The organism is Salinarimonas soli (assembly GCF_008386575.1).
In the GTDB taxonomy this organism is placed as follows: Bacteria; Pseudomonadota; Alphaproteobacteria; order Rhizobiales; family Beijerinckiaceae; genus Salinarimonas_A; species Salinarimonas_A soli.
This window is the reverse complement of record NZ_VUOA01000007.1, coordinates 1-110,000: the sequence shown is the minus strand read 5'-3', so window position 1 is coordinate 110,000 and position 110,000 is coordinate 1. Positions and strand designations below refer to the sequence as shown.

Sequence of the window (110,000 nt, the reverse complement as noted above, 5' to 3'; positions counted from 1 at the left end):
GTGATCGTGGTGCCGCGGCCCGGCTCGCTCGCGAGCGACGCGGTGCCTCCGGACTGAACGGCGAAACCGTAGACCTGGGAGAGGCCGAGACCCGTGCCGCGCCCCACCTCCTTCGTGGTGAAGAACGGCTCGAACACCCGCGCCGCCACGTCGGGCGGGATGCCGCAGCCCGTGTCCGTGAGGCTCAAGGCGACGAAATCACCCCTCAGGCCGGCCACGCCCCCGTCGGCAAGCGTCGCGTTGCGGGCCGCGACCGTGAGGCGGCCCCCGTCGGGCATGGCGTCGCGGGCGTTGACGGCGATGTTGAGGATCGCGAGCTCCAGCTCGCTCAGGTCCACCTTCACGGGCCACAGGTCCGGGGCGACGGCGATCTCCACCGCGATGTCCCCGCGAAGCGAGGAGCGCAGCATGTCCTGCACGGCGGGCAGGCTGCGGCGAAGGTCGAGCACGGTGGGCTCGTGCACCTGCCGGCGCGAGAAGGAGAGAAGCTGGCGGGTGAGGCTCGCCCCCCGGCGCGCCGCCGTCGCGATCGCCTCCAGGGCGCGGCGCTGGCGCTCGTCCGGGCCCATCCGCCGCAGGCGCTCGACGTTGCCGTTGATCACCATGAGCAGGTTGTTGAAGTCGTGCGCGACGCCGCCCGTGAGCTGGCCCACCGCCTCCAGGCGCTGCGCCTGCTTGAGGGCGGCCTCCGCCGCCTGGCGGCGCGCCACCTCGGCCCGGAAGGCGGCGGTGCGGTGCAGCGCGAACAGGCTCGCCCCGAACAGGAGCAGGGTCGCGGGCAGGCCGAAGGCGAGGTGGCGCAGCATCGCCTCGCGCCACTCGCGCCAGATCGCGGCGGTCTCGATCCCCGCCTGCACGTAGACGGGATAGCCCGGCACCCGGCGATAGCCGATCTCGCGCTCGATGCCGTCGATCTGCGAGGTGGCCCTGAAGCGCCCCGCCTCCGGCTGCTCCGCCAGCCGTTGCAGGAAGACGCTCTGCCGGTTCAGCCGCTCGGGGCCCTCGCCGCGCGAGGGGAAGCGGGCCAGGAACGCGCCGTCCGCCCGCACGATGCCGAAGGAATCGGCGATGCCGCGGGAGATCCGGGCGTAGAAGGTGCGGAAATGCTCCGGCCGCACCGAGATCGCGATCACCCCGTCGAAGGCGCCGTCGGGGGTCTCGCGCCGCCCGCTCACCACGAAGAAGCGGCTGGAGCCCACCCGGGCGGTGATCATGGCACCGATATGGATGCCAGCCCCGGGCGGGGTCTGGGCCTGGAAATAGTCCCGGTCGGAATTGTCGAGGCCCCGCGGCACGGGCAGGACCGTGCTGGAGACGAGGGGGTGCCCGGCCCGGTCGAAGGCCCAGATCGCCTCGATGTGGGGCAGGGCGGCCTGGCTGCGGGCAAGGCGCCGGCTCAGGCGCTCCTCGTCGGCCCGCAAGCCCTCGTCGGTGGCGCCGCGCAGGACCTCGCCCGTCTCGGCGATGGTGCGCTCCACGGTCTGGAGGGCCGCTGCCGCGTGCTCCTGCACGACGTCGAGCGCCCGCTCGATGCGCTCGGCGGACTGGGCCTTGATGCTCTCGTGATTGACGTAGCCCGCATAGCCGAAGAGCAGCGCCGGTCCCAGAAGGCTCAGCACCACCATCGCGCGCAGCGGCCGAACGATCCCCGGATCGGCCTCGGTTCGCGAGCCCCCCATTCACGCCCTCTTCACGCCACGACCCGATGCGGAACAGCCGCCCTCAACGCACGCGAGGCCCGAAGGTTCCCGAGGCTCCGGACCCCCGCCGGACGTCACCGGCGCAGGGGCAGGGGCTTCACGGCGGGGCCGGTGAAGCGGTCCGGCTGGAGATCGGTGGCGGGCGCGCGGGAGAAGCCCATGGCGAGGTTGGGGCTGGCGTCGGCGACGAAGCCTAGGGGCGCGTCCCCTTGCGCCCGCGTCCGTGCCGCCGCGACCCGCGCGGGAGCCGCCGCCGGGGCGGGCGTCGCCGCGTGGGTGAACAGGGTGCGCAACGCCGCGCGCTCGGGGCTCAGGGGCACCGGCTCGGGCTCCGGCTCGGGCCGGCGGGCGATGGAGGCGGTGGCGACCGGGCGCAGCGGCGGGGCCGGATGCCCGACGGGAGCGGAGGCGGCGATCGCCGGGGCGGCCGCCGGCGCGGCGCCCATCGCAGCCCGCAGGCCGAGCGGCGCGGGGCCCGCCAAGGCGACCATGAGCGAGGTCGGGCGCGCCGGGGGCAGGGGGGCCGCGACGAGGATCCCCGGCACGTTCGCGAGGTCGTCCGGGCGGCGCGGCGGGGCCGGCACGTCGGCGATGCGAAGAGCTGGCGCCGCGGCCGCGATCTGGCCCGGCGCGGCGGGCTGGCCCGCGGGACCCGTCTGCCAGGTGAACCGGGGCGGCGCGACCGGGGGCGGCTCCAGGGCGGCGACCCGCACGGGCGCGGGCGCCGGCATGGGGGCGGGCCGGACGGCCTCGGGCTCCGGCAGCGGCTCGGGCCTGGGCGCTACAGCGACCACGCGGGGCTGGCGCGCCGGTGCGGTGGGCAGGGGCCTGAACGCGGCCATCATGTCGATGTCGTTGGAGCCGGGCGCGTAGGCCGAGGCGGTCTGGACAGGAGCCGCCCGTCCGCGAGGCTGGGTGGCGGCGACGTACTCCGAATCCTCGTCGTCCTCGTTCCCGCCCCCGCCGAACAGGGTCGCCCAGAGGGACTTGCGCCGGGGCTGGGGCGCCTCCTCGTCGGCCGAGGCATAGGCCGTGTAGCCCGCCACCGCGCCGCCCCGGGCGAGGATCTCGGCGCGCGCCTCCTCGTAGCCCGCGAGCGGCTTGCCGTCGGCGGGGATGTGGACCGTGCGCCCGTCGGGGAAGAGGCGGGCGAGCTGGTCGCGGGTCATGCGCGGCCAGGAGCGCACCGAGCCCGCGTCGAGATGGACGAAGGGCGTATAGGCGCTCGGATAATAGCCCACGCCCCCGCGCTGGAGCCGCATCGCGATGGAGCGCACCCGCTCCATGGGGACGTCGGGCAGATGGAAGTCCATCGCCTTGCCCTCCATGTGCTGGGAGTGCTTTGCCACCGCCCGCGAGCGGCGGCGCAGCATGGCGTTGGTGGCGGGCGAGCGGTAGGCCGACATCACCTGGATCGGCTCCTGCGAGCCGAGCGACCGGTGCACCTCCCACACGATGTCGAACAGCCGCGGATCCATCCGCGTGGCCTCGTCGCGCCGCCAGTCGCGCAGGAGCCAGTTCAGCTGCTCCAGGGCCTGCGGATCGTACTGGCCGTTGCGGCGGAACGTGATGGTGGCCGCCTCCTTCGTGTGCTGGTGCACGAGGGAGAGCGTGCGGGTGTCGCCGTTGGCGACCGCGTCCTGGGTGCCGCGCACCCCGGCCACGAGGGCCGTGAGGCTTGCGGTCACGAGGCCGGCCAGCCGCAGGGCGCGGCGTGTGGGCGACGGGTGGCGCTGGCGGTCCAAGATCGATCTCGTTGTCTCGCGCGGGCGGGTCGGGGACGGCGCCGCGGCGGTTACGGGAGGATGATCCAGGACTTTTGCCGCAAATCCTTGAAGGGCTCGTTAACCAGGATTCGATGGGGGCGGGGTCAGCGCACCAGATTGCGCAGAACGAAGTCGTAGCCGTCCCCGTCCACCTCGCGCAGGCGCTCCATCGCCCGCTGGGCCTCGGCGCGCATCGCGGTCTTGTTGCGGGTCTTGATCCGGTCGACCCCCACGACGAGGGTGCGCAAGGCGTCGACGCGCTCGTCCGCGCTCACAGGACCCAGCGACAGGGGCTCCTCGCTGGCTGCGCGCCGGTCCAGGCGCTCGGCCAGGGCCGCCACCGCCTCCGAGACGATGCCGAGCTGCCGCCCGAAGCTCGCCGCCTCGCGCACGATGTCGGCCTCGATCTCCGGGACGCCCTTGTAGACGGCCGGCGCGATGGCCTGGGTCACGGCGCCGCTCAAGGGCGCGTTGAAGGGCAGGGAGAGGAAGGTGAAGGAGGCGGGGCCGTTCGACATGGTGTCCGCGATCGGGGATTGAGGCCCCCGATCAGCTCACGGCGGGGGGGGGGCGCCGGACAATCCGCGCCCGCCCGGATGGCCTCACGCCGCTTCCAGCGCCTCCAGCTCGCCGATGAGCCGCTCGATCATGCCGAGCCCGATCTGCCAGAAGGCGGGGTCGCGGGCGTCGAGGCCGAAGGGCTGCAGGAGCTCGCCGTAATGCTTCGTGCCGCCCGCCGAGAGGAGCGCGAAGTACCGGTCGACGAACCCCTCGGATGCGCCCTCGTAGACCCCGTAGAGCGAGTTCACGAGGCAGTCGCCGAAGGCGTAGGCATAGACGTAGAACGGCGAGTGCACGAAGTGCGGGATGTAGGTCCAGAACGTCTCGTAGCCGGGACCGAGCCGGATCGAGGGGCCAAGCGACTCGGCCTGGACCGACATCCACAGGTCGGAGATCGCGTCGGCCGTGAGCTCGCCGTTGCGCCGCTCCAGGTGCACCTTGCGCTCGAAGGAATAGAACGCGATCTGGCGCACCACCGTGTTGATCATGTCCTCCACCTTCGCGGCGAGCATCGCCTTGCGCTGGACGGGATCGCGGGTGCCGTCCAGCAGGCGGCGGAAGGTGAGCATCTCGCCGAAGACCGACGCGGTCTCGGCGAGCGTGAGGGGGGTCGGCGCCATGAGCGCGCCGTTGGGAGCCGCCATCACCTGGTGGACCCCGTGGCCGAGCTCGTGGGCGAGCGTCATCACGTCCCGCGGCTTGCCCTGGTAGTTCACGAGCACATAAGGGTGCGCCGAGGGGACGGTCGGATGGGCGAAGGCGCCGGGCGCCTTGCCGGGCCGCACGGGCGCGTCGATCCAGCGCTCGTCGAAGAAGCGGCGGGCGATGTCGGCCATCCGCGGCGAGAAGGCGGCATAGGCCTCCAGCACCGTGTCGCGGGCCTCGCCCCAGGGGATCGTGCGCTGCTCAACGGTGGGAAGCGGCGCGTTGCGGTCCCAGTAGTCGAGGGCGTCGCGGCCGAACCAGCGGGCTTTCAGGGCATAATAGCGGTGGGAGAGGCGGGGATAGGCCTCCTGCACGGCGCTCACCAGCGCCTCCACCACCTCGCGCTCGACCCGGTTGGCGAGGTGGCGCGAATCCGAGACGTCCTCGAAGCCGCGCCAGCGGTCCGAGATCTCCTTGTCCTTGGCGAGCGTGTTGGTGATGAGGGCGAAGGTACGCAGCCCGCCCTTGAAGGTGCGTGCCAGCGCCTCGGCCGCGTCCTTGCGCACCGCGCCGTCGGGGTCCTGGAGCTTGTTGAGGGTGGGCTCGATGGCGAGATCCTCGCCCCGAACCTGGAAGCGTAAGGACGCGATGGTCTCGTCGAAGAGCCGGTTCCAGGCGCCGCGCCCGGTGACGGACTTCTCGTGGAAGAGCTGCTCCAGCCGGTCGTCGAGCTGGTGGGGCTTGTCGCGGCGGATGTCCTCCAGCCAGGGCCGGTAATGGCTGAGCGGCGCCTTCGCCATCAGCCCGTCGAGGAGCGCGTCGTCGATCCGGTTGAGCTCCAGGGTGAAGAACAGGAGGTCGCTGGAGGCCGAGGTGAGGCGCTCCTGCGCGTCGCCGTAGAACTTGGCGCGCTTCGGGTCCGTGGTCTCGCCCGAATAGACCAGCCCCGCGAAGGACATCAGGCGCCCGAGCAGGTCCTCGATCTCCTCGTAGGCGCGCACCACCGCGAACAGGGCCTCGCCCCCGTCCGCCCGCCCCGCCACCCCGGCGAGGGTGCCGCGATGCTGCTCGGCGAAGCTCCGGCAGGCCGATTCGGCCCGGGCGAGATCGGCCTTGAACTCCGGTCCGTCCATCGTCGGGTAGAGATCGCTCAGGTCCCATTCGGGCAGGGCGCCGAGCCCCGCCGCCTTGGCGGCCATGAGGGTCTGGGTCGTGGGCATCGAGACTGCGCGGGGGAGCATGGGCCTGCCGATGTGGTTCGCGAACGGCGCTCATATTGGCCGCCCGCGCGCCGGGATCAACCGTCGAGGGCGATGCGACGCGGGCGGCCGGCCCGTCGGGGCGGGCCGGGGCCGCCGGTCCGGCGTTAATGGGCGCTTTACCTCTGTCGCCCAGCATCGCGCCGAAACGAGACAACGCAAGAAGCCCCCATGACAGCTACCGTCCTCGTCGTCGACGACGATCCCGTCCAGCGCCGCCTCCTCGAGGCCATGGTGCGCCGCTTCGGCTACGAGCCGCTCGTGGCGGCGTCGGGCGAGGAGGCCCTGACGATCCTGCGCTCCGAATCGGGAGCGGGGATCGACGTGGTGGTGCTCGACCTCATGATGCCCAACGTCGACGGCATGATGGTGCTGGCGCGCCTGCGCGAGTCGGGCGTCGAGACGCCCGTCATCGTCCAGACGGCGCACGGCTCGATCGAGGCGGTGGTCGCGGCCATGCGCGCGGGCGCCATCGATTTCGTGGTCAAGCCCGTGGGCGCCGAGCGCCTCCAGGTCTCGATCAAGAACGCGATCCGCGTCGACAGCTTGGAGGACGAGATCCGGCGCATGCGCCGGCGCGCCAGCGGCACGCTCACCTTCCGCGACCTGACCTCCAAGAGCCCCGACATGGGCCGCGTGATCCGGCTCGCCGAGCGCGCCGCGAAGTCCACGATCCCCGTCCTCATCGAGGGCGAGTCGGGGGTGGGCAAGGAGGTGCTGGCCCGCGCGATCCAGGGCTCGTCCGACCGCAAGGGCAAGCCCTTCGTCACGGTCAATTGCGGCGCCATCCCCGAGACCCTCGTCGAATCCACCCTGTTCGGGCACGAGAAGGGCGCCTTCACGGGCGCCACCGAGCGCCACATGGGCAAGTTCGTGGAAGCGTCCGGCGGCACGCTCTTCCTCGACGAGATCGGCGAGTTGCCCCTCGACGCGCAGGTGAAGCTCCTGCGGGCGATCCAGGAGGGCGAGGTCGATCCCGTGGGCGGGCGCAAGTCGGTGCGCGTCGACATCCGCCTAATCTCGGCCACGAACAAGAGCCTTCTCGACCTCGTGAAGCAGGGCAAGTTCCGCGAGGACCTCTATTACCGCCTCAACGTCTTCCCCATGACCCTGCCCTCGCTGCGGGCCCGGCGCGAGGACATCCCCGACCTCGCCCGCTCGTTCCTGGCGCGCTTCGCGGCCGAGGAGGGCAAGCGCGTGCGCGGCTTCTCGGCGGAGGCGATGGCGCTCCTCACCCGCTACGACTGGCCCGGCAACGTGCGCCAGCTCGAGAACGCGGTCTTCCGGGCCGTGGTGCTGGCCGACGGCGACGACCTCACCCTCGCCGAGTTCCCGCAGATCGCGAACCAGGTCGAGGGCTTCGACGTGCGCATCCCGCCCGCGCCCGTCTTCGCCGAGACCGGGACGGGGCAGGCGCCCTTGCGCGAGATCGTGCGCGTCGAGGTGCGCGATCCCCACAGCATCTCCCTCGTGGACGAGAGCGGGGACGTGCGCACCCTGGAAGGCCTTGAGGCGGACGTGATCCGCTTCGCGCTCCAGCACTATCGCGGGCACATGTCTGAGGTGTCCCGGCGCCTCGGGATCGGCCGCTCGACCCTCTACCGCAAGCTCAAGGAGCTGGGCCTGGAGGACGAGGCGGCTGCCTGAGGCGCGGCCGGAAAGCGGCCGCCGATCACCCTCCACCCGGGTCTCGGGAGGCCGGCGCATGAGCAGGGCCACTCTCCACCCTCGTCCCCCGCCTTCGCGGGGGCAGGCTGTTAGGCGCCCGCCGCAGGCGGGCCTCGAAGGGTGTTCCAGGGGCCTCCGGACGTCTGTGGCAAGCGTCCTGCGTGCTTCGAGACGCGCTCTTCGAGCGCTCCTCAGCATGAGGGGGAGTGGGGCCCGTCGATCCCAAGCCAGCCTCTCGGGCGGGACCATCATTCTCCGCACGATCGTGTGATCGGGCGCACGCGATAGAGCGGCAGAAACCAATTATTGTCCGGTTTGTTGCCACGATGCGCTAGCGCCACGTCCGGCGATCGCCCATCGCTGGGCCGATCCGGCAGACGCGATTGCGCCGGGATGAAGGTTTCCAGCACGATGTCCGCGCCGCGCCGCCTGCCCCTCGTCGTCTCGGCCCTGCTCGCCGCCACCATGGCCATGGCAGACGAGGCGGACCTCACCGTCCCGGCCCTGCCCGACATCCAGGTGGAGATCGGCGAGGCGGCCCCGGACGCCGCGGCGGCGATCGAGATCGCGGTTCCCGACCTGCCGGCCGTCGTCGCTGTCGTCCCGCCCTCCGACGCGCCCGCCGCAGACATCCCGCCCCCCGATCTTCCGGCCGTCGCCGTCGTGGTGCCCCCCGCCGAGACGGTCACGGCGACGCCCGACATCGTGCCGCCGGACCTCCCCGCCGTCGCCGTGGTGGTCCCGCCCATCGATCCCGTAGCGGCGGCCCTGCGCGAGCGCCTGGCGGAGCCCGTCCGCCTGCATCCCCGCCTCGGCGCCTCGCACGTGGCAGCCGTGCAGGCCTTCTACGCGGCGCGCGAGTTCCGGCCGCTCTTCGTCGAGGCCGGCGCCCTGACGCCCGTGGCCCGGGGCGTGATCGCCCGGCTGGACGCGGCCGGCGTCGATGCCCTCGATCCCGCCGATTATCCCGTCCCCGCCCTCGGCATCGCCCGGCGCGGGGAGACGCCCGCCGATCTGGCCGGTGCCGAGCTGACGCTCGCCGCCTCCGCCCTGCTCTATGCCCGCGACGCCCGGGGCGGGCGGATCGAGCCGGCGCGCCTGTCACGCCACATCACCCCGAAGCTCGCCCTGCCCGACGCCGGCGAGGTGCTCGCTGCTCTCGCCGGGACCCGCGACGCGAGCGCCGCGCTCCAGGCCTACAACCCGCCCCATGAGGGCTACCGGGCGTTGCGGGAGAAGCTGCGCGAGGCCCGCGCCGCCCATCCGGCCCGCCCCATGGTGCAGGTGCCCGCAGGCCCGGTCCTGCGGGTCGGCATGAGCGATGCCCGCGTGCCCCTGGTGCGCGCCCGCTTCGGCCTCGACGGAGCCAAGGACGAGCGCTCCTACGACGAGCGCCTCGCCTCCGCCGTGGCGACCTTCCAGCGCGAGCACGGCATGAAGGGGACCGGCGTCCTCGATCGCGGCACCGTCGCGGCCCTCGATCGCGCCGGGGCGAGCCCCCGCGAGGCGGACCTCATCGCAAACATGGAGCGCTGGCGCTGGCTGCCCGCGGATCTCGGCGCGCGGCACGTCTTCGTCGACATCACCGCCTACACCTTGCGCGTGGTGGAGGACGGCCGGGTCGCGCATTCGGCCCGGGTCATGGTCGGCAAACCCGAGCGGCCGACGCCGATCTTCTCCGAGCGCATGACCCACATGGTGGTGAATCCGTCCTGGACGGTGCCGCCCACCATCCTGCGCAAGGACATGCTGCCCGAGCTCCAGGCCGATCCATCCTATGCGGCGCGGCGCGGGCTGGAGGTGTGGCGCAACGGCAAGCGGGTCGATCCCGCGGCCGTGGACTGGTCGAGGCCCGCCGGGGTCAGCCTGCGTCAGCCCCCGGGCGAGCGCAATGCGCTGGGCCAGATGAAGTTCATGTTCCCCAACGACCACGCGGTCTACATCCACGACACCCCGTCGCGGAACCTGTTTCGCGCCGAGCGCCGCGCCCTGTCGTCGGGCTGCGTGCGCGTCGACCAGCCCTTCCGGCTGGCGGAGGTCGTCCTGGAGGACGGGGCCGCCGAGACGCGGCTCAAGCGACTCATCGCCGAGCGGGGCGAGCGCACCCTCATGCTCCGCCGCCCGCTCCCTGTCCACCTCGCCTATTTCACCCTCGTCGTGGACGACGAGGGCCGCCTGCGCAGCCGGCCCGACATCTATGGCGTGGACGAGAAGGTGAAGGCGGCGCTGGGGCTGCGGGGGTAGGGCATTAGATCCTCATGCCTGCACCGGCTCCCACACCTCGCCGGGCCTGAGCGCCCGGAAGCGCTCGGGCGCTATTCCGGCCGCCTTGAGGGCGGCCGCGAGCGCCTGGGCGGGCGCTTCCACGCCCTCGTTGGTGAGGCGGAAGGTGCCCCAATGGTGGCCAAGCGCCTGCTCGGCGCCGGTCTCCTGCATCACCCGCACGGCCTCCTCCGGGTTCATGTGCTGGGGCCGCATGAACCAGCGCGGCTCGTAGGCGCCGATGGGTAGGATGGCGAGGCGGGGCGGGCCGAAGCGGGCCCGCACGTCGCGGAAGATCGCCCCGTCGCCGTAGCCCGTGTCGCCCACGTGGTAGATCGCGCCCGCGGGCGTGGTCAGGAGATAGGCGCACCATAGGGCCATGCGCCGGTCGCTCGTCCAGCGCGCCGACCAATGGTTGGCGGGCAGGAGTCGGACGCTCACCCCCTCGGACAGGGCCACCGTCCCGTCCCAGTCCGCCGTGACCACCTCGATGCCGGGGTCGACGGCCTTGATGATGGCGCCGTTGCCGAGCGGTGCCACGATCCGGGGGCGGTGGCGCTCCCAGAGGCGTGCGATCGCGGCGGTGTCCAGGTGGTCGTAGTGGTTGTGCGTGACGAGCACGGCGTCGATCGGCGGCAGGTCGTCGAAGGCGATGCCCGGCGGGTTCACGCGCTTCGGTCCCGCGAAGGAGACGGGGCTCGCCCGCTCGGCGAAGACGGGATCGACGAGGATGTTGAGACCCGCCGCCTGGATCAGCACGCTGGCATGCCCCACGAGCACCACCCGCAGCCCCTCGACCCGGGCGGGCGGCTTGTCACGGAACGGGCTCGGAAAGCTGTCGGGCCAGCTCTCCCGCCCGCCGCCGAGCTGCCAGCGCATGAGATCCAGGACGCTCTTGTCCTGCGGCTGGCCCGGGGTGAAGAAGCGGACCCCGTCGAAATGGTCGGAGACGGGGCCCTGGTAATAGGGGTTCTCGCCGGGCCTCGCCCTGGCATAGCCGGCGGCCCATGCCGCCATGAGGGCGGGGAGGGCGAGATATTTCACGAGGGTGCGGCGCTTCATGGGCCCCAACATGGCGGCCCCGCGCACGCGGTCAAGGCAAGGCGGGCTTCAGAAACCCGTGAGCGCCACCTGCGTGTGCTCCACCTCCGGCGGGCGCTCGAAGCAGTGCCCGACGAGGCCGCGCCAGGCCTGGAAGTCCTCCGAGCCGCGGAAATCCACCGTGTGGTTCTCCAAGGTCTCCCAGCGGACGAATAGACGGTAGCGGCTGGGGCGCTCGATGGAGCGCTGCAGCTCCATGCCGGCGCAGCCCTTGGCCCTGCGAAACAAGGGCGCGGCTTTGGCGACGCCCGCCTCGAACTCGGCCTCCAGGCCGGGCTTCACATCTATTTGTGCGATTTCAAGGATCATTTTTCGGTCCAGCTTCGTTATGGCCACCAGAGCCGGTCCGGCAGCCGCGCGCAAGTCCCACGACTCACGCTGCGTCACATTCTGGCCCGATTGATGGTTTGCTCTGCCGTCAAGTCAGGAGCTTTCCCGGGAGAGCTCCCCGTTCAATGCGAGATGCGTGATGCAACAGAACGTCTCCGAGTCCCCCCAGGACATCGACATCGACCAGGTCGAGCGCATGCTGCGCGCCTCCATCGCCATCATGAAGCGCTCCCGCCGCCAGTCCCGCCGCGACACGCGCGGCGAGTCCACGCAGCCCCAGGACGCCTACCGGGGTCCCTCGCAGGGCTGAGCGAACCTGCCTGACGGCATGAGGAGCGCCTTCGGCGCGTCATGTTGCGCTGGATCCCGGATCGGCGCTCGCCTTCGGCTGCGCTTGTCCGGGAAAGTGGCCTTGGAGGCTCTGGAGCCCCTTACTTCCATCCTCCGCCCCTTTCCCGGACAAGTCCCGCGCCAGCGGAACGCAGATCCGGGATCCAGCGCAAGACTCTGCCGCGGCAGCGGCTCAGCTTGACCTTTGTGACCCGAAGCGGCGCCCCCATCAGGGGCGCCGTTCCGTTTCAGGTCAGGGGCACGCCGGCGGGCTGCCGGCCGGGATGGCGAGGGTGGTGTCCTCCCACGTGATCCGGTCGGCGGCCGCGGGCTGCACCGGGATGGGGCAGGTCACCGCGGTCGCGGCGAAGACCTGGCTTTCGGGCAGCGGTGCCTTCCCCTTGCCGAGATGGTCGAGCATCGCCGCGATCCCCTGGTTGACGTAGCCGTGCAGCGCCACGAGGGGCGGGAAGCCCGGCGCGCCGGCGACCGCGTCGAAATGGTTGCCGTTCACCACCTCGACATAGCGCACCCCGCTCCGCTGCCCCTCCACGAGCCGGTTGAGGCCGAGATAGGCCCGCGAGGAGTGGTTGGGCGCCACGAGACCGTCCTTGCGCCCGTGCAGGATCAGCGCCGGGCGCCCGCGCAGGTCGCCGGTCGCGCGCACCTCGGCGAGCCCTGCCCGAAGCGCCTCCTGACCCATGAGGTCGCGCAGGCAGATCGCGGCGTCGACCCGCCTGAGCTCGCCCTCGATCGACGCTGCGGGGGCTAGATCGTTGGTGGTCTGGCCTCCGGCGTCGTTGAGCACGGTGAGGCCCGCGCTGCCCGCAAGCCCGTTCCCCGTCGCGAAGGCGCCCGCGCGGGCCGCCTCGCTCCAGGGCGTCACGCCCTCGGGCCCCGCCGCACCGAAGCTCGTGCGGCACAGATGGTCCGCTGCGGACGCCTTGGCATAGGCATAGGCGTAGGTGGGCGTGAGCACGCGCCACAGATGGGCGGTGCCGGAGTGCCAGGCCATGAGCGGGTCGGCGTCGGGCAGGAGGCCGAGGCGGTGGATGATGCCCTTGGCCTCCACGTTCTGCTCAGGCGGCGTCTCGGCGGTGAGGAGCCGGCGCTCCTTGAGCGCCGCGCAGCGCAGGACGTTGGGCGCCGCGGTGCCGGAGGCGCAATCGGCGTAGAGGTTCATCGCCGCGAACACCTCGTAGAGGCCCCGGCCGTGAACCTGGGGCTCGCCGCGCTCGAGGATCGTGAGGTCGGTGCGCGGGGCGGGCTGGATCTGCGGCTCGCTCACCACGATGCCGTCGATGAGCCCGGTCCGGTCCGCCTCCGCCGCCAGCAGCGCCGCGCCCCCGCCGTTCGAGACGCCGACCGCGACCACCGTCACATTGCCTGGGTTGAAGGTCCCGATCCCGGGCTGGCCGTCGAAATGGTCGTTGAGGGCGTAGAGCGCGAACTCGATGGAGCGCAGAACGTGCTGCCCCCAGTCCCGCTCCGGGTTGTCGCCGCGATGGGCGTGCTTGACCGCGACGCGGTTGGGATGGCCTGCATTGAAGGCGTCCAGCGCCGGGCCGGCGGGCGCCCGGAACTGCGCCGGGCCGTCGGCCGGGATCGGCCGGCCCTCGATGTCGTAGGCCGTGCCGGTCGCAAGATCGTGGTAGCCGATGCCGGTGCCCTTGTCCGTGTAGGCGACCGCGCAGCCCCGCTTCAAGGGCACCTCCGCCACCGAGATCGCGCCGTAGATCCCCCGTGAGCCCGAGGAGGGCGCCGTCACGATGCACGGGTTCGCCCGGTCGAACCCTTGCGGGATCTGCACCATCAGCGTCGCGGCGGGGCCCGAAGGCCCGCCCCGCAGATAGGCGAGGTACTCGACGCCCGGGATGCGTGGCCCGGAGCCGTAGAGCGTGCCGTAGCCCTGGGCCGGCAGCACGCTGATGAGGCCGCGCATGTTGGCGTGGATCGCCCGGCGGCGCAGCTGCTCGACATTGGGGGCGGCGTCCAACGCGGGCGGCTGGCCCGCGATGCCCTCCCAGCCGAGCCCCGCCGTGAGAAGGTCGTCGGTCTCGCCGTGCGGGCGCACCAGCACCTCGCCGTCGATGAAGTCCGGCTTCGCGGGCTTGGCCTCCGCCTGCGGCGCCAGGCCCGCCACGAGGGCGAGGGCCGAGATCGTGCGGGCAAGCGCCCGTCTTGTGCGTCCGGTCATGCGTTTCCTCCCCGGCCCGGATCGTCGGCGCCGCCTGGCCGGACCGGGATGGCGGGCGGCGCGCTCCAGGCGGCGGTGCCGCCCGGCGGGGCTCATGAGAGGAGGATGGGGCCGCCCTGTCCAGCCCGATCGCGCCGTTCGGCGCTGTGGATTCCGGGGGTGCGGGCGGTGCAAACGTTTACCGCGGGCCATGGTTCCCGCGGTGGGAACGAAGCCCGCCCATCCGCGTTGTCGGCTCAGTTTCCCTCAGCCCGGTGATCACGTGTCCGACCCGCGCGCCTTCTCGTCCTCCGAAACCCCCCGTCTGACCCCCGACATCCAGGCCCGTCTCGGCCAGGAACTGCGGACCGTCTACGCCTCGTTCGGCGAGGCGCCTCTGCCCCAGCGCTTCCTCGACCTTATGCGCCGCCTCGAGGAGGCGGAGCCGCGCGAGCGGGTGATCGAGCCGGCCTTGCGCGACGAGATGCTCGGCGCCCTGCCGAGCCTGCGCGCCTTCGCGATCTCGCTCACCAACAACGTCGATCAGGCCGACGACCTCGTCCAGGAGACGATCCTGAAAGCCTGGAAGAACATCGACCGCTTCGAGCGCGGCACGAACCTCAACGCCTGGCTGTTCACGATCCTGCGCAACCAGTTCCACACCGTGTGGCGCAAGCAGCGCCGCGAGGTGGAGGACCCGGACGAGGCGCATGCCGGCAAGCTACGCTCCATCCCCGCCCAGCCCGGCCACCTCGCGCTTCTCGAGATGCGCGAGGCGCTGGAGAAGCTGCCCCCGGACCAGCGCGAGGCGCTGCTGCTCGTGGGCGCCGAAGGGCTCTCCTATGAGGAGGCGGCGCAGATCTGCGAGGTTGCGGTCGGCACCATCAAGAGCCGCGTCAACCGCGCCCGGAAGCGCCTGGCCGAGCTCCTCTCCATTGAGGACGAGGAGGATTTCGGGCCCGACCGCGTGACCCGGGCGGCGCTGCTGGTGGAGTGAGGGGCGGGGCTCCCCGCCGTCGGTCACCCCATTCTGCCCCTCGTCCTGAGGCGCCCACCGCAGGTGGGCCTCGAAGGACGCTCCAAGGATCTCCCTCCGGCTCACGAGCGTGGTGCGTGCTTCGAGACGGCCTGCCCCGCAGGCCTCCTCAGCATGAGGGGGTGGGAGTTTCGGTCGGCAGCCCTAGAATGAACAAAACCCCGCGGAGCGCCGGCTCCGCGGGGTTTTGTCATGAAGGCTCGATGCCTCTTTACGCGCTCAGCGCCTCGCGCTGCTTCTCGGCGCGCTTGCGGTCGTTCGGGTCGAGGATCGCCTTGCGGAGGCGGATCGACTTCGGCGTCACTTCGACGAGCTCGTCGTCCTGGATCCAGGCGAGCGCCTTCTCCAGGGTCATCCGGATCGGGGGCGTGAGGCGCACGGCCTCGTCCTTCGACGTGGTGCGGATGTTGGTGAGCTTCTTGCCCTTGAGGACGTTCACCTCGAGGTCGTTGTCGCGGGTGTGGATGCCCACGATCATGCCCTGGTAGACCTTCCAGCCGGGCTCGATCACCATCGGCCCGCGATCCTCGAGGTTCCACAGGGCATAGGCCACCGCCTCGCCGGGCTCGTTGGCGATGAGCACGCCGTTGTTCCGGCCCGGGATCTCGCCCTTGTAGGGCTCGTAGGCCTTGAAAAGGCGGTTCATGATCGCCGTGCCGCGGGTGTCGGTGAGGAGCTCCGACTGGTAGCCGATGAGGCCGCGGGTGGGGGCGTGGAAGACGAGGCGCTGGCGGTTGCCGCCGGACGGGCGCATCTCGATCATGTCGGCGCGGCGCTCCGACATCTTCTGCACCACGATGCCCGAATGCTCCTCGTCGACGTCGACGACTACCTCCTCGATGGGCTCGAGGAGCGAGCCGTCCTCGCCCTTCTGCATCACGACCCGGGGGCGCGACACGCCGAGCTCGAAGCCCTCGCGGCGCATGGTCTCGATCAGGATCGCGAGCTGGAGCTCGCCGCGGCCGGAGACGAAGAACGAGTCCTTGTCGCCCGACTCCTCGATCTTGAGCGTGACGTTGCCCTCGGCCTCCTTGAACAGGCGGTCGCGGATCATGCGGCTCGTGACCTTGTCGCCCTCGGTGCCCGCGAGCGGGCTGTCGTTGACGATGAAGGACATCGTCACGGTCGGGGGATCGATCGGCTGGGCCTGGATCGGGGTGTCGTTCGAGGGATCGCAGAACGTGTCGGCGACCGAGCCCTTCACGAGTCCCGCGATGGAGACGATGTCGCCCGCCTCGCCGATCTCGATCGGCTGGCGCTCCAGGCCGCGGAAGGCGAGGATCTTCGACACCCGGCCGGTCTCGACGAGGTTGCCCTCGCGGTCCAGCACCTTGATGGTCTGGTTCGGCTTCACCGAGCCCGCCGCGATGCGGCCCGTGATGATGCGGCCGAGGAAGGGGTTCGACTCGAGCAGGGTGCCGAGCATGCGGAACGGGCCGTCGTCGGTCGCGGCCGGGGGCACGTGTTCCAGGACGAGGTCGAAGAGCGGCGCGAGGCCCTGGTCCTTGGGGCCCTCGGGCGAGGTCGCCATCCAGCCGTTGCGGCCCGAGCCGTAGAGGATGGGGAAGTCGAGCTGCTCGTCGGTGGCGTCGAGCGCCGCGAAGAGGTCGAACACCTCGTTGATGACCTCGCCCGCGCGGGCGTCCGGCCGGTCGACCTTGTTGACGGCCACGATGGGGCGCAGCCCGATCTTCAGCGCCTTGGAGACCACGAACTTCGTCTGCGGCATCGGCCCCTCGGCCGCGTCGACCAGCACGATCACGCCGTCGACCATGGAGAGGATGCGCTCCACCTCGCCGCCGAAATCGGCGTGGCCGGGGGTGTCGACGATGTTGATGCGGGTGTCCTTCCAGACCACCGAGGTGGCCTTGGCCAGGATCGTGATCCCGCGCTCCTTCTCGAGGTCGTTCGAGTCCATGGCCCGCTCCTCGACCCGCTGGTTCTCGCGGAACGAGCCGGACTGCTGCAGGAGCTTGTCGACGAGCGTGGTCTTGCCGTGGTCGACGTGGGCGATGATGGCGATGTTGCGCAGGCGCATGGGGGTCTCGAATCGAACGGCCCGGCGCGCCGCCTCCGCCCGGGAGGGGCGGGACGTCGGAAAGCCGGGCTCTCGGGATCTCTATTGCGCTGCAATATAGGCAGTGAACGGGGGCCGCAATAGGGCGAAAGCACGTATTTCCCGGATCGGGCCGCCCCGGCCACGCATCTCATCTCCCCGCCTGCGGGGAGAGGCGGGACGCGCTACTCCGCCGCCCGCACCAGGGGCGTCCCGTGCTCCTCCAGCCAGTGGCGGCGCTCGGCGATGGCGCGGCGGGCCTGGTCGAGGCCGAGCTGGAAGGCGACGAGGCTCGTCTCGTCGAGGACGCCCTCGCCGGCACGGGTCAGGGCCTGGACGAGGATCTCGTCGGCGGCCCGGTCGAGCCCGTCGAGGGCCGCCTCGCTCTGCGCCTCGCGGGCGTCGTGCACGATGGCGAGCAGGTCCTTGAGGAGGTTCATGGTGCGCGAGCGGGTGCGGTTCGCCGCCGTGCCGAACAGCCCCGCGATGGCCGAGCCGCCGAGGCCCGCGAGCATCACCACGAGATAGAACCAGTCCCCGTAGCGCTCCATGAAGGAGAGCGTCTCGCCGTCGTAATAGCCCGCCGCGCCGGGGTGGACCGGGAGCGACGAGCCCTTGGAGGTGTCGGGCTCCTCGATCCGGTTGGCGAGCGGCACCTCGCCCGACAGGACGGGGCGCATCACGAAGAGGAGCCGGGTGAATTCCGAGACGTCGGCGTCGCTCGTCTCCGTATGGGCCACGAGGAGATGGGCGACCGACACCGTCATGAAGCCCTCCGCCGGCCGGGGCGGCGTGCCGCCGAAGGCGCCCCGCACCACCTCGAAGCTCTCGTAGGCCGGCGAGCGCTGGGCGATGGCCTCGGCCTCGGGAAGCGGCACGAAGGCTGGCGGCGTACCCGTGGCGCGGCTCACGGCGCTCACGACCTCGTTGAGCAAGCGCCCGGTGAGGGCGCCCACGGCGAAGATCGCGTCGACGCGCCCGTCCCGCAGGGCCTCGGCCGCTTCCTGGGACGAGCCCAAGGGCACGAGGGCGACCGCGTCGCGCGGGATCTCGTAATGATCGAGGATCGCTTGGAGGAGGCGTTCGTTGGCGGGGTTGCTCCGGGTCGTGGCGATGCGCCGGTCGCGCAGGTCCGACACCCGGGTCAGGCTCGATCCCTCGCGGGTGATGAGGAGGGCAGGGTTGCGGTGCAGGACCGCCACCGTCTGGCCCCGGGCCGGCATGGCGACGTCGCTGCGCACCACCGCGAGATCGGCCCGCCCGTCGTCCACGGCGGATGCGCTCGCGCCGAGGCCCTCCGTGAGCACGATCTTGAGGCGTGTGGCGGCGCGTTCCCGGGCCAAGTACTGGGCGGCCGCCACGACGAGGCGGGTGTCCTCGCTTCCCACCGGCCCGACGGCGATGCGAAGCGTGGTGGGCAAGGTCGCCCAATGATAGACCCCGACGCTCGCCGCCGCGACCGCGAGCAGAGCCGCAAGGAGGATGATGAGGGTCCGGCGCATGAAAGCGCAAGGTGGCCCCGTCCGGGCCGGACTTCAATGGCTTTCACGCCCCTGCGGCTCACGGTCTGGCTCCGACCGGCGGTCTCACCCTCCCCCTCGTGCTGAGGTGACCCGCGGAGCCCGCCCTCGAAGCATGCAGCACCTTGCCACAGCCGTCGGGAGACCCCTGGAGCGCCCCTCGAGGCTCCCCCGGATCACGTCCGGGGTCGCACCTTGGAGCCTGCCCCGTGAAGGCGGGAGACAGGTTGGAGGGCTGCCCGCCTGGTGAGCCAGCCTCTCAGGCATCCCGCGGTCGCGGGTCGCGGATGGGCCAGTCGGGCCGCACCGCGCGCACCATCATGAGCTCGCCGATGTTCTCCGGGGTCACGAGGCCCACGAGCTGGCCGCCCTCGTTCAGCACGAAGAGGGCGGGCGCGCGGCTCGAATTGAGGAGGGCCAGCCCCCGCTCCAGGGGCTCGCGCGAGCCGATGGTGGGCACCTCCCGGGTCATCACGTCGAGAACCGGGGTCGCGGGACCGCCGTCGCGCAAAGCCGGGATGAGCCGGTCGCGGGTGACGAGGCCGCGCGGGCGGCCGGCGCCGTCCACCACGGGGAACTCCTTCTGCGAGGAGCGGATGAGGCAGGTCACGGCGTCGTCGAGGGTGGCCGTGGGGGCGAGCGTCTCGACGATGGTCACCATGCCCTCGCACACGGGCACCTCGCGGGCGACGTCCCGCGTCGCGACGTGCTGCGCCTCGGCGCTCGCCGCAAGATAGATGAAGAGCCCGATCACGATGAGGAACGGGTTGATGAACAGTCCCGCGAGCGCGAAGAGGAACGCCGCGCCCTGGCCGATGCGCGCCGCGATCCGGGTCGCCCGCGCGTGCGGCATGCGCATGGCGAGGACCGCCCGCAGGACCCGGCCCCCGTCCATGGGAAAGGCGGGGATGAGGTTGAACAGGACGAGGAACACGTTCGCGCCCGCAAGCCGCACGAGAAGGCCGACCCCGGGGTTCTCGATCTGCGTCATGCGGCCGGTGTCGATGGCGGCCCCGAGCACCAGGAAGAGCGCGAGCGCGATCACCACGTTCACGGCGGGCCCCGCGAGCGCCACCACGAGCTCCTCCCGGGGCTTCTCCGGGATCCGCTCCAGGCTCGCCACGCCCCCGATGGGCGAGAGCGTGACCTCGGGGGTGCGGATGCCGTAGCGCCGCGCCGCGAAGATGTGCCCGAACTCGTGGGCCAGCACGCAGGCGAAGATGAGCACGATGTAGAGCACGCCCTCCAGCGCCGCCTGCTGCCCGCCCGCCCGCCATTGCGCGGCCCCGATCCAGACCAGGAAGAGCAGGAACGTCACGTGCAGCCGCACGACCGTGCCGGCGATCACCGCGATGGGAAAGGACCAGAGCATCGAAGCCGTCTCCGTCGGCCGGAACGGGCCGGGCGGCAACCTAATCCTGGCAGCGGGCCACTGGTTCGCTGGGCTGGTGGTCGCACCCCGTCCGGAGAGCCAGACGTATTGATCAGGCGGTGACTCTGAGCTAATTGCATAGCTTATAAGTCATACGCAGAAGAGAGCTTGCTCTGATGACGATTGCCGCCATCACCCAGGGCCCTCACGCCGTCACCCTCCCGTCCGGTCCGCCCGCCGGCTTCTCGCTTCAGGGCACCGGGACGCAGCCCGCGATTGCCCAGCCGGCGGAAACCATCCGCTCCGCCCCGCTCGTGGCGCAGGCCTCGTCCGACCAAGCCGTGACCCGGGCCCACGGGACCGGCCAAGTGGTCGGCGCCGACGGACGGGTCGCGGGCGCCAATGTGGACCTCGGCGGCCGCACCGCGGGCGCGTATGTGGCGACGCTGTCGGAGGCCCAGCTCAAGGCGCTGTCGCCGGCCGACCGTGCCGAGCTCACCCGGGTCGCCGCCGGGGAAATCGAGGCGCAGCGCACCAACCTGAAGACCGGCAACCCGGTGGACAGCCGGGCCGAGGCCGCGGCGACGGAGGCCCTGTCGCGCCTCTACGGCACGTGGCGCCCAAGCGCGGAACGCATGGCGGATCTGAAGGCGAAGACGGCGGCCTTCACCCAGGAGTTCAGCCAGACATACGACATCCGCCAGATGAACGCCCGGTGGGACAGCCTGTCGCCCAAGGAGCAGGAGACCGTCCTGAGGGACATCCACGCCATGCATGCCCGGCATTTCGGCTACGAGCCCGCGACGCTCACCCTCGTGACGAAGCCGCGCAACAAGGAGGAGGCGCTCTGGGCGACCCGCGCGGGCGGCGACTACAACCCCGTCACCAACGAGATGCGCCTCAACGGCAATCCCGAGCGGCCCGGCCCGAAGGACTTCCTGAACCAGGTCGCCACGGTGGTGCACGAGGGCTATCACCGGCGCCAGGACCTAGAGGCCGAGGCGGCGGTCGCCAACGGCCTGCCCCAACCCCCGACCGGCAAGGCCGGGGACGCCGTGATGTACTGGGCGAACTACCAGAACCACGCCTTCGTCGGGAACGCCGGCCAGATGGGCTATCAGGGCAACCCGCTGGAGCAGGAGGCGTGGCTCGCCACCGACGCCTTCCTGGGTGGGCTCAAGCGGCCCGGGCTGCTGCCGGCCGGCCATCCGCTGCGCACGGACCTGCGCCAGCTCACGGATTGAGCTGGCGCCGCCCCCCGCCGATGCGGGGCCTTACAGCCCCATCTTCCTCTTGCGCTGAGCGAGCGTCCTCAGCCGGAGCGCGTTGAGCTTGATGAAGCCCGCCGCGTCGCGGTGGTCGTAGGCGACCGCGCCCTCCTCGAAGGTGACGAGGTCCTGGTCGTAGAGGGAATAGGGGCTCGTGCGGCCGACGATGTGGGCCGCGCCCTTGTAGAGCTTGAGCCGCACCTCGCCCGTGACGAAGTCCTGGCTCTTGTCGATGAGCCCCTGAAGGAGCTCGCGCTCAGGCGAGAACCAGAAGCCGTTATAGATGAGCTCGGCGTAGCGCGGCATGAGCTCGTCCTTGAGGTGCGCCGCACCCCGGTCGAGCGTGATCGACTCGATGGCGCGGTGCGCCAGCAGCAGGATCGTGCCGCCGGGCGTCTCGTACATGCCGCGCGACTTCATGCCGACGAAGCGGTTCTCCACGAGGTCGAGGCGGCCGATGCCGTTCTCGCGGCCGAGCGCGTTGAGGCGGGTCAGGATGGTGGCGGGCGACATCGCCTCGCCGTCGATGGACACCGCGTCGCCGCGCTCGAAGCCGATCGTGATGGTCGTCGGCCGGTCGGGCGCCTCCTCGGGCGACACGGTGCGCGAGAAGACGTAGTCGGGCACCTCGGCGGCGGGATCCTCCAGCACCTTGCCCTCCGAGGAGCAGTGCAGGAGGTTCGCGTCGATGGAGAAGGGCGCCTCGCCCCGCTTGTCCTTGGCGATGGGGATCTGGTGCTGCTCGGCGAAGGCGATGAGCTGCTCGCGGGAGCGCAGATCCCACTCGCGCCAGGGCGCGATCACGGTCACGTCGGGCTTGAGCGCATAATAGGACAGCTCGAAGCGGACCTGGTCGTTGCCCTTGCCCGTGGCGCCGTGGGACACGGCGTCGGCGCCGAGCCGCTCGGCGATCTCGATCTGCTTCTTGGCGATGAGCGGGCGGGCGATGGAGGTGCCGAGCAGATAGAGGCCCTCGTACTGGGCGTTGGCCCGGAACATCGGGAACACGTAGTCGCGGACGAATTCTTCGCGCAGGTCCTCGATGAAGATGTTCTCGTCCTTGATGCCGAGGAGCTGCGCTTTCTTGCGCGCGGGCTCCAGCTCCTCGCCCTGGCCGAGATCGGCGGTGAAGGTCACGACCTCGCAGCCATAGGTGGTCTGGAGCCACTTGAGGATGATCGAGGTGTCGAGGCCGCCCGAATAGGCGAGGACGACCTTGTTCACGCGCTTCTGGGACATCGGCAGGGATCTCGCGGGAGGGAGCGGGGCCGGAGCCCCGGGCTGCGCGTTTTATAGAGATGTGTGCCGGGCACGCAACCGGCTTGGCAAATCGCCCGTTCACACCCGATCCTCTGGCCTCACGCGAACGAAAGGCATCCCCATGGCCCGCCGCGCCGTCCTCGAGTTCTGGTACGAGTTAGCCTCCACCTATTCCTATCTCTCGGCCATGCGGATCGAGGAGCTCGCGGGGGCGGCGGGGGTCGAGGTGCGCTGGCGGCCGTTCCTGCTCGGGCCCATCTTCGCGGCTCAAGGGTGGAATTCCTCGCCTTTCAACCTCTTTCCCGTCAAGGGCCGCTACATGTGGCGGGACATGGAGCGGGAGGGGGCGCGCTTCGGGCTGCCCGTGAAGCGGCCCGATCCCTTCCCGCAAAACAGCCTCGTGGCGACCCGCGTGGCGCTTCTCGGCGCCGAGCACCCCTGGGGCCCCACCTTCACCAAGGCGGTCTACGCCCAGGAGTTCGGCGAGGGACGCTCCATCGCCGAGCCCGCCGCCGTGGCGGGCATCCTCAAGGGCCTCGGCCTCGACGGCGACGCGATCCTCAAGACCGCCAGCGCCGAGCCCAACAAGACGCGGCTCAAGGCCGTGACGGAGGAGGCCCGCTCGCGGGGCCTGTTCGGCGCCCCCACCTTCCTCACCGACGACGGCGAGATGTTCTGGGGCAACGACCGCCTGGAGCTTGCCATCGCCTGGGCATCCGGCGAGCGGCCGGGGCGCTGAGGGAGCGCAGCGGGGAACAGGGGCAAGCGCCGCGCCGTTGACCCGCCAGGACAGCGTCAAGGTTTGCCCATGCCCACCGAACTGCCCTCCGCGAACGAGACCGCGATCCGCGAGCCCGGGTCGATGCAGCTCGACCCCACCGGGGACGGCGTCGCCATCGACGAGACCAAGCGCCTCATCGCCTCGAACAAGGTGGAGGGCACGCCGGTCTACAATCGGGCCGGCGAGTCCCTCGGCACGATCTACAACTTCATGGTCGACAAGGTCACGGGCCAGGTCGCCTACGCCGTGATGTCCTTCGGCGGGTTCCTCGGCCTTGGCGAGAGCTACCACCCGCTCCCCTGGAAGGCGCTCGTCTACGATACGCGCCTGGAGGGCTACGTCGTCGACATCGACCCGACCCAGCTCGAGAACGCGCCGCGCCACGGCGCCGGCGAGGATCCCTTCTTGGATCCAGCCTACGGCGATCGGCTGCGGGATTTCTACGGGGTCCGCTGACGCGCCGCCCATTCGGGGCGCAGGATCGACATCTGGATGACGTCCACGCGCCCGCCCTCCGGCACGATCAGCGCCTCGCGCTGGCGGCCCTCCTCCACGAAGCCGAGCGTCGCGTAGACCCGCTGGGCCCGCGGATTGTAGGGCGCCACGGTGAGCCAGAGCCGGTGGCTCTCGGGCCGGGCGAACACCCAGTCGACCACGCGCTCCAGGAAGGGGCGCCCGAGCCCCTCGCCCGGCCCCGCCACGGCGGTGCGCTTCAGAAGAACGTTGCCGTTCGGGTCGCACAAGCCCCACAGGATCGCGAAGCCGAAGGGCTCGCCGGCCCCGTCCACGCCGAGGAGGTGGCGGCTGTCGGGCTCGTCCAGGAGCGCGGCGTGGCGCTCGGCCTCGAAGCGGCCGATGAGGCGCGCGTTCGCGGGAGCGCGCTCGAGCCCGATGATGAAGGCGATGTCCTCTCGCGTCGCCTCCCGGATGGCGGGCGCCATCAGCTCGACCGGGCCACCGTGAACCGCGCCGCCTCGCGCAAGGTCTCGGCCTCGGGGCCGAAGCCGTCCAGCGCCGCGAGGGTGGCGTCGAGCAGGCGGGCGGCCTCGCGCTTGGCGCCCTCCAGGCCGAGCCGGTCGACCAGGGTGCCCTTGCCGGCGGCGGCGTCCTTGCCGGCGGCCTTGCCGAGCGCCTCGGTGGTGGATTCCCGGTCGAGGATGTCGTCGGCGATCTGGAAGGCGGCGCCGAGACCCCGGCCGTAGGCAAGGAGCGCCGCCCGCGCCGCCGCGTCGGCCCGTCCGATGATGGCGCCCGCCTCGACGGCGAAGGCGAGGATCGCGCCCGTCTTCATCGCCTGGAGCGTGCGGATGCCCGCCTCGTCGAGATCGACCCGGCCGTAGCGCCCCTCCGCCGCGAGATCGAGCATCTGCCCGCCCGCCATGCCCCCTAGGCCCGCCGCGCGGGCAAGCCCCAGCACGAGCTCGGCCCGCACCGCCCCGTCGGGATCGGTCTCGGGGTCCGCCATCACCTCGAAGGCGAGGGTCTGGAGCGCGTCGCCGGCCAGGATCGCGGTCGCCTCGTCATAGGCCTTGTGCACCGTGGGCCGGCCCCGGCGCAGATCGTCGTCGTCCATGGCGGGCAGGTCGTCGTGGACCAGGGAATAGCAATGCAGGAGCTCGACGCCCGCGCCCGCCCGCAAGGGGCCGTCGCCCTCCTGGCCGAGGAGGCGGGCGGCCTCGACGGCGAGGAAGGGCCGCAGCCGCTTGCCGCCGCCGAGCGCCCCGTGGCGCATGGCCTCGAGGAGCCGCGCGGGCCGGGCGATCTCGCCAGGCTGGGGAGCTTGCGACAGGAGCCGTTCGAGAAGCGCCTCCGTCCGCGCCGCAAGCGCGCCGAGGCGGTCCGGAAAGGCGGTGGAGAGCGGGGATGCGGCTTGGGCATGCATGGCCTTTCGCTTGCCCGACGCGGCCGAACCGGTCAAGGCTTCAGCCTGCGGGCGGGGCCCGACGACCCCCGGGGGAGGGACCTGCATGGCGCGCGGCTGGGCGACGGGATGATCGGACGGGTTCTGCGGTGGCTCGTGGGAGCCGTGCTGGGGCTCGCGGGCCTCTTCGTGGGGTTGAGCCTGCTCTATCTCGTGGTCACGCCGCCCTCGACGCTGATGCTCGGGCGCTGGGCGACGCTCGCTCCCGTCGACCGCAGGGTGGTGCCCCTGAGCGCGATCAGCGAGCACCTGCCGCGAGCCGTGATCAGCTCCGAGGACGCCCGCTTCTGCCGCCATCGCGGGGTCGACTGGGACGCCCTGCAGGAGGTGCTCGACGACGAGGAGGGGCCGAGCCGCGGCGCCTCCACGATCTCGATGCAGACGGCCAAGAACCTGTTCCTGTGGCCGGGGCGGTCCTACATCCGCAAGGGGCTGGAGATCCCCGTCGCTCTCTGGATCGACCTCGTCTGGTCGAAGCGGCGCATGATGGAGATCTATCTCAACGTCGCCGAATGGGGCGAGGGCATTTTCGGGGCCGAGGCCGCCGCGCAGGCCTACTTCCGCAAGAGCGCCCGCGACCTCTCCCGGCGCGAGGCGGCCCTTCTCGCCGCGGCGCTGCCGAACCCCAAGCAGCGTAATCCGGCCCGCCCCTCGGCGGGCCACCGCCGCATCGCCGACCGCGTCATGGCCCGCGCCGCGGCCTCCGGCCCCGTGACCGGCTGCCTGTGAGCGCGATTCCCGCGAACGGGGCTAGCCAGACCCGCGGTTCGTCTGTATAAGCGCGCGCTTCCTGATATCGCGAGCGGCCCGACTTCGAGTGGACGCGCCGCGCCCAATCGACCGGAGTTGATCATGGCCGTTCCCAAGCGAAAGACGTCGCCCAGCCGGCGCGGCATGCGCCGTTCCGCCGACGCCCTCAAGGCGCCGACCTATGTCGAGGACAAGGACTCGGGCGAGCTCCGCCGTCCCCACCACGTCGACCTGAAGACCGGCATGTATCGCGGTCGCCAGGTTCTCAAGGCGAAGACCGACGCCTGATCCCGTCCTCACGGACGAACGCATCTCGATGAGCCGGCCTCCCCCGCGGGAGGCCGGCTTTTTCGTTCGCGGCGCCCTGGCCGCCGCCATGGCTTGACCGCAAGGCGACGGGGCGGCACATCTGCCCCGTTTGCGCTGGGGAGAGGTCATGCGTCGGATCGGTTTCATCGTGCTGGCGGCGGCCGTGCTGTCGGGAGGCGGGGCGTCTGCCGAGATCCGCGTCGACGAGGCCCGGATCGCCGGGGGCGAGCTGCGCGTCACGGGCCGCGTCTCGGCGCGAAACGCCCCCGTGACCATCGACGACGACATCGCCACCACCAGCGACGCCCAGGGGCGCTTCCGCTTCCGCGTGCCCTACCTGCCCCAGGACTGCACGGCGGTGCTGCGCGCGGGCGAGGAATCGCGCGAGATCATCGTGGCCAATTGCGCCGCCATCGGCCCCGCCGGCCGCAAGGGCGATGCAGGCCCGCCCGGCCCGGCGGGCCTCCAGGGTGAGCCTGGCCCCAAGGGCGACGCAGGACCCGCGGGCGAGCGTGGAGCCCAGGGCGAGCGTGGGCCTCAGGGCGAGCGCGGGCCCCCTGGCGAGCGCGGCGCCGACGGTGCCCCGGGCGCGCCCGGTCCCCAGGGGCCGGCGGGTCCTGCGGGGCCGGCCGGCCCGCCCGGTCCCGCGGCGGCCCTCAACCTGCGCGTGGTGCGCACGGAGGGATGCGCCCAGCCCTATTGCGAGGCTCTGTGCGAGGCGGGCGAGACGATCCTCTCGGCCTATTGCCTGCGCGGCGGCCCGCCCACCTTCACCCGCCGCGATTCCGGCGAGGCGGTGGTGCTGTGCCCGGCCAGCAGCGCGGGCATCACGGCGTTCTGCTTGCGGCAGTGAGCCGACGTCTCACCCCGCCACGCCGAGCTTCTTCTGCAGGCTCGTGGACGAGGTCGTGTACTGGAAGGTGAGCTTGCGCTCGGGGTGGACGTAGCGGTGGACCCGCTGCGCCGCGAGCGCGCCCTCGTGGAAGCCCGACAGGATGAGCTTCAGCTTGCCCGGATAATGGTTGATGTCGCCGATGGCGAAGATGCCGGGCACGGAGGTCTCGAAGCGCTCCGTGTCGACGGGCACGAGGTTCTCGTTGAGGTTCAGGCCCCACTCGGCGATGGGGCCGAGCTTCATGGTGAGCCCGAAGAAGGGCAGCAGCACGTCGCATGGGATCTCGACGGTCGAGCCGTCGTCCCGGCGAACCACCGCCGCCTCCAGCACGGGCGCCTCGCCCTTGAGAGAAACGACCTGCCCGATCGCGAGGTCCATCTCGCCCGCCGCCACGTGCGCACGCATCTTGTTCACCGTATCGGGCGCGGCCCGGAACGCGTCGCGGCGGTGGAGCAGGGTGAGGCGCCGGGCGAGAGGCTGGAGGTTCACGGTCCAGTCGAGGGCGGAATCGCCGCCGCCGACGATGAGGACCCGCTTGTCCCGGAACGCCTCCATGCGGCGCACGGCGTAGAACACGCCCGTGCCCTCGTAGGCCTCGATGTTCTCGATGGGCGGCTTCTTGGGCTGGAACGAGCCGCCCCCCGCCGCGATCACGATGGCCTTCGTCGTGAACACCGTGCCGGCGTCCGTGGCGAGGCGGAAGGAGGGCGCCTCGGGCGTGCCCAGCACCTCCACCGAGGCCACCATCTCGCCGTGGTGGAAGGTCGGGTGGAAGGGCCGGATCTGCTCCATGAGGTTGTCGATGAGGCCCTGGCCCGTGATCGTCGGGAAGCCCGGGATGTCGTAGATCGGCTTCTCGGGATAGAGCTCGGCGCATTGCCCGCCGGGCTTCGACAAGATGTCGATGAGGTGGGCCTTGATGTCGAGGAGCCCCAGCTCGAACACGGCGAAGAGGCCCACCGGCCCCGCGCCGACGATCACTACGTCCGTCTCGATGTTGTCCGTCACGCGAATGCTCCTGGACCAGCGGCCTTGAGGATCTGGAGAAGCACGGGCCGCGGCGGGATGCAACGCGGCATGGGATCAAGGCGCGTTGCCGGCGAGAAGCGCCCGCAAGGCGTGCTCGTAGCGCTCGGCCTCCCGGGCGAGGCGCCGGGCCTCCTCGGGCCAGCCCGCAAGCGCCTCCGCCCCCATCCGCGCGCGCCCGAGATGGAAGGCGAGGTAGGCCGGGCGCAAGGCCCGCAGCCGGTCGAGGCTGACGGCGAGATCCCCGTCGGCCTCGATCGCGGCGCACAGGGCCTCCCCCTCGGTGGGGGTGAGCCCCAGCTCCACGATTGCTCCCGTCACGTCCCAGGCGAGGTCCTGGCAGCCCACGAGGTCGTGAGCCGCGTGGTGATCGACCGCATCCGCCTTCCAGAGGCGCCCGCCGGGCCCCACAAGCCATTCGTGCGCCTGCATGCGTCCGTCGGTCTCGATGCGGCGCAGCCCTGCGTCGAGCGCGGGGAGGGCGGCGGCGGCGCGGGTCGCCGCGTCACCTGCCGCCTCGCCGAGGGCGAGGCTCGTGTTGCGGCGGGTCATCTCGACGAGCGTCTCGCCCGAGGCGCCGGCTTCGGCCGGGGCCGGGAAGCGGCGCGCCCGGAAGGCGAGATAGCGCGCCAGATGGCCGACGAGGGCGGCGCGGTCGGTTGTCTCAGAGGCGAGGGGGCGGACGCCGTCGAGCCAGCGCTGCACGAGGAAACCGTGCCGGAGGCCGAGGACGGGCGGGATGAAGCCGGCCTCCGAGAGCGCCGCCGCGCGCCCGGCCTTGCGCTCGCCCTCGGGGCCGAGCCCCATGAACTTGATGAGGACCAGGCCTTGCTCCGTGCGCATCAGGAACTTGCGCCGCTCCTGATAGGCGAGGGAGGCGGGCCAGCCGCTCTCGTCGGGCCCGAGCACCCGGGCCCGCCAGGCCCCGCCCGAGATGTCCTCCAGGGGCGCGAGCGGCGGACCTGCGAGCTCCGCCGCCCAGGTCTCCAGGCGATGAGCGGGATCGTCGGCTGTGAGGATCAGGGCGTCCATGTCCACCACGGGACGCCGCGCCGCCGCCCAGCGCGTCCGGTGCGCCTCGCTCGCCTCGCCGCCGAGATCGCCGGAATGGCTCGGCAGGAAGGCGATGCGCTCGCGCGGCATGCCCACAGCTTCGAGCGCGTCGGCCACGGCGCCGAAGGACGAGCCCGACAAGCCCGGCCCCTCGTCCACCACGACGGCGCCCGTGACGCCCTCCAGGAGATGCGCCGCCATCCGCTCGGACAGGCGCACCTCGCGGCGGAACGGGTGGCCGGTGGGGCGCAGGGTCACGGGCGCGGGATCGCCGAGCGCCGCGGCGGCGAGCGCGGCGAGTCCCGTCCCGATGCTGCGGATGCCGATCACCCGCACCGCGCCCCCGCCGCTCAGCGTGCGGGCGGCGGCGATCACCGCCTCCGGATAGAGCGCGTAGAAGGCATAGCCCTCGGGCACCTTCACCCGCACGCTCGCGGGCAGGGTCCCTTCCCGGCAGGCCTCGATCGCGGCCTCGTCCGGCTCCGTGCAGAGCGCGAAACCGCTGTCCCAGGAGGCCTGGAGCGCGCGGGCGAGCGACAGGCACAGCCGCATCCGCGCGGCGTCGCCGGGGTATAGGTCGTCGATCCGGCCTCGGGCCTCGAAGGCGAGGTCGGCGAGCGCCTGCGCCAGCTCCCCCGCCTCGATGAGCGCGGTGGCGAGCCGGGAATGGCGGGCGATGCCGGCGGGCATGGCGGCGGCCTCCCGCCACGCCTCTGCGATCCGCGCCAGCATCGCCCGGGGCGCCGCGACGCGGACGGGATCGCCATAGACCAGCATCAGGCCGTCCGCAGGTGGCGATAGGCAATGGCCGCGAAGGCGTCGAAGGGGGGCGCGGGCGGCAGCCCATGGCGTCGCAGCCACTCGGCCCAGGCCTCGTATTGCGCGGGGCTCGGGGAGACGAGGGCGCGGCGGTCCTTGGCGAGGCCGATGGCTTCGAGCGGGTCGTGGCCCCGCCCTACCAGCACGCACAGCGCGAGGGTGGCGGAGCGGCCGATGCCGTGCTCGCAATGGATCAGCACCCGCTCGCCCCGCTCCAGGTGGCGGCCCGCGAAAGCTGCGCCCTCGTCGAGCATGGCTTGCGACACCGCGTGGTGGTCGCGGGTCGGCAGGTGGAGGAAGGCGAGGCCTTGCCCCCGCAGGAGCTCCGGATCGTCGCAGGCCTCGTCCCGCAGGTCGACCACGGCACGGATCGCGAGCGCGTCGGCAAGATGCGCGGCGCGCTCGGGCGGGAAGCTGCCGCCCACCGCCAGATGGTCGGTGATGAAGGTGAGGTTGGGCTGCCAGAGGCTCATGGGAGGGGCCGGGGAGGGGTGCCGGACAACGGCCAAGCTGGCGGCGCGGTTCCGCTCCGCCCTTGCCCTCGCGGCGAGGCCGTAGGACAACCCTCCGGTATCACGGGCCCCTCATGAACCTCACCATCGCCGATCTCGCCCCCCGCTTCCCCGCCTTCCGCGTCGCCGTCGTCGTGGCTGAAAACCTCGCGATCCCCGGCGAGCGCCCGCCTGCCCTCGACGACACGATCGCCGAGCGCGAGGCGGCGTGCCGCGCCCGTTGGGAGGGGACCGATCTGTCGGCCATCCCCGGGATTGCTGCCTGGCGGGAGGCTTACAAGGCGTTCGGCATCAAGCGCACGAGCTACCGCTCCTCCGTCGAGCGCCTGGTCAAGCGGGTCAAGGCGGGCGAGCGCCTGCCGGCCGTGAACCCCCTCGTCGACATCTACAACGCGGTGTCGCTCACGCATGTGTTCTGCTGCGGCGCCGACGACCTCGACCGGGTCGCCCCTCCGCTCGCCTTCCGGTTCGCCCGGGAAGGCGATAGCTTCGTCGACATGGGGGCGGAGCCGGGGCAGTCTGCCGACGATCCCCCGAAGGAGGGCGAGGTGGTCTATGCGGACGAGCGGCACGTGCTGTGCCGCCGCTGGAACTGGCGCCAGGACGCCCGCACCGGCATCACCCCCGAGACCCGCCGCGCCGTGATCACGATCCAGGCCAACGGGCCCGGCGATCTCGACGCCGCCGTCGCGGACCTGACGGGCCTCGTCGCCCGCCATCTCGGGGGCACCTGCCGGGTCGGCGTCGCCGACGCGGGGCGCCCCATCCTCAGCCTCAAGCCCGGAGAGCCCGCATGACGGACCTGCCCACCGCCGAGCGCATGGACTCGCCCGAGGCCGCCGTCGACCGGCTCGTGGCCCTCCACGGCGCGGCGGTCGACGCCCTGCGCCATGCCCTGGAGCGCTACATCGCCGGCGGCCGGCCGCCCACGCGCGAGGAGCGCGCGGCCTTCCGCTATCCCGTGCTGCGGGTCATCTACCGCTCCGAGGGCCCGCCCCCGGCGGTCAAGCGCGCCTTCGCGAAGTTCCAGGCGCCGGGCGTCTACGAGACCTCCATCACGCATCCGGAGCACTACCGCACCTATCTGCTGGAGCAGCTGCGTCCCCTCGTGGCCGATTACGGCGCGGCGATCGAGGTCGGGGTCGGCCGCCAGGAGATCCCCTATCCCTACGTGCTCGAACGGGGCGACGAGCTTGCCCGCGACGGCATGAGCTCGGCCGAGCTCGCCCTCCATTTCCCCACCCCGACGCTTGCCGAGGTGGGCGACGAGGTGGCGGACGGCCTGTGGAGCGTGGCGCCGGGCGATCCCTTCCCCCTCTCGCTCTTCGACGCGGTGCGGGTCGACTATTCCCTGCGCCGCCTCGTCCACTACACGGGCTCGGACTGGCGCAACGTCCAGCCCTGGATCCTGCTCACGAACTATCACCGCTATGTCGACCAGTTCGTGCGCTGGGCGGCGACGCAGCTTCAGGAGGACGGCCCCTACGAGCGCCTCGTCATGCCGGGCGGCGTCACGATCGAGCGCGGGGTGAGCCCCGGCGACGTGGACGCTCTGGTGGCGCAGTCCCCCTGGCACCGCTTCCAGATGCCGGGCTACCACCTCGTGCGCCGGGACGGGCAGGGGGTGAGCCTCGTCAATATCGGGGTGGGGCCCTCGAACGCGAAGAACATCACCGACCACCTCGCGGTGCTGCGGCCCCATTGCTGGCTGATGGTCGGCCATTGCGGGGGCCTGCGCCAGTCGCAGACCATCGGCGACTACGTGCTGGCCCACGGCTACCTGCGCCAGGACCGCATCCTCGACGCCCTCGTGCCCCCCGATATCCCGATCCCCGCGCTCGCCGAGGTGCAGATCGCCCTCCAGCAGGCCGCGGCGCTGACCACGGGCGAGGCGGGCGAGGCCCTCAAGCGCCGGCTTCGCACGGGCACGGTGGTCACCAACGACGACCGGAACTGGGAGCTGCGCTGGACGCAGGAGAGGCGCCGCTTCAACCTGTCCCGCGCCATCGCCATCGACATGGAATCCGGCACCATCGCGGCCCAAGGCTTTCGGCTGAGGGTGCCCTATGGCACGTTGCTGTGCGTCTCCGACAAGCCGCTCCACGGCGAGATCAAGCTGCCGGGCGCCGCCAACGCGTTCTACGAGCGGGCGGTGGGCGAGCACCTGCTCATCGGGCTCGCGGCGGTGGACATCCTGCGCGGCCAGCGCAACGCGCTCCACTCGCGCAAGCTCAGGAGCTTCGACGAGCCGCCCTTCCGGTAATCTCCCCCCTCTCATGGGAGAGGGGAGAGCGCACGCTTCGAAACGCTTCGCGCCCGCCCCGAAATCCCCTAGTCTCGCCCCATGACCCCCATCGTCAGCGTTCAGCGCGAGGACTTCGATCCTGCGGCCGAGGTCGAGGCGCTCACCCGCGGGCGGGCCGACATCGGCGCCGTCGTCACCTTCACGGGCCTGTGCCGCGACGAGGGCGGGCGGCTCGCCGCCCTGGAGCTGGAGCATTATCCCGGCATGGCGGAGGCGGAGATCGCCCGCGTGGCCGGCGAGGCGGCGGAGCGCTGGCCGCTGACGGGGCTCGTCGCCATCCACCGGTTCGGCCGCATCCGGCCGGGGGAAAACATCGTCCTCGTGGTGACGGCCTCGTCCCACCGCGTCGCGGCTTTCGAGGCGGCCTCCTTCCTCATGGACTTCCTGAAGACCCGCGCCCCGTTCTGGAAGCGGGAGCACCTCGTCGACGGGACGAGCGGCGGCTGGGTCGAGGCGAAGGCGGAGGACGACGCGGCCGCCGGGCGCTGGGGGGGCTGAGCGGGGCCAACCATTCCGGCCTCTCATGGCTTCCATCACGCGCCTGCATTTGGCGCCGGGCCGTTCTGCCGCTAACGTGCCGGCTCCTCCCCGGAGCCCGCCATGCACCAGCCTGCCCGCCGGATCTCGCCCGAGATCATCCTGTTCAGCGGCCTCCTCATCGCGCTGCTCACCTCCGGCCCCCGGGTCTCGATGGGGCTGTTCCAGCTCCCCGTGACGGCGGAGACGGGCTGGGGCCGCGACGTGTTCAGCCTCGCCATCGCCCTCCAGAACCTGCTCTGGGGGCTGGGCCAGCCCTTCGCCGGGGCGGTCGCGGACCGCTTCGGCGCCGTGCGGGTGCTCATCACGGGCGCCCTGTTCTACGCGGTCGGCCTCGTGGTCATGGCGCAGGCGCCGAACCAGGGCGTGTTCCATCTCGGCGCGGGCATCATCATCGGGCTTGGCCTGTCGGGCTGCTCGTTCAACCTCGTGCTGGGCGCCTTCGGCAAGCTTCTCCCCGAATCGTGGCGCCCCATGGCGTTCGGGGCGGGCACGGCGGCGGGCTCCTTCGGGCAGTTCCTGTTCCCGCCCTTCGGCACCCTGCTCATCGGCCAGATCGGCTGGCACCAGACCCTCCTGGTGTTCTCCGTCACGGTGCTCCTCGTCCTGCCGCTCGCGATGTATCTCGCCTCGCCGCCCGCGGGCACGTCGGGCCCGGCGGGCCCGCAGCAATCCATCGGGCAGGCGCTCTCGGAGGCGTTCCGGCATCCGAGCTACGTGCTGCTCGTGGCGGGATTCTTCACCTGCGGCTTCCAGGTGGCCTTCATCACGGCGCACCTTCCCGCCTATCTGCGCGACATCGGCATGCCGGCCTGGGTGGGCGGCTGGTCGCTCGCCCTCATCGGGCTCGCCAACGCGGTCGGCTCGCTCTCGGCGGGCTACCTGTCGGGCCGCATGCCCAAGCGCTGGATCCTCGCCTTCATCTATGCCGGGCGCTCGGCCGCCACGGTCGCCTTCCTCCTGCTGCCGCCCAGCCCCGCGACGGCCCTGGTGTTCAGCGGCGTGATGGGCTTCCTCTGGCTCTCCACCGTGCCGCCGACCTCCGGTCTCGTCATGCAGATGTTCGGCACCCGCTACATGGCCATGCTGTTCGGCTTCGCCTTCCTCTCCCACCAGGTCGGCAGCTTCGCGGGCGTCTGGCTCGGCGGCGTGCTCTACGAGCGCTCGGGCTCCTACGACGTGGTCTGGTGGCTCTCGGTCGCCCTCGGCATCGCCTCGGCGGTCATCGCCCTGCCGATCAAGGAGCGCCCCGTGGTGCGCGCGGCGGTCCAGCCGGCGGAATGACCCGTTCCCGAAGGGCAGGGCGCGCCCTTGCCCGGCCCGTGCCCCCGGTCCACAAAAGCTCCCACCGATAAAAAGGGAGGCACGGCGATGGCGTTCAGGGCGTGGGTGATCGAGAAGGGCGAGGGCGGGCAGAGCGTCGGCCTGCGCCAGATGGACGAGGCGGAGCTGATGGAGGGCGACGTGACCCTCCGCGTCACCCATTCCACGGTCAACTTCAAGGACGGCCTCGCGGTCACGGGCAAGGCGCCCGTGGTGCGCCGCTTCCCCATGGTGCCGGGCATCGACGCGGCAGGCATCGTGGACGCCTCCTCGCACCCCGATTTCAAGCCCGGCGACGCCGTGATCCTCAACGGCTGGGGCACGGGCGAGACGCATCTGGGCTCGCTCGCCGAGCGGGCGCGGGTGAAGGGCGACTGGCTCGTGCCGCTTCCCGAGGGTCTTGAGGCCCGCCACGCCATGGCGATCGGCACGGCGGGCTACACCGCGATGCTCGCCGTCATGGCGCTGGAGCGTCACGGCCTGACCCCGGACCGCGGCCCCGCCGTGGTGACGGGGGCGACGGGCGGCGTGGGCTCGGTGGCGGTGTCGCTCCTCGCCAAGGCCGGCTGGCACGTGATCGCCACCACGGGCCGCCCGGCTGAGGCCGACTACCTCAAGGGCCTCGGCGCCGCCGAGATCCTGGAGCGGGCCGAGCTCACCGGGCCGGCGAAGCCGCTCGCCAAGGAGCGCTGGGCGGCGGGGATCGACTCCGTCGGCTCGGCGACGCTCGCCAACCTCCTCGCCATGACCCGCTACGGCGGCGCCGTCGCGGCCTGCGGGCTTGCCGGCGGCATGGACCTGCCGTCCTCCGTGGCGCCCTTCATCCTGCGCGGCGTGTCGCTGCTCGGCATCGATTCGGTGATGGCCCCGAAGGCGCTGCGCCTGGAGGCCTACCGGCGCCTGACCCAGGACCTCGACCGGACGGCCCTCGACCGCATGACCACCACCGTGCCCCTGGAGGGCGCGGCCGACGCGGCGCGCGCCCTCATGGCGGGCGAGGTGAAGGGGCGGGTCGTGGTGGAGATCGGCTGACCCCCTCAGGCCGCCTCGGTCACCGCCTGGGCCTCCTCGAACCGGCCTTCCACCCGGGCCACGAAGGCCCGGATCCGCTCCACGAGATCGCCCCTGAGCAGCGGCGCGTGGCCCTGGTCGGGCGCCGTCACCGCCTCCAGCGCCGGGTGGCGCTCGCCCATGGCCTTCAGGGTCGCGGCCGAGAGGAGGTCCGAGTTCGCGCCGCGCAAGGCGAGCACCGGCACGTTCCTGAGCCCCTCGAAGAGCCCCCAGAGGACGGGCAGCGGCGTCTCGATGTCGATCGTCTCCAGGATCTTCATGAGCTGGGGATCGTAGGCCGGCACGAGGCGCCTGTTCTCCTCCGTCCAGGTGGTGCGGGCGATGCCCTCCCAGGCCGCGTCGTCGAGGCGGGGGAAATGCGAATCGGAGAGGCGGCGCAGGATCTCGGCGCCCTCGGCGATGGTGCGGGGCTGGGGCAGCTTGCCCACATAGCCGCGGATGCGCACGAGGCCCGTGCCGTCGATCACGGGGCCGATATCGTTGAGCACCGCGCCGCGGATGAGCGCCGGGCGCACGGCCGAGAGCGCCATGGTGATGATGCCGCCCCGCGAGGTGCCCACGAACACGGCTTCCGCCACGCCGGTGGCGGCGAGCACGCCGAGCACGTCCTCCATCTCGACGCGCACATCGTAGTTGCGCCAGTTCCGGTCGCGCTCCGAGCGGCCCCGGCCCCGGTAGTCGAGGGCGAGCACCCGGCGCGGCGCGGCGGGATCGCTCGCGAGCGCGGACGCCAGCTCGTGGAAATCCGCCGAGTGGCGGGCGAGCCCCGGCAGGCAGACCACGGGCAGCGCCCCGCCTCCGACCGGGCCATAGTCGCGCGCATAGAGGCGAAGGCCGTCGCCGGCCGACACGAACACGTCCGCGTAATCCATCATCTGCCCCCTCGCGGCTTCATCGCGGCCGCGTTCGATCCCGGCGCTCCCCTAGGGCGCCACCTCGGCTGCCTTCACCGGCCCCTCGCTCTCCGCCGCGCGCTCCTGGAGCCGCTGGCGGTAGACGAGGAAGTTCTCCATCACCCGCTGAACGTAGTTGCGGGTTTCCGTGAAGGGAATGCGCTCCACCCAGTCGACCTCGTCGACGTCCATGCGGCGGGGATCGCCATAAGCCTTGATCCACCGGGCCACGTTGCCGCCGCCCGCGTTGTAGGAGGCGAAGGTGAGGATCAGCGATCCCTTCCAGTCCTCCATGAGCTCCGAGAGATGGGCCGAGCCGAGCTTGGCGTTGTAGGCCGGGTCGCTGGTGAGCCGGTCGGCCTCGAAGCCCACCTTGAAGCGCTGGGCCGTCCGCCGGGCGGTGTCGGGCATCAGCTGCATCAGGCCCCGGGCGCCCGCTTGCGACACGGCGGCCGGATGGAAGGCGCTCTCCTGGCGCGCGATGGCATAGACCATCGCGGCCTCGACCCTGGCGCCCACGGGCTGGAAGGCCGGGATGCCGAGGGTCGGGTAGGCGTGGAGGTCGAGGGGGTAGCCCCGCTGCACGGCGGTCTTGCCCACCGCAAGCAGCCCCCGGGCGTCCTTGTGCGACACGGCGAGGTCGCCCAGCGCATCGAGCTGGCGCGGATCGTTGAGGCGTCCGGCGATGTCGGCGTGCAGCGTGAGCGCGAGATCCGGGGCGTCGGCCATGTAGAGGAGGCGGATGGCCTGGACGGCCGCGAGCCCCTCCACCTCCCGGCGCGCCGCCTCGTCGGCCTGCGCGTTGCGCAAGGGGAGCGTGGTGCCCCCGAGCTTGTGGCGGGCGAGCTGGCCGTAATAGGTGATGCCGCGCAGGGCCGCGCGCTCGTAGAACCAGCGCGCCTCGGCGGCCCGGCCGGCCGCTTCCGCCGCGCGCCCCTGCCAATAGGCGGCGCGGGCTACCGAGATCGGGGTCTCCGCGATGGTGGAGGCCACCGCGAAATGGGCCGCCGCCGTCTCGGGCTCGTTGAGGAAGCGCAGGGCGATCCAGCCCGCGTGGAACTCCGCGTCGATGCGGTTCACGTCGGAGCGCGCCGCGTGCCCGCGCGCCACCTCGTAGGCCGCCCGGGGCTCGCCGATGTCGAGAAGCTCGCGGGCGATCATCCGCCGCTCGACCCACCACGCCTCCGGATCGACGAGGGCGTCCGGATCCCGGGGCACGGTGGCGAGGATCCCCGCCGCCTCCTTGTACTTGTCGGCGCGGCGCAGGTTGTGGGCGCGGGCGAACAGGAAGGACGGATCGCCCCGCACCGAGGGCGGGACGGCGGCGAGGAGGGCGCCGGCCTTCTTGGCCTGCGCCGCCACGGCCCGGCGCGCCTTGAGCAGGGCGACGTAGTCGGGGCCGGCGCGTGCGGCGGCGCGCGCCGCCGTCTCCCACGAGCTGCGGAAGACGTGGCGCTCCATCCGCACCCGGTGGTCGTCCCGGCCGAGCACGCCGGGGAAGTTCTCGAGAACCTTGTCCTCGAACGAGGCGCCCGTGGCGTCGTTGCGCCAGGTCTCGCGGACGAGCTCGGCGGCGCGCGCCTCCTCGCCCTCGGCCTTGAGGGCGAGCGCCAGGGCGAGCTTGCCGGGCGGGCTCACGGGGGCGGCGTCCTTGAAGAAGGCGCGGATCGCAGCCGGCGACCGGCGGTCGGAGAGGAGCGATTCCTCGGCCCGGCGGCGGATGAGGGCGCCCGTGGGCCAGCCGGGATTCTCGCCGAGGAAAGCCATGATGCGAGCATGGCCCAGCGCCGCGCCGGAGCGGATCGCGACCCATTCCATGAGGGCACGGGCGGTGGGGTCGTCGATTCCCTCGCGGGCCTTGTCGCCCTCCGCGATCCGGCCCTTGCGGTAATGATCGAGGGCGGTCTTCAGCCGGTCGAGATCGAGGTTGCCCAGGGGCTTGGCGGGATCGAGGGCGGGGCGGCGGTCCTCGCGGGGGGCGGGGCCGATGAGCCGCGCCTCGACGGTGCGGGCCTCCAGGCTCTCGGCGTCACCCGTCTCGACATGGCGCGAGCGCGCCTCGGCGGGCGCGGCGAGCAGCCCTCCGACGACGGCGCAGCCCATCAGGCGCGCGAGGCGGCGCATCGGGATCATGGTGATCTTCTCCGGTGTGAACGATCGTCCCCTTGCGGGCATTGTCCGCCATGGACGTTGCGGAAGCACTAACCCGGGTTTCCGGCCGCGCCCCTGCAAAGCCCCGTTTGCGCGAGCAAGCTGCAAGGACTATGTGTCGCAAAAGCGGCGGCCCCGCTCGTGACGAGGGCCCCGGGAACCAGGGAGAGGCGCCAGTGGCGGCACACGTCAGCTTGAGAGGGTCGATGACGGCCCTCGTGACCCCGTTTCGCGACGGCGCGGTCGACGAGGAGGCCCTGCGCGCCCACGTCTCCTGGCAGATCGAGAACGGCACGCAAGGGCTCGTCCCGGTGGGCACCACGGGGGAGAGCCCCACCCTGAGCCACGCCGAGCACAAGCGGGTCGTGGAGATCTGCATCGACGAGGCGAAGGGCCGCGTCCCGGTGATCGCCGGGGCGGGCTCGAACTGCACGGCGGAGGCCGTGGAGCTCGCGCGCCACGCGGAGGCGGCGGGCGCCGACGCGGTGCTCGTGGTCACGCCCTACTACAACAAGCCCACCCAAGAGGGGCTCTACGAGCACTTCAAGGCGGTGAACGACGCCATCGGCATCCCGATCGTCATCTACAACATCCCGCCCCGCTCCGTGGTCGACATGTCGGTCGCCACCATGGCGCGGCTCTACGAGCTGCCCAACATCGTCGGCGTGAAGGACGCGACCGCCAACCTCGCCCGCGTCTCGCAGCAGCGCCACGCCATGGGCCCCGATTTCATCCAGCTCTCGGGCGAGGACATGACGGCGCTCGCCTACAACGCGGCGGGCGGCCACGGCTGCATCTCCGTGGTGTCGAACGTGGCGCCGCGCCTGTGCGCCGAGCTCCAGGGCCGCAGCCTGGAGGGCGATCTTGCGGGCGCGCTCGCGGTCCAGGACCGGCTGGTGCCGCTCCACGACGCGATCTTCCTGGAGCCGGGCCTCGCGGGCGCCAAGGCGGGCCTCGCCCTGCTCGGGCGCGGGACGGAGGAGGTGCGCCTGCCGCTGCGCCCCGTGACCGAGCCGACCAAGGCCGCGATCCGCGCCGCCATGGTCCATGCCGGCCTGATCAACGCCTGACCGAGATGGCACCCAAGGCCGACCGGCACACCCACAAGACCGTCGCCGACAATCGCAAGGCGCGGTTCCATTACGAGATCGTCGACACCTTCGAGGCGGGCATCGCGCTCACCGGCACGGAGGTGAAGTCGCTGCGCTCAGGAAAGGCGACCATCGGCGAGGCCCACGCGGGGCCCTCGGGCGAGGAGCTGTTCCTCTACAACGCCTACATCCCGGAATACCTCCAGGCGAACCGCTTCAACCACGAGCCCCGCCGGCCGCGGAAGCTCCTGCTGCACCGGCGCGAGATCGACAAGCTCCTCGGCGCGAGCCAGCGCGACGGCTTCACGGTGGTGCCGCTGCGGATCTTCTTCAACGACCGGGGTCGGGCCAAGGTGGAGCTGGCGCTCGGGCGGGGCAAGAAGCTGCACGACAAGCGCGAGGCCGAGAAGCAGCGCGACTGGGACCGCGAGCGCGGCCGGCTGCTGCGCGACAAGGGCTAGACGATGGAGAACCCGGCGATCCTGCCCGAGGCCCTGCCGCGTCCGGAGGACGACGGCGCGGCGGCGCACCTGCCGGGGCTGATCCTCCCCGCGCTCGCCCTGCCGGCCACCGACGGCACCCCGGTGAGCCTTCGTGACCTGCCCGGCCGCACGATCGTCTATGCCTATCCCCGCACCGCCGAGCCGGACCGGCCGCCCCTCGTGCCGGACTGGAACGAGATCCCCGGAGCCCGGGGCTGCACGCCCCAGGCCTGCGCCTTCCGAGACCATTTCGCGGAGCTCAGGTCGCTCGGCGCCGAGCGGGTCTACGGCCTCTCGACCCAGTCGACCGCCTATCAGCGGGAGATGGCGGAGCGGCTGCATCTGCCCTTTCCCGTGCTCTCCGACGAGGGGCTGGGGCTCGCCCGGGCGCTGCGCCTGCCGACCCTGGAGGTGGCGGGGCTCACGCTCCTCAAGCGGCTCACGATGATCGTCGACGACGGGCGGATCGCGGGGGTGCTCTATCCCGTCTTCCCGCCCGACCGGAGCGCGGCGGAGACGGCCGCGTGGCTGCGGGCGAACCCGCGCGGCGCTTGATTTGCGCCCCGCCTGCCCTGATATGAGGGCCGACCCCGACAACGACCGATCGCAGAGCTCATGACCGACAAGACGCCCGACCTCGACCGGACGCCCGAGAGCCCCCTCGATATGGCCGCGAACGATCTCGCGCCCCCCGCCGAGGGCGCCGACGCCGACCGTCTCGCCAAGGCCGAGGCCGAGCGCGACGAGATGAAGGACCGGCTGCTGCGCACCCTCGCCGACATGGAGAACCTGCGCCGGCGCACGGAGCGCGAGGTGGCGGACGCCCGCACCTACGGGGTCACCGCCTTCGCCCGCGACACGCTCAACGTCGCCGACAACCTGCGCCGGGCCCTGGAGAGCGTGCCGGCGGAGGCGCGAGCCGGGATGGACGGGGCTCTCAAGGCCCTCGTCGACGGGGTGGAGCTCACCGAGCGCGACCTGCTCAAGACCCTGGAGCGCCACGGGGTGCGCCGGCTTGAGCCCAAGGGCCAGCGCTTCGACCCGAATCACCACCAGGCGATGTTCGAGATCCCCGACGCCACCGTCCCCAACGGCACCGTGATGCAGGTGGTGCAGGCGGGCTACGTGATCGGCGACCGGGTCCTGCGCCCGGCCATGGTGGGCGTCGCCAAGGGCGGCCCGAAGGCCGCCGCCCCCGAGGCTGGGGGCGGGCAGCCGCAATAGGCTCCGTCGGCCCTCAAGCCGCGTGGACAAGGCCGCCTCTTTCACCCCGGCGGCCCCACCTTCGCCCTGAGGTGCCCGCCGCAGGCGGGCCTCGAAGGGCGCTCCAGGGATCTCCGGACGGCTGTGACGGGCGTCGTGCGTGCTTCGAGACGCGCTCTTCGAGCGCTCCTCAGCATGAGGGGGGAGGAAGAAAGCCCTCTGTCCGGCCCTCGCTCTCAGGCCGCGCGGACGCGGCTCACGAAGGCTTCCACCTCGCGGGTGAGGGCCGCCGACTGGCGGGCGAGCTCACCCGCCGCCGACAGCACCTGATCGGCCGCCGCGCCGGACTGGATCGAGGCCTCTTGGACGCCGCCGATGGTCTCGCTCACGGACTGGGTGCCGCGGGCGGCCTCGGCCACGTTTCGGGCGATCTCCTGCGTCGCCGCCTGCTGCTGCTCCACCGCCGCCGCCACGCCCACCGCGATGCGGTGCACCTCGTCGATGGTGGAGGCGATGTCGCGGATGGCGCCCGCCGCCTCGCCCGTCGCGCCCTGGATCTGGTTCACCTGGGCGGCGATGTCGTCGGTGGCCTTCGAGGTCTGGTTCGCGAGCTCCTTGACCTCGGCGGCCACCACCGCGAAGCCCCGGCCCGCCTCGCCGGCCCGCGCCGCCTCGATGGTGGCGTTGAGCGCAAGCAGGTTCGTCTGCTCGGCGATGGCCGAGATGAGCTTCACCACGTCGCCGATGCGCTGCGCCCCGTCGGTCAGGCACTGCACCCGCTCGTTGGTGCGCCGGGTCGTGTCCACGGCGCGCGAGGCGACCTGCGAGGTCTGGGTCACCTGCGCCCCGATCTCGCCCGCCGACGCGGCGAGCTCCTCGGTCGCGGAGGCCACCGCCTGCACGTTGGACGAGGTGAGCGTCGCGGCCGCGGCGACCTGGTCGGAGCGGCGGTTGGTCTGGTCGGCGGTGGCGGTCAGCGAGCGCGCGGTCGCCTCCATCTGGTGGGCCGCCGCCGCGAGGGTCTGGGCAAGGCTGCCCACCGTGCGCTCGAAGCCCGTGGCGAGCTCGTTCATCTCGGCGCGCCGGCGCTCCGAGACCTCGCGCTCGCTCGCGCTCTGGGTCTGGCGCAGGCGCTCGGCCTCCTCCATGGCGCCGGCGAACACGCCCATGCTGGCCCAGATCTCGCCGATCTCGTCCCGGCGCGCCCGCATCTGGGGCAGGTTGTAGTCGCCTGCCGAGAGCCGGCGCAGGGCGGCCGTGACGGCGCCCAGCGGCTTGGCGATCTGGAAATGGCTCACGAGCCCGCCCGCCACGAGGGCGACGAGCACCCCGAGGATCGATACGCCGAGAAGCCAGGCCCGGCGGTCGCCATAGGTCGCGTCCATCGCGGTGTTGAGGTCCTCGACGGCCTTCGTGTCGACCGCCGTCAGGGCGTCGATGCTCTCCTGGTAGGCGCGCCGGTTGGCCCGGTTCGCGTCGTTGAAACCCTGGTCGGCGGCGGCCTTCGGGGACACCTCGGTGCCGAGCCGCGCCGTCTCGCCGCGCAGGGTCGTGAAGGCCGCCGCACCCTGCTTCACCTTCTCGAAGAGGGGTCGCTGCTCGGGGAGCACCACGGGCTCCCAGCGCTGAAGGAGCGCATTCATCTCGCGCAGCGATGCCACGAGCGGATCGGCGTAACGCTTCGCATCGCGGGTGTCGGTCGCGGCATAGACGCCGCGGGACTCCATCACCACGGTCGTCACGATGCGGTTGAGGCGCTCGCCGTAGAGCGCGCGCGTCGAGGCGGCGCGCATCTCGTCCGCGGCCCCGTTCGACAGGTCGAGGCTGTTCAGGCCGATGCCGGCCACCGCCGTCACGACGAGGCTCAACGTGCCGATGATCGAAAATAACTTGGCTTTAATCCGCATGCTCATCCCCCGGGCGCGGCCACTCGCGGTCAATTCGGCTGGAAGAGTGAGGCTCAGGGGTTAAGTATTGGAAAACAATCGAAAGTGACGTCTGGTGATTCGCTGCCCTGAAGACGTAACCCAACGTCATGGCGTCGGGTTACGTCGAGTCGGCGACTTTGTCGCGCTCGCGGCTCAGCGGTCCAGGATCTCCTTCGAGGCCACCGTCGTGTCGGCGTTCAGGCGGTAGACCATGGGGACGCCGGTCGCGAGCTCGAGGCCTGCGATGGTCTGGGTGTTGAGGCCGTCGAGCACCATGATGAGGGCGCGCAGCGAGTTTCCGTGGGCGGCCACCAGCACCCGCTCGCCCCGCATCACCCGCGGCTGGATGTTGCGCATGTAATAGGGCAGCACCCGGGCGACCGTGTCCTTGAGGCTCTCGCCGCCGGGGGGGGCGACGTCGTAGGAGCGGCGCCACAGATGGACCTGCTCCTCGCCCCACTTGGCGCGGGCGTCGTCCTTGTTGAGGCCCGCGAGGTCGCCGTAGTCGCGCTCGTTCAGGGCCTCGTCGGCGATGGTGTCGAGCCCCGGCTGTCCGATCTCCTCCAGGATCAGCCGGCAGGTGCGCTGCGCCCGCGACAGGGCGGAGGTGAAGGCAACGTCGAAGGAGACGCCCAGCGCCTTCAGCCGCCGCCCGGCGAGCTGCGCCTCCTCGACCCCGAGCTCCGTGAGGTCCGGGTCGCGCCAGCCGGTGAACAGGTTCTTGCGGTTCCAGTCGCTCTGGCCGTGGCGGGCGAGGACGAGGTGGCGATCCATCGGGTGAGCACTCCGTTACAGGTCGTTGAGGCCGAGGACGTCGGCCATGGAATAGAAGCCGGGGGGCCGGTCCTTGGCCCACAAAGCCGCCTTGAGGGCGCCGCGGGCGAACAGGGCCCGGTCGTCGGCGCGGTGGCTGAGCTCGATGCGCTCGCCGGCGCCCGCGAAGATCACCGTGTGCTCGCCCACCACCGACCCGCCGCGCAGGACCGCGAAGCCGATGTCGCCCTCGCGCCGGGCGCCCGTATGGCCGTCGCGGGCCGCGGTCTTCGCGTCGCTCAGCGCCACGCCGCGCCCCTGCGCCGCCGCCTCGCCGAGAAGGAAGGCGGTACCGGAGGGGGCGTCGACCTTGGCGCGGTGGTGCATCTCCAGCACCTCGATGTCGAACTCGGGCCCGAGCGTCTGCGCCACCTTGCGCACGAGGCCGGCGAGAAGGTTCACGCCGAGCGACATGTTGCCGGACTGAACCACCGCCGTGCGCGACCCCGCCTCGCGGATCGCGCCGATCTCCTCGTCGGACAGCCCCGTGGTGCCGATCACGTGGGCGATGCCCGCGTCCGCCGCGAGGCGCGCCAGGCGCACGCTGGTCGCGGGCGTGGTGAAGTCGACGATGCCGTGGGCGCCCTCCAGCGCGATCTCCACGTCGCTCGTGATGGGCACGTTGAGCCGCCCGCAGCCTGCGAGCAGGCCCGCATCCTGGCCGAGCGCGATGGACTCGGGATGCTCGATCGCGGCCGCGAGCGCGCAGCCGGGGGTCTCCGACACGGCCTTCACCAGCATCCGGCCCATCCGGCCGGCCGCGCCCATGATCACGAGCCGCATGTCGCTCATCGCTGGAGTTCCCCTCGCGTCACCCTCGCGGTACCACCGACCCCGGCGCGGGGGCAAGAGCCGGACCTCGCGGCGCTCACAGGCGCTTGGCCATGGCGACGAGCCGGGAGGCGTGCGGCCCGCCGCGTCCGACCCGCGCCGCGAGGTCCGGCGGAAGGCGCGTGGGCGCGAGGCTCACGAAGCCGTAGCGCGCGAAGAAGGGGCCGCTCCAGGGCAGGTCCGGGTCGGCCACGAGCAGGACGGCGGGCTCGAACGACCAGCGGGCCCGGTCGACGGCAGCGGCGAGCAGCGTCGCGCCGACCCCGCGACGGCGGTGGGCCGCCGCCACCGCGATGTGCTCGACGAGCAGCCCCTGCTCCAGGCGCCCCGCCGCGAGATAGCCCACGGGTGCGTCCATGCCGGGCGCGGCGGCGACCCACAGGAGACCCGCGTCCCGCGCGGCACCGAGCCGGGCGGGGCTCACGGCTGAAGGGTCGAGGCCCGGCAGGGCGGCGAGATCCGACCCTGCCGCGGCCCGGATCCTATAGGCGCCGACGCTCACCCGGGTTGGGGCCCGTCATAGCCCTCGATGATGATAAGGTCCGCGACCGAGACGGACGGGTCCGTGCGGTGGGCCAGCGCCTCCTTGTACTCGGGCGAGTTCCAGCAGGCGATCGCGGCGTCGTAGGAGGGGAACTCCAGCACGATGTTGCGCGCCCGGCTCAGGCCCTCGACGCTGTCGAAACGGCCGCCGCGCACCAGGAACCGCGCCCCGTACTTCGCGAAGGCGGCGGCGTTCGCCGTGACATAGGCCTTGTAGGCTTCCGCGTCGTGCACGTCGACCCGGGCGATCCAGTAGCCCTTTGGCATCACTCCACCCCCTCGACGGCGACGATCTCGGCGGTGGCGGCGCCCTCGCGCTTCCGGATCGCGGCCTGGTATTCCGGCGAATGGTAGTAGGCCTTGGCCTGGTCCAGGGACTCGAACTCGATCACCACGTTGCGCGGCCGCGCGCCGCCCTCCAGCTCGGCATAGGCTCCCCCGCGCACCAGGGGACGCCCGCCATATTGCCGGATCGCGGCGGAGGCGTCCTTGACGTACTCGGCGTATTTCTCCGGGTCGGTGACGGTGACGCGGGCGATGACGTAGGCCTTGGGCATGGCTTCCTCCTTCAGCTCTCGTTGATCTCGTCGACGATCCGGCGCGCGGCATCGAACGGGTCGGCGGCGTGGGTGATCGGGCGGCCGACCACGAGGTGGTCGACCCCGGCGCGGATGGCGTCGCGGGGCGTGACGATGCGCTTCTGGTCGCCGGCATCGGCCCAGGCCGGGCGGATGCCGGGGGTCACGATGAGTCGGCTGGGGCCGGCGATAGCCCGCACCCGGGCGGCCTCCGTGGCGGCGCACACGATGCCGTCGATCCCGATGTCGCGGGCCTGCGCCGTGCGGGTGGCCACGAGGTCGTCCACGCCCCCGGCATAGCCCGCCTCCCGCATGTCCCCCTCGTCGTAGGAGGTGAGCACGGTGACGGCGAGGATGGCGAGGCCGGACCCGCCCTTGCCGCGCATGGCGGCCCGCATGGTCTGGGGATAGGCGTGGACGGTGAGGAAGGTGGCGCCCAGGCCCGCCACGGAGGCGACGCCCTCCTCCACCGTGTTGCCGATGTCGTGGAGCTTCAGGTCGAGGAAGACCTTGCGGCCGGCGTCGACGAGGGTGCGGGCGAAGGCGAGGCCGCCGGCATAGCCCAGCCGATAGCCGATCTTGTAGAACGTCACCTCGTCGCCGAGCCGCGCCACGAGGCGCTCGGCCTCCGCCACGGAGGCCATGTCGAGGGCCACGATGAGACGGTCGCGGGGGTCGGTCACGGGCGCGCTCCTGCGGTCGGCCGGCCGATGGACCACGACGAAGGTGGCGGAGTCAAACCGGCGGCGCGCTGGGCGGCCGTTTCTCCACACGCGTGCCCGGTTAATCAAAGTGCAGGCTTGCACCGATAGAATCGGCCCCGTGATCCAAGGGGCCGCGCCCCGTTCCGGGGAGATCCCAGTGGCGTTCACCTATGCCCAGGCCGAGACGATCCTCGCCGGCCTGTTCGGAGCCGACGAGCGGGTCCAGAAGGCGGCCTTCCGCGGGCGCCTGAAGCACCTGAAGCGCCTCGGGATCCCGCTCGGCAGCCGTCCGGGGCGGGGGAGCAAGGTCGATTACGAGCTGGAGCACATCTACCAGTGGGCCTGGTGCCTGGAGCTGGAGGAGTTCGGCCTCGACCCGAGCCTCATCGTCGCCCACGTGACGGAGGCCTGGGAGAAGACCGTCCACCCGATCTTCCTCCACGAGCCCGCGAGCGGGGAGGGGGACGTGCTCGCCGCCGTGCTCCCCTCCCTCATGTCCCGCCCCTGGAAGGGCGGCTCCGGCCCCCTGATCACCGTTGCCCGCGTCCGCCGCGCCGATGTCGACGCCATCGTCGGGCGCCTCACGGGGGAGCGCCGCCGCCTGTCGCTCGTGAACGTGGGCGCCATCACCCGGCAGGTCCGGATGCTGCGGGTGCTGGGCGCGCGCTAGATCCGCTCATCGCCTGCTTGTCCTGCAACCCCTCCACAGCTTAAGCTTGGCTTATTCGAGGGGAGAGTTGCATGGTCACGCGCGTCGCCACCGTCGCCTTCGAGGGCATCGAGGCACGGGCCGTCGACGTCCAGGTGCAGATCTCGCCGGGGAACGTGGTGTTCAACGTGGTGGGCCTGCCCGACAAGGCGGTGGGCGAATCGCGCGAGCGGGTGCGCTCGGCGCTGATCGCCTCAGGCCTCGCCCTGCCCAACAAGCGGATCACCGTGAACCTCGCCCCCGCCGATCTGCCCAAGGAGGGGAGCCATTACGACCTGCCCATCGCGCTCGCCGTGATGGCGGCGATCGGCGCCGTGCCGGCGGACGCCCTCGACGGGTTCACGGTTTTGGGCGAGCTTGCGCTCGACGGCACGATCACGGCGGTGGCGGGCGTGCTGCCCGCGGCCATCGCGGCGAGCTCGCGCGGGCACGGGCTCATCTGCCCGGCGCCCTGCGGGGCGGAAGCCGCCTGGGCGTCGAGCGAGATCGAGGTGCTGGCGCCGCGCTCCCTCATCCAGCTCGCCAACCACTTCAAGGGCACGCAGATTCTCGCCCGTCCCGAGCCCGCCGTGCAGCGCCTCGCGTCGAGCCTGCCGGACCTGCGCGACATCAAGGGCCAGGAGAGCGCCAAGCGGACGCTCGAGATCGCCGCGGCGGGCGGGCACAACCTGCTCATGTCCGGGCCGCCGGGCGCCGGCAAGTCGATGCTCGCCCAGCGCCTGCCCTCGATCCTGCCGCCGCTCCTGCCCCGCGAGCTCCTCGAGGTGTCGATGGTCCAGTCCATCGCGGGGCTCATCCGCGAGGGCGCGCTCTCCGACCGGCGTCCCTTCCGGGCGCCGCACCATTCGGCCTCCATGGCGGCCCTGGTGGGCGGCGGGATCAATGCGAGGCCCGGCGAGGTGTCGCTCGCCCATCGCGGCGTGCTCTTCCTCGACGAATTGCCCGAGTTCCAGCCCAACGTGCTCGACTCCCTGCGCCAGCCCATCGAGACGGGGGAGGTGATGATCGCGCGGGCGAACCACCGGGTGACCTATCCGGCGCGCTTCCAGCTCGTCGCCGCCATGAACCCCTGCCGCTGCGGCCAAGCCACGGAGCCGGGCTATGCCTGCCGCCGGGGCCCGAACGAGCGCTGCATGGCGCAGTACCAGGCCCGGCTGTCGGGGCCGCTCCTCGATCGCATCGACCTCGTCATCGACGTGCCGGCGGTCACCGCCGCCGACCTCATCCTGCCCCCGCCCGCGGAAGGCTCGGCGGAGGCAGCCGCCCGGGTCGCGGCCGCCCGCGAGCGCCAGACGCAACGCTACGCGGCGCTCGGCGTCGAGGGCGTCACCACCAACGCGGCCTGCCCCGCGCCGCTCATCGAGGACGCGGCCCGGCCGGACGCCGACGGCATCCGCCTCATCCGCGACGCAGCCGAGGCCATGCGCCTCTCGGCCCGCGGCTTCCACCGGGTGCTCAAGGTCGCCCGCACGCTCGCCGACCTCGACGGCGAGGACCGCGTGCGCCGCCTCCACATCGCCGAGGCCCTCTCCTACCGCTCGACCCTGGACCGCCGGCCGGCGGCTGCGTAGGGGCCGATCTCGCGACGTGGGCGATGACGTTGGTAGGTCGTTCTGTGTTTATGCTGCCTCAAGATCATCGGTATCGGCGTCGCTGTCTGCGCTTGCAATCAAGCCACGCGTTCCATGGGAACGCGAACGCACCCAAACCTCGAATCCTAACTCGTCGCAGAGGCCCGATGCTCTCGCCTTTATGAGTGCCGCTGTCTGCTTCACAATCTTCAATTCGCTTGGATCCGATGTTGCGCTTCGAAGTTCATTACGGACATCGTAGAAAGTGCTCCAGAATAAAAGATCCAAAGCTGCTGATTGTATCCAATCAATTTCCTCAGAATAACCAGCCAGCCACTTGATTGGGATATCGTGCCCGTCATCTCCGTCATAAAAAATAAAATCGGCGAGATATTTGGTTCCGGTATAGCAACTTCCTAAGTACAAACCTCTGATTTTAGCCCCTCTTATGCTCGCTAAATCTCTCAGTGTGTTGCGCAGTACAATCTTCGATATCTCGTCGTCATTAATGGCGGTCAAATTTCCGGTTTTAGCCGAGCCGTGGGTCGCAATGTAAATTCTCCTAATTGTATTTTCCGCGCTTAACCTTTTGAAAACCTCCCTAAAAGATGATTTGCTTCCGAACATTTCGTAGATGAAGCCATGGGTGGTCCGTAGATGGATGTCGGAGAGCACATCGAAAAGACTTTTGACCGATATGTTCCGTTGACGCTCCCATCTGGACTCCATTACGGCCAGACCTAAATTGTCACCCATTGCAAGCTCCCCTACGCTGCTGCGGCGCGCTTGAGCAGAGGTTGAAGGACCAGAGCACTCGCGTCAATGATGCGAGTTGTGTAAGTCAGCAGTTCTCGGAACCCCTGGGACTGCAACGAGTTTCCCCGTCAACGGCGCAGCTTCGTGCGCCTGCAGGGAGCATGCGAGATGCCCAAGCGCGAGAAGAAGACCGTGACGATGAAAGAGGTGGTGTCGAAGGCCGCCGCCGCCGTGGCCGAGGTGGCGACCCTCGTCGTCGAGGGCGCCGTGAAGGGCGCCACCGATGTGGCGAACGACGTCGCCACCAAGGCGAAGCCCACCCTCGACGCCGTCGAGCCCGTCGTGAAGGCGGCCAAGCCCGTCGCCAGCGCCGCCAAGCCCCTCGCGAAGGCCGCCAAGGACGCCGCCGTGAAGGCCGGCACCAAGGCCGCCGCGAGCGCCAAGGCGACCACCGCCGCCAAGCCCGCCGCTGCCAAGCCTGCCGCCGCCAAGGCGCCCGCGAAGGCCGCCGCGAAGCCCAAGGCCGGAGCCGCCAAGGCGTCGGGCGCCCGTCCGGCTCCCGCCAAGGCCTGAGGCGCGGGGATTGATGCCCCGTAAACGGCTCGCGCGCAATGCGAGCCGTTTCGCTATCCGCTCGTAAACCGCTCTTTTCAAAGCTCTTTTCAGCCCTCCCTGGCATCGTGCCCGTTCATGTGCGGGGCCGGCTGAATGATCTCGTCGACGTGGGGACCGCTCGCGCTCCCCGTCCTGATCGCGCTTTCGACGCTCGCCGCCGCGCTTGCGGCGGCGAGCGTCGTGCGCGAGCGCCGTCGCGCCGCCTCCCTCGACGCCCAGGTGGAGCGGCTCCAGGACGAGCTGTGGCGGCTTGCCGAGCGCGAGGAGAGCTACCGCGCCCTCGTGGAGGCCCAGCTCGACATCATCGTGCGCCGTGACGGCGAGGGCCGGATCACCTTCGCCAACGAGGGCTTCGCGCGGCTTGTGGGCGAAACCCGGGAGGCGCTCGTCGGCAGCACCGTGCGGCCCCAGGTGGCCGAGACCGGCGGCGTGCAGGTGCTCGACGACGGTGCGCGCTGCATGGACGAGGCGATCGAGACCCCCGGCGGCCTCGTCTGGATCGCCTGGATCGAGACGGTGATCGCCGGGCCCGACGGGCGGATCGAGACCCTGCGGGCCGGGCGCGAGGTCACCGACCGGGTCGCGGCCGAGCGCGCCCTCCAGGACGCCCGCGCCAAGGCGGAGGCCGCGAGCGAGGCGAAGTCGCGCTTCCTCGCCACCGTCACCCACGAGATCCGCACGCCGATGAACGGCATCCTCGGCATGACCGAGCTCCTGCTCGACACCGCGCTCGACGGCGAGCAGACGAGCTACGCGGAGGCCATCGAGACCTCCGGCGTGGCCCTGCTCTCGCTCATCGACGAGATCCTCGATTTCTCCAAGATCGAGGCGGGCAAGCTCGACCTCTCCTCGGACGTGTTCGACCTGCATGCCCTCGTGGAGGGCGTCGTCGAGCTCCTGGCGCCGCGCGCGCAGGGCAAGGGGATCGAGATCGCGGCCTTCGTGGCGCGCGGGGTGCCGCGCATGGTGATCGGCGATTCCGACCGCCTGCGGCAGGTGCTCGTGAACCTAGCCGGCAACGCCGTGAAGTTCACGGAGGAGGGCGGCGTCGGCGTCGAGGTGACCCGCGGCGTCGCGGGCTCCATCGTCGTCACCGTGGCCGATACGGGGCCCGGGATCGCGCCCGAGCGCATGCCGCTCCTCTTCGAGGAGTTCGAGCAGGGCGACGGCAGCCACAGCCGCCGGCACGGCGGCACGGGGCTGGGGCTCGCCATCACCCGGCGCATCGTCGAGCGCATGCAGGGCGAGATCGCCGTCGAGAGCCAGCCGGGCTTCGGCTCCAGGTTCCAGGTGAGCGTGCCCCTGCCCGACGCCGACGGCGCGAAGGGGCCGGCCGGGATCGAGGGCGCCGCCGGGCGCCGCGTCCTCGTGCTCGGCCGCTCCCCCTTCGAGGCGCCCTATCTCGCTCGGCGCCTCGCCGAGTCCGGCGCCGATGTCGCGGTGGCGCAGACCTCGGCCGAGGCGGGGGCGCTCCTCGACCGCGGGCGGGTGGACGTGCTCATCGCCGATTGCGCCTTCGGGGAGGAGAGCGTGCGCGAGGTCGCGGCCCGGGCGCGCCGCGCCGGGGTGGGGCGCCTCGTGGTGCTGCTCTCGCCCTTCGAGCGCCGCGACTTCGGCCCGCCCGGCGCAGCGGGCTTCGACGCCTATCTGGTGAAGCCCGTCCGGGCCCGCTCGCTTGCCGAGCGCCTGTCGGGCGTCGGCCCCGCGTCCGCGGGGGCGCCGCCCGTCGCCCGCACGCCCCGGCGGCGCATGGCCGCTCCGCCCCTGCCGGGGCCCCGGCGCATCCTGCTCGCCGAGGACAACGAGATCAACGCGCTCCTTGCCATCAAGGCGCTGCAGAAGATCGGCGCGGCGGTCGACTGGGCGAAGGACGGCAACGAGGCGCTGACCTTGAGCGAAGCGGCCCTCGACGGCCGGCGCTCGCCCTACGATCTCGTGCTCATGGACGTGCGCATGCCGGGCCTCGACGGACTGGAGGTGACCCGGCGCATCCGCCGGGCCGAGGCGACCTTCGGATGCGCCACGCGGCTTCGCGTCGTCGCGCTCTCCGCCAACGTTCTGAGCGAGGACCGCGCGGCGGCCGAGGCCGCGGGCCTCGACGGCTTCCTGTCGAAGCCCCTCGACCTGCGCCGGCTCCTCGCCCTCGTGGCGGGGGAAGAGGCGGGGCTGGCACGCGCCTCCTGAGCCCAGCGCCATCCGTCCGGCTTGTCACGCGCCCCGACCTTTGTCATCCAGGGGTCGTGATCCTATGGTCTGGGTCAGGGGACGGCGGCGGGACGGCCGCCGATGAGGCGCGACATGGCACCGCTCGCCGTGCAGGATCCGTCAGGCAGCCGGCCCATGCCGGGCAGCAGCACCCGGCCCATCCCGCCGCTCTCGGCCCTGCTCGCGCCGCTGCGCAAGGGCGGCTCGGCGGCGATCGGCTTCTTTCCCGGGGCGCCGCTCCACCTCGCGGGCCGGCGCGGCGCCGGCCTTGGCCCGACGCTCGGCCGCATCGGGCCGCTCGAGGTGCGCCTCGCCACCTCGGCCCGCGAGATCCGCCGGGCGCAGCGCCTGCGCTTCGAGGTGTTCTATGGCGAGATGGCGGCCCGGCCGTCCACCGCCGTGCGGCTCACCGGGCGCGACTTCGACGGCTACGACGCCTCCTGCGACCATCTCCTCGTCATCGATCACGACGCGCCCGCAGGGCGGCAGGTCGTCGGCACCTACCGGCTGCTGCGCCAGGAGGTGGCCGAGCGGGCCTTCGGCTTCTACACGGCGGACGAGTACGACATCGCGCCCGTCATGCGCGCCCATGCGGGCCTGCGCTTCCTGGAGCTCGGCCGTTCCTGCGTGCTCAAGGACTACCGCAACAAGCGCACGGTGGAGCTCCTGTGGCAGGGCATCTGGGCCTATGTCCTCCACCATCGCATCGACGTGATGCTGGGCTGCGCCAGCCTGGAGGGGACGGATCCCGACCGGCTTGCCCTGCCCTTGAGCTTCCTGCACCATCACGCCAGCGCCCCCGAGGGGTGGCGCGCCCGGGCCGTCAGCCGCCGCTTCGTCGCCATGGACCGGCTGCCGAGGGAGGCCGTGGACCCGAAGATGGCGCTGCACGCCCTGCCGCCGCTCATCAAAGGCTATCTGCGGCTCGGCGCCAGCTTCGGCGAGGGCGCGGTGATCGACCGGCAGTTCAACACCACGGACGTGCTCGTCGTGCTTCCGGTCTCGGCGATCCACCCCCGCTACAAGGCCCATTTCGGCCCGGACGCCGACCGCAGCGCCGCCTGACAGAGGTCCGCTCAGGCCCCAACGCGGACGAGCGCCGCAACGTCGAGCGTCTCGCCCACCCGCACGGTCCGCAGCACGCCCGGGCGCTGCCGGGCCAGCGCCGCCATGACCGGCGCGGGGCAGGAATGGCCCGTGGCCCAGGCCGGGCCGCAGGCGTCGAGGGTCTCGAGATTGTCGGGCCAGGTCGGATGGGTGGGCAGGCGGATCCAGTCGGCCCGGCCCCGCTCCAGAGCGAGCGCCCCGGGGCTGCCAGTCGGCAGGTGTCCCGTGAACAGGATCGGCACGCCCGCCGCGACGGCCCGCGGAATGGCCTCCTGGCTCGGCCCGCCGAGCCCCATCGCGTCGTGGACGAGGAGCGGGAGCCCCGGGAAGGGCTCCCCGTCCGACCAGTCGTGAGCCATGTCCAGCCGCCAGGCGAGATCCGCCCCCGCGCCCTCGCGCAGCCAGGCGCCGTCCGCGATCTGCGCCCGCAGCGGCTCGCGCAGGAGGCGGTGGATCGCGATCGGCGGGTCGAGGAGGCGCAGGAGCTCCACGGGCCGTCCCAGGAGGGGCACCGGCAGCAGGCAGGGACCGGGACGGGCCGCGAGATGGGCCCGTATGTCGCCGGCGCGCCGCTCGGCCGGGACGGCGTCGTCGCCGTAGGAGGCGTCGAACAGGACCACGTCGCTGGGGGGCAGCGGATCCATGGCGAGGACCGGGCTGCGGGGCACCGTGTCGCCGCAATAGAGCACGCTCGCGCCGCTCACGTCTCGGACGCGAAACCACACGCCGCCCACCGCATGGCCCGACCGCCCGGTCTCGACGGTGAGATCCCCGAAGGCAAGCGTCTCGCCCGCCTGGAAGGTCTCGACGGGGGCACGAGCGGCGGGCGCGCGATGGCGCGGCTCGGCATAGGCGGCCAGGCAGGACTCGCGCTCCGCGAGGGTTTCGGGCGTCATGAGGATGCGGCCTCGGAACCGGTTCGCGAGGCACCAGCCCAGGGCCGCGAGGTGGTCCTCGTGGGCGTGGGTGACGAGGAGCGCATCCAACCCCGCGAGCTCGGCGGGGGTGATCGCCGGATAGCGCGCCGGGCCCGTGGCGGCGGTGTCGATCCCGGCGTCGAGGAGGAGCCGCACGCCCCCGCCCGCGACGGCGAGCGAGGTGCGCCCCTTCTCGCCGAAGCCACCGTGGAAGGTGAGCCTCATGGCCCCGGGATGACCCACGCCCCGTCGATCGAGACCCGCACGGCGTCGCCGGGGGCGGGGCGGCCGCTCTCGGCGGCGTGTAGCGTGAGCCGCAGGCCTGGGGCGCCCTCGGGCACGAGCTCGACCCGGAACTCGCCGCCCTGGTAGACGACCCGCGTCACGCGGCAGTCGATGCCGGGCCCCTCGGGGCCGCACAGGCGGAGGTCGCGGGGGTAGAGCGCCACCTGGACGGGGCCGGGCGGAACTGGGCCGGCGCAGCGCGCCCGCACGTCGAGCCCGAGCACGCGCACCCGGCAGGCGCCGTCCCCGTCCGTGGCCCGGGCCTCGCCCGGCAGCACGAGCCCCCCGCCGATGAAGCGGGCCACCATCGCGGTGGCGGGGCGGCCGTGGAGCTCCTGCGGGCTCGCGACCTGCACGATCCGGCCCTCGTCCATGACGGCGATGCGGTCGGCCAGCGCCATGGCCTCGGCCTGGTCGTGGGTGATGTAGATCATCGTGGAGCCGGTGCGCCGGTGGAAGTCGGCGAACTCGTCCTCCATCGAGGCCCGCAGATGCACGTCGAGATTGGCGAGGGGCTCGTCGAGGAGCACGAGGGCCGGCGACTGGACGAGGCAGCGGGCGAGCGCGACGCGCTGGCGCTGCCCGCCCGAGAGCTGCGCCGGCATGCGGTCCTCGAACCCGGACAGGCCGACCACGGCCAGCGCCTGCGCCACCGCCCGGCGGATCTCCTCCTTGGGCGCCCCCGCGACGCGCATGGAATAGCCCGCGTTCTCGGCCACGCTCATGTGGGGCCACAGGGCGTAGGACTGGAAGACGATGCCGACCCGCCGCCGCTCGGGGGGCACGTGCTCGGTCCCGGAGGAGACGACGCGGCCGCCGATCGCGATCGTGCCGCCGTTCACCTTCTCGAAGCCGGCCACGGCCCGCAGCAGGGTGGTCTTGCCGCAGCCGGAGGGCCCTAGGACCGCGAGGAACTCGCCGTCGCGCACGTCGAGCGACACCCGGTCGAGGGCATGGAACGCTCCGAAGGTCCGGGTCACGGCGTCGAGGGTCAGTCGCGCCACGGCAGGACTCCCGGGGGCAGGCGGCGGGCGGCGACCGCGAGCGCGAGCATGACGGCGAGGGTGACGAGCACGGTGAGGACGGAGATCGCGGCGGCGTAGGTGCTGTCGCCGCCCTGCTCGAAGGAGAACACCACGACCCCGAGCGTTTCCGCCCCCGACGACCACAGAAGGGCCGAGACCGTGAGCTCGTTGAAGGCGGTCAGGAAGGTGAGGATCGCGCCCGCGGCGGCGGCGGGCGCCACGAGGGGCACGACGATGGTGCGCAGCCGGAAGAGGAGGCCCGCCCCCGCCACCTGCGCCGCCTCCTCCAGCGCCCGGTCGAGCTGGTGGTAGCCGCTCACCACGGGACGAAGCCCGAGCACCAGGAAGCGGGCCAGATAGGCGAAGAAGATGATCCAGATCGTGTTGTAGAGGCTGACGCCGAGGAGCGGCAAGGGCTTGAGGAAGAGCAGGATCGCCGCGATGGCGAGCACCACGCCCGGCAGGGCATAGGGCATCTCGGCCACGATGTTGAGGGCCCGCAGCATCCGCGTGCGCCGCCAGACCACGAAATAGGCGAGCGGGATGCAGATGGCCGCGATGAGGCCCGCCGCCGCGCCCGAGAGCAGGACGCTGTTGAGGAAGGCGCGCCGGGTGGCGGCATGCTCGAAGAGCACGAAGGCGTAGTTGCCCAGGGTGGCCGTCGCGGCGTTGAGGGGCACGCCGAAGGCGGGCACGAGCGAGGTGAGGAACAGGCCGAGGAAGGGCACGATCAGCACCGCGAGGATCGAGGCCCAGAGCAGGATCTCCACGGGCAGGCGCCAGGCGCCGAGCTCGAAGGGCTGGGCGCCCGGCGTGCTCGCCGTGATGCGGAAGTCCCGGCGGCGCAGCATGTAGTCCTGCACCACGATGCCGATCATCGCCACGGCGCCGATGAGCAGCGACAGGATCGCCACCTCCGAGAGGACGCCGGGGCCCATGCCGGACAGGCGCTGGTAGATGAGCGTCGGCAGGACCGTGTAGCGGCCGGGGATCCCCAGGAACGCGGGGATGCCGAAATTGCCGATGCACGACACGAAGGCAAGCGCCACGCCCGCGACGAGGGGCGGGGTCATCACGGGCACGACGATGGTGCGCAGGACCGTGAGGGGCCCGGCGCCCGCTGCGAGCCCGGCTTCGATGAGCTCGCGCGGCAGGCTGCGCAAGCCGGCCCGCAGGGTGAGGAACACGAGCGGAGCGTATTGCAGGCCCAGCAGCGCGACGATGCCCTCGCGGGAGTAAAGCGGGTTGCGGGTGCCCAGCGGCGGGGCGAGCCCCAGGAGCTTCAGGAGCGGGCTCGACGTGCCCGTCACCTGCAGCCACGCGAGCGCCGTCACCTGGGGCGCGATCATGAGCGGCAGCACGAAGCAGAACACGAAGGCGCCCCGCGCCCGGATATCGGTGAGCGAGACGAGCAGCGCGACGGAGCCGCCAACCAGCACCGCCAGCACCGTGCCGCCGATGGAGGTCTCCAGGCTGTTGCGGAGCGCCGCCCAAGTGCCCGGCGCCGAGAGCACCTTGGTGGCCGCCGCGAGCGAGGGGCTCCCGCCCTGCACGACCCCCTCGAAGACGAGGCGCAGGAGCGGCAGGAGCGAGAGCAGGGCGACGACGAGCGCCAGCGCGTAGATGAACGCCTGCTCGCGCCAGGGCGCGACGGGGGCGCTGGGAGCCGTCGAGGGGATCATGTCGGTTCCGGCGTGGACGGGCGTGTCATCGCGTCGATGGGGGTTACGGGGCTCTAGGTTCGAAGGGCAGTACCGTGCTCCCTCCCCCCTTGCGGGGGAGGGTTGGGGTGGGGGGTGACTGCGGTGTCGGAGCCGAAAGGATCACCAGCCGATCGGTCGTGACTCATTCTGCTCCACCTCCGCCGTCACCCCCACCCCCAACCCCTCCCCGCAAGGGGGAGGGGAGCGGCACAACCTCAGTTGCCGAACTTCTCGGCGAAGAGCTTCTTGTCGGCCTCGGTGCGGCGGAGGATCGCCTTGAGGTCCTTGTCCATCACGTTGATGCGGGTGCCCTCGGGCAACCAGGACGGGCCGGGGATGCCCTCCTTGGCCGGCACGTAGCCCTGCGACACGGCGAGGCGCTGGCCCTCGTCGGAGAGGAGGAAGTCGATGAAGGCGCGGGCGGCCTCCTTGTTGGAGGCGGTGCTCAGCATGGCGACGGGCTCCGTCACGGCGGGCACGCCCTCCTTGGGGAACACGAACTCGATGGGCGAGCCCTTCTGCTTGGCGTTGAGGGCCATGAAGTCGACGAGGACGCCATAGGCCTTCTCGCCCGTGGCCACCGCCCGCAGCACCGCGCCGTTGCCGCGCACCGCCGCCGCGTCGTTGGCGCGAAGCGCGTCGAAATAGGACCAGCCCAGATCCCCCCGCTCCGCCATGGCGCTGAGCATGATGGCGGCGGCGCCCGAATAGAGCGGGCTCGGCATGGAGATCTGGCCCTTGAACTCCGGCCGCGCGAGATCGGCCCAGGACTGCGGCTTCACCCTGGCGGCGGTGTTGTAGGCGATGCCCGTGGTGATGAGCTTGGTGCCGAAATAGAAGCGCTCGGGATCGACGGCGCCGGGCTGGAAGCCCTCCACCTTCGCGGCCTTGTAGGCCTCCAGGCGGTTCTCGGCCTTGAGCTGCTCCATGCTCACCGCGTCGGCGATGAGGAGCACGTCGGGGCGGGGCGCGCCCGCCGAGAACTCGGCCGCGAGCTTGCTCATGACCTCCGTGGTGCCCGAGCGGAAGATCTCGACCTGGACGCCGGGCTGGACCTTGCGGAAGGCGTCGACGGTCTGCTGGGCGTCCTTGTCGGGCTGGGAGGTGTAGAGGACCAGCCGGCCGCTCTGCGCGAACGCCGCGCCCGTGAGCGAGATCGTCAGGGCGAGCAGGGCCGCCCCCTTCAACAGTCCACGCATATATCGTTCTCCTGACCCGTCTTGCGGCCGATCACCCAGGGGAAGATGCATGCCAAGGGCGAACCGGCAAGGCCAGGCCCTGTGGCATTCTTTCATGACGGTTCCACGAAGGGCATCCCGTCCCCAGGTTCGTCGCCCAGGAACGCAGCGAACTCATCCACCGCCATGCGCTCCGTCGCGAGCGCGTTCTCCGAAGCACCCTCGTCGGCATAGCCCACCGCCATGCCGCAGACCACGACCTCTTCGGGCCGCAGCGGCAGGTGGGCGCGGATCACCCCGTGATAGGGCGCGAAGGCCGCCTGGGGGCAGGTGTCGAGGCCGTGGGCGCGGGCGGCGATCATGAGCGATTGCAGGAACATGCCGTGATCGAGCCAGGAGCCGACGGCGAGCCGGCGATCGATCGTGGTGACGAGGCCCACGGGGGCGTCGAAGAAGCGGAAGTTGCGGGCATGCTGCGCGTGCATGCGCTCCCGCTCGCCCCGCGCGATGCCGAGGAGCCCGTAGAGGTCGAGACCCACCTTCCGGCGCCGGGACAGGTAAGGCTCGAAGAACTGGTCCGGGTAATAGGGGTACTCGCTCTCGTGCCCCGCCGAGGGGTTCGCGTGGGCCGCGACGAGGGCGTCGCACAGCCGGTCCCGCGCGGCGCCCGTCACCACGTAGACCCGCCAGGGCTGCATGTTCGTGCCGCTCGGCGCCCGGGAGGCCACGGCCAAGAGGCGCCGGACGAGGGCGGGCGGCACCGGATCGGGGCGGAAGGCGCGCACGGAGCGGCGCGAGAGGATGGCGGCCTCGACGGCCTCGGGCGGGTGCGGCACGGGCGGCGTCTCCCTCACGAGGCGGTCGGGCGGGACGTGGCGCGGCGGCCCTCGCGGGCCATCACGACGGCGCTGCCCGCGATGATCCCGGCGCCCGCCCAGGTCCAGACGTCCGGCACGGCGCCGAGGACGAGATAGGCGACCACGCTCACGGCCGCGATCTGGGCGAACGAGATCGGGGCGAGCCGCGAGGCGTCGGCGAAGCGGTAGGCCTGGGCCACGAGCCAGTGCCCCGTGGTCGAGGCGAACCCGATGAAGGCGCCCGTGAGCACCTGCGCGGCGCCCGGCGGCGTCCAGACCAGGGGCACGAGGAGGGTGAGGATGACGAGGCCCACCAGGGCCGAATAGGTCATCGTGGTCTGGGCGCTGTCGTCGGCCGCCACCCGCCGCGTCGCGACGAGGGCGCAGGCCCAGCACAGGGCGGCCAGCACGGGCAGCACGGCGCCGAGTTGGAACGCGCCCTGGCCCGGGCGCAGGACCACGAGGACCCCCGCGAAGCCGAGGAAGGCCGCGGCCCAGGCCCGCGGCCCCACCCGCTCGCCGAGCAGGGGCACCGACAGGCCCGTGACGAGGATCGGCGAGATGAAGCTGATGGCGGTGGCGTCGGCCACCGGCAGGATGCCGAGGGAGGAGATGAACAGGATCGCCGAGCCCACCATCCCGAGGCCGCGCAGGAGCTGCAGCCCCGGGCGGCGGGAGCGCAGGGTCAGCGCGCCCCGGGTCGCGCCGAAGGCGCTGATCATGATCAGGGTGAATGTCGCATAGCGCATCCAGGCGATCTGCAACGCCGGCAGGCTCGCCGACAGGTGCTTGGCGGCGACGTCCGAGCTTGCGAGGAAGAGGGTGGAGAGGAGCACAAGGAGGATGCCCCGGCCGGGGCGTTCCTGGTGTCCCGTGGCAGGCTGGCCCATGGCGGCCGGGATCTTTCGCGGGGTGGGGCGGGGGGTCTGTTTCTTGGCGGTCCGCGACCCTATTGTCATTAGTGATCTTTGTCCCCAAAGGCAGGCCAGGAGAGAACATGCCCTCGACGGACGGCTGGCGGATTCCGCGGGACCAGCAGCCCGGCCCCGACGATGTCCGGTACGATCTCGACCGGGCGCTCTCGGCGGTGGTGAACCTGCGCGCGCTCGTGCCCGCCGACGCGTTCACGGCGGAGACGCTGGGCACCGAGCGGGCCGGGCAGGGGGTGGTGATCCGCGAGGACGGCCTCGTCCTCACGATCGGCTACCTCATCGCCGAGGCGAGCGAGGTATGGCTCGACGACGGCGAGGGCCGGCCGGTGCTCGCCCACCCCGTCGCCTACGATTACGAGACGGGCTTCGGCCTCGTCCAGGCCCTCCAGCCCCTCGGCGTGCCCCCGCTCGTGCTCGGCGACGCCCGGAAGGCGCGCCCCGGCGTCGAGGTGGTGGTGGCTGGCGCGGGCGGGCGCACGCGCTCGCTCCTGGGGCAGATCGTGGCGCGCCAGGAATTCGCGGGCTACTGGGAATACCTCCTGGAGGACGCGATATTCACCGCGCCCGCCCATCCGCATTGGGGCGGCACCGCCCTCATCGGTCCCGCCGGCGACCTCCTGGGGATCGGCTCGCTCCAGCTCCAGCATCAGGCGGCGGGCGGCTGGGTGGTGCCCCTCAACATGATGGTGCCCGTCGATCACCTGAAGCCCATCCTCGACGACCTGCTCACCATCGGCCGCGCCCGCAGGCCCGCCCGTCCGTGGCTCGGGCTGTTCGCGGCCGAGGACGAGGGCAGCGTGGTGGTGATCGGGCTCGCCGGCCGCGGCCCGGCCGGCAAGGCGGAGCTGCGCCAGGGCGACGTGATCCGGGCGGTGGGCGGCGCGGCGGTCGAGTCGCTGCTCGGCTTCTACCGCACCCTCTGGGGCCTCGGCGAAGCGGGCGTCGAGGTGCCCCTCACGCTCGAGCGCGAGGGCGACGTGTTCGACCTCGTGATCCGCTCCGACGACCGCACGCGCTTCCTGAAAACCCCGCCGCTGCACTAGTCCGGCACGGGCCGCGGCGGGGGAGTGATGCAGTTCGGTAACGTTACGTTAGCACAACCGCGAGGAGGCGGCTTGGCGGCTTGACAGAGCTGGGCCTTTCGGCGCGGATGGGCTCATGAGAGCCCCTGTCGCCGCCCTGTTCGCGATCACTGCCCTGACCATCGGCGTAGCCCGCGCGGACGAGCCGGACCTGGCGGACGTGCTCCAGGCGGCCAAGCCCGCCCGGGACGCCTGGGAGCGGTGCGCGGCCAATGCCGCCAGGCCCTCGCTGCGCAGCGAACGCCCCGCCGAGACCGTAGCGCAGCTCGCCCTCGACGCCTGCAAGGACCGCGAGGCCGCGCTCCGGGACGTGCTGCGCCGGGAGCTCGGCCCCGACCGCGCCGCCCTCGTGACCGCGGAGCTGCGCACGATCTACCGCGCCAACCTCGTCAAGGCCATCGAGCAGCTGCGCCGCCGCTGAGCCTGAGGAGCGGATGGCCTGAAGGCTCGGCGACGGGGCGGCTAATCTCTCCAACCCCCTCATGTTGAGGAGCCCGCCTAGCGGGCGTCTCGAACCACGCAAGACGCTTCCATAGCCGGAGGGAGAATCTTGGAGCGCCCTTCGAGGCTCACTCCGCTCGCGCCTCAGGATGAGGGCGGAGGGTGCAGCGCCAGCCGTTCAGGCCGCTGACAGAACGAGGATCAGCGAGCCGATCCCTAGGCCCCAGCTCACGGGGTCCTTCAGGGCGAACAGGATCGGGTCGTCGTCGAGGCGGCGGCGGTGGGCCAGCATCAGGACGCGGGCGAGCCAATAGATCAGGGCGGGGCAGATCAGCCAGAGCAGGTCGGGGCGCGCATAGCGTTCGGCCACCCCGTCCGAGGAGACGTAGAGCGCGAAGATCGTGACCGCGTTGAAGCCGCTCGCCGCCGCGAGGGCGGCGATGACGGGGAGATCGCCCGTGCGGTAGTCGCGGTTCTCGGGCTCCGGCAGGCTCCGGTCGAGGCGGGTGGCGAGCTCGACGTAGCGCTTGACCAGGGCCAGCGAGGTGAAGATCAGCAGCGAGAACGCCAGGAGCCATTTCGACACCTCGACGTCCACCGCGATCGCGCCCGCCAGCACGCGCGCGGCGTAGAGCAGGGCGAGGGTCACCACGTCGACGAGCATCTGCCGCTTGAGATGCAGCGAGTAGACGAGGTTCACGGCGAGATAGCCCGCGAGCAGGCCGAGGAAGGCCGGCGACACGGCGAGCGCCAGGAACGACGCGGCGAGCAGCAGGACGGGGACGGCCACGAATCCGTGGGCGAGCGGCAGGGCTCCGCTGGCGAGCGGGCGGTCGCGCTTCGTCGGATGGGCGCGGTCGGCCTCGAGGTCGACGAGGTCGTTGATGACGTAGACCGCCGACGCGCACAGCGAGAAGGCGACGAATGCCAGCGCCGCCAGGGCTCCGGCGGCGAGGGTGAACTCCTGCGCCGTGACCAGGGGCACGGCGATGAGAGCGTTCTTCGCGTATTGGTGGACGCGCAGCTGCTTCAGCCAGACGCGAAGCGGCGATCCCGCGCGGGGCCGTGCGAGGGCGGCGGTGGAGAGGTCCGGCGTCATGCTGCGGCAGCCATGGAAGGGCCGGGCCGTCCCACCCCGATATTCGTCGTCCGCACGACGGTCCCGGCTGGGATGAGCGCCGCGAGAGCGCCCTCGAGGGGGCAGGGGCTCGTCATGAGCGCGGCCCTGGCGAGGACGTCCGGCCGCCGACCTCGGATCCCGCCGCCCGCATCAGCGGATGGCCGCCGAGCCGGTTACGGTCGAACGCCGCGTCGTCACGTAAGGCTGGAAAGCGGGCGAGGATCGTCGGCATGCGGGGCAGGCTCCCTTGAATGGAGCCATATCACCCCGAGAAGGTTCAACTTCACGTTAAGACGCAACGTCAGTCGGCGGCGCTCGCGTATTGGCGGGTGCCGAGATCGCGGGCGGCGTTCTCGTAGCGGGCGACGCGCTTGTCCATGACCGCGGCCAGGAGCGCATGGACCTCGGCGAGGGACTTCGGCATCGCCTTTGCCGTCGCCACCGCCTTGCCCTTGGCGGCGTCCTTCGGGGCGCCCTTGGCGTCCGCTTTGTCCGCGCTCGCCTTGTCTGCGTTCCCCTTGGGCTCGTCCTTACTGGAGACGTCCTTCTTCGCCTCGTCCTTCTTGGCCTCGTCGGCCTTGGGCCCGGCCTCCGCCTTCTTGGGCTCGGCCTCGGCGACCTGCGTCGGCTTGCTGAAGAACAGGGTGCGGTTGGCCTTGGCGGCCCTGGGGAAGGCGCTCGGGGCGGCCTGCTGCGGGCTGTCGTCCATGAGGTCGAGGAACCGGCTCGCGCCGTTCACGCCCAGGAAGTGCGCGAGGTAGATGTCGGTGCCCGAGACGTTGCGCTCGGCATTGGCGGCGAGCAGGGTCTCCTGGGTCGAGCGGATCATCTCGCCTGCCATCACGGCGGCGAGGAACGGGTCGCGGCGCAGAGACAGGATCCAGGCGCGGTCCGCGTCCGACACCGAGAGGCGGCCCTTCACGGGACGGATCGCGTCGGCGGCGGCGGCGTAGCCGTGCTTCGCGCCATAGCGCTTGAGCACCTCGAGCCAGGTGGCGTCGAGGAACTGGAACAGGCCCTCGGCCGAGGAGGTGCTGGCCCGGATGTCGGGCCGGAAGCTCGACTCCTTGTCGGCCATCGCCATGAGGAGCGCCGGGTCGACCTCGGTCACCTCGGCGGCGCGCACGACGGTCTCGGCCAGCCAGCGGGCGACCTTCATCTCCCCGAAGGCCAGCGCCTCGTGGGGGTTCGCGACGGCGCGCTCGGCCGTGTGCTCGGCCTTGGCCGCGCCGAGCGGCAGGGCGGCGCAGCACAGGACGACGGCTGCGGCGCGCAGGACAAGGCGCGCGCCGGCGCGCATCGAAACGCATGACATCATATGGTCGGCCCCCGCGTGGCGGCGCGGGCCAAGCCGCGCCAACTCGTTGGTTGTCCCTAACGAGGCGCACTAAGCCTGATGTATGTGACGAGAATAGGTCAGCGTGGCTTTTGAAGTTCCGAGCACAAACGTGCGACAAACTGTCTTCGTGTGGGCTTACCCTTGGTCAGGTCCCATGTCGGCGCCAAGGAAACTTCTGATGTGAGCGGTCAACTGAGCTGCGCTCGTGGGCTTGGGGACGAAGATCGCACCATCCGGAAGATCCCCAGGCTGCGGCCTCATCTTGCCCGAGGTCACCACGATCCCGATTCCGGGCCAGCCCTGCCGGACGAGCCGCGCGAACTCGAAACCGTTGATCGACCCCGGCATGTCGACGTCGGTGACCACGACCTTGATGTCGGGCCGGGTGCGCATGAGCTCGAAGGCCTCGTCCGCGTCCTGGGCCTCGACCACCCAGAACCGGTCGTCGCGCAGGATTTCGACATGGACGAGGCGGACGAGCGGCTCGTCCTCCACAAGCAGGATGACGGGACGGTTGAGGATGGGACCACGGGGCTTCATGTGCGCTGCAACGAGGAAGAGCGGCGCGGGTTCCCGCGATTCCCATCCCACCCCGATGGGCCTTGCGCCCATGCCACGCCTCGGGTCACTAAGCCCGTGGGAGGCGCGCATGGCGGACGAGGATGGGGCGCACCGGGCCTACAGGCGGACGATCTGGCTCATCGCCTTGTCGATCCTCGCCTTTTCGTCGTTGCAGGCGCTGTGGGCCCTGTCCATCGGCTCGGCGCAGCTCCTCAAGGACGCGATCGACTGGGTCTACGACGTCGCGCTCTACATCATCGCGGCTTTGGTGTTCGGGCGGGGCGTGCGGGCCGAGCAGGCGTCGGCGCTCGTGATCGCGGGCGTCCTCGCGGTGGCGGGCGTCCACACGCTCTACGATCTCTGGGACAAGGTCGTGCAACCCCGTCCCATCGAGCCCTTCACGATCGGCTTCTCGGCGGTGAGCTCCGCGATCATCGGCTATCTGGTGCTCGCGGCGCTGCTGCGCTTTCGCGGCGACGCCAACCCCCTCATCCGCGCCACCTGGGTGTCGGCCCGCAACGCCGCGATCTCGACCACCGTGTTCTCGACCGCCACCTACCTCACCCGGACCGCCACGAGCCGCTGGCCCGAATACGGCCTCGACCTCTTCGGCGCCGCGCTCCTCTTCCAGGGCGCGGGAGCGATCGTGCTCGCCACCTGGCGCGACCGGCGCGCCGCCCGCGGGTGAGCCCTATGATCGCCCGGCGATGGCGGCGAGGCCCTCGCGATAGGTCGGGTAGGCGAGGGTGACGCCGAGCTCGCGCTTGATCACGTCGTTTCGCACCCGCTTGTTGGCGCCATAAAAGCTCGCGGTCATGGCCGGCAGGGTGGCGGGGTCGAAGGGGATCTCGGGCGGCGGCTCGACGCCGAGGAGCGCCGCCGCATGGGCCACCACGTCCTGCGGCGGGGCGGGCTCGTCGTCGGCGAGGTTGTAGATCGCGCCCGGGCGCGGGCGGTCGAGTGAGGCGGAGAGAACGGCCGCGATGTCCTCCACGTGGATGCGGTTGAACACCTGGCCCGGCTTCACGATCCGCCGGGCCGTGCCGGCGCGCAACTGATCGACGGCGCTGCGGCCCGGGCCGTAGATCCCCGACAGGCGGAAGACCTGGACCGCCTTGCCGGTCCGGCGGCCGAGCGCGAGCCAGGCCTCCTCGGCGGCCACTCGCCGTCTCGTGCGCTCGCTCGGCGGATCGGGCTCCGCCGTCTCGTCGATCCAGCCGCCGCCCCGGTCGCCATAGACGCCGATGGTGGACAGGTAGCCGATCCAGCCGGCCCGCGACCCGGCGATCGCCGCCTCGGCCTGCTCCAGCACGGGATCGCCGCCCTCGTCCGGCGGCACGGAGGTGAGGATCGCGTCGCTGTCTCCGACCGCCGCCAGGATGCCGGGGTCGCAGGCGCCCTCGTCGAGAACGAAGACCTCGATGCCCCCCGCGCGCAGGGCCTCCGCCTTCTCCCGCGTGGTGACGGTGCCGCCCGCCCGGGCGAAGCGCCCGGTCGCGATCCAATGCCGGGCGCTGTAGCCGAGCCCGAAGGCGAAGAGGTTCATGCCGTCTCCTCGATTGGCGCGAGGCCGAGCGCCGCCCACTCGCCCCGCACGTCCGGATCGGTCTCGGCGGGCAGGCGGGCGCGGGCGAGATCGGCCGCGTGCTCGCGGGTCAGAAGCCGCCCGCAGGCCCACACCGCCATGGCCCGCACCAGCGGCGAGGCATCGTCGAGCCGGGGCTCGGCGGCGGCGGCCAGCACGGGCTCGCCCGAATTGCCGATCGCGATCAGCACGTTGCGCACGAAGCGGTCGCGTCCCGTGCGCTTGACCGGCGTGCCGGCGAAACGGGCCCGGAAGGCCGCGTCGTCGAGGGCGGCGAGCTCCGCGAGCGGCAGCGCCGCGAGATCGTCGCGCTGGCGCAGCTTCGCCTCGCGCCCCGCCTTGGCGAACTTGTTCCACGGGCACACGGCGAGGCAGTCGTCGCAGCCGAAGACCCGGTTGCCGATGCCAGCCCGCAGGGCGGGGTCGATGTGGCCCTTGTGCTCGATCGTGAGGTAGGAGACGCACCGGCGGGCGTCGAGGCGGAAGGGGGCCGGGAAGGCGTTCGTCGGGCACACGTCGAGGCAGCGCCGGCACGAGCCGCAGGATTCCTCCGCCGGGCCGTCGACGGGCAGCTCGGCGGTGGTGAAGATCGCCCCGAGAAAGAGCCAGTTGCCGTAGTCGCGGGAGACGAGCACCGTGTGCTTGCCCTGCCAGCCGAGGCCCGCGGCCTGGGCGAGCGGCTTCTCCATCACGGGCGCCGTGTCGACGAACACCTTCACGTCCGCGCCCGCGCGGCTCGCCAGGACCCCGGCGAGCTCCTTCAGCCGGCCCTTGATCACCTCGTGATAGTCGCGGTTGCGGGCATAGACCGAGATCGAGGCCCGCTCGGGCCGGCTCAAGGTGGCGAGCGGATCGGTCTCGGGGCCGTAATTGACGGCCAGCAGCACGACGCTGCGGACCTCCGCCCACAGGGCGCGCGGATCGGCGCGCCGGTCCACGTTTTCGCTCATCCAGGCCATGGTGCCGTGGTGGCCGGCCGCGAGCCAGGCGTCGAGGCGCTCGCGCGCCTCCGGGATGGCGTCGGGGCTCGCGATCCGGCACGCGTCGAAGCCGAGCGCGCGGGCGCGCTCCTGGAGCAGGGCCTTCAGGCCGGCGCCGGTCAGAAATCCAGGTCCGCGTAATGGGCCGAGGGCGCCATCCCGGGGATCCGGTCGGCGAGGAGCGCCCGGAAGGCGGGGCGCGACTTCACCCGCGCGTACCAGAGCTTCGCGTTCTCGTCCTCGGTCCATGGCACGTCGCCCAGATAATCGACGCACGACATATGGGCGGCCGCCGCGAGATCCGCAGTGGTCATCCGGTCCCCCGCGAGCCAGTTCCGCGTCGCGCTCAGGTAGCCGATATATTTCAGGTGATGGCGCACGTTGGTGCGCGCGGCGCGGATCGCGTTCATGTCGGGCGGGCCGCCGCCCGCGTCGGTGGGCATGAAGCGGCGGTAGATCTTCTCCGTGACGAGATAGCCCGACACCTCATCGAAGAACTTGCCGTTGAACCAGTCGACGAGCCTGCGGACCTCGACCCGCTCGGACGCGTCCGCGGGCATCAGCCGCCGGTCGCCCAGCGCGGCGCCCCGGGTCTCGTCGAGATATTCCGCGATGATCGTGGCGCCGGGCACCACGGCTCCGTCCCCCTCGATCAGCACGGGCGTGGTGCCGGCCGGGTTGAGCAGCATGAAATCCTGGCGGCGCTCCCAGGAGCGCTCCTCCACCAGCTCGGGCTCCAGCCCCATCTCGGTGCCGACGAGGCGGATGAAGCGCGAATGCGGGCAGAGCGGATGATGGTAGAGAATGGCCATGTGGCTCGCTCGAACGCGACGCGACGGGCGAGAATAGGAGCGCGCCGGGTTAACAGACGGTAACCCTGCGCCCGCTATCCCCAAGCGGATTGGTGTCGATCGCCGCCGGCTCCGCGTGCTCGGAGTGCCCCCCTGGCGGCAACCAGGGCCTGCGGGTCCGCTTCAGGTGAGCGGTAGCCGCGGGCAGTGCGGAGGTATAGAAGCCGTTCCGACCCTGCAACCCCGATTCGCCGCTCCGCCCGCCGGTTCGGCAGACGATTGAGCGCCATGACCCTGCAACAGTTTGGCGAGGCGGCCATCCTCGGACTTCTCGAGGGCGGCACCGAGTTCATCCCGGTGTCGTCGACGGGGCATCTCCTGCTCCTGCAGCACTTCTTCGGGCTCGAGGACGACAGCAACAAGACTTTCGCGATCCTCATCCAGTTCGGCGCGATCCTCGCGATCCTGTCCGTCTATTTCGCGCGGCTGTGGGCCATTGCCGTGGCGCTCCCGCGCGATCCGGCGGCGCGGCGCTTCGTCATCGGCGTGCTCGTGGCCTTCCTGCCCGCCGTGTTCATCGGCGTGCTGGCGCGCGATTTCATCAAGGGCGTGCTGTTCAACCCCTTCCTGGTCTGCTGCACGCTCATCGCGGGCGGGCTGGTGCTCATCGTGGTCGACGGCCTTCGCCTCGAGGTGCGCGAGCGCGACGCCACGCGCTTCCCCCTCTCAATGTACCTGAAGATCGGCATCATCCAGTGCCTCGCCATGGTGCCGGGGGTGTCGCGCTCGGGCGCCACGATCGTCGGCGCCATGCTCATGGGCGCCGACAAGCGCTCGGCGGCCGAGTTCTCGTTCTTCCTCGCCATGCCCACCATGGCGGGCGCCTTCGCCTACGAGCTCCTGAAGAGCTACAAGGATCTGTCCCTCTCCGACGGCGCGCTCATCGGGGTCGGCTTCCTCGCGGCCTTCCTGTCGGGGCTCGTCGTGGTGCGCCTGCTTCTCGACTACGTGTCGCGGCACGGCTTCGCCCTGTTCGGCTGGTGGCGCCTCGTCGTGGGCTCGGCGGGCCTCGCCGGCCTCATCGTGTTCGGGTGATCCCATGAGCGAGCGCGCGGACGTCACCGCCATCGTCCTGTCGATCCTGGTCGCCCTCGCGGTCACGGCCGCGGCCGTCCTCCTCGCCGTGACGGCCCAGCCCTCGACGGCGGGGGGCTTTGCCCGCGAGCCCACCTGCGCCGAATGGACGGACGGCTGCGTCGTCTGCCAGCGCACGCCGGGCGGCACCGTCTGCTCCACCCCCGGCATCGCCTGCACCCGCGCCGAACCCCGCTGCCTGCGCCGCGACGGCGCCTAGACCGCCGCCAACGCGCTCCCTCCCCCCTTGCGGGGGAGGGCTGGGGTGAGGGGTGGCGGCGGTGTCAGGTCCGGAGAGGTCACCAACCGAACGGTCGCAACTCGTTCTGCTCCACCTTCGCCGTCACCCCCACCCCTAGCCCTTTCCCGCAAGGGGGAGGGGAACACGTGGCGCCTCGCCCACACAGGCGGTGGGAACTTGGCCACGCGAGGGCTGATGGGCGCCGACGCGCTCCCTCCCCCCATGTGGGGGAGGGTTGGGGTGGGGGGTGACGGCGGTGATCCAACCGGACATGTCGCCCGCCGCAGGCCAGCGTTCCGCCCCGGGGCCCGGCGGAACGGCTCGTCCTACTCGACCGTGACCGCCGCCTTCTGGGTCGCGCCGATCTTCGAGGCCGCGATCACCGCCTGGGTGCGGCTCTCGACGCCGAGCTTCTGGAGGATGGCCGAGACGTGCGCCTTCACGGTCGCCTCCGAGACGCTGAGCTCGTAGGCGATCTGCTTGTTGAGCAGGCCCTCGGACAGCATCATCAGGACGCGCACCTGCTGCGGGGTCAAGGTCGCGACGCGGCGCACGAGGTCGGCCGCCTCCTTGTCGTCGGGGGCGTTGAGATCGATCTCGGCGGGCACCCATACCCCGCCGTCCAGCACCGAGCGGATGGCCTCGCCGATGCGCTCGATCGGCAGGGTCTTGGGGATGAAGCCCGAGGCGCCGAACTCGATGGCGCGGCGGATCACCGTCGGGTCCTCGGTCGCCGAGACGATGACCACCGGCACGTCCGGGTGCTGGGCCCGCAGGAAGATGAGGCCGGAAAAGCCCTGGACGCCCGGCATCGAGAGGTCGAGGAGGATGAGGTCGGCCTCGGCGCCGCGCTGGAGCGTCTCGGCGAGCTCGTCCAGGCTGCCGGCCTCGATCACGGAGGCATCCGCCAGAAGGGGCCCGATCGCCTGGCGCAGGGCGCCGCGAAACAGGGGATGGTCGTCCGCGATGATGATCGTCGCGCCTCCCGTCGTCGGGCTCGTCTCCTGGGCCACGTCACTCTCTCCAACGCCGGCAAGGCCCGGTGCCACCCCATCGGCGACCTGCCCTCCCAGGGGCAGAGTGTGCCTGCTTTTCATGCAGGCCCGCAACGTGGAAAAGCATCGGTGGCTCGGGAAGTGCATATCGGAGCCCCGTCGCCGTGCCAGTCCGTGGCAATACGGCCCCGCGCATGACGAAAAAGGGCGGGGCTTGCGCCCCGCCCTCGTCCGCCGGACCGGATCCCGGCCCGGTGATGGTCCGGCCGGTCAGGTCTTCGCCGGCTCGTCGGCGAAGATGTCGCGGTCCTTGGTCTCGGGCACCACGAGCAGGCCGATGACGAAGGTGCCGAGCGCGATCACGATCGGGTACCAGAGGCCGTAATAGATGTCGCCCGACTGAGCGATCATCGCGAAGGCGGTCGCAGGCATGAGGCCGCCGAACCAGCCATTGCCGATGTGGTAGGGCAGCGACATGCCGGTGTAGCGGATCCGGGTCGGGAAGAGCTCCACGAGCGCCGCCGCGATCGGGCCGTAGACCATGGTGACGAGCACCACCAGGTAGGTGAGCGTCAGGACCAGCAGGAAGGGCTGGGCCCGGAAGACGTCGAAGAAGCTCGACAGCTTCACGATCTCCGCGTTGGTCGCCCCGGGATAGCCGGCAGCCGTGAGCGCCGCGGTGACGTCGCGGGTGAAGGCCGCCGGAGCTGTCCTCGTCGCGTCGCCGGTGAGCTTGGCGGCGTCGTAGGAGGCCACCTCGGTCTGTCCGATCCGGATCTTGGCCGGCTGGCCGGCCGGCGCCGGCTCGACGCGGTAGTTCACGGAGTTGCGGGCGAGCAGGGCTTTGGCCACGTCGCACGAGTTGGTGAACTTCGACGTGCCCGTCGGATTGAACTGGAACGAGCAGTCGTTCGGGTCGGCGAGGACGACCACCTGCGTCGACTGATGGGCGCGATGCAGGGCGGGGTTCGCGGTCTTGGTGATGAAGCCGAAGACCGGGAAGTAGGTGATCGCCGCGATCAGGCAGCCCGCGAGGATGATCGGCTTGCGGCCGATCTTGTCCGAGAGGGTGCCGAAGATCACGAAGCCCGCCGTGCCGAGGATCAGCGACCAGGCGATGAGCACGTTCGCGGTGAACATGTCGACGCGCAGGATGCTCTGCAGGAAGAACAGGGCGTAGAACTGGCCCGTGTACCAGACCACCGCCTGGCCGGCGACGAGGCCGAGCAGCGCGATGACGGCGAACTTGGCGTTCTTCCACTGGCCGAAAGCCTCGGAGATCGGCGCCTTGGAGTTCGTTCCCTCCTCCTTCATCTTCTTGAAGGCGGGGCTCTCGTTCATCTGCATGCGGATCCAGATCGAGATCGCGAGCAGGATGATCGAGAGCAGGAAGGGAATGCGCCAGCCCCAGGCCGCGAAGGCCTGTTCGCCGGTCCACATGCGCACGCCCAGGATCACCATGAGCGACAGGAGCAGGCCCATCGTGGCGGTGGTCTGGATCCAACTCGTGTAGAAGCCGCGCCGGCCGTTGGGCGCGTGCTCGGCCACGTAGACGACCGCGCCGCCGTACTCGCCGCCGAGCGCAAGGCCTTGGAGCAGGCGCAGCACGATGAGCAGGACGGGCGCCGCCCAGCCGATGGACTCGTAGGTGGGCAGGAGGCCGACCACGAAGGTCGAGATGCCCATGATCAGGATGGTGACGAGGAAGGTGTACTTGCGGCCGACGAGGTCGCCGAGGCGCCCGAACACGAGCGCGCCGAAGGGGCGCACCAGGAAGCCCGCCGCGAAGGCGAGCAGGGCGAAGACGTTGCGGGTCGCCTCCGGGAAGGGTGCGAAGAACTGCGCCCCGATGATCGCGGCGAGCGACCCATAGAGATAGAAGTCGTACCACTCGAACACGGTGCCGGCCGAGGAGGCCAGGATCACCTTCTTCTCTTCCCTCGTCATCGGCCGCGCGCGCTCCGTCGCGACGCTGCCTCTCGTCCCTATGCTTGAAGCCGTCATGCGTATCCTCCCAACCGGACCATGGCGCGGTCGAAGCCCCCGCCTGTCCCGTCGACCCGGACGACCGCTGTGCTGTCCGGGCGGGATCTTCTTGGAGCGTGGGCGGCGCGGAGCCGGTCGACCCATCATGGGTCTGGCTGCCACGCTTCAGCATTGTGGTGTGGGCGGAGGGAAAGCCTATTCGACGAAAGGGGTAAGTGGGCAGAAAATAGCGAGTATTGAAAAAATAAATCCAACATATTTGGACCGTGATTTGCGTGAAGGCAGGTCTGTCGTCTTGTCAGGGCAGCTTACGCAACGAGAGAAACGCTGCAGCCGCCGCACATCATCGCTTATTCAACAGACGTGGCAAGTCGAAATCCGTCCGGGAAGGGTCTCGCCCCCGATGATCGACTGTGGGCCTATGATGGCACGGCGTGCCACGACGCTCGCCGAGGTGGATGCGGTGCCAGGCGCCCGATGCCGACAGCCCGCCGGGACCGCCATTGCTGGCGAGGCCCCGGGTGGTGACGAACCAATATGAGCAGGTCTCCCGTCAGAGGCCTCCAGGGCCTGGGAGTGGGGGCATTGGGTGCGAGGCGGCCGGCCTCTCAGGCGAAGCGCTTCGCCCCGGCGACGCAGGCCACGACGCCCGCGGCGACGGCGACCAAGCCCCAGCCGACGGGCTCACCGAGGAGCGCGCCCGCGAGGGCGAGCCCCAGGAAGGGCTGGAGGAGCTGCAGTTGGCCCACCGCCGCGATGCCGCCCTCCGCGAGGCCGCGGTACCAGAACACGAAGCCGACGAGCATGCTGAACAGCGACACGTAGGCGAGCGCCCCCAGGGCCGGCCAGCCCACGCCCGCGAACGAGGCGGGCGCCGTCGCGAGCGCGAGGGGCAGCATCAGCGGCAGCGAGAGGACGAGCGCCCACGAGATCACCTGCCAGCCGCCGAGCGTGCGCGACAGGCGCGCGCCCTCCGCATAGCCCAGGCCGCAGACCAGGATCGCGGCGATCATCAGGAGGTCGCCGACGAGCGCGCCGCCCCGCTCGCCCTGGCCGATCGCATAGCCCGCCACGAGCGCGCTCCCGAGCCCCGCGAACAGCCAGAACACCGGCCTCGGGCGCTCGCCCCCGCGCAGGACGCCGAAGATCGCGGTGGACAGCGGCAGGAGGCCGATGAACACGATGGCGTGGGCCGAGGTCACGTAGCGAAGCGCCAGGGCCGTCAGGAGGGGGAATCCGACCACGACGCCGAGCGCCACGACGGCGAGCGGGCCCAGATCCCGCCGGTCCGGCCGCCGCTCCCGCAGCACGAGGAGCAGGGCGAGGCCCAGCCCGCCCGCAATCGCCGCGCGGGCGAAGGTGAGGAAGAGCGGGTCGAGCTCGAGCACCGCGACCCGGGTGGCGGGCAGCGAGGCGCTGAAGATGACGACGCCGAGGAAGCCGTGAAGCCAGGCGGAAGCCCGCGCCGGCGCGAGGGGAGAGGGGATCGTGCGCATCCCGCCACCTTGCAGCGTCAGGGCTTGGTTGCCCAGATACGCGGCAGTACGATTGGGGCGAACTGTACGGGTCGAAAGGTCGATACGGATGCCGATTCCCGAGCCCAGCCCCTCCCGCCCGACCCTCACGGTGCAGGTCATGGACGCCGTGCGGGGCCGGATCGCGGGACGGATGCTCGCCCCCGGCGCCCGCGTGCCCTCGATCCGCGCCTTCGCCCGCGAGCAAGGCGTGTCCGCCTCGACCGTGGTGGAGGCCTATGAGCGCCTCGTGGCCGAGGGCGTGATCGCCCCGCGTCCGGGCTCCGGCTTCTATGTCGCCGGGCGTCCGCAGCCGTTGCTCCTGCGGCCCGGCGCGCCCGTGGCCGAGCGGGACATCGATCCCCTCTGGGTCATGCGCCAGGCGCTCGACGGGAGCGAGGCGCTTAAGCCCGGCTGCGGCTGGCTGCCCCAGGCCTGGATGCCCGCCGAGGCGATCCGCCGGGCGCTTCGGGCCGCCGCCCGCTCCCCCGACATCGCCCTCGTCGACTACGCGACGCCGCTCGGCTTTCCGCCCCTGCGGGCCCAGCTCTCGCGGCGGCTGGCCGAGCGGGGCGTGGAAGCCTCGCCCGAGCAGATCCTGCTCACCGACTCGGGCACGGGCGCCCTCGATCTCGTCTGCCGCCTCCTGCTCCAGCCCGGCGACACGGTCGTCGTGGACGATCCCTGCTACTTCAACTTCCTCGGCCTCGCCCGCGCCCACCGGGCCCGGGTCGTGGGCGTGCCGATGACACCGTCGGGGCCCGATCTCGATGCCTTCGAGAGGGTCGCGGCGGAGCACCGGCCGCGGCTCTACCTGACCACGGCGGCGCTCCACAATCCCACGGGGGTGAGTTACGGCCCCGCGGTGGCGCACCGGCTCCTCACCCACTGCGCGGCCCACGACGTCACCGTCATTGAGGACGACATCTTCGGCGATCTCGAGCCCGAGGCGGCCGCGCCGCGGCTCGCGGCCCTCGACGGGCTCGCCCGGGTCGTGCAGGTGGGCAGCTTCTCGAAGACGCTCTCGGCCGCCATCCGCTGCGGCTACGTCGCGGCGCGCCCGGACATCGTCGGGTCGCTCGCCGACATCAAGCTCGCCACGGCCTTCGGCAGCAACGACCTCTCGGCCCGGCTGGTCCACAGCCTTCTTACGGACGGAAGCTACCGGCGCCACGTCGAGGGCCTGCGGGCCAAGCTCGCCCGCGCCATGGGCGAGACGGCGCGGCACCTCGCGGAGGCAGGCCTGCGGCCCTGGATCCTGCCGAAGGGCGGCCTCTTCCTCTGGGCCGTCCTGCCGGAGGGGGCGGACGCGACCGCGGTGGCGCGCCGGGCGATGGGGCAGGGCGTCGTGCTCGCCCCCGGCAACGTGTTCAGCGTGAGCCGGACCGCCGACCGCTACATGCGCTTCAACGTCGCGCAATGCGGCTCGCCTCGCGTCTTCGAGGTGCTGCGGGAGGCGCTTGCAGGGTGATCCTGAACCTTCGGCCCAGGCGGCCGTTGCGTTCACAGATCCCGATGGCAAGCCGAATGCCCGTCCGTTCCGGCGGACGGGCTGCGGCGGAGGTGCCGCATGAACGAGATCGAGACCTTCGCACGCGCTTCCGTCGCCCGCGGATCAGGCTTCGCGGGGCTTGCCATCCTGTGCCTCATGGTAGCGCTTTCGGGCATGCCGGCGCTGGCCCTGAAGACCGGCGGGATTCTTTGCCTCATCGGCGCCGTCGTCCTCCTCGCGAAGGCCGAGCGGGCGCCGCACCGGCCCTACGGGCGCACGGAGGTCTGGCTCAGGCTCGACGGACGGGCGCGGCCCTCCGAGACGGTGGCGCAGCAGGTGGTCGGCGGCGTCCTGCGGGGCGTCTACCTGGAGTTCGCCCTGCACTTCGCCCGGGCGGCGGCGCTGGGGCTCGGCGTTAGCTTTCTCATCAACCTTCTGGGCTAGCCTTCGTCCCGCATCCGGCACCAAGCCGGGGCGAGGCGGGGGCCAGCATGTCCGACAAGATCGTCCGCGAGATTCGCTCCACCGTGGGCCGTGGCTGCGGCCTCGCCGCCCTGGCGCTCGGCGGGCTCATGTGCGGCCTTGCGCGCGAGCCCCTCGGGGACCCGTTCCTCGCCCTCAAGGCCGGCACCATCGGGGCGCTTGTCGCGGCGTTCGCGCTGTGCCACGAGGCGAGGCGGCCCATGGCCGACGCCAAGGCCGGACTGACCCGCCGGACGGCGCTTCGAATCTATGCCATGCGCTTCGCCCTCCTCTCGGCCGCCTGCTCGCTCCTCTCTCTCGCCGGCGAGGCCAATCTCTGGCTCTACCCTGTGTAGAGGGCTGGCCCGGAACGGCGGGGTTCCTCCCAACCCCCTCATGCTGAGGAGCGCTCGAAGAGCGCGTCTCGAAGCACGCACCATGGGCGCGAGCGGTGGGCAGACTTCTAGAGCGCCCTTCGAGGCCCGCCTACGGCGGGCACCTCAGGACGAGGTAGGAGGAGGGGAAGTGGCCTACTTCCCGCCGGCCTCTCAGACCTCACCGCCCCATCACATGCCCCACGATCTCGCGGGCATGCGGCCGGTCGCGGTGCTCGACGAGGTAGATGCCTTGCCAGGTGCCCAGCGCCATGCGCCCGCCGACGATCGGGATGGCGAGGGAGACGCCTGTGAGCATCGTGCGGATGTGGGCCGGCATGTCGTCCGGCCCCTCCAGGGAGTGGACGTAGCCGGCATCCCGCGGCGCGAGGCCGTCGAGCGCCGTCATGAGGTCCGCGCGCACGTCCGGATCGGCGTTCTCCTGGATCGTGAGCGAGGCGGAGGTGTGGCGGCAGAACAGGGTGAGGAGCCCGTCCGCGATGCCGCTTCGCGCCACGACCTCGGCGGCGGCGGACGTGATGTCCATGAAGCCGGGGCCAGGGGTGCGCACGGTGAAGCGCGCGGTGGCCTGGCGGGTCACCTCGCCCGCGCCCGTGATCGTCAGGGGGCCGATCGTGCCGGGCATCGGCTCACGCATTGCCACTGAACGGCGAGACCTCGCTCTCGCCGCGCTCCAGGATGCGCTCCAGGGTCTCCAGCCGGTCGGCTTCCGCGGAGGGCTTGTCCCAGCGGATGCGGTGCACGCGGGGAAAGCGCATGGCGACGCCGGACTTGTGCCGGGTCGAGCGCTGCAGCCCCTCGAAGGCGATCTCGAGCACCAGGCCCTTGTCGATCCCGTACTCCACCTCCCGCACGGGGCCGAAGCGGTTGACCGTGTGGTTGCGGACGTAGCGGTCGAGGCGGCCCAGCTCCTCGTCCGTGAAGCCGTGATAGGCCTTGCCCACGGGCACCAGCTCCGGCCCGCCGGGGCTCTCGCGCCAGACCCCGAACGTGTAGTCGGAGTAGAAGCTCGACCGCTTCCCGTGACCGCGCTGGGCATACATGATCACGGCATCGACGAGGTAGGGCTCGCGCTTCCACTTCCACCAATAGCCCTTCGGTCGCCCGGGCAGGTAGGGGCTGTCGGCGCGCTTGACCATGACGCCCTCGATGGCGTCCGCGTCCGGCCCCGCGCCCACCGACGCCGGATCGGCTCGCGCGGCGGCAAGCTCCTCCCAGGACGCGAACGCCACCATGGGGGAGAGGTCGATGCGGGGATCGTCGAGGCGCGCCACGAAGGCCTCCAGCCGGCGGCGGCGCTCGGCGAAGGGCAGGGCGCGCAGGTCCTCCTCGCCGTCCACGAGGATGTCGTAGACGCGCAGATGCACCGGGTACTCCGCCACGAGCTTCGGCGTCACCGTCTTGCGGTTGAGGCGCTGCTGGAGGACGTTGAAGCTCTGGACGCGGCCCTCGCGCACGATGAGGAGCTCCCCGTCGATGGCGCCCTCCAGGTGCAGGGCCTCGACGAGGTCGGGGAAGGCCTTCGACACGTCCTCTCCGGTGCGCGAGTAGATCTTGCGCAGCAATGCCCCATCCACGCCGCGCCCGGCGACGGCCTGGAGGCGGATGCCGTCCCATTTCCACTCGCCGAGATAGTCGCCGGCCTCCAGCTTGGCGAAATCCTCGTCCTCTAGGGGGTGCGAGAGCATCGGCGGGCGGAATGGGGCGGGGTTGCCGCTCTCAGGCTTCGGCCCCCGGCCCTCGACCCAGGCGAAGAGGTCCGCATAGGGCGGGGTGAGCCCGTGCCAGACGAGCTCCACGTCGTCGGCGGTGAACCCGCCGAGATTCGCCACCGCCGTCTTGGCAAGCCGCGCCGACGCGCCGACCCGCAACTCGCCCGTGATGAGCTTGATCAGCGCCCACCGCCCGGTCTCGTCGAGCGCGTCGAGCCATTCGGCGACGCGGGCCGGGAGATCGGATTTCGAGGTGTGGGCAAGGCCCTCGACGACCTCGGCGAGCGAGGGGGGAGGGGGATTGTTGTGGCCCATCCTCCCCTCTCCCGGATGGGAGAGGGGTCGGGGGTGAGGGTGGCCACGTGCGGAGGTTCCCGCCACCTCTCCGCTTGTCATGGCCGGGCTCGACCCGGCCATCCGGGTGGGACTGTCGGACTGGATCCGCGGGTCGAGCCCGGCGATGACGGGTGGCGCAGCGGGTGCGTTAAGCGCGCCCATCGGCGTGGCACCCTCACCCCCGGCCCCTCTCCCATTCGGGAGAGGGGAGGCGGGCCAGATCAACCCCACCGTCTCCGCCAGGTCGCCCACGTAATGATACGACATCCGGAACAGCACCGGATCGACCCGCTCCTCCACGAGCCCCCGGATCACGTTGGGCTTGGCCTCCTTGAACACCAGCGCGTCGGTCATGGCGGCGAGGGCGAAGCCGCGCTCCGGGTCGGGGGTGCGGCGGAAATAGTCTTCCAGCAGCCGCAGCTTGGCGTTGCGGCGCTGCTCGTAGGTGAGGCGGTCGAGGAGGGCGGCGAAGCGGTTCATGACGCGGCCGCCTCCTCGGGCGACGCCTCGGCCTCGCCCTCGTCGCCATAGCCCAGCATGTGCAGGGGCTTGGCCCGGATGCCCACCGTCCCGCACCAATGGACCAGCGCGTCCTCCTGCCCGTGGGTGACCCAGACCTCGCCGGCGCCCGTCTCCAGGATGCTCGCCTGGAGGTCGTCCCAGTCCGAGTGGTCCGAGACGATGAGGGGCAGCTCCACCCCCTTCTGGCGCGCCCGGCCCCGCACCCGCATCCAGCCCGAGGCGAAGCAGGCCACGGGCTCGGGGAACTTGCGCGCCCACAGGTCCTGCATGGCGGAGGGCGGGCAGAGCACGACCGCGCCCGCCATCTTCCCCCGCTCCGCCGCGACCACCCGGGGCGTGTCGCCCAAAGGGATGCCCTGCTCCTTGTAGAAGGCGGTGAGCCGCTCCATGGCGCCGTGGAGGTGGATCGGCGCGTCGAAGCCCTCCTCGCGCAGCAGCGCCATCACGCGCTGCGCCTTGCCGAGCGAATAGGCGCCGACGAGATGGGCGCGCTCGGGAAAAAGGCGCACCGAGTCGAGGAGCTTTCGCACCTCGCCCCGGGCGTCAGGGTGGCGGAAGACGGGGAGGCCGAAAGTCGCCTCGGTGATGAACACGTCGCAGGGCACAGGCTCGAAGGGCAGGCAGGTCGGGTCGGCCTGCCGCTTGTAGTCCCCCGACACCACGATGCGCGTGCCCCCGGCCTCAATGGCGATCTGCGCCGAGCCGAGCACGTGGCCCGCGGGCACGAAGCGGACGGTCACGTCGCCGACGCGGATCGGCTCGTGCAGCGGCGCCACCTGTCGGGTGCGGCAGAAATCCTCGCCGTAGCGCACCGCCATGATGGCGAGGGTCTGGTCGGTGGCGAGCACCGAGCCGTGGCCGGCGCGGGCGTGGTCCGAGTGCCCGTGCGTGACGAGCGCCCGCGGCACGGGCCGCATCGGGTCGACGTGGAAGTCTCCCAGCGGGCAGTAGAGGCCCTGGGGGGTGAGGGTGAGGATGTCGGCGGCGGCGAGTGGCATCAAGGGGGATATGGGGCGAGACGGGCGAGAGTTCCCGCCAAGGTGACGCTCAGTCGCAACGGAACTCCCCTCTCCCATGGGGAGAGGGATGCACGAAGTGCCAGGGGGTGAGGGGGTACGACGGGAATCCAGAGGTCTCCGACCCCGCTGATCCCAATCACTCCCTCATGCTGAGGAGCCCGCAAGGCGGGCGTCTCGAAGCACGTTCCAGGGATCGCCAGGACCGATGGAGGGCGTCCTCCAAAGGCCTATCCACGACTGGACCTCGTCCTTCGAGACGCTGCCTCCGGCAGCTCCTCAGGATGAGGGGCGAGGGTGGGATCGGGCGAGCGGGAGACCACTGGTTCGAGGTGGTACCCCCTCACCCCCGGCCCCTCTCCCCATGGGAGAGGGGGGCCGAGCTTGACGCCTGCGGGTATCCGCGCCATGCCCCGCCCATGGCCCCCCTCCCGCCCGTGCGCGTCACCTCCGGCGACCCCAACGCCGACCGCCGCTTCGCCTACGCGCAGGGCGCCCTCGATGACGGCGACCACGAGGCCGCCGCGGATCTCGCCGAGCAGACCCTCGAGATCACCCCCGATTTCGCACCCGCCCACGCCCTGCTCGGGCGTGCCCGCGCCGCGTCGGGGCAGCGCGAGGCTGCGATCGGGGCGTTCCAGGCGGCGCTGGCCCTCGATCCGGAGGATCCTCTCGGCGTGCGGCTGGAGCTCGCGTGTCTGGGCGCCCTGCCACAGGGGGAGGCGCTCGGGCCGGGCTATGTCCGGGCGCTCTTCGACCAATACGCCCCCCGCTTCGATGCTCATCTCGTGGGCGCGCTCGGCTATCGCGGTCCCGCGGTCCTGATGGAGGCCCTCGACGCCGTGGCGCCGGGGCGGTCCTTCGACCGCGCCCTCGATCTCGGCTGCGGCACCGGCCTGATGGGGGAGGTGCTGCGCGCCCGCGCCGGGCATCTTGCAGGCTGCGATCTGTCGCCCGCCATGGTGGAGGCGGCCCGGGGCAAGGGCATCTACGACCGGCTCGCCGCCGCGGAGCTCGTCGCCTTCCTCGCTGCCGAGCCCCGCGCCGGGGCGGACCTCGTCGTAGCGGCGGACGTGCTCGTCTATGTGGGCGACATCGCCCCCGTCCTCGCCGCCGCCGCGGGAGCGCTCATGCCCGGCGGGCTGTTCGGCTTCACGGTGCAGGATCATCAGGCCGAGGGCTTCGCGCTTGGCGAGGACGCGCGCTTTGCTCACGCGCCCGCCTATCTCGATGCGGCCGCCCGGGCGGCGGGGTTCGAGGTCGCGCTCTCGCGGGCGGCCTCGACCCGCCGGGACCGCGGCGCCGACGTGCCGGGCCGGGTGCTCGTCCTGCGCCGGCCCTGATGCCGCGCGCCCGATGACGGGGCGGGGAGGGCGCCCTACATAGTCAAGCGATGCCCCGCGCCGCCAAGCCCGCTCCCCCGGCCGACGCCTCCCCCCTGCCGCCCGGCTTCCAGGCGTGGTTCGCGGGCCGGGGGTGGGAGCCTCGGGCCCATCAGCTCGATCTCCTGGCGCTGGCGCGCGCCGGACGCTCGGCGCTCCTCGTTGCGCCGACGGGCGCGGGCAAGACGCTCGCGGGCTTCCTGCCGAGCCTCGTCGACCTCGCCGACGGCGGGGGCGAGGGCCTGCACACGCTCTATATCTCGCCCCTCAAGGCCCTCGCCGTCGACATCGCCCGCAACCTCGAGGCGCCGATCCGCGAGATGGGCCTTCCCGTCCGCGTCGAGACCCGGACGGGCGACACCTCCGCCTACAAGCGGACCCGCCAGATCGAGCGCCCGCCCGACATCCTCCTCACCACCCCGGAGCAGCTCGCCCTGCTGCTCGCCCATCGCGAGGCGGAGGACCTGTTCAAGGGCTTGCGCCGGGTGGTGCTCGACGAATTGCACGCGCAGGTCACCTCCAAGCGCGGCGAGCTCCTGAGCCTCGCGCTCGCCCGCCTGCGCCGCCTCGCCCCCGATCTCGCGACGGTGGGCCTCTCGGCCACGGTTCGCGAGCCCGACCAGCTGCGGCGCTACCTCGTGGCTCAAGGGAGCGGGGCGGACGGGATGGCCGATCTCGTCGTGGTGGCGGGCGGGGCGCCGCCGGCCATCCGCATCCTCGACGGGGGCGGCCGCCTGCCGCTCGCGGGCCACACGGCGGGCCACGCCATGGGGGCGATCTACGATCTCATCCGCCGCCACCGCACGACGCTGGTCTTCGTCAACACGCGGCTCCAGGCCGAGCACGTGTTCCAGGCCCTGTGGACCATCAACGACGACGGCCTTGCAATCGCGCTCCATCACGGCTCCCTCGACGTGTCGCAGCGCCGCCGGGTCGAGGCCGCGATGGTCGAGGGCTCGCTGCGCGCCGTGGTCTGCACCGCGACGCTCGATCTCGGCATCGACTGGGGCGACGTGGACCTCGTGGTGAATGTCGGAGCGCCCAAGGGGGCGAGCCGCCTGATGCAGCGCATCGGCCGCTCCAACCACCGCATGGACGAGCCGAGCGAGGCCTATCTCGTCCCCGCCAACCGCTTCGAGGTGCTGGAGTGCCAGGCGGCCCTCGACGCCGTGGAGGCCGCCGCCCAGGACACCCCCGACGCCCGCCCCGGCGGCCTCGACGTGCTGGCCCAGCACGTGCTCGGCATGGCCTGCGCCGGCGGGTTCACGGCCGACGATCTCTTCGCCGAGGTGCGCACGGCCGCGCCCTACGCGGCTCTCGCGCGCGCCGATTTCGACGCGGTGCTCGATTTCGTGGCCACCGGCGGCTACGCGCTGCGCGCCTATGAACGCTACGCCAAGATCCTGCGGGGTCCCGACGGGCTGTGGCGGGTGCGCGACGGGCGGGTGGCGCAGGGCTACCGGATGAATGTCGGCACCATCGTCGAATCCACCATGATCAAGGTGCGGCTCGGGCGCGCCAACCGCACCCGGCCCGGCACCGTGCTGCCCAAGGGCGGTCGGGTTCTGGGCGAGATCGAGGAATATTTCGCCGAGACGCTGACCCCCGGCGACACCTTTCTCTTCGCGGGCGAGGTGCTGGAGTTCCAGGGCATCCAGGAGGACGCGGTCCTCGTGACCCGGGCGCGCGCCGGCACGGACCCGAAGATCCCCTCCTATGCCGGGGGTAAGTTCCCCCTCTCCACCTTCCTCGCCGAGGGGGTGCGGGGCCTCATCAGCGATCCCTTTGAATGGGACCGCCTGCCGCCGCCCGTGGTGGACTGGCTCGTGCAGCAGCGCCGCCGCTCCCTGCTTCCGGGGCGCCGCGACCTCCTCGTCGAGACCTTCCCGCGCTTCGACCGGCATTACCTCGTGGCCTACCCGTTCGAGGGGCGCCTCGCCCACCAGACGCTCGGCATGCTCCTCACCCGCCGCCTGGAGCGGGCCCGCATGCGCCCGCTGGGCTTCGTCGCCAACGATTACGGTCTCGCGGTCTGGGGCACGCGCGACCTCACGGCGAGGGCCGCCGACGAGCCGGATTTCATCGGCGACCTGTTCGCCCAGGACATGCTCGGCGACGACCTGGAGGAATGGCTGGAAGAATCGGCCCTGATGAAGCGCACCTTCCGGGCCTGCGCCGTCATCGCGGGGCTCATCGAGCGCCGCTTCCCGGGGCAGGAGAAGACGGGGCGCCAGGTCACGGTCTCCACCGACCTCGTCTACGACGTCCTGCGCCGCCACGAGCCGGGCCACGTGCTGCTCCGCGCCGCCCGCGCCGACGCCGCCACGGGCCTCCTCGACCTCGACCGGCTCGCGGGGCTGCTCTCCCGTATCCAGGGCCGCATCGTCCACAAGCCCCTGCCGCGGGTCTCGCCGCTCGGGGTCTCGATCATGCTCGAGATCGGCCGCGAGCGCGTCTACGGCGAGGCCGCCGACGACATCCTCGCCGAGGCCGAGGCGCAGCTGCTCGGAGAGGCGCTGTCATAGTCACCCTCCCCCTTGCGGGGAGGAATTAGGGGTGGGGGTCGGAAAGTCGGAGCTGGCGGGAACGGACTTGGAGCACGCACGCTCGTACAGTCCTATCCTGGACCGTGACCACTCGCGTCCCGACCCCCACCCCCAACCCCTCCCCGCAAGGGGGAGGGGAGCGGGCGCGACAAACCGTGGGCTCGCGTCGTTCCAAGAACATATGGCAAACATCGCGCCTCGGCGGCGATTCGGCCGCGTGGCGCCCGACCGCATGCCCCTGCACGCCCTCGCCTACGACCCTGCCATCGCCCCGAGCGACACCCTGCTCGGCGGGCTCGCCTGCGCGCTCGACATCTCCGGCGCGCTCTACGCTCCCGCCCACGACGCGCTCCTCGTCGCCGACCTTCACCTGGAGAAGGGCTCGTCGCGGGCGCGGCGGGGGTCGATGCTGCCGCCCTACGACACCAAGGCGACCCTCGACCAGCTCGCGGCCGTGGTGGAGCGCTACGATCCGGGGACGCTCGTCGCGCTCGGCGACTCCTTCCACGACGTCGGCGGGCCCGAGCGCCTGAGCGACGAGGACCGCGCGACCTTGGGGCGCCTCCAGGCGGGGCGGCGCTGGATCTGGATCACGGGCAACCACGACCGTATCGTCTCAGGCTGCGTCGGCGGCGAGGTGGTGGCGGAGTGGCGGCTCGGCGACGTGGTGCTGCGCCACGAGCCGACCTCCGGCTCCGAGCCGGAGATCGCCGGCCATCTCCATCCCGTGGGCAAGGTCGCGATGCGCGGGCGCTCCGTGCGCCGGCGCTGCTTCATCACAGACGGGCGGCGCATGGTGATGCCGGCCTTCGGCGCCTATACGGGCGGCCTCAACGTCTGCGATCCCGCCTTCCGGCCGCTCTTCGCGGAAGGTTTCGAGGCCCATCTCATCGGGACGGAGCGCCTCTACCGCATCGGCCGGGCGCAGCTCTGCCGCGACTAGCGCCTCAAAAGGCAGCCACCGCGAGGGCGGCCGCGGCTCCGGCGCTCAGGATCACCCGCAGGCGCCCGAACCAGAGCGGCGCGCCGCCGACCTGCGCATAGGCGTAGTCGAGGAGGCCGAAGGCCAGCACCAGGACGGCGAGCCCGCCGAAGCACCAGGCCCGCGGCAGCCCGAAGAGCTGGAAACCCGCGACGAGGGCCCAGGCGGCAAGCTGAGGCAGGACCGAGACCGCGTAATGCGGGCGCGCCCGGCGCTGGTCGGGATCGGCCACCGCCAGACCCCAGCGCATGCCGCCGAGAAAGGACAGGATCGTCGCTCCGTAGAGGGCGAGCGCCTGGAGGGCGATCCCCGGCAGCCCCGGTAGGGGATCGTAGCCAGCCGCCGCGACGAGGCTCAAGGTGGCGAAGGGGATCAGGCCGGCAAGCCCGAGGGCGAGCGGGACGGGTGGGATGGTCCGATCGGGGGGCATGAGGACTCCAGGGCGGTGCCCACCCAGATGGGGCGGCGGTCCCCGCCCTCAATCGCGGCGGAAGATCACAGTGGCAAGCCAGCCGAACAGCAGCGCCACGGCCGCCGTGCCCAGCCCGTAGAGCGCCGCCCACTCCGTCGAGAACTCGGCGAGGCGCTGCTCGAAGCCGGTCTTGATCACCTCGAAGCTCGTGCCCGCGCGCGCCAGCAGCACGCCGTCGGCGAACAGGGTCACGTCCACCTCGTAATCGCCCGGCGGCGCCGTGACGGGGAGGGGCACGGGGGTGCGAAACAGGCTCGGCGTCAGGAAGGTGGTGCCGCGCTCGTCCTCGATGAAGAGGAGCTCCTTGATCTTGAGCCGGGCCAGGGCCTCGCGGAACCGGTCGTCCTCCGTCCCGCGGTCCATCGTGATGTCGGGAGCGTTGACCGACGCCTGGAGGCCGATGCGCAGGCGCCCGCGTTGCCCAGGGGTCGCGATGTCGGCGATGGGCGCCGAGGCGAAGACGCCGAGATAGGCGGGGATCTGCACGAACTTCTGCTGCGGGCCGTTGATCCAGACCGGGCCGGTCCGGCTCTTCTCGCGCACCGTCACGGCCTGGCGCGGCCCGCGGACCGTGACCACCACCTGGTAGGGCCCCGCTCGCGCCACGGTCTGGGCGTCGCGCTCGATGGCGCCGAACACCACGATCTGCGAGCCCGTATAATTGGAGGTGATGCGCACCTGCGAGGTCGAGAGCGAGGCGACGAGCGTCTCGGCTCCGGCCGGGCCCGCCGCGAGCAGGCACAGGAGAAGGGCGAGACCGAACCTCACTCGCGCATCTCCGAGACCACGAGGGAGAAGGGCTCGGTCGGCCGCACCACGAGCTCGACGGCAAAGCGCACGCCCACCGCCAGGATGAGGAGGGCCAGCAGCAGGCGGAACAGGTCGGCCCGCAGGTTGCGCCCGGCCCGCGCGCCGAACTGCGCCCCGAAGACGCCGCCGATGATGAGGAGCAGCGCCAGGACCGCGTCCACCGCCTGGTTGGCCACGGCGTGGAGCACGAGCGCCGCGAGCGTGGTCCACAGGATCTGGAACTGGGACGTGCCCACCACCACGGCGGTGGGAACCCGGAAGAGGTAGAGGAGGGCCGGCACGAGGATGAAGCCGCCGCCGATGCCCAGCACCGCGCCGGCGAAGCCGATGGACAGCGACAGCCCCAGCACGGGCAGGGCGCTGACATAGATCTTCGAGCGATAGAAGCGCACCCGCAGGGGCAGGCGCATATAGGCCGGATGCTGGCCGCCCCGGCGCGGCGGGCGCACGGCGCCCTTTCGCGTGGACCAGAACTCCTTAATGCTCTCCTTCAGCATCAGGCCGCCGATCACCGAGAACAGGGTCACGTAGGAGATCACGATCACGAGCTCGAGCTGGCCCGCGCGCCTCGCCGCGGCGAAGAACCAGACGCCGAGCGCCGTGCCCATGAGGCCGCCGATCAGAAGGACCCCCGCGAGCTTCACGTCGAGCGCCCGTCGTCGCCAGGCGGCGAGCGCGCTCGTGGTGGACGAGGCGACGATCTGGGCGGACTGAGTCGCCACCGCCACGGCGGGCGGGATGCCGAGGAAGATGAGCAGCGGCGTCATCAGGAAGCCGCCGCCGATGCCGAACAGCCCCGAGACGAAGCCCACGGCCATGCCCATCCCCAGGATGAGGAGCACGCTGACGGACATCTCGGCGATGGGCAGATAGATCTGCACGGGATTCAGGAGCTCTCGGGCGGGACGCGCGGCGGACCGCGCCTTCGTTTACAGCGAAAGCGCGGTCCTGTGTCACCCGAGCATGACGATCCTAAGACCGTGCTAAATTTTCTTCGTCGGCTTGGCGGGCGCCTCGCTCCAGCCGTTCGCCGGCAGGCTCACCTCGTTGGCGGTTCGGGCCGGGGCCTCGGGGCGCCAGCGCTCGGCGGCCGCCCGCGCCAGGGCGAGCTCGCCCGCGTTGAGGCGGGCCGCCACCTCGTCGCGCTTCTTGCCCGCGTCCTCGTCGCCCTGTCCGGCGGCGACCGAGAACCAGGTGAAGGCGCCCGGCAGGTCCTGCTTCGTGCCCAGGCCCCGGGCGAGCAGCACGGCGAGGTTGAACTGGCTGTCGCGCACGCCGTGCTCGGCGGCGCGGCGGAACCAGTCCACGGCGGCCTCGTAGTCCGGCTTGGCGCCCGCACCCTCGGCGATCAGCACCGCGAGGTTGTGCATGGCCCGGGCATTGCCCTTCTCGGCGGCGCGCTGGTACCAGGCCTTGGCGAGCGCGGCGTCCTTCGTGACGCCGATGCCCTTCTCGTAATGATTGCCGATCCGGAACTGGGCCGGCACGAGGCCGTGCGCCGCCGCGCGCTCGAACAGGCGGGCGGCGAGCCTCGGGTCGCGCGCCATGCCCCGCCCTTCCGCCGCGCGGGAGGCGAGCTCGTAGACCGCGGCGGGGTCGCCCGCGAGCGCGACCTGGCGCAGGCCCGGGGGGGCGGCGGCCGGCAGGTCGCCGAACGAGGCCATGTTCGGGATCGGGCCGAGCGGCGCCTCGGGCGCGGCGGCCGGAGGCGGCGCGGGCTGGCCCGCGGCGGGGCTTGCCGGAAGCGCGCTCGTGGCGAGCGGGCCGGGCTCGGCGGAGGCGAGCCGCGGGGGCTCGGCCGGCCGCACGGGCCCTGCGGCGGCTCCGCGCTCGCGCCCTTCCGCCGTGACGGGGGCCTGCTCCGCCGGACGGGGCTCGGGCGCCGCCATGATGTCGCGCGCCGGCACCTCGCGGGTGGTCGACGCCATGGGCGACGGGCTCGCGATCGCCGGGGCCTCGATCCGGACCGGCGCCGAGGCCGTCTCGGTGCGCTTGTGCCCGCCCACGAAGCCGCCGACGATCTGGAGCGTGCCGATGGCGAGCACGATGGCGGCGAGGCCGAGCAGGAGGGGGCGGCGGCGCTTGTCGATCGCCCGGCGGACACGGGTCGCGACGCCCGTCGCCCCGCCCGCCGCCGAGGCGATGGCGCCCATGTCGATGCCCCGGCCGGGGGCGGCCTTGCTCGCCGCGGCGGTCTGGGCGGCGGCGGCCTGGGCGGCGCGGCGGGCCTGGGCGATCAGCGCCGCCTTCATCTCGCTCGCGGCCTGCGCGCCGCTGCGCGCCTCGTCGGAGGCGCGGGGCCGGGCGCCGGGCTCCAGCAGGATCTCGTCGCCGGAGCCGGTCCCGGCAGGCGGCAGCGGGCGATCGGCCTCGCCGAGCGAGAAGGGGGGCACGCCGCCGCGGGCGGCCGCGTCGATCTTGCGGATGGCCTCCTGCGCGAGGGCCGCCATGGCCTCGGGGGGCAGGGCGTCGCGGGGCGCCTGCGGCTTCGGCTCGGCGGGCCTCGCGGCCTGGCGGGGACGGGCCGTCTCGGTTTCCAGGGAGGCGAGGCGCTCGACGAGCTTCTCGAGGGTGGTGTGGACCGCCTCGAGGGTGTCGCGGTTGCGGCGATCCGTGGCGCCATGGAGCGCCTTCAGGTCGTCCATGTCCCGCCGGAAATCCGCGAGATCGGGTGCGCCGGCGGGCAGCGTCTGCAGGGTCGAGGCGACGGCGGTCGCGGCCGCCCGCTCGGCCAGGCCGTAATTGTCGTCGCGGATGCCCTCGACCTGGACCATCAGGTCGCCCATGGCGCGCTGGAGCGCCGAGAGGGCCGGATCCACGTCGCCCGAGCGGTCGAGGCGCTCGGCGATGGCCGCGACCTGGCGCTCCAGGGCGTCGAGCCCGTCCGGATCGCCCCCGTGACGCTCGCCGCCGTCGATGCGCTCGGCCAAGCCTCGGAGCATGTCCTCCAGGGGCTTGAGGTCGGGCTGGTGGCGGGGCTGGCGCAGGCTCTCGTCGAGCCGGTCGAGACGGGCCACGATGGGCCCGATCTGGACCGGGTCCGTCCGGGTCAGGAGGAGCGTGTCCATGCGCTCGGCGAGCGCGCGGATCCCCTCGCTCACGGCGGACGGCGCGGCCGTGATGCCGTCGAGGCGGCCCGCGATCTCGTCGAGGCGCCGGCCGAGCGCCGACAGGTCGGGGCTGGGCGCCGAGGCGGCGGCGACGCCGTCGATCTTCTTCGACAGGGCCTCGACCATCCGGGCGAACGCTTCCATGTCGCCGCCGGGCAGGCGATCGACGATGGTGTCGAGCTTCGACGACAGGCCGGCGATCTCCCGGGCGGCCGCGCTTTGCAGGGCGCCGTCGCGCGGGGCGGCCCGCATATGCGAGCGGATCTCGTCGACGGCGGCCTTGAGGGAGGCGAATTCGAGGGCGTCCACCTGCGAGCGGCCGATCTGGGCGACCTGGCGGGACAGGTCGGTGATCTGCTCGGCGAGGCCGGCGACCCGCTGCGGCTCGGCGATCTCGCCCAGCACGTCGCGCAGGTCCGCGAACTGGCGGGCGAGGTCGGCCACGAGCGGCGAATCGCCGTTCGTGGCCGCCAGGCCGTCGATCTTGCGGGCGAGACCCTGGAGGTCCCCGGCGATGCGCCCATGCACCCCGGCCGTCACCACCTCGGACAGGCGGCGGATCTCGGCCTGGAGCTCCTGGATCGGGCGGGTGACCGTGGCGACGTCGCCGCCCTCGTTGCGGGCGTGGAGCACGAGGCGGGTGAGGTCGCGCACCGCCTCCTCCAGCGCGCCGACCTCGCTGCGGGTGGCGAGCGCCTCCAGGCTGCGCTGCATCTCGTGGAGCTCGCCCTGCACGGCCCGGGCGGCGGGCTCGACGGAGGGTCGGCTCACGGTCTCGAGCTGGCCCGCGAGCCGCGCGATGTCGGCCCGCAGGGCGTCGAGCGCGCCAGGCTGGACGAGGGCCTGCGGCTCCGTCGCCTCCTGGCGGCGGGGCGGGGCGTTGTCGGGGTCGTCGAGCTCGGCCTTGCGGACGCGGATCTCCGCCACGGCGGTCTGGAGCTCGTCGCGGGCGCTCAGGCCCCGGCGGCCGATGCCGCGGGGCTGCGCCGTGATCCGGTCGGTGATGCCGGCGATGCGGTCCTCGAAGGAGCGGAGCGCCGTCTCGATCTCGCTTACGGGCGGGGCGGGGGCGCGGGTCACCTGCGCCTCGACCCGCTCGATAGCCTTGAGCGCCTTGTCGAGGGCGGGCTGGTGCCCCGATTCGAACTTGCGCTCGATCTCCTCCAGGCGGCGGGTCATGAGACCCAGGGCCTCGCCGAGCACGGTGGCGGTGCGCTCCTGGCGCTGCGCCGTGGCGCGGCTCGTCTGGTCGATGCGGGTCTCCGCCCCCTCGATCCAGCGGGCGACAGCGTCGAGGGCCACCGCCGTCTTGGCGGCGTTCTCGCGGGAGCGGCGCTCGGTCTCGGCGGACGCCGTGGCGAGCAGGTGGTCGAGATCGCGGCCCGGGGCGGGCTTGCCCTGGGCGAGGCGGGCGATCTTCGCCGCGACCGCATCGAGCTCGTCGGCGGCCTCGGCCCGGGGCACGGGCTGGACGGGGATGGGCGCCGGGGCGGCCCTGCGGCGGACGGCGGACGAGTCGAGCGTGCGCTGGGCGCGATCGGAGATGGTCGCGGCGACCCATTGCTCCACGCTCATGCCCGCACGGCGGGCCGCTTCCTTCACGGAGTCCCGGATGTCCGGGTTGAGCGTATCGAGGCTCATGGGAGGGGTCTGTCTCATCGCCGCAAGCGCACCGGGGACGGGCGTGACGCGATCCCGGCGTCCCCGGCCGGATCGCGGCGGCCAAGGCCCCCGTGAAGATTCGATGAATCCCCCCCGGGCCCTTGGCCGGCCCATGGACTTTTGCGATCTACGGTAAACAGGCGGTTAAGGACTGCACCCGGTCCCACGGACCCGGCAAAATTTTCCCGTGCCGGGGGTGCGCCGCGGGGCACTTTACCGTAAGGCAGATGCAGTGCGGGCCACCTTACTCCCGCTGCGGCACCCGTTGCGGCAGTTTCGATGGGGCCGGAGCGGACACGGGACGAATCGGCGGATTCGCACACCAAAACAGGCATTGGGGCAGACAATGAAAATGGCGTCGTTGAAGCGCACTGGCACGGGCCAGGCATATTTCGAGGCCGGCCAGGCCGGTACCACGAAGTCCGTTGCGTCCACCAAGACCTACACGATCGGCGATCTCGCCCGCGAGTTCGGCGTGACGCTGCGGACCCTGCGCTTCTACGAGGACCGCGGTCTCCTTACGCCCCGCCGCGAGGGTCTGGCCCGCATCTACGACGCCCGCGACCGGGCCCGCCTCTCCGTCATCCTCAAGGGCAAGCAGCTCGGCTTCACCCTCACCGAGATCCGCGCGATGCTCGCGGAGGAGAACCTCGAGGCCGAGGCCGGCGGCTCCGACCTGAAGCTCTCGCTCGCCCAGGTCGAGGACCAGCTCGTCCATCTCGAGGCCCAGAAGGCCGAGATCGAGCGCGCCATCGAGGAGCTCCGCGCTCACCGCGAGACCCTCAAGGCGAACGCCGCCTGACCATCCGCACCTGAGCGCAAGGCCAGGGCGGATCCGACGATCCGTTTGCCGTGGGGGCAGAGAGCCGCACCCGGAAGACCGGGGCGGCTCCCAGGATTCGTTTGCCGTGGGGGCAGACCAGAGGCCCGGGGGAACCCGGGCCCGTCCGGAGAGAGGCGGTCGTTCCATTCAGGGACGGCCGCCTTTTTCGTGTGCGCTGCGCCTCCCCTCTCCCGGATGGGAGAGGGATGCACGAAGTGCCAGGGGTGAGGGTGCACGCTGGGAGTTTCGCGGCACTCCACCGCCGCATCCCCGTCATCCCCGGGCTTGACCCGGGGACCCAGGCCAACGGGTCGACTGGATGGCCGGCCTCATCCTGAGCCCGTCGAAGGACAAGCCCGGCCATGACAAGCGGGAGGGTCTGAGAGAGCTGGTCCGATCTGGCCACCCTCACACCCTGGCACTTCGTGCATCCCTCTCCCATCCGGGAGAGGGGAGGGCGCTTCTCTCCCCCCTTTACTTCGCATTTCCCCGCATCCGCCCCTTCCGTTCCGGGGGGAGATAGTTTATATGTGAACTATCTAGACGTGGGTCGGTCGCCCGCGTCGGCGCGGACGGGCGCGAGACCCGTCAGGATCTCAGGGGAGAGGCCCTCATGCCGAGCTACAAGGCACCCGTCGAAGACACGCTGTTCCTGCTCAACGACGTGTTCGGGTTCGAGAAGTACAACAACCTTCCCGGCTTCGCCGATGCCACGCCCGACATGGTCGAGGCGATCCTGGCCGAGGGCGCGAAGCTCTGCGAGGAGGTGCTCCAGCCCCTCAACCGCGTCGGCGACGTCCAGGGCTGCAAGCGCAATCCCGACGGCTCGGTCACGACGCCGCCCGGCTTCAAGGAGGCTCATCAGGCCTATGGCGAGGGCGGCTGGATCGGGCTTGCCGTGCCGGCCGAGTATGGCGGCCAGGGCCTGCCCTACACGCTCGGCGTGATCATGAACGAGTTCGCGTCCTCCGCGAACATGGCCTTCTCCATGTATCCTGGCCTCACCATGGGGGCGATCGCGGCGCTTCTCGTGCATGGCACGGAGGAGCAGAAGCAGGCCTATGTGCCCAAGATGGTCGAGGGCCGTTGGTCGGGCACCATGAACCTCACCGAGCCCCATTGCGGCACGGATCTGGGGCTCATCAAGACCAAGGCCGTCCCGAACGGCGACGGCTCCTACGCGATCACCGGCACGAAGATCTTCATCTCGGCGGGCGAGCAGGACATCACCGAGAACATCGTCCACCTGGTGCTGGCCCGCATCGAGGGGGCGCCGGCGGGCGTGAAGGGCATCTCGCTGTTCGTCGTGCCGCGCAACCACGTCGGCGCGGACGGCTCGGTGGGCGAGCGCAACGGCGTCACCTGCGGCTCCATCGAGCACAAGATGGGCATCCACGGCAACGCCACCTGCGTCATGAACTATGACGGCGCTCAAGGCTGGCTCGTGGGTCAGGAGAACAAGGGCCTCAACGCCATGTTCGTGATGATGAACGAGGCGCGCCTCGGCGTCGCGATCCAGGGCCTGTCGCAGTCCGAGGCCGCCTACCAGAACGCGGTGGCCTATGCCAAGGACCGCCTCCAGGGCCGCTCGCTCATGGGCGCCAAGCACGCCGACAAGGCCGCCGACCCGATCATCGTCCATCCGGACGTGCGCCGCACGCTCATGGGCATCCGCGCCTTCAACGAGGCGGCCCGGGCCCTCGTGCTGTGGACCGCGCTGAAATCGGACGTGGCGCACCGCTCGCAGGACGAGGCCGAGCGCAAGGCGGCCGACGACCACATGGGCCTCATGACCCCGGTCCTGAAGGGCGTGCTGACGGACGTGGGCTTCGACAACGCCGTCAAGGCCCAGCAGATGTTCGGCGGCCACGGCTATATCGAGGAATGGGGCATGTCGCAGTTCGTGCGCGATGCCCGCATCGCCATGATCTACGAGGGCGCCAACGGCATCCAGGCGATGGACCTGGTCGGCCGCAAGCTCCCCCGCGAGGGCGGCAAGGCCGTGATGGCCTTCTTCAACGAGGTGGGCGCCTTCTGCCAGGAGAACCAGGGCGACGAGGCGATGAAGCCCTTCATCGCCCCCCTTCAGCAGGGCCTGGGCCACCTCCAGCAGGCCACCATGTGGTTCATGCAGAACGCCATGGCCAAGCCCGACAACGCGGGCGCCGGCGCCTACGACTACATGCACCTCTTCGGCCTCGTCGCGATGGGCTACATGTGGGCGAAGATCGCGAAGGCGGCGGGCGTCAAGAAGTCGGCTGGCAACGGCGTCGCCGAGCGCATGGACGCCAAGCTCATGACAGGCCGCTTCTTCATGGAGCGCCTGATGCCAGAGACGGGCGCGCACCTTGCGCGGATCTCCTCGGGGGCCGATGCTGTTATGGCTCTGCCGGAGGCCGCGTTCTGACCATGACCGAGCCCGAGAACCTGACGCTTCAGCTCCTGCGCGAGATACGCGGCGAGATCGGCGCCCTACGCGGTGACGTGCGTGGGATGTCCGAACGTCTGGACACCGTCGAGATCAAGCTCGACGGGCTCACGCACGCCGTCGTGGCGGGGTTCGGCTCGCTCGTCCATGAGCTCGACGCGGTCAAGGAGCGTGTCGGGCGACTCGAGGCCGAGAAGGCCTGATCCATGTCGGGCGCCCCCGCCGGGGCGCCATCCCCAAGAATTCGAGGCCCGCGCAGCCGGGCCGCCGCGCCCCGGACGGGCGCCAGGGAGAGGACCCCATGCCTGAGGCCTATATCTACGACCACGTGCGCACCCCCCGCGGGCGCGGCAAGGCGGACGGTTCGCTGCACGAGGTGACCTCCGTCGACCTGTCGGTCACCACGCTCGGCGCGATCCGCGACCGCAACGGCGTCGATCCCGTCCTCATCGAGGACGTGGTGCTGGGCTGCGTCGATCCCATCGGCGAGGCTGGCGGCGACATCGCCCGCGCGGCCGCCCTCAAGGCGGGCTTCGGCAAGGACACCCCGGGCGTCCAGATCAACCGCTTCTGCGCCTCCGGGCTCGACGCCGTGAACCTCGCGGCCGCCCAGGTGATGAGCGGCATGAAGGATCTCGCCATCGGCGGCGGCGTCGAGTCGATGAGCCGCATCGGCATGAGCGCCTCGGGCGGCGCCTGGCCCGTGGATCCGGGCATCGCGATCCCGAACTACTTCCTGCCCCAGGGCATCTCGGCCGACCTCATCGCCACGAAGTACGGCTTCACCCGCGATGACTGCGACGCTTACGCCGTCCAGTCGCAAAAGCGCGCCGCGGCGGCCTGGGAGGCCGGGCGCTTCGCGAAATCCGTCGTTCCCGTGAAGGACGTGAACGGCCTCACGATCCTCGCCCGTGACGAGCACATGCGGCCCTCGACCGACATGCAGTCGCTTGGCCAGCTCAAGGCGGCCTTCGTCCAGATGGGCGAGATGGGCGGCTTCGACGCCGTGGCGATCGCGGCGCACCCGGACGTGGAGGAGGTCAAGCACGTCCACCACGCCGGCAACTCGTCGGGCATCGTCGACGGCGCCTCCGCCGTGCTCGTGGGCTCCAAGGCGGGCGGCGAGGCGGCGGGCGTCAAGCCGCGCGCCCGCATCCGCGCCTTCGCCTCCATTGGCTCGGATCTCGCCCTGATGCTCACGGGCCCCATCGACGTCACCGAGCTCGTGCTGCGCAAGGCCGGCATGACCAAGGACGACATCGACCTGTTCGAGATCAACGAGGCCTTCTCGGCGGTGGTCCTGCGCTACATCCAGGCGCTGGAGCTCGATCCGGACCGCGTGAACGTCAATGGTGGCGCCATCGCCATGGGCCACCCGCTCGGCGCCACGGGCGCCATGGTGCTCGGCACCGTGCTCGACGAGCTGGAGCGCACGGGCAAGCAGACCGCCCTCGTGACCCTCTGCGTCGCCGCCGGCATGGGCACCGCGACGATCATCGAGCGGGTCTGACTCCCGTCCCCCCTCCCCCTTGCGGGGAGAGGCTAGGGGTGGGGGTGGTGCCGCCGGGCTGGCCGTCTCAAGGACGGGCCTGTACCGCCGTGGAGCCCTCCCAACCGATCCGCCGCTCTGACTTTACGACCCCCACCCCCAACCCCTCCCCGCAAGGGGGAGGGGGGCTGACGGGAGCCCACCATGAACCTCACCAATTTCCGCTTCGAGACCGATTCCGACGGCATCGCGGTCGCGACCTGGGACATGCCCGGCCGCTCCATGAACGTCATCACCCCCGAGGTCATGGCCGATCTCGACGCGATCATCGACGCGGTCGTGGCCGACGCCGCGGTCAAGGGCTGCGTGATCACGTCGGGCAAGGAGGGCTCCTTCTCCGGCGGCGCCGACCTCACCATGCTCCAGGGCCTGCGCACCCTCTACGAGGGGCTCGCCAAGGAGCGGGGCGAGGAGGCTGCCATGCAGACCTTCTTCGACGAGTCCCGGCGCCTGACGCTGCTCTACCGCAAGCTCGAGACCGCGGGTAAGCCGTTCGTGGCGGCCGTGCACGGCGTGTGCCTCGGCGGCGCCTTCGAGCTCGCGCTCGCCTGCCACCACCGGGTCCTGTGCGACCACGATGCGACCCGCGTGGGTCTCCCTGAGATCAAGGTCGGCCTCTTCCCCGGCGCGGGCGGCACGCAGCGCGTGGCGCGCCTGATGCAGACGGGCGACGCGCTCCAGATGCTGTTCAAGGGCGACCAGATCCGCCCGCTCATGGCCCGCAACATGGGCCTCGTCCACCAGGTCGTGCCCCACGCCGATCTCCTGGAGACCGCCAAGGCCTATATCCGCAACGGCGGCGCGGCCGTCGCCCCCTGGGATCAGAAGGGCTTCAAGACCCCGTCCGGCAAGGTGTTCTCCGCCGCCGGCATGCAGATCTGGCCCCCGGCCAACGCGATCTACCGCCGCGAGACCAACGACAACTACCCGGCGGCCAAGGCCATCCTCCAGGCCGTCTACGAGGGCCTGCAGCTGCCCATGGACTTGGCGCTTAAAGTGGAGTCCCGCTACTTCGCCAAGATCCTGCGCACGCCGGAAGCCGCGGCGATGATCCGCACGCTGTTCCTCTCCATGGGCGAGCTCAACAAGGGCGCGCGCCGGCCGGAAGGCGTGGCGCCGACGACGATCCGTAAGGTGGGCGTGCTCGGCGCCGGCTTCATGGGCGCGGGCGTGGCCTATGTCACGGCCAATGCCGGCATGGAGGTGGTGCTCCTCGACCGCGACATGGAGGCCGCCGAGAAGGGCAAGGCCTACAGCCATAAGCTCGTCTCCGACCAGATCATGAAGGGCCGCGCCAAATCCGCCGATCGCGATGCGCTGCTCGCCCGCATCAAGACCACGTCCGACTACGCCGATCTCGCCGACTGCGACCTCATCGTCGAGGCCGTGTTCGAGGATCCGGCCGTGAAGGCCGAGGTGGTCCAGAAGGTCGAGGCCGTGATCCGGCCCGACTGCATCTTCGGCACCAACACCTCGACGCTCCCCATCACGGGCCTCGCCAAGGCCTCCAAGCGCCCCGAGAATTATATCGGCATCCACTTCTTCTCGCCCGTCGAGCGGATGATGCTAGTCGAGATCATCATGGGCAAGGCCACTGGCGACGCGGCGCTTGCGGCCGCTCTCGACTATGTGCGCGCCATCAAGAAGACGCCCATCGTCGTCAACGACGCCCGCGGCTTCTTCGCCAACCGCTGCGTCGGCGCCTACATTCTCGAGGGGCACAAGATGCTCGCCGAGGGCGTGCCCGCCGCGATGATCGAGAACGCCGGCAAGGCGGCCGGCATGCCGGTAGGCCCGCTGTCCCTCAACGACGAGGTGGCGCTCGACCTCGCACTCAAGATCGTCAAGGCGACGAAGGCGCAGGTGGGCGCGGACGCGGTCGATCCGGCGCAGGAGGAGCTCCTCGTGCGCATGGTGGAGCGCGAGGGGCGCCTGGGCCGGAAGAACCGCAAGGGCTTCTACGACTATCCGGAGGGCGGCAAGAAGCGGCTCTGGCCCGGCCTCGCCGGCCTCCAGCCCAAGCACAAAGAGGGTGAGCTCATCGACTTCGAGGAGCTGAAGAGCCGCCTGCTCGTGGCCCAGGCCGTCGAGGCGGCGCGGGTCTTCGAGGAGGGCGTGGTCACGGATCCGCGCGAGGCGGATGTGGGCTCCATCCTCGGCTTCGGCTTCGCGCCCTTCACCGGCGGCGTCCTGTCCTACATCGACATGATGGGCGCGCGCGCCTTCGTGGAGATGTGCCGGGGCCTGGAGGCCAAGCACGGCCCCCGCTTCTCGCCACCAAGGATGCTCGTCGAGATGGCCTCCACAGGCGGCACCTTCTACGGCCGCGCCAAGCGGGCGGCGTGAGGCGCGCTTTCCCCTCCCCCTTGCGGGGAGGGGCCGGGGGTGGGGGTCGGGACGCCACGCGCCGACGGTCCAGGTCAGGGCTGTAGCGGCGTGCGTGCTCCCTACCCCTCCGCCAGCTCCGACTTTACGACCCCCACCCCTGACCCCTCCCCGCAAGGGGGAGGGGAACGGAGCTCACCCATGACCCACCTCTTCCGCATGCTCGCCGCCTACAATGCGTGGGCGAACCTCAAGGTCTACGTCGCGGCGGCCGCGCTCCCGGATGCCGATTACCGGGCCGACCGGGGTGCGTTCTTCAAGTCGGTCCACGGCACGCTCAACCACCTCATGGTCGCCGACAAGATCTGGATGCACCGCTTCACGGGGGAGGGGGAGTCGCCCACGCGGCTCGACGCGATCCTGTTCGAGGCCTTCCCGGACCTGCGCCGGGAGCGCGAGCGCGAGGACGCCCGCATCGAGACCTATGCCGGGGGCCTCACCGACGCCGCGCTCGCCGGCAACATCCGCTACCGCACCATCACCCGGCCCATGGACGTCGAGCAGCCCCTGGCCCCGACCCTGATGCATTTCTTCAACCACCAGACCCACCATCGCGGCCAGATCCATGTGCTGCTGACAGGGCTTACGGGCGAGGCGCCGTCCCTCGACCTCGCCTGGTTCCAGCGCGAGAGCGGGATCGGCCTGCGGTGAACCTCTGGCTGCGCCTCCTCCACCTCGTCGTCTCGGCGTTTTGGCGGCCCCGGCTCGATCCGCTCGTGGAGGTGTCTCGCCTCTCCTTCCGGGTATGGCCGCACGATCTCGACACCTCGCTGCACATGAACAACGGCCGCTACTGGACCCTCATGGATCTGGGCCGCGCCGACGTGATGATCCGCTCGGGGCTGTGGCGCGCGGTGCTGCGGGAGAAATGGCTGCCGGTGGTGAGCGCGGGAAAAATCCGGTTTCGCCGTGAGCTGCGCCTGTTCCGGCCCTTCGAGCTCCAGACCCGCCTCGTCGCCTGGACGGACACGTCCATCGTCATGGAGCACCGGATCGTGTCGCGGGGCCGGGAGGGCAACGAGATCCTCGCTGCGATCGCGCTGGTGCGGGTCGGGCTCTACGACCGGGGCGCCCGCGCCTTCGTGCCCGTGAGCCGGATCCTCGCCGAGCTCGGCCGCCCGGACATGCCGAGGCCTCCCATGACCCCCGAGGTCGCGGCCTTCCTCGCCGCCGAGGACGCGCTCAAGGGCGCGGCTTGACGAGGGCACAGTACGAATCGGCTCGTCAGCCGTTCCGTGCCTGTTCCGATGAGTTCTTGAGGTCCGGTTAACGAACCGCGTGCATCTTTGCCTTACGTCTTAACGAAAGGTAAGTGCCTTGACCTCCGACAGCCCCCACCGTTTCAAAATCCGTTTCACTGACATTGTCGAGCTTTCCGCGTCTGGGTTCGGCATCCCTGCCTTTTTCGCGGCGCCAATCGTCCTTGGCGGCTCTATTGTAGCAGCGCTGCTCTGGTGGCTTTCCTGACGTGCATCGCGTCCGCGCCCATCTCTGCGGCTCCCTGGCGTGCCTTGACGAGGGCGCGTGGCCTAGGTGGCGGTGCGGCAGCCCCGAGGACCCCCATGCCCCGCCCCATCGACTACTACTTCTCCACCGTCTCGCCCTGGGCCTATATCGGCCACGCGCCCTTCCTGGAGATCGCCCGGCGGCACGATCTCGCGATCGCCTACAAGCCGGTGTTCCTGGGCCAGGTCTTCGCCCAGACGGGCGGCCTGCCGCTGGCCCAGCGCCACCCGGCCCGGCAGCGCTACCGGCTCGTCGAGCTTCAGCGCTGGCGCGAGCGGCGGGGCCTCGCCTTCAACGTCCAGCCGAAGCACTGGCCCTTCGACGCGACGCTCCTCGACCGCTTCGTCATCGCGATGGTCAATGCGGGCGGCGACCCGGGCGCCTTCCTGCGCCGGGCCTATGCCGGGATCTGGGAGGAGGAGCGCAACCTCGCCGACCCCCTCGTCGTCGCCGAGCTGGCGGAGGCGGAGGGCCTCGACTCGACTGCGCTCCTGGAGAGCGCGCAGGCCACGGCCTCGGAGGTGGTCTACGTCCTCAACATGGAGAACGCCATCGCGGCGGACGTCTTCGGCTCCCCGGCCTACGTGCTCGGCGGCGAGGTGTTCTGGGGCCAGGACCGCCTCGACCTTCTCGACCACGCGCTCGCCACCGGCCGCACGCCGTATCGGCCGTGAAAGCCCGTTTCGGGGGGCGTGACCGTTAGCCTCGAGTGTCATCCCCGGCCGGAGGCGGCTTCCCCTCCACCCACCTGACGGTGGGCTCCGGCCGGGGATGACATCAGGCGCGCTCCCGGATGGAGCTACCCCCGTTTCGGGGGTTGCGGCGAGGGCCCAAACGCTTTATGTCCCCCAAACCCGCAAGGGCGTCGGAGCGTGGCGCAGCCTGGTTAGCGCACTAGTCTGGGGGACTAGGGGTCGTGGGTTCAAATCCCGCCGCTCCGACCATTATCAGAGCCCTTGAGGGGCCCTTGACGACCAAAAAGCCGCCTTCGGGCGGCTTTCGTGTTTTCGGGGCGGCTCATGGCCCGGCCTCGCAGATCCGCCTCGGCGCGAGGGATGTTCCCTTCGCAGGCCGGGTCAAGCAGGCGTGGCGGCCGCTTCCGTCTCCCGACCACAAGCGTGCACCGTCCTGAAACCGTCCCCGGCGAGGGGCCCTCCGGTGCGGCCCCGCACGAGCAATTAAGGCTGCCGAGGCTTGGCGGTTGCGGGGGCATCCGGCTTGTGCAAAGGCAGCGGCCTCAACTCTGGGGGCTTACCATCATGAAAATCGTCGTCACCGCCGCCGCGATCGCGGCGGGCCTTGCCGCTTGCGCGACCCGGTCGGACAACATCTCGGCGTCCTACATCTCGCCGGTCACCTATCAGGGCTATAGCTGCCGCGAGCTCGGCCAGGAGGCGGCCCGCGTCTCGGCCCGGGCGGCTCAGGCCGTCGGGGCCCACGATCAGAAGGCCACGAACGACGCCGTCGCCACGGGCGTGGGCGTCGTCCTGTTCTGGCCGGCCCTGTTCTTCATCAAGGGCGACGGTGCCTCCGCCTCCGAGGTCGCGAGCCTGAAGGGCCAGATGGAGGCCATCGAGCAGGCCAGCATCCAGAAGAAGTGCGGGATCGAGTTCCGCCGCGCCTGAGCGCCGCATCGACCATTTTCGACGTCGAGACCATCGGACGGGCTGCGCCTGCGCGCCCGTCCGACCTGCTTGCACACGACCGTTCGGTGACTCATCTCGCGCGTCCGCGAGAGCCCGGCCGTACCCGTCAACCTTAACATTGGATAAACGCGCTGCCCCCGTAGCCCCCAGCGTCCTGTCCCATTACGGTCCGCCTTTCACCTGACCTTGGGAGAGGCCCCATGACCGCTGGCAGTGACGACGTGTCCCCAAGGGGCGGGGAGGGCGTCGCGGCCGTGCGGGCGGGGCTTCGCGCGCCGCTGAGGCGCGGGCGGGGCAGGGCGGTCGGGCTCGGGGTGCTGCTGGGGCTTGCCGCGCTCGTCACGGGCGCCGGGATGGTGCGGGCGGCGGACGATGCCGGGATCATGAGCTTCTTTCGCGAGGAGGCGGCGCGCCGGCTGCCGGCGCCCGTCGCGCGCGTCGTGGTGCCGGCGGCCGTGGCCCAGCCGGCGCGGTCGGCGGCGGCTGCACCGAAAGCCCAACCCCTGCGCGTCGCGTCCGCAACCGCATCCGCCCGGGCGGCCGGGCCCGTCACCGGCCGCAGCGTCTGCGTGCGCCTATGCGACGGCTACTTCTTCCCGCTAGGCAATCTCGCGTCGGACCGCGACCGGCCGTTGCATCAGGCCTCCTGCGAGGCGGCTTGCCCGCAGGCCGAGATGGCCCTGTTCACGCTCCCTCGCGGCTCGGCCGACATCGGCGCGGCGCGAGGCTCCGACGGGCGGCCTTATCGCAGCCTGCCGCAGGCCTTCGCGCATCAAAGCCGCCGCCCCGCCGCCTGCTCGTGCCAGGGGCCCGACAACATCGCGAGCCGCCTGAACCCCGCCCAGGACCCGACCCTGCGCCGGGGCGACGTCATCGTCGGCGCGGTCTCGGCGGTCGCCTTCGCGGGCGAGCGGCAGGGCTTCGAGGACTTCCGCCGCACCCGGGCGCTCGGCGCCAGCGCGCGCCGCCAGGTCGACACGCTCCTCGCCGTCTCGGCGCGGGAGGCGACCCGCGAGGCGCTGCTGCGGACCATGCGCGTCGTAACCCTCGAGCCGGCGCGCCCTGCCGCGTCCAGGGGCTTCACCGCGGTCGAGCCCGCGGGCGGGTTCGGCGGCGTGGGCCGCGTGGCGTCCTCGTCCTTCGTCGCCCTGAACTAGCGCCGTCACGTCACAGTGCGGCCCGTAATGACAGTCCCATCCTCCCCCTCATGCTGAGGTGCCCTGCGTGGCAGGGCCTCGAAGCACGCACCACCTCGCCACCGCCGTCCGGAGTCCTCTGGAACCCCCTTCGAGGCCCACCTGCGGTAGGCACCTCAGGACGAGGCCGGGGAGGACTTCGGGCCAGCCTCTCAGCGCTCCAGGATCCCGCACAGGGCCGGTTAACCCGGCTATGCCAGGGTGCGCCGCAAACGGGGCCTCGGGCCCGGTCCGTCGCGCCAAGGGGTCTTGCGTCATGAAGGCTGTCATCAACGGCCGCTTCCTCGCCCAGCCGATGAGCGGCGTGCAGCGCTATGCCGGCGAGATCGTGCAGGCGCTCGATGCGGCGCTGGCCACGGGCGCGATCGCACACGACGTCGAATGGGTGCTGGTAACCCCTGAGCCCGCCGAGGTGCCCTTCGATCTCAGGGCCATCCGCCTCCAGCGCGTCGGGCGCTGGATCGACCATCGCTGGGATCAGGTCACCCTGGCCCAGGCGGCCCGGGGGGCGCGGCTCCTCAGCCTTGCCGGCAGCGGGCCGCTCCTGCACCCGCGCCATCTCGTCGTCATCCACGACGCGGCGGTCTATCGCCATCCCGAGCATTTCTCCCGGGCCTACCGCCTGGTCCATGCCACGGCGGGACGCATCCTCGCCCGCACGGCCCGGCTCGCCACCGTGTCCGAGTTCTCCCGCGACGAGCTCGCCGCGATCCTGAAGGTGCCGGGCTCGGCGATCCGGGTCGCCCCGAACGGCTGGGAGCACCTGGCCCGCGTGCAGGCGGACGAGGCGGGGGCGCTGCGGCTTGCCGGCGAGGCGCCGTTCTTCGTCACCGTGGGCAACCTCACCCGCAACAAGAATCTCAGCGTCGCCATCGAGGCCTTCCGGCGGCTGGAGCCCGGCGCGGCGCGGCTCGTCGTGGTCGGGCGGGCGGATGCGCGCATCTTCGGGGCCGAGCCCGTGCCGGCGGACGGGAACGTGATCTTCGCCGGGCGCCAGAGCGACGAGGTTCTGGCGGGCCTCCTGCGGCGCTCCCGTGCGCTGATCTTCCCGAGCCTTTACGAGGGCTTCGGCATCCCGCCGCTGGAAGCCATGGCGGCCGGCACCCGCGTCCTCGCCTCGCGGGCGGCCGCCGTGGTGGAGGTGTGCGACGGGGTGGCCGATTTCTTCGACGCCCACGACGCGGACGGCCTCGCCCGCCTCATGGGCGCGGTCCTGGCCGAGCCGCCGGCGATCCGCGCCGCCCGCATCGAGGCCGGGCGCGAGCGCCTCGCCCGCTACAGCTGGGCCCGCTCGGCCCGCCTCCTGGCGCAAGGGCTTCTGTCGCCCGGTCGCGTGCCCGCGGGCGAGCCGGAGCTCGCGGCGGGGTAGCGGCTCACGCCGCGGCGCGCCTGCGGGCGATCGCCGCCTCGAACACCGCCTCGTAAGACTCGATCACGCGGCCCGGCTCCAGGCGCTCCAGGCGCCTGGCGAGGGCGTCGGCGGAGATCGCCCGGTCGTCGCGCGTGCCAAGGCGGGCCGAGAGGAGGGCGGCGAGGCTCTCGGGCGTTGGGTCGAACAGCCAGCCCGTGCGCCCTTCGTCGATCTGCTCCGGGATGCCGCCGGAGCGGGCGCCCGCCACCGGCACCCCGTGCATGTAGCTCTCGAACACCCCCCGGGGCTGCGGGTCGGGCCAGATCGAGGGGACGATCAGGAGGTCGATGCAGGGGAAGAAATCCGCCGCCCGCGTCCAGCCGAGGAAGCGGACGTTGGCAGGCGCGGCGGCCTTGAGGGCGTCGACGAAGGCCGGGTCCCCGGTGCCGCCGATGTCGAGGGTCCAGCCCTGCGGCGGCAGGCGGCGAACCGCCTCGATGAGGAGGCTCACCCCCTTGTCGTGGATGAGCCGCCCGAAATAGCCGAGCCGCAGCTCCGCAGCCCCGCGCCGCGGGCCGGCGGGCCGGTGGAAGTCCCGGAAGAGGTTGGGCAGCACCTCGGTGCGGGCATGCGGGAAGAAGCCCCAGGCGAGGTGACGGTCGAGGGTGAAGCGGCTCACGCCCACGACCGTGTCGACGAGGCGCGAGAGGGCTTTGCGCGGACGGGTGAGCCACGCGCAAGGGGTGCAGGGCCGCTCGCATAGCCGCCCGTCCCGGAACCCCGATCCGCGGGGGCACATGGTCCCGTATTCGTGGAGATAGTGGACGACGGGGAGCCCTCGCCGCCGGGCCTCGCGCCAGACGAGCTGGGACAAGCCTGGCAGGGCGTGGGTGTTGACGATATCGGGGCGCTCGGCGTCGAGGATGCGGCCGAAGGCGGCGGCCATGAAGGGGTTGGCGCCGTCCAGCGCATGCCAGGCCAGCCGCGCGGGCGCCGCATGCGGGCGGCCGTCGAAGCCGAAATAGAGGTTGCGGTTGGGCAGGGCGTGGACCCGTACGCCCCCGTCGTCCCAGGTCTCGTGACCCCGGCCCGGATGGTGCACGACGAGGCTCACCCCGTGGCCGCGCTCGCTGAGCCCGTGCGCGAGATCGAGCGCGGCGGCCTCGGCGCCGCCCTTGATGGTGGCCGGGTGGCCCGAATTGGCGATCAGGATGCGCATGGCGACGCCGCTCCCCTGGTGGCTGCCGGGACCGCGCGCGGGGGCCAGTTGCGGGGGTTCACGCCCCATAGGAGCCCCATCATGAGCCAGAGATGGCGCCAGCGCTCCGCCTCGTGCAGGAGGGCGCAGGTCGCGATGCCGAGCCAGCCCAGCATCAGCACGATGCAGATCACGTCGCCGGTGCGGCGGTAGTTGCGGATCGACAGGGTGATCGAGAACACGAGGAGGAAGGTATAGGCGAAGCCCGCGCTCCAGCCGAAATTCATGAAGGACGAGATCCAGAGATTGTGGATCGGCTCGGGGAAGAGCTTCTCGTATTGCAGGAGCCCCATGCCGCGGGGATTGTCGAGGATGAAGGCGATGCTGCCGATATAGCGGTTGAGGCGTCCCTGCTCGCCGAGGTCGTATTCCTTGGCGAAGGTGAAGCGGTCGAGGAACTTGTCGTCGGCGCCCTCGATGAACAGCATGGCGCAGATGCCCACCAGCACCAGCACCGTGGCCCCGCCCGCGCCGTAGAGGAAGGTGCGCAGCAGCGCCTGCCGGTTCATGATGGCGACGAGGACGAGGCTCAGGACCAGCGCGGCCACCACGGCGACCCGGGAGAAGGACAGGACGAGCCCCAGCGTGAGGCACAGGAGGCAGCCGATATAGAGCCAGCGGTGCCGGCCCCGGTTGATGAAGTACACGCAGCCCAGAACCCCCGGCAGCAGGAAGGCGCCGTACATGTTGGGGTCGTCGAGGAGCGCCTTGGCGCGCCCGTCCCAGGTGAGGTCCGGGTCGTTGAGCGCGAAGCCCGCGGTGCCGAGCAGCGCCGCGATGAGGGTCGAGCCGATCCAGACCTGGAGGAAGCGGTGCAGGTGGGCCGAGGTCCAGTGGACCGCGACGAGGCAGGCGCACAGGCCGATCGAGACCGCGAAGCTGATCTTCACCATCTGGTACGACACCTCGTCGTCGTCGATGAAGCGCAGCGAGGCCGACAGGAGCGACAGGAGCCAGACGAAGATCAGGACATAGTAGAAGAAGGCGGTCACCGTGAGCTGCTGGCGGCAGAACACCGTGAGGGCGAAGGCCGTGGTGAGCGCGATGTCGACGGGGGAGGGGCGAAACAGGGTGTAGTTGACGAGGATGACGGCGATCAGGAACACGAAGGTCCGGATGCGCCGCCCCCGCCAGCCGCGCCAGGTCTCGCCGGCGGGCCAGAAAGCCGGATGATCGAGGGCGGGCTGGAGGGCGCTCACGCGCGGGCCCCGGCCGCCGCGGCCGCGACGTCCCGTCCAGGCCTGATCCCAGCCGCCCCGCGCTTCGTCCGCTGCCTCATCCGCACCCCTCCCGCACCGGCGGGGATCATGGCGCAAGAGGGTTAAGCGATCGCCAGCGGGCAGCCCTATCCGGTGACCCGCTGGACCTGGCTCACCACGCGCTTGGCGCGCAGCTCGCCGATGATCGCGTTGAGGTGCTTCAAGTCCCAGACCGCGAGGTCGATGACCACGTCGGTGAAGTCCGGGGTGCGCCGGTCCATGGCGACGTTGTCGATGTTGCCGTCGTGGTCCGCGATCACCTGGGCGATCTGGGCGAGCGAGCCTGGCTCGTTGATGCTCTGGAGCCGGAGCCTTGCCGGGAAGCGCTGCGCCGCGCCGATGTCGATGTCCCAGCGCACGTCCACCCAGCGATGCGGCTCGTTGTCGAAGGCCGCGAGGGCCGAGGACTGGATGGGATAGATGGTGACGCCCTCGTTGGGCGTCAGGATGCCGACGATCCGGTCGCCGGGCACGGCACCGCCATTGGGGGCGAAGCGCACGGGGATGTCGCGGTTGAGGCCGCGGATCGGGATGCCGTTGCCCCCGCCGTCGCCGTTGGGCAGCTTCAGCTTCACCGTGGCGTCCTGGGCCATGCTCATCCAGCCCGCGCCGTCCACGGGCGCGCCGGGGGTGCGGCGCTCCTCCTTGTAGTCGGGATAGACGGCCTTCACGACGTCGCCGGAGAACATCTCTCCCCGTCCCACGGCGGCCAGCACGTCCTCGACGGTGCCGCGGGCGAGCCGGGGGAGGGCGCCTTTCAGCTTCTCCTCCGAGAACGCCTTGCCGGCGCGCTCGAAGGCGCGCTCCAGGATCTGGCGCCCCAACCCCGCATATTGGCGGCGCACGGCGGTGCGGGTGGCGCGGCGGATCGCCGAGCGCGCCTTGCCCGTGACCACGAGGGATTCCCAGGCCGCGGGCGGCACCTGCGCGTCGGCGCGCACAATCTCCACCTCGTCGCCGTTCTGGAGCTCGGTGAGGAGCGGGGCCATGCGGCCGTTGATCTTGCAGCCCACCGCCGTGTTGCCGACGTCGGTGTGGACCGCATAGGCGAAGTCGATGGGCGTGGCGCCGCGCGGCAGCGCGATGAGGCGGCCCTTGGGGGTGAAGCAGAACACCTGGTCGTGGAAGAGCTCGAGCTTGGTGTGCTCCAGGAACTCCTCCGGGCTGTCGCCCTCGGCCAGGAGATCGATGGTGCGCCGCAGCCATTGATAGGCGCGGCTTTCCTGCGCGAGCCGCGAGGTGTCGTTGATCCCCTCCTTGTAGAGGGGGTGGGCCGCGATGCCGAACTCGGCGATCTCGTCCATGGAGCGGGTGCGGATCTGCAGCTCGACGCGCTGGCGGCCCGGCCCGATCACGGTGGTGTGGATCGAGCGGTAGTCGTTCTGCTTCGGGGTCGAGATGTAGTCCTTGTAGCGGCCGGGCACCATCGGCCAGGTGGTGTGGACCACGCCGAGCGTCCGGTAGCACTCGTCGAGGTCGCCGACGAGGATCCGGAAGCCGAAGATGTCGGAGAGCTGCTCGAAGGCGACGGACTTGCGCTCCATCTTGCGCCAGATCGAGTAGGGCTCCTTGCGCCGGCCCTTCACCTCGGCCGGGATGCCCCGGGTCTCCAGCCGGCCCATGAGGTCGTGCTCGATCTCCTCGACGAGCCGCTCGCTGCGGGCCTCCAGGTCGTTGAGGCGCCGGGTGATGGTCTCGTAGGCCTCCGGGTTGAGGTTGCGGAAAGCGAGGTCTTCCAGCTCCTCGCGCATTTCCTGCATGCCCATGCGGCCGGCGAGCGCCGCGTAGATGTCGAGGGTTTCCTGCGCGATGCGGGCCCGCTTCTCGGCGGGCATGAAGTGCAGGGTGCGCATGTTGTGCAGGCGGTCGGCGAGCTTCACGAGCAGCACGCGCACGTCCGCCGCGACCGCGAGCAGGAGCTTGCGGAAGTTCTCGCCCTGCGCCGCCTGCTTGGACACGAGGTCGATGCGCTTGAGCTTCGTCAGGCCGTCGACGAGCGCCCGGATCTGGGGGCCGAACAGCTTCTCGATCTCGTCGAGGGTCGCCTCCGTGTCCTCCACGGTGTCGTGGAGGACCGCGGCCACGATGGTGGCGTCGTCGAGCCGCAGGTCCGTGAGGATCGCGGCGACCTCGAGGGGATGGGCGAAGAACGGGTCGCCGGAGGCGCGCTTCTGGGTGCCATGCGCCCGCATGGCATAGATGTAGGCCCGGTTGAGAAGAGCCTCGTCGGCGGCGGGGTTATATTTCCGGACCCGCTCGACGAGCTCGTACTGACGCATCATGCCCGCGCGCCCCCACGGCGCCGTAGTCCACCGATCTTTCGTAATCTAAAAAAGGTAAGGGGCTGATTGCTGCACCGCAAGGCGCGTTTCGCCGCCCCCACATGAAAAGACCCGGCGCTGGGCCGGGTCCTGGTCTCGTCGGGGCGGGCGCGGGGCGCTCACTCGTCGTCGTCGCTCTCCGCCGGGGGCACGAGGCCTTCCAGGCCGCGCAGGAGGTCGTCCTCCGACATGCGGTCGAACTGCACCTCTGAATCGTCGCCCCCGCCGCCGGCCACCGGCCCGCCGATGAGCGGCACGGCCTCGGCCTCGGGCTCGTCGACCTCGACGTATTTCTGGAGCGAGTGGATGAGCTGCTCCTTGAGGTCGTCGGGAGCGATCGTCTCGTCGGCGATCTCGCGCAGAGCCACGACGGGGTTCTTGTCGCGGTCGCGGTCGATGGTGAGCGGCGCGCCCGACGAGATGAGGCGGGCGCGGTGGCTCGCCAGCAGCACGAGCTCGAAGCGGTTCTCGACCTTGTCGATGCAGTCCTCGACGGTCACGCGAGCCATGGGCGGCTCCTCTCGGTGGATGGGGTGTCCGGAAAGGGGGCTCGTTACACGAAAGCGGCCGCGGGGACAAGGGGCGGAGGGCTCCCCTCTCCCGGATGGGAGAGGGGTCGGGGGTGAGGGATCACGCCGGGAGGGGCGCACTACGTCTCCGCCTCACCACCGTCATCCCCGGGCTTGTCCCGGGGACCCAGGCTCACGCCTCGACTGGATGGCCGGGTCAAGCCCGGCCATGACAAGCGGAAAGCTTCGAGAGAACCGGTTCGACCTCGCCACCCTCACCCCCGACCCCTCTCCCATCCGGGAGAGGGGGGGGCGCTCCACCCGGCGACACCCGCGCCCCTTGACCGCTTTTCCGTCCCCCTTATGGTCCGCGCCACTTCGGGTGTAAGGAGCGGAGCCCTTGGCGATCGCG

98 protein-coding genes and 1 tRNA gene (1 of these 99 running past the window's edge) are annotated in these 110,000 nt (G+C 71.5%); 47 read left to right on the top strand and 52 right to left on the bottom strand.

Annotated elements, in window-relative coordinates:
• The 4 genes from F0L46_RS03995 to F0L46_RS03980 all read right to left on the bottom strand — a co-directional run.
• Positions 1-1,679 carry the 5' portion of a hybrid sensor histidine kinase/response regulator family protein gene (locus F0L46_RS03995; RefSeq protein ID WP_149815742.1) on the bottom strand. The gene continues 454 nt to the left of window position 1, outside the view, so only the first 1,679 of its 2,133 coding nucleotides appear in the window; it begins with the start codon at positions 1,677-1,679; its stop codon lies beyond the left edge, outside the window.
• Between the two features lie 95 nt (positions 1,680-1,774).
• Positions 1,775-3,445 (bottom strand): peptidoglycan L,D-endopeptidase MepK, encoded by a 1,671-nt coding sequence (locus F0L46_RS03990; protein ID WP_240539859.1) that lies wholly within the window; start codon positions 3,443-3,445, stop codon positions 1,775-1,777.
• A 125-nt stretch (positions 3,446-3,570) separates the two neighbouring features.
• A complete protein-coding gene (locus tag F0L46_RS03985; protein ID WP_149815740.1) occupies positions 3,571-3,984 on the bottom strand; it encodes a hypothetical protein in 414 nt (137 codons plus the stop codon).
• 84 nt (positions 3,985-4,068) lie between these two features.
• A complete protein-coding gene (locus F0L46_RS03980; protein ID WP_240539858.1) occupies positions 4,069-5,892 on the bottom strand; it encodes a M3 family oligoendopeptidase in 1,824 nt (607 codons plus the stop codon).
• Between the two features lie 210 nt (positions 5,893-6,102).
• On the opposite strand from F0L46_RS03980, the gene F0L46_RS03975 reads away from it, so the two are divergent.
• Together F0L46_RS03975 and F0L46_RS03970 are read left to right on the top strand one after the other, a co-directional pair.
• Positions 6,103-7,578 (top strand): sigma-54-dependent transcriptional regulator, encoded by a 1,476-nt coding sequence (locus F0L46_RS03975; RefSeq protein ID WP_149815738.1) that lies wholly within the window; start codon positions 6,103-6,105, stop codon positions 7,576-7,578.
• A gap of 432 nt (positions 7,579-8,010) precedes the next feature.
• On the top strand, positions 8,011-9,843 hold the full coding sequence (locus F0L46_RS03970) for a L,D-transpeptidase family protein (RefSeq protein ID WP_240539857.1): 1,833 nt from the start codon (positions 8,011-8,013) through the stop codon (positions 9,841-9,843).
• Between the two features lie 12 nt (positions 9,844-9,855).
• Here the strand turns inward: F0L46_RS03970 and F0L46_RS03965 are convergent, their stop codons facing one another.
• Both F0L46_RS03965 and F0L46_RS03960 read right to left on the bottom strand, forming a co-directional pair.
• Positions 9,856-10,923 (bottom strand): MBL fold metallo-hydrolase, encoded by a 1,068-nt coding sequence (locus F0L46_RS03965; protein WP_149815737.1) that lies wholly within the window; start codon positions 10,921-10,923, stop codon positions 9,856-9,858.
• 48 nt (positions 10,924-10,971) lie between these two features.
• Positions 10,972-11,271, bottom strand: coding sequence for an antibiotic biosynthesis monooxygenase family protein (locus F0L46_RS03960; RefSeq protein ID WP_149815736.1), 300 nt, complete (start codon positions 11,269-11,271; stop codon positions 10,972-10,974).
• A 160-nt stretch (positions 11,272-11,431) separates the two neighbouring features.
• Between F0L46_RS03960 and F0L46_RS26010 the strand changes: the two genes are divergently transcribed.
• Positions 11,432-11,602 carry a hypothetical protein gene (locus tag F0L46_RS26010; RefSeq protein WP_188311838.1) on the top strand — a complete coding sequence of 57 codons (171 nt, stop codon included), beginning with the start codon at positions 11,432-11,434 and terminating at the stop codon, positions 11,600-11,602.
• Between the two features lie 273 nt (positions 11,603-11,875).
• On the opposite strand, the gene F0L46_RS03955 is transcribed toward F0L46_RS26010, so the two are convergent.
• On the bottom strand, positions 11,876-13,819 hold the full coding sequence (locus tag F0L46_RS03955) for a 3-hydroxybutyrate oligomer hydrolase family protein (RefSeq protein ID WP_188311837.1): 1,944 nt from the start codon (positions 13,817-13,819) through the stop codon (positions 11,876-11,878).
• Between the two features lie 262 nt (positions 13,820-14,081).
• On the opposite strand from F0L46_RS03955, the gene F0L46_RS03950 reads away from it, so the two are divergent.
• Positions 14,082-14,795, top strand: a complete 714-nt coding sequence (locus tag F0L46_RS03950; RefSeq protein ID WP_240539856.1) for a NepR family anti-sigma factor — start codon at positions 14,082-14,084, stop codon at positions 14,793-14,795.
• A 250-nt stretch (positions 14,796-15,045) separates the two neighbouring features.
• Here the strand turns inward: F0L46_RS03950 and typA are convergent, their stop codons facing one another.
• From typA to F0L46_RS03935, 3 genes are all read right to left on the bottom strand, one after another.
• Positions 15,046-16,872, bottom strand: a complete 1,827-nt coding sequence (typA, locus tag F0L46_RS03945; protein ID WP_149815733.1) for a translational GTPase TypA — start codon at positions 16,870-16,872, stop codon at positions 15,046-15,048.
• Positions 16,873-17,075: 203 nt separating this feature from the next.
• Positions 17,076-18,392: a TAXI family TRAP transporter solute-binding subunit gene (locus F0L46_RS03940; RefSeq protein WP_149815732.1), complete on the bottom strand. Its 1,317-nt coding sequence runs from the start codon at positions 18,390-18,392 to the stop codon at positions 17,076-17,078.
• 277 nt (positions 18,393-18,669) lie between these two features.
• Positions 18,670-19,782, bottom strand: coding sequence for a site-2 protease family protein (locus F0L46_RS03935; RefSeq protein ID WP_149815731.1), 1,113 nt, complete (start codon positions 19,780-19,782; stop codon positions 18,670-18,672).
• A 176-nt stretch (positions 19,783-19,958) separates the two neighbouring features.
• On the opposite strand from F0L46_RS03935, the gene F0L46_RS03930 reads away from it, so the two are divergent.
• On the top strand, positions 19,959-21,026 hold the full coding sequence (locus F0L46_RS03930) for a hypothetical protein (RefSeq protein ID WP_149815730.1): 1,068 nt from the start codon (positions 19,959-19,961) through the stop codon (positions 21,024-21,026).
• A 30-nt stretch (positions 21,027-21,056) separates the two neighbouring features.
• Here the strand turns inward: F0L46_RS03930 and F0L46_RS03925 are convergent, their stop codons facing one another.
• Complete coding sequence (locus F0L46_RS03925; protein ID WP_149815729.1) at positions 21,057-22,289, bottom strand: argininosuccinate synthase; 1,233 nt, start codon at positions 22,287-22,289, stop codon at positions 21,057-21,059.
• Positions 22,290-22,431: 142 nt separating this feature from the next.
• Here F0L46_RS03925 and F0L46_RS03920 point away from each other — a divergent pair, with 142 nt between their 5' ends.
• Entirely contained in the window at positions 22,432-23,049 is a 618-nt protein-coding gene (locus F0L46_RS03920) for a 2-hydroxychromene-2-carboxylate isomerase (RefSeq protein ID WP_149815728.1), read from the top strand.
• Positions 23,050-23,118: 69 nt separating this feature from the next.
• Complete coding sequence (locus F0L46_RS03915; protein ID WP_149815727.1) at positions 23,119-23,547, top strand: PRC-barrel domain-containing protein; 429 nt, start codon at positions 23,119-23,121, stop codon at positions 23,545-23,547.
• Here the strand turns inward: F0L46_RS03915 and F0L46_RS03910 are convergent.
• Both F0L46_RS03910 and F0L46_RS03905 read right to left on the bottom strand, forming a co-directional pair.
• On the bottom strand, positions 23,532-24,032 hold the full coding sequence (locus F0L46_RS03910; protein WP_149815726.1) for a GNAT family N-acetyltransferase: 501 nt from the start codon (positions 24,030-24,032) through the stop codon (positions 23,532-23,534). The genes F0L46_RS03915 and F0L46_RS03910 overlap by 16 nt on opposite strands.
• Positions 24,032-24,973, bottom strand: a complete 942-nt coding sequence (locus F0L46_RS03905) for a polyprenyl synthetase family protein (RefSeq protein ID WP_149815725.1) — start codon at positions 24,971-24,973, stop codon at positions 24,032-24,034. Before F0L46_RS03905 ends, F0L46_RS03910 begins: the two co-directional genes overlap by 1 nt.
• Positions 24,974-25,081: 108 nt before the next feature.
• On the opposite strand from F0L46_RS03905, the gene mtgA reads away from it, so the two are divergent.
• The 3 genes from mtgA (at position 25,082) to F0L46_RS27025 (ending at position 26,924) form a co-directional block, all read left to right on the top strand.
• Positions 25,082-25,741: a monofunctional biosynthetic peptidoglycan transglycosylase gene (gene mtgA, locus F0L46_RS03900; RefSeq protein ID WP_240539854.1), complete on the top strand. Its 660-nt coding sequence runs from the start codon at positions 25,082-25,084 to the stop codon at positions 25,739-25,741.
• A 123-nt stretch (positions 25,742-25,864) separates the two neighbouring features.
• Positions 25,865-26,050, top strand: a complete 186-nt coding sequence (gene rpmF, locus F0L46_RS03895; protein ID WP_149815723.1) for a 50S ribosomal protein L32 — start codon at positions 25,865-25,867, stop codon at positions 26,048-26,050.
• Between the two features lie 148 nt (positions 26,051-26,198).
• Positions 26,199-26,924: a collagen-like protein gene (locus tag F0L46_RS27025; RefSeq protein ID WP_149815722.1), complete on the top strand. Its 726-nt coding sequence runs from the start codon at positions 26,199-26,201 to the stop codon at positions 26,922-26,924.
• 9 nt (positions 26,925-26,933) lie between these two features.
• Here F0L46_RS27025 and F0L46_RS03885 read toward each other — a convergent pair whose 3' ends face one another.
• The 3 genes from F0L46_RS03885 to F0L46_RS03875 all read right to left on the bottom strand — a co-directional run bounded on the left by F0L46_RS03885 (position 26,934) and on the right by F0L46_RS03875 (position 30,337).
• Positions 26,934-27,974 (bottom strand): NAD(P)/FAD-dependent oxidoreductase, encoded by a 1,041-nt coding sequence (locus tag F0L46_RS03885; protein WP_149815721.1) that lies wholly within the window; start codon positions 27,972-27,974, stop codon positions 26,934-26,936.
• 75 nt (positions 27,975-28,049) lie between these two features.
• Positions 28,050-29,822 carry a hypothetical protein gene (locus tag F0L46_RS03880; RefSeq protein ID WP_188311836.1) on the bottom strand — a complete coding sequence of 591 codons (1,773 nt, stop codon included), beginning with the start codon at positions 29,820-29,822 and terminating at the stop codon, positions 28,050-28,052.
• Positions 29,822-30,337 carry a protein-tyrosine phosphatase family protein gene (locus F0L46_RS03875; protein ID WP_149815720.1) on the bottom strand — a complete coding sequence of 172 codons (516 nt, stop codon included), beginning with the start codon at positions 30,335-30,337 and terminating at the stop codon, positions 29,822-29,824. Before F0L46_RS03875 ends, F0L46_RS03880 begins: the two co-directional genes overlap by 1 nt.
• Before the next feature lie 113 nt (positions 30,338-30,450).
• Here F0L46_RS03875 and F0L46_RS03870 point away from each other — a divergent pair, with 113 nt between their 5' ends.
• From F0L46_RS03870 to acuI, 5 genes are all read left to right on the top strand, one after another.
• On the top strand, positions 30,451-31,173 hold the full coding sequence (locus tag F0L46_RS03870; RefSeq protein WP_149815719.1) for a B3/B4 domain-containing protein: 723 nt from the start codon (positions 30,451-30,453) through the stop codon (positions 31,171-31,173).
• On the top strand, positions 31,170-32,639 hold the full coding sequence (locus F0L46_RS03865; RefSeq protein WP_149815718.1) for an AMP nucleosidase: 1,470 nt from the start codon (positions 31,170-31,172) through the stop codon (positions 32,637-32,639). The genes F0L46_RS03870 and F0L46_RS03865 overlap by 4 nt, the downstream gene beginning before the upstream one ends.
• A gap of 81 nt (positions 32,640-32,720) precedes the next feature.
• Positions 32,721-33,179 carry a molybdenum cofactor biosynthesis protein MoaE gene (locus tag F0L46_RS03860; RefSeq protein WP_149815717.1) on the top strand — a complete coding sequence of 153 codons (459 nt, stop codon included), beginning with the start codon at positions 32,721-32,723 and terminating at the stop codon, positions 33,177-33,179.
• Between the two features lie 102 nt (positions 33,180-33,281).
• Positions 33,282-34,502, top strand: a complete 1,221-nt coding sequence (locus F0L46_RS03855) for an MFS transporter (RefSeq protein WP_149815716.1) — start codon at positions 33,282-33,284, stop codon at positions 34,500-34,502.
• Positions 34,503-34,589: 87 nt separating this feature from the next.
• Positions 34,590-35,573 carry an acrylyl-CoA reductase (NADPH) gene (gene acuI, locus F0L46_RS03850; protein ID WP_149815715.1) on the top strand — a complete coding sequence of 328 codons (984 nt, stop codon included), beginning with the start codon at positions 34,590-34,592 and terminating at the stop codon, positions 35,571-35,573.
• 5 nt (positions 35,574-35,578) lie between these two features.
• Here acuI and F0L46_RS03845 read toward each other — a convergent pair whose 3' ends face one another.
• Both F0L46_RS03845 and F0L46_RS03840 read right to left on the bottom strand, forming a co-directional pair.
• Positions 35,579-36,487, bottom strand: coding sequence for an alpha/beta fold hydrolase (locus tag F0L46_RS03845; RefSeq protein WP_149815714.1), 909 nt, complete (start codon positions 36,485-36,487; stop codon positions 35,579-35,581).
• 48 nt (positions 36,488-36,535) lie between these two features.
• Positions 36,536-38,638, bottom strand: coding sequence for a lytic transglycosylase domain-containing protein (locus F0L46_RS03840; protein WP_240539853.1), 2,103 nt, complete (start codon positions 38,636-38,638; stop codon positions 36,536-36,538).
• Positions 38,639-38,862: 224 nt separating this feature from the next.
• Between F0L46_RS03840 and dapA the strand changes: the two genes are divergently transcribed.
• Genes dapA through grpE form a run of 4 tightly spaced genes read left to right on the top strand, consistent with a single transcriptional unit; the run spans position 38,863 to position 41,453 of the window.
• On the top strand, positions 38,863-39,726 hold the full coding sequence (gene dapA, locus F0L46_RS03835; protein ID WP_438646657.1) for a 4-hydroxy-tetrahydrodipicolinate synthase: 864 nt from the start codon (positions 38,863-38,865) through the stop codon (positions 39,724-39,726).
• Between the two features lie 5 nt (positions 39,727-39,731).
• Complete coding sequence (smpB, locus tag F0L46_RS03830; RefSeq protein WP_149815711.1) at positions 39,732-40,208, top strand: SsrA-binding protein SmpB; 477 nt, start codon at positions 39,732-39,734, stop codon at positions 40,206-40,208.
• Between the two features lie 3 nt (positions 40,209-40,211).
• Complete coding sequence (locus tag F0L46_RS03825) at positions 40,212-40,784, top strand: peroxiredoxin (RefSeq protein WP_149815710.1); 573 nt, start codon at positions 40,212-40,214, stop codon at positions 40,782-40,784.
• Between the two features lie 60 nt (positions 40,785-40,844).
• A complete protein-coding gene (grpE, locus tag F0L46_RS03820; RefSeq protein ID WP_149815709.1) occupies positions 40,845-41,453 on the top strand; it encodes a nucleotide exchange factor GrpE in 609 nt (202 codons plus the stop codon).
• A gap of 215 nt (positions 41,454-41,668) precedes the next feature.
• Here grpE and F0L46_RS03815 read toward each other — a convergent pair whose 3' ends face one another.
• From F0L46_RS03815 to pyrF, 7 genes are all read right to left on the bottom strand, one after another.
• Positions 41,669-43,339 carry a methyl-accepting chemotaxis protein gene (locus F0L46_RS03815; RefSeq protein ID WP_149815708.1) on the bottom strand — a complete coding sequence of 557 codons (1,671 nt, stop codon included), beginning with the start codon at positions 43,337-43,339 and terminating at the stop codon, positions 41,669-41,671.
• A 174-nt stretch (positions 43,340-43,513) separates the two neighbouring features.
• Entirely contained in the window at positions 43,514-44,134 is a 621-nt protein-coding gene (locus tag F0L46_RS03810) for a 2,3-bisphosphoglycerate-dependent phosphoglycerate mutase (RefSeq protein ID WP_149815707.1), read from the bottom strand.
• Positions 44,135-44,149: 15 nt separating this feature from the next.
• Positions 44,150-44,956, bottom strand: coding sequence for a 4-hydroxy-tetrahydrodipicolinate reductase (gene dapB, locus F0L46_RS03805; protein WP_149815768.1), 807 nt, complete (start codon positions 44,954-44,956; stop codon positions 44,150-44,152).
• 85 nt (positions 44,957-45,041) lie between these two features.
• Entirely contained in the window at positions 45,042-45,506 is a 465-nt protein-coding gene (locus tag F0L46_RS03800; protein ID WP_149815706.1) for a GNAT family N-acetyltransferase, read from the bottom strand.
• Positions 45,503-45,814 (bottom strand): DUF1330 domain-containing protein, encoded by a 312-nt coding sequence (locus F0L46_RS03795; protein WP_149815705.1) that lies wholly within the window; start codon positions 45,812-45,814, stop codon positions 45,503-45,505. Before F0L46_RS03795 ends, F0L46_RS03800 begins: the two co-directional genes overlap by 4 nt.
• Positions 45,814-46,104 carry a DUF1330 domain-containing protein gene (locus tag F0L46_RS03790; RefSeq protein ID WP_149815704.1) on the bottom strand — a complete coding sequence of 97 codons (291 nt, stop codon included), beginning with the start codon at positions 46,102-46,104 and terminating at the stop codon, positions 45,814-45,816. Before F0L46_RS03790 ends, F0L46_RS03795 begins: the two co-directional genes overlap by 1 nt.
• An 11-nt stretch (positions 46,105-46,115) precedes the next feature.
• Positions 46,116-46,844, bottom strand: coding sequence for an orotidine-5'-phosphate decarboxylase (gene pyrF / locus F0L46_RS03785; protein WP_276315503.1), 729 nt, complete (start codon positions 46,842-46,844; stop codon positions 46,116-46,118).
• Positions 46,845-46,986: 142 nt separating this feature from the next.
• Between pyrF and F0L46_RS03780 the strand changes: the two genes are divergently transcribed.
• A complete protein-coding gene (locus F0L46_RS03780) occupies positions 46,987-47,499 on the top strand; it encodes a hypothetical protein (RefSeq protein ID WP_149815703.1) in 513 nt (170 codons plus the stop codon).
• A 71-nt stretch (positions 47,500-47,570) separates the two neighbouring features.
• A complete protein-coding gene (locus F0L46_RS03775) occupies positions 47,571-49,109 on the top strand; it encodes a YifB family Mg chelatase-like AAA ATPase (protein WP_149815702.1) in 1,539 nt (512 codons plus the stop codon).
• 48 nt (positions 49,110-49,157) lie between these two features.
• On the opposite strand, the gene F0L46_RS03770 is transcribed toward F0L46_RS03775, so the two are convergent.
• Positions 49,158-49,865, bottom strand: a complete 708-nt coding sequence (locus F0L46_RS03770; RefSeq protein WP_149815701.1) for a hypothetical protein — start codon at positions 49,863-49,865, stop codon at positions 49,158-49,160.
• 168 nt (positions 49,866-50,033) lie between these two features.
• On the opposite strand from F0L46_RS03770, the gene F0L46_RS26005 reads away from it, so the two are divergent.
• From F0L46_RS26005 to olsB, 3 genes are all read left to right on the top strand, one after another.
• Positions 50,034-50,438: a hypothetical protein gene (locus F0L46_RS26005; protein WP_188311835.1), complete on the top strand. Its 405-nt coding sequence runs from the start codon at positions 50,034-50,036 to the stop codon at positions 50,436-50,438.
• 135 nt (positions 50,439-50,573) lie between these two features.
• On the top strand, positions 50,574-52,664 hold the full coding sequence (locus tag F0L46_RS03760) for an ATP-binding protein (RefSeq protein WP_149815699.1): 2,091 nt from the start codon (positions 50,574-50,576) through the stop codon (positions 52,662-52,664).
• A 114-nt stretch (positions 52,665-52,778) separates the two neighbouring features.
• Positions 52,779-53,750 carry a l-ornithine N(alpha)-acyltransferase gene (olsB, locus tag F0L46_RS03755; protein ID WP_149815698.1) on the top strand — a complete coding sequence of 324 codons (972 nt, stop codon included), beginning with the start codon at positions 52,779-52,781 and terminating at the stop codon, positions 53,748-53,750.
• A gap of 11 nt (positions 53,751-53,761) precedes the next feature.
• Here the strand turns inward: olsB and F0L46_RS03750 are convergent, their stop codons facing one another.
• The 6 genes from F0L46_RS03750 to F0L46_RS03725 form a co-directional block, all read right to left on the bottom strand.
• On the bottom strand, positions 53,762-54,934 hold the full coding sequence (locus F0L46_RS03750) for an MBL fold metallo-hydrolase (protein ID WP_149815697.1): 1,173 nt from the start codon (positions 54,932-54,934) through the stop codon (positions 53,762-53,764).
• Positions 54,931-55,998 (bottom strand): ABC transporter ATP-binding protein, encoded by a 1,068-nt coding sequence (locus F0L46_RS03745; protein WP_149815696.1) that lies wholly within the window; start codon positions 55,996-55,998, stop codon positions 54,931-54,933. The genes F0L46_RS03750 and F0L46_RS03745 overlap by 4 nt, the downstream gene beginning before the upstream one ends.
• A complete protein-coding gene (locus tag F0L46_RS03740) occupies positions 55,986-57,701 on the bottom strand; it encodes an ABC transporter permease (protein WP_149815695.1) in 1,716 nt (571 codons plus the stop codon). Before F0L46_RS03740 ends, F0L46_RS03745 begins: the two co-directional genes overlap by 13 nt.
• 236 nt (positions 57,702-57,937) lie before the next feature.
• The gene (locus F0L46_RS03735) at positions 57,938-58,921 is read right to left on the bottom strand and encodes an ABC transporter substrate-binding protein (protein WP_149815694.1); all 984 of its coding nucleotides are present in this window, start codon (positions 58,919-58,921) and stop codon (positions 57,938-57,940) included.
• Positions 58,922-59,013: 92 nt separating this feature from the next.
• Entirely contained in the window at positions 59,014-59,736 is a 723-nt protein-coding gene (locus F0L46_RS03730; protein ID WP_240539852.1) for a nitroreductase, read from the bottom strand.
• A 14-nt stretch (positions 59,737-59,750) separates the two neighbouring features.
• A complete protein-coding gene (locus F0L46_RS03725; RefSeq protein WP_188311834.1) occupies positions 59,751-60,647 on the bottom strand; it encodes a DMT family transporter in 897 nt (298 codons plus the stop codon).
• A gap of 107 nt (positions 60,648-60,754) precedes the next feature.
• Here F0L46_RS03725 and F0L46_RS03720 point away from each other — a divergent pair, with 107 nt between their 5' ends.
• Together F0L46_RS03720 and F0L46_RS03715 are read left to right on the top strand one after the other, a co-directional pair.
• On the top strand, positions 60,755-61,732 hold the full coding sequence (locus F0L46_RS03720; RefSeq protein WP_149815691.1) for a S1C family serine protease: 978 nt from the start codon (positions 60,755-60,757) through the stop codon (positions 61,730-61,732).
• 115 nt (positions 61,733-61,847) lie between these two features.
• A complete protein-coding gene (locus tag F0L46_RS03715) occupies positions 61,848-62,192 on the top strand; it encodes a hypothetical protein (RefSeq protein WP_149815690.1) in 345 nt (114 codons plus the stop codon).
• 198 nt (positions 62,193-62,390) lie between these two features.
• On the opposite strand, the gene F0L46_RS03710 is transcribed toward F0L46_RS03715, so the two are convergent.
• The 3 genes from F0L46_RS03710 to F0L46_RS03700 form a co-directional block, all read right to left on the bottom strand.
• Positions 62,391-63,311, bottom strand: a complete 921-nt coding sequence (locus F0L46_RS03710; RefSeq protein WP_149815689.1) for a UbiA family prenyltransferase — start codon at positions 63,309-63,311, stop codon at positions 62,391-62,393.
• Positions 63,312-63,633: 322 nt separating this feature from the next.
• Positions 63,634-64,632 carry a transglycosylase SLT domain-containing protein gene (locus F0L46_RS03705; protein WP_188311833.1) on the bottom strand — a complete coding sequence of 333 codons (999 nt, stop codon included), beginning with the start codon at positions 64,630-64,632 and terminating at the stop codon, positions 63,634-63,636.
• A gap of 174 nt (positions 64,633-64,806) precedes the next feature.
• Complete coding sequence (locus F0L46_RS03700) at positions 64,807-65,211, bottom strand: response regulator (RefSeq protein WP_149815687.1); 405 nt, start codon at positions 65,209-65,211, stop codon at positions 64,807-64,809.
• Positions 65,212-65,320: 109 nt separating this feature from the next.
• Here F0L46_RS03700 and F0L46_RS03695 point away from each other — a divergent pair, with 109 nt between their 5' ends.
• Complete coding sequence (locus F0L46_RS03695) at positions 65,321-65,920, top strand: cation diffusion facilitator family transporter (RefSeq protein ID WP_149815686.1); 600 nt, start codon at positions 65,321-65,323, stop codon at positions 65,918-65,920.
• 3 nt (positions 65,921-65,923) lie between these two features.
• On the opposite strand, the gene F0L46_RS03690 is transcribed toward F0L46_RS03695, so the two are convergent.
• Genes F0L46_RS03690 through F0L46_RS03680 form a run of 3 tightly spaced genes read right to left on the bottom strand, consistent with a single transcriptional unit; the run spans position 65,924 to position 68,609 of the window.
• On the bottom strand, positions 65,924-66,778 hold the full coding sequence (locus tag F0L46_RS03690) for an SDR family oxidoreductase (RefSeq protein ID WP_149815685.1): 855 nt from the start codon (positions 66,776-66,778) through the stop codon (positions 65,924-65,926).
• Positions 66,775-67,920: a tRNA epoxyqueuosine(34) reductase QueG gene (gene queG / locus F0L46_RS03685; RefSeq protein ID WP_149815766.1), complete on the bottom strand. Its 1,146-nt coding sequence runs from the start codon at positions 67,918-67,920 to the stop codon at positions 66,775-66,777. Before queG ends, F0L46_RS03690 begins: the two co-directional genes overlap by 4 nt.
• Positions 67,917-68,609, bottom strand: coding sequence for a glutathione S-transferase family protein (locus F0L46_RS03680; protein ID WP_149815684.1), 693 nt, complete (start codon positions 68,607-68,609; stop codon positions 67,917-67,919). The genes queG and F0L46_RS03680 overlap by 4 nt, the downstream gene beginning before the upstream one ends.
• A 267-nt stretch (positions 68,610-68,876) precedes the next feature.
• Here F0L46_RS03680 and F0L46_RS03675 point away from each other — a divergent pair, with 267 nt between their 5' ends.
• Positions 68,877-69,683 carry an undecaprenyl-diphosphate phosphatase gene (locus tag F0L46_RS03675; RefSeq protein ID WP_149815683.1) on the top strand — a complete coding sequence of 269 codons (807 nt, stop codon included), beginning with the start codon at positions 68,877-68,879 and terminating at the stop codon, positions 69,681-69,683.
• Positions 69,684-69,687: 4 nt separating this feature from the next.
• Positions 69,688-69,942 (top strand): hypothetical protein, encoded by a 255-nt coding sequence (locus F0L46_RS03670; RefSeq protein ID WP_149815682.1) that lies wholly within the window; start codon positions 69,688-69,690, stop codon positions 69,940-69,942.
• 347 nt (positions 69,943-70,289) lie between these two features.
• Here the strand turns inward: F0L46_RS03670 and F0L46_RS03665 are convergent, their stop codons facing one another.
• The 3 genes from F0L46_RS03665 to F0L46_RS03655 all read right to left on the bottom strand — a co-directional run bounded on the left by F0L46_RS03665 (position 70,290) and on the right by F0L46_RS03655 (position 74,440).
• On the bottom strand, positions 70,290-70,976 hold the full coding sequence (locus tag F0L46_RS03665; RefSeq protein WP_240539851.1) for a response regulator: 687 nt from the start codon (positions 70,974-70,976) through the stop codon (positions 70,290-70,292).
• Positions 70,977-71,228: 252 nt separating this feature from the next.
• On the bottom strand, positions 71,229-72,905 hold the full coding sequence (locus F0L46_RS03660; protein WP_149815680.1) for an MFS transporter: 1,677 nt from the start codon (positions 72,903-72,905) through the stop codon (positions 71,229-71,231).
• 647 nt (positions 72,906-73,552) lie between these two features.
• A complete protein-coding gene (locus tag F0L46_RS03655; RefSeq protein WP_149815679.1) occupies positions 73,553-74,440 on the bottom strand; it encodes a DMT family transporter in 888 nt (295 codons plus the stop codon).
• 88 nt (positions 74,441-74,528) lie between these two features.
• Here F0L46_RS03655 and F0L46_RS03650 point away from each other — a divergent pair, with 88 nt between their 5' ends.
• The 3 genes from F0L46_RS03650 (at position 74,529) to F0L46_RS03640 (ending at position 76,768) form a co-directional block, all read left to right on the top strand.
• Complete coding sequence (locus F0L46_RS03650) at positions 74,529-75,929, top strand: aminotransferase-like domain-containing protein (RefSeq protein ID WP_149815678.1); 1,401 nt, start codon at positions 74,529-74,531, stop codon at positions 75,927-75,929.
• Between the two features lie 99 nt (positions 75,930-76,028).
• Positions 76,029-76,394 (top strand): hypothetical protein, encoded by a 366-nt coding sequence (locus tag F0L46_RS03645; protein ID WP_149815677.1) that lies wholly within the window; start codon positions 76,029-76,031, stop codon positions 76,392-76,394.
• Between the two features lie 47 nt (positions 76,395-76,441).
• Positions 76,442-76,768, top strand: coding sequence for a hypothetical protein (locus F0L46_RS03640; RefSeq protein WP_149815676.1), 327 nt, complete (start codon positions 76,442-76,444; stop codon positions 76,766-76,768).
• 199 nt (positions 76,769-76,967) lie between these two features.
• Here the strand turns inward: F0L46_RS03640 and F0L46_RS03635 are convergent, their stop codons facing one another.
• From F0L46_RS03635 to F0L46_RS03625, 3 genes are read right to left on the bottom strand one after another with little or no spacing between them, the layout of a single operon-like run.
• Entirely contained in the window at positions 76,968-77,432 is a 465-nt protein-coding gene (locus F0L46_RS03635; RefSeq protein ID WP_240539850.1) for a secondary thiamine-phosphate synthase enzyme YjbQ, read from the bottom strand.
• 4 nt (positions 77,433-77,436) lie between these two features.
• Entirely contained in the window at positions 77,437-79,335 is a 1,899-nt protein-coding gene (locus F0L46_RS03630; RefSeq protein ID WP_149815674.1) for a cisplatin damage response ATP-dependent DNA ligase, read from the bottom strand.
• Positions 79,332-80,375: a ligase-associated DNA damage response exonuclease gene (locus F0L46_RS03625; RefSeq protein WP_149815673.1), complete on the bottom strand. Its 1,044-nt coding sequence runs from the start codon at positions 80,373-80,375 to the stop codon at positions 79,332-79,334. The genes F0L46_RS03630 and F0L46_RS03625 overlap by 4 nt, the downstream gene beginning before the upstream one ends.
• Before the next feature lie 437 nt (positions 80,376-80,812).
• On the opposite strand from F0L46_RS03625, the gene F0L46_RS03620 reads away from it, so the two are divergent.
• From F0L46_RS03620 to pdeM, 3 genes are all read left to right on the top strand, one after another.
• Positions 80,813-81,736 (top strand): class I SAM-dependent methyltransferase, encoded by a 924-nt coding sequence (locus F0L46_RS03620; protein WP_149815672.1) that lies wholly within the window; start codon positions 80,813-80,815, stop codon positions 81,734-81,736.
• Between the two features lie 50 nt (positions 81,737-81,786).
• The gene (locus F0L46_RS03615) at positions 81,787-84,300 is read left to right on the top strand and encodes a ligase-associated DNA damage response DEXH box helicase (protein WP_149815671.1); all 2,514 of its coding nucleotides are present in this window, start codon (positions 81,787-81,789) and stop codon (positions 84,298-84,300) included.
• Positions 84,301-84,553: 253 nt separating this feature from the next.
• Positions 84,554-85,264, top strand: coding sequence for a ligase-associated DNA damage response endonuclease PdeM (pdeM, locus tag F0L46_RS03610; protein WP_149815670.1), 711 nt, complete (start codon positions 84,554-84,556; stop codon positions 85,262-85,264).
• Between the two features lie 4 nt (positions 85,265-85,268).
• Here pdeM and F0L46_RS03605 read toward each other — a convergent pair whose 3' ends face one another.
• From F0L46_RS03605 to F0L46_RS03590, 4 genes are all read right to left on the bottom strand, one after another.
• A complete protein-coding gene (locus F0L46_RS03605) occupies positions 85,269-85,733 on the bottom strand; it encodes a DUF3429 domain-containing protein (protein WP_149815669.1) in 465 nt (154 codons plus the stop codon).
• A 48-nt stretch (positions 85,734-85,781) separates the two neighbouring features.
• A complete protein-coding gene (locus tag F0L46_RS03600; protein WP_149815668.1) occupies positions 85,782-86,543 on the bottom strand; it encodes a TIGR02186 family protein in 762 nt (253 codons plus the stop codon).
• Entirely contained in the window at positions 86,540-87,466 is a 927-nt protein-coding gene (locus F0L46_RS03595; protein WP_149815667.1) for a sulfite exporter TauE/SafE family protein, read from the bottom strand. Before F0L46_RS03595 ends, F0L46_RS03600 begins: the two co-directional genes overlap by 4 nt.
• Positions 87,467-87,568: 102 nt before the next feature.
• On the bottom strand, positions 87,569-91,336 hold the full coding sequence (locus F0L46_RS03590; RefSeq protein ID WP_149815666.1) for an SEL1-like repeat protein: 3,768 nt from the start codon (positions 91,334-91,336) through the stop codon (positions 87,569-87,571).
• Between the two features lie 373 nt (positions 91,337-91,709).
• Here F0L46_RS03590 and F0L46_RS03585 point away from each other — a divergent pair, with 373 nt between their 5' ends.
• From F0L46_RS03585 to F0L46_RS03530, 12 genes are all read left to right on the top strand, one after another.
• Complete coding sequence (locus tag F0L46_RS03585) at positions 91,710-92,159, top strand: MerR family transcriptional regulator (protein WP_149815665.1); 450 nt, start codon at positions 91,710-91,712, stop codon at positions 92,157-92,159.
• Positions 92,160-92,793: 634 nt separating this feature from the next.
• On the top strand, positions 92,794-94,587 hold the full coding sequence (locus tag F0L46_RS03580) for an acyl-CoA dehydrogenase C-terminal domain-containing protein (RefSeq protein WP_149815664.1): 1,794 nt from the start codon (positions 92,794-92,796) through the stop codon (positions 94,585-94,587).
• Between the two features lie 2 nt (positions 94,588-94,589).
• Positions 94,590-94,811 carry a hypothetical protein gene (locus F0L46_RS03575; RefSeq protein WP_149815663.1) on the top strand — a complete coding sequence of 74 codons (222 nt, stop codon included), beginning with the start codon at positions 94,590-94,592 and terminating at the stop codon, positions 94,809-94,811.
• Between the two features lie 98 nt (positions 94,812-94,909).
• Complete coding sequence (locus tag F0L46_RS03570) at positions 94,910-96,118, top strand: acetyl-CoA C-acetyltransferase (protein ID WP_149815662.1); 1,209 nt, start codon at positions 94,910-94,912, stop codon at positions 96,116-96,118.
• Positions 96,119-96,301: 183 nt separating this feature from the next.
• Positions 96,302-98,503, top strand: coding sequence for a 3-hydroxyacyl-CoA dehydrogenase NAD-binding domain-containing protein (locus F0L46_RS03565; protein ID WP_149815661.1), 2,202 nt, complete (start codon positions 96,302-96,304; stop codon positions 98,501-98,503).
• Positions 98,504-98,683: 180 nt separating this feature from the next.
• Positions 98,684-99,193 carry a DinB family protein gene (locus F0L46_RS03560; protein WP_149815660.1) on the top strand — a complete coding sequence of 170 codons (510 nt, stop codon included), beginning with the start codon at positions 98,684-98,686 and terminating at the stop codon, positions 99,191-99,193.
• Positions 99,190-99,741 carry an acyl-CoA thioesterase gene (locus F0L46_RS03555; protein WP_149815659.1) on the top strand — a complete coding sequence of 184 codons (552 nt, stop codon included), beginning with the start codon at positions 99,190-99,192 and terminating at the stop codon, positions 99,739-99,741. The genes F0L46_RS03560 and F0L46_RS03555 overlap by 4 nt, the downstream gene beginning before the upstream one ends.
• Before the next feature lie 363 nt (positions 99,742-100,104).
• Entirely contained in the window at positions 100,105-100,722 is a 618-nt protein-coding gene (locus F0L46_RS03550) for a 2-hydroxychromene-2-carboxylate isomerase (RefSeq protein WP_149815658.1), read from the top strand.
• Positions 100,723-100,914: 192 nt separating this feature from the next.
• Positions 100,915-100,992, top strand: a tRNA-Pro gene (locus tag F0L46_RS03545).
• Positions 100,993-101,307: 315 nt separating this feature from the next.
• Positions 101,308-101,673, top strand: a complete 366-nt coding sequence (locus F0L46_RS03540) for a hypothetical protein (RefSeq protein WP_149815657.1) — start codon at positions 101,308-101,310, stop codon at positions 101,671-101,673.
• 221 nt (positions 101,674-101,894) lie between these two features.
• The gene (locus F0L46_RS03535) at positions 101,895-102,851 is read left to right on the top strand and encodes a DUF2865 domain-containing protein (RefSeq protein WP_149815656.1); all 957 of its coding nucleotides are present in this window, start codon (positions 101,895-101,897) and stop codon (positions 102,849-102,851) included.
• Positions 102,852-103,146: 295 nt separating this feature from the next.
• Positions 103,147-104,259 (top strand): glycosyltransferase family 4 protein, encoded by a 1,113-nt coding sequence (locus F0L46_RS03530; RefSeq protein WP_188311832.1) that lies wholly within the window; start codon positions 103,147-103,149, stop codon positions 104,257-104,259.
• A gap of 4 nt (positions 104,260-104,263) precedes the next feature.
• On the opposite strand, the gene F0L46_RS03525 is transcribed toward F0L46_RS03530, so the two are convergent.
• From F0L46_RS03525 to rpoZ, 4 genes are all read right to left on the bottom strand, one after another.
• Positions 104,264-105,460 (bottom strand): glycosyltransferase family 4 protein, encoded by a 1,197-nt coding sequence (locus tag F0L46_RS03525; RefSeq protein ID WP_188311831.1) that lies wholly within the window; start codon positions 105,458-105,460, stop codon positions 104,264-104,266.
• Entirely contained in the window at positions 105,448-106,698 is a 1,251-nt protein-coding gene (locus tag F0L46_RS03520; RefSeq protein ID WP_149815653.1) for an O-antigen ligase family protein, read from the bottom strand. The genes F0L46_RS03525 and F0L46_RS03520 overlap by 13 nt, the downstream gene beginning before the upstream one ends.
• Before the next feature lie 146 nt (positions 106,699-106,844).
• Positions 106,845-109,040 (bottom strand): RelA/SpoT family protein, encoded by a 2,196-nt coding sequence (locus tag F0L46_RS03515; RefSeq protein ID WP_149815652.1) that lies wholly within the window; start codon positions 109,038-109,040, stop codon positions 106,845-106,847.
• 158 nt (positions 109,041-109,198) lie between these two features.
• Positions 109,199-109,588: a DNA-directed RNA polymerase subunit omega gene (gene rpoZ / locus F0L46_RS03510; protein ID WP_149815651.1), complete on the bottom strand. Its 390-nt coding sequence runs from the start codon at positions 109,586-109,588 to the stop codon at positions 109,199-109,201.
• Between the last annotated feature and the right edge of the window lie 412 nt (positions 109,589-110,000).

What these genes read in the sequence shown, in the direction of transcription:
- F0L46_RS03985 (WP_149815740.1), bottom strand. Translation starts at nt 3,984, where the DNA reads ATGTCGAACGGCCCCGCCTCCTTCACCTTCCTCTCCCTGCCCTTCAAC.
- F0L46_RS03980 (WP_240539858.1), bottom strand. Translation starts at nt 5,892, where the DNA reads ATGCCCACGACCCAGACCCTCATGGCCGCCAAGGCGGCGGGGCTCGGC.
- F0L46_RS03975 (WP_149815738.1), top strand. Translation starts at nt 6,103, where the DNA reads ATGACAGCTACCGTCCTCGTCGTCGACGACGATCCCGTCCAGCGCCGC.
- F0L46_RS03970 (WP_240539857.1), top strand. Translation starts at nt 8,011, where the DNA reads ATGTCCGCGCCGCGCCGCCTGCCCCTCGTCGTCTCGGCCCTGCTCGCC.
- F0L46_RS03965 (WP_149815737.1), bottom strand. Translation starts at nt 10,923, where the DNA reads ATGAAGCGCCGCACCCTCGTGAAATATCTCGCCCTCCCCGCCCTCATG.
- F0L46_RS03960 (WP_149815736.1), bottom strand. Translation starts at nt 11,271, where the DNA reads ATGATCCTTGAAATCGCACAAATAGATGTGAAGCCCGGCCTGGAGGCC.
- F0L46_RS26010 (WP_188311838.1), top strand. Translation starts at nt 11,432, where the DNA reads ATGCAACAGAACGTCTCCGAGTCCCCCCAGGACATCGACATCGACCAG.
- F0L46_RS03955 (WP_188311837.1), bottom strand. Translation starts at nt 13,819, where the DNA reads ATGACCGGACGCACAAGACGGGCGCTTGCCCGCACGATCTCGGCCCTC.
- typA (WP_149815733.1), bottom strand. Translation starts at nt 16,872, where the DNA reads ATGCGCCTGCGCAACATCGCCATCATCGCCCACGTCGACCACGGCAAG.
- F0L46_RS03940 (WP_149815732.1), bottom strand. Translation starts at nt 18,392, where the DNA reads ATGCGCCGGACCCTCATCATCCTCCTTGCGGCTCTGCTCGCGGTCGCG.
- F0L46_RS03935 (WP_149815731.1), bottom strand. Translation starts at nt 19,782, where the DNA reads ATGCTCTGGTCCTTTCCCATCGCGGTGATCGCCGGCACGGTCGTGCGG.
- F0L46_RS03930 (WP_149815730.1), top strand. Translation starts at nt 19,959, where the DNA reads ATGACGATTGCCGCCATCACCCAGGGCCCTCACGCCGTCACCCTCCCG.
- F0L46_RS03925 (WP_149815729.1), bottom strand. Translation starts at nt 22,289, where the DNA reads ATGTCCCAGAAGCGCGTGAACAAGGTCGTCCTCGCCTATTCGGGCGGC.
- F0L46_RS03920 (WP_149815728.1), top strand. Translation starts at nt 22,432, where the DNA reads ATGGCCCGCCGCGCCGTCCTCGAGTTCTGGTACGAGTTAGCCTCCACC.
- F0L46_RS03915 (WP_149815727.1), top strand. Translation starts at nt 23,119, where the DNA reads ATGCCCACCGAACTGCCCTCCGCGAACGAGACCGCGATCCGCGAGCCC.
- F0L46_RS03910 (WP_149815726.1), bottom strand. Translation starts at nt 24,032, where the DNA reads ATGGCGCCCGCCATCCGGGAGGCGACGCGAGAGGACATCGCCTTCATC.
- F0L46_RS03905 (WP_149815725.1), bottom strand. Translation starts at nt 24,973, where the DNA reads ATGCATGCCCAAGCCGCATCCCCGCTCTCCACCGCCTTTCCGGACCGC.
- mtgA (WP_240539854.1), top strand. Translation starts at nt 25,082, where the DNA reads ATGATCGGACGGGTTCTGCGGTGGCTCGTGGGAGCCGTGCTGGGGCTC.
- rpmF (WP_149815723.1), top strand. Translation starts at nt 25,865, where the DNA reads ATGGCCGTTCCCAAGCGAAAGACGTCGCCCAGCCGGCGCGGCATGCGC.
- F0L46_RS27025 (WP_149815722.1), top strand. Translation starts at nt 26,199, where the DNA reads ATGCGTCGGATCGGTTTCATCGTGCTGGCGGCGGCCGTGCTGTCGGGA.
- F0L46_RS03880 (WP_188311836.1), bottom strand. Translation starts at nt 29,822, where the DNA reads ATGCTGGTCTATGGCGATCCCGTCCGCGTCGCGGCGCCCCGGGCGATG.
- F0L46_RS03875 (WP_149815720.1), bottom strand. Translation starts at nt 30,337, where the DNA reads ATGAGCCTCTGGCAGCCCAACCTCACCTTCATCACCGACCATCTGGCG.
- F0L46_RS03870 (WP_149815719.1), top strand. Translation starts at nt 30,451, where the DNA reads ATGAACCTCACCATCGCCGATCTCGCCCCCCGCTTCCCCGCCTTCCGC.
- F0L46_RS03865 (WP_149815718.1), top strand. Translation starts at nt 31,170, where the DNA reads ATGACGGACCTGCCCACCGCCGAGCGCATGGACTCGCCCGAGGCCGCC.
- F0L46_RS03860 (WP_149815717.1), top strand. Translation starts at nt 32,721, where the DNA reads ATGACCCCCATCGTCAGCGTTCAGCGCGAGGACTTCGATCCTGCGGCC.
- F0L46_RS03855 (WP_149815716.1), top strand. Translation starts at nt 33,282, where the DNA reads ATGCACCAGCCTGCCCGCCGGATCTCGCCCGAGATCATCCTGTTCAGC.
- acuI (WP_149815715.1), top strand. Translation starts at nt 34,590, where the DNA reads ATGGCGTTCAGGGCGTGGGTGATCGAGAAGGGCGAGGGCGGGCAGAGC.
- F0L46_RS03845 (WP_149815714.1), bottom strand. Translation starts at nt 36,487, where the DNA reads ATGATGGATTACGCGGACGTGTTCGTGTCGGCCGGCGACGGCCTTCGC.
- F0L46_RS03840 (WP_240539853.1), bottom strand. Translation starts at nt 38,638, where the DNA reads ATGATCCCGATGCGCCGCCTCGCGCGCCTGATGGGCTGCGCCGTCGTC.
- dapA (WP_438646657.1), top strand. Translation starts at nt 38,863, where the DNA reads ATGACGGCCCTCGTGACCCCGTTTCGCGACGGCGCGGTCGACGAGGAG.
- smpB (WP_149815711.1), top strand. Translation starts at nt 39,732, where the DNA reads ATGGCACCCAAGGCCGACCGGCACACCCACAAGACCGTCGCCGACAAT.
- F0L46_RS03825 (WP_149815710.1), top strand. Translation starts at nt 40,212, where the DNA reads ATGGAGAACCCGGCGATCCTGCCCGAGGCCCTGCCGCGTCCGGAGGAC.
- grpE (WP_149815709.1), top strand. Translation starts at nt 40,845, where the DNA reads ATGACCGACAAGACGCCCGACCTCGACCGGACGCCCGAGAGCCCCCTC.
- F0L46_RS03815 (WP_149815708.1), bottom strand. Translation starts at nt 43,339, where the DNA reads ATGCGGATTAAAGCCAAGTTATTTTCGATCATCGGCACGTTGAGCCTC.
- F0L46_RS03810 (WP_149815707.1), bottom strand. Translation starts at nt 44,134, where the DNA reads ATGGATCGCCACCTCGTCCTCGCCCGCCACGGCCAGAGCGACTGGAAC.
- dapB (WP_149815768.1), bottom strand. Translation starts at nt 44,956, where the DNA reads ATGCGGCTCGTGATCATGGGCGCGGCCGGCCGGATGGGCCGGATGCTG.
- F0L46_RS03795 (WP_149815705.1), bottom strand. Translation starts at nt 45,814, where the DNA reads ATGCCAAAGGGCTACTGGATCGCCCGGGTCGACGTGCACGACGCGGAA.
- F0L46_RS03790 (WP_149815704.1), bottom strand. Translation starts at nt 46,104, where the DNA reads ATGCCCAAGGCCTACGTCATCGCCCGCGTCACCGTCACCGACCCGGAG.
- F0L46_RS03775 (WP_149815702.1), top strand. Translation starts at nt 47,571, where the DNA reads ATGGTCACGCGCGTCGCCACCGTCGCCTTCGAGGGCATCGAGGCACGG.
- F0L46_RS03770 (WP_149815701.1), bottom strand. Translation starts at nt 49,865, where the DNA reads ATGGGTGACAATTTAGGTCTGGCCGTAATGGAGTCCAGATGGGAGCGT.
- F0L46_RS26005 (WP_188311835.1), top strand. Translation starts at nt 50,034, where the DNA reads ATGCCCAAGCGCGAGAAGAAGACCGTGACGATGAAAGAGGTGGTGTCG.
- F0L46_RS03760 (WP_149815699.1), top strand. Translation starts at nt 50,574, where the DNA reads ATGATCTCGTCGACGTGGGGACCGCTCGCGCTCCCCGTCCTGATCGCG.
- olsB (WP_149815698.1), top strand. Translation starts at nt 52,779, where the DNA reads ATGGCACCGCTCGCCGTGCAGGATCCGTCAGGCAGCCGGCCCATGCCG.
- F0L46_RS03750 (WP_149815697.1), bottom strand. Translation starts at nt 54,934, where the DNA reads ATGAGGCTCACCTTCCACGGTGGCTTCGGCGAGAAGGGGCGCACCTCG.
- F0L46_RS03740 (WP_149815695.1), bottom strand. Translation starts at nt 57,701, where the DNA reads ATGATCCCCTCGACGGCTCCCAGCGCCCCCGTCGCGCCCTGGCGCGAG.
- F0L46_RS03735 (WP_149815694.1), bottom strand. Translation starts at nt 58,921, where the DNA reads ATGCGTGGACTGTTGAAGGGGGCGGCCCTGCTCGCCCTGACGATCTCG.
- F0L46_RS03725 (WP_188311834.1), bottom strand. Translation starts at nt 60,647, where the DNA reads ATGGGCCAGCCTGCCACGGGACACCAGGAACGCCCCGGCCGGGGCATC.
- F0L46_RS03720 (WP_149815691.1), top strand. Translation starts at nt 60,755, where the DNA reads ATGCCCTCGACGGACGGCTGGCGGATTCCGCGGGACCAGCAGCCCGGC.
- F0L46_RS03715 (WP_149815690.1), top strand. Translation starts at nt 61,848, where the DNA reads ATGAGAGCCCCTGTCGCCGCCCTGTTCGCGATCACTGCCCTGACCATC.
- F0L46_RS03710 (WP_149815689.1), bottom strand. Translation starts at nt 63,311, where the DNA reads ATGACGCCGGACCTCTCCACCGCCGCCCTCGCACGGCCCCGCGCGGGA.
- F0L46_RS03705 (WP_188311833.1), bottom strand. Translation starts at nt 64,632, where the DNA reads ATGCGCGCCGGCGCGCGCCTTGTCCTGCGCGCCGCAGCCGTCGTCCTG.
- F0L46_RS03700 (WP_149815687.1), bottom strand. Translation starts at nt 65,211, where the DNA reads ATGAAGCCCCGTGGTCCCATCCTCAACCGTCCCGTCATCCTGCTTGTG.
- F0L46_RS03695 (WP_149815686.1), top strand. Translation starts at nt 65,321, where the DNA reads ATGGCGGACGAGGATGGGGCGCACCGGGCCTACAGGCGGACGATCTGG.
- F0L46_RS03690 (WP_149815685.1), bottom strand. Translation starts at nt 66,778, where the DNA reads ATGAACCTCTTCGCCTTCGGGCTCGGCTACAGCGCCCGGCATTGGATC.
- F0L46_RS03680 (WP_149815684.1), bottom strand. Translation starts at nt 68,609, where the DNA reads ATGGCCATTCTCTACCATCATCCGCTCTGCCCGCATTCGCGCTTCATC.
- F0L46_RS03675 (WP_149815683.1), top strand. Translation starts at nt 68,877, where the DNA reads ATGACCCTGCAACAGTTTGGCGAGGCGGCCATCCTCGGACTTCTCGAG.
- F0L46_RS03670 (WP_149815682.1), top strand. Translation starts at nt 69,688, where the DNA reads ATGAGCGAGCGCGCGGACGTCACCGCCATCGTCCTGTCGATCCTGGTC.
- F0L46_RS03660 (WP_149815680.1), bottom strand. Translation starts at nt 72,905, where the DNA reads ATGACGAGGGAAGAGAAGAAGGTGATCCTGGCCTCCTCGGCCGGCACC.
- F0L46_RS03655 (WP_149815679.1), bottom strand. Translation starts at nt 74,440, where the DNA reads ATGCGCACGATCCCCTCTCCCCTCGCGCCGGCGCGGGCTTCCGCCTGG.
- F0L46_RS03650 (WP_149815678.1), top strand. Translation starts at nt 74,529, where the DNA reads ATGCCGATTCCCGAGCCCAGCCCCTCCCGCCCGACCCTCACGGTGCAG.
- F0L46_RS03645 (WP_149815677.1), top strand. Translation starts at nt 76,029, where the DNA reads ATGAACGAGATCGAGACCTTCGCACGCGCTTCCGTCGCCCGCGGATCA.
- F0L46_RS03640 (WP_149815676.1), top strand. Translation starts at nt 76,442, where the DNA reads ATGTCCGACAAGATCGTCCGCGAGATTCGCTCCACCGTGGGCCGTGGC.
- F0L46_RS03635 (WP_240539850.1), bottom strand. Translation starts at nt 77,432, where the DNA reads ATGCCCGGCACGATCGGCCCCCTGACGATCACGGGCGCGGGCGAGGTG.
- F0L46_RS03630 (WP_149815674.1), bottom strand. Translation starts at nt 79,335, where the DNA reads ATGAACCGCTTCGCCGCCCTCCTCGACCGCCTCACCTACGAGCAGCGC.
- F0L46_RS03625 (WP_149815673.1), bottom strand. Translation starts at nt 80,375, where the DNA reads ATGCCACTCGCCGCCGCCGACATCCTCACCCTCACCCCCCAGGGCCTC.
- F0L46_RS03620 (WP_149815672.1), top strand. Translation starts at nt 80,813, where the DNA reads ATGGCCCCCCTCCCGCCCGTGCGCGTCACCTCCGGCGACCCCAACGCC.
- F0L46_RS03615 (WP_149815671.1), top strand. Translation starts at nt 81,787, where the DNA reads ATGCCCCGCGCCGCCAAGCCCGCTCCCCCGGCCGACGCCTCCCCCCTG.
- pdeM (WP_149815670.1), top strand. Translation starts at nt 84,554, where the DNA reads ATGCCCCTGCACGCCCTCGCCTACGACCCTGCCATCGCCCCGAGCGAC.
- F0L46_RS03605 (WP_149815669.1), bottom strand. Translation starts at nt 85,733, where the DNA reads ATGCCCCCCGATCGGACCATCCCACCCGTCCCGCTCGCCCTCGGGCTT.
- F0L46_RS03590 (WP_149815666.1), bottom strand. Translation starts at nt 91,336, where the DNA reads ATGAGCCTCGATACGCTCAACCCGGACATCCGGGACTCCGTGAAGGAA.
- F0L46_RS03585 (WP_149815665.1), top strand. Translation starts at nt 91,710, where the DNA reads ATGGCGTCGTTGAAGCGCACTGGCACGGGCCAGGCATATTTCGAGGCC.
- F0L46_RS03580 (WP_149815664.1), top strand. Translation starts at nt 92,794, where the DNA reads ATGCCGAGCTACAAGGCACCCGTCGAAGACACGCTGTTCCTGCTCAAC.
- F0L46_RS03575 (WP_149815663.1), top strand. Translation starts at nt 94,590, where the DNA reads ATGACCGAGCCCGAGAACCTGACGCTTCAGCTCCTGCGCGAGATACGC.
- F0L46_RS03570 (WP_149815662.1), top strand. Translation starts at nt 94,910, where the DNA reads ATGCCTGAGGCCTATATCTACGACCACGTGCGCACCCCCCGCGGGCGC.
- F0L46_RS03565 (WP_149815661.1), top strand. Translation starts at nt 96,302, where the DNA reads ATGAACCTCACCAATTTCCGCTTCGAGACCGATTCCGACGGCATCGCG.
- F0L46_RS03560 (WP_149815660.1), top strand. Translation starts at nt 98,684, where the DNA reads ATGACCCACCTCTTCCGCATGCTCGCCGCCTACAATGCGTGGGCGAAC.
- F0L46_RS03550 (WP_149815658.1), top strand. Translation starts at nt 100,105, where the DNA reads ATGCCCCGCCCCATCGACTACTACTTCTCCACCGTCTCGCCCTGGGCC.
- F0L46_RS03540 (WP_149815657.1), top strand. Translation starts at nt 101,308, where the DNA reads ATGAAAATCGTCGTCACCGCCGCCGCGATCGCGGCGGGCCTTGCCGCT.
- F0L46_RS03535 (WP_149815656.1), top strand. Translation starts at nt 101,895, where the DNA reads ATGACCGCTGGCAGTGACGACGTGTCCCCAAGGGGCGGGGAGGGCGTC.
- F0L46_RS03530 (WP_188311832.1), top strand. Translation starts at nt 103,147, where the DNA reads ATGAAGGCTGTCATCAACGGCCGCTTCCTCGCCCAGCCGATGAGCGGC.
- F0L46_RS03525 (WP_188311831.1), bottom strand. Translation starts at nt 105,460, where the DNA reads ATGCGCATCCTGATCGCCAATTCGGGCCACCCGGCCACCATCAAGGGC.
- F0L46_RS03515 (WP_149815652.1), bottom strand. Translation starts at nt 109,040, where the DNA reads ATGATGCGTCAGTACGAGCTCGTCGAGCGGGTCCGGAAATATAACCCC.
- rpoZ (WP_149815651.1), bottom strand. Translation starts at nt 109,588, where the DNA reads ATGGCTCGCGTGACCGTCGAGGACTGCATCGACAAGGTCGAGAACCGC.